Annotated in this window: 101 protein-coding genes, 1 tRNA gene and 1 other RNA gene (1 of these 103 only partly in view); 59 read left to right on the top strand and 44 right to left on the bottom strand. The window is 68.6% G+C overall.

Features of this window, described 5'->3' with window-relative positions; genetic code table 11:
• Both YWM_RS26525 and YWM_RS0121365 read left to right on the top strand, forming a co-directional pair.
• On the top strand, nucleotides 1-942 hold a 942-nt coding region (locus tag YWM_RS26525; protein WP_028852396.1), incomplete at its 5' end, for a [protein-PII] uridylyltransferase family protein.
• Nucleotides 943-979: 37 nt separating this feature from the next.
• Entirely contained in the window at nucleotides 980-1,384 is a 405-nt protein-coding gene (locus YWM_RS0121365; RefSeq protein ID WP_028852395.1) for an acyl-CoA thioesterase, read from the top strand.
• Between the two features lie 70 nt (nucleotides 1,385-1,454).
• Here the strand turns inward: YWM_RS0121365 and glnA are convergent, their stop codons facing one another.
• Nucleotides 1,455-2,879: a type I glutamate--ammonia ligase gene (glnA, locus tag YWM_RS0121360; protein ID WP_028852394.1), complete on the bottom strand. Its 1,425-nt coding sequence runs from the start codon at nucleotides 2,877-2,879 to the stop codon at nucleotides 1,455-1,457.
• A gap of 232 nt (nucleotides 2,880-3,111) precedes the next feature.
• Here glnA and YWM_RS0121355 point away from each other — a divergent pair, with 232 nt between their 5' ends.
• Nucleotides 3,112-3,585 carry an RDD family protein gene (locus tag YWM_RS0121355; RefSeq protein ID WP_028852393.1) on the top strand — a complete coding sequence of 158 codons (474 nt, stop codon included), beginning with the start codon at nucleotides 3,112-3,114 and terminating at the stop codon, nucleotides 3,583-3,585.
• On the opposite strand, the gene YWM_RS0121350 is transcribed toward YWM_RS0121355, so the two are convergent.
• Entirely contained in the window at nucleotides 3,586-4,305 is a 720-nt protein-coding gene (locus YWM_RS0121350) for a DUF4191 domain-containing protein (RefSeq protein ID WP_028852392.1), read from the bottom strand.
• A 53-nt stretch (nucleotides 4,306-4,358) separates the two neighbouring features.
• On the opposite strand from YWM_RS0121350, the gene YWM_RS0121345 reads away from it, so the two are divergent.
• From YWM_RS0121345 to YWM_RS25990, 3 genes are all read left to right on the top strand, one after another.
• Nucleotides 4,359-6,413 carry an ATP-dependent DNA helicase UvrD2 gene (locus YWM_RS0121345; RefSeq protein WP_028852391.1) on the top strand — a complete coding sequence of 685 codons (2,055 nt, stop codon included), beginning with the start codon at nucleotides 4,359-4,361 and terminating at the stop codon, nucleotides 6,411-6,413.
• Between the two features lie 912 nt (nucleotides 6,414-7,325).
• The gene (locus YWM_RS25995; protein ID WP_245566130.1) at nucleotides 7,326-7,595 is read left to right on the top strand and encodes a WhiB family transcriptional regulator; all 270 of its coding nucleotides are present in this window, start codon (nucleotides 7,326-7,328) and stop codon (nucleotides 7,593-7,595) included.
• A gap of 43 nt (nucleotides 7,596-7,638) precedes the next feature.
• The gene (locus YWM_RS25990) at nucleotides 7,639-7,827 is read left to right on the top strand and encodes a hypothetical protein (protein ID WP_043662121.1); all 189 of its coding nucleotides are present in this window, start codon (nucleotides 7,639-7,641) and stop codon (nucleotides 7,825-7,827) included.
• 360 nt (nucleotides 7,828-8,187) lie between these two features.
• On the opposite strand, the gene YWM_RS0121330 is transcribed toward YWM_RS25990, so the two are convergent.
• The 3 genes from YWM_RS0121330 to YWM_RS24960 form a co-directional block, all read right to left on the bottom strand.
• Nucleotides 8,188-9,135 carry a type IV toxin-antitoxin system AbiEi family antitoxin gene (locus YWM_RS0121330; RefSeq protein ID WP_043662120.1) on the bottom strand — a complete coding sequence of 316 codons (948 nt, stop codon included), beginning with the start codon at nucleotides 9,133-9,135 and terminating at the stop codon, nucleotides 8,188-8,190.
• 133 nt (nucleotides 9,136-9,268) lie between these two features.
• Nucleotides 9,269-10,594, bottom strand: coding sequence for an ABC1 kinase family protein (locus tag YWM_RS0121325; protein WP_028852388.1), 1,326 nt, complete (start codon nucleotides 10,592-10,594; stop codon nucleotides 9,269-9,271).
• Between the two features lie 21 nt (nucleotides 10,595-10,615).
• On the bottom strand, nucleotides 10,616-11,659 hold the full coding sequence (locus YWM_RS24960) for a ThiF family adenylyltransferase (RefSeq protein ID WP_052345374.1): 1,044 nt from the start codon (nucleotides 11,657-11,659) through the stop codon (nucleotides 10,616-10,618).
• Between the two features lie 170 nt (nucleotides 11,660-11,829).
• Between YWM_RS24960 and YWM_RS0121315 the strand changes: the two genes are divergently transcribed.
• Nucleotides 11,830-12,357, top strand: a complete 528-nt coding sequence (locus tag YWM_RS0121315) for a M48 metallopeptidase family protein (protein WP_028852387.1) — start codon at nucleotides 11,830-11,832, stop codon at nucleotides 12,355-12,357.
• A 54-nt stretch (nucleotides 12,358-12,411) separates the two neighbouring features.
• Here YWM_RS0121315 and YWM_RS24955 read toward each other — a convergent pair whose 3' ends face one another.
• Entirely contained in the window at nucleotides 12,412-13,884 is a 1,473-nt protein-coding gene (locus YWM_RS24955) for a zinc-dependent metalloprotease (RefSeq protein ID WP_043662118.1), read from the bottom strand.
• A gap of 245 nt (nucleotides 13,885-14,129) precedes the next feature.
• On the opposite strand from YWM_RS24955, the gene YWM_RS0121300 reads away from it, so the two are divergent.
• Nucleotides 14,130-15,161: a YlbL family protein gene (locus tag YWM_RS0121300; protein ID WP_028852386.1), complete on the top strand. Its 1,032-nt coding sequence runs from the start codon at nucleotides 14,130-14,132 to the stop codon at nucleotides 15,159-15,161.
• 250 nt (nucleotides 15,162-15,411) lie between these two features.
• Here the strand turns inward: YWM_RS0121300 and YWM_RS0121295 are convergent, their stop codons facing one another.
• Nucleotides 15,412-15,945 carry a PPA1309 family protein gene (locus tag YWM_RS0121295; protein ID WP_028852385.1) on the bottom strand — a complete coding sequence of 178 codons (534 nt, stop codon included), beginning with the start codon at nucleotides 15,943-15,945 and terminating at the stop codon, nucleotides 15,412-15,414.
• Nucleotides 15,946-16,085: 140 nt separating this feature from the next.
• Between YWM_RS0121295 and YWM_RS0121290 the strand changes: the two genes are divergently transcribed.
• From YWM_RS0121290 to YWM_RS0121280, 3 genes are all read left to right on the top strand, one after another.
• Complete coding sequence (locus YWM_RS0121290) at nucleotides 16,086-19,064, top strand: UPF0182 family protein (protein WP_028852384.1); 2,979 nt, start codon at nucleotides 16,086-16,088, stop codon at nucleotides 19,062-19,064.
• Nucleotides 19,065-19,508: 444 nt separating this feature from the next.
• A tRNA-Met gene (locus tag YWM_RS0121285) sits at nucleotides 19,509-19,585 on the top strand.
• Nucleotides 19,586-20,624: 1,039 nt separating this feature from the next.
• The gene (locus YWM_RS0121280; RefSeq protein WP_043662116.1) at nucleotides 20,625-21,872 is read left to right on the top strand and encodes a GDSL-type esterase/lipase family protein; all 1,248 of its coding nucleotides are present in this window, start codon (nucleotides 20,625-20,627) and stop codon (nucleotides 21,870-21,872) included.
• 114 nt (nucleotides 21,873-21,986) lie between these two features.
• Here YWM_RS0121280 and YWM_RS0121275 read toward each other — a convergent pair whose 3' ends face one another.
• Nucleotides 21,987-22,472 (bottom strand): PaaI family thioesterase, encoded by a 486-nt coding sequence (locus YWM_RS0121275; protein WP_028852382.1) that lies wholly within the window; start codon nucleotides 22,470-22,472, stop codon nucleotides 21,987-21,989.
• A gap of 229 nt (nucleotides 22,473-22,701) precedes the next feature.
• Nucleotides 22,702-23,868 (bottom strand): thiolase family protein, encoded by a 1,167-nt coding sequence (locus YWM_RS0121265; protein ID WP_028852380.1) that lies wholly within the window; start codon nucleotides 23,866-23,868, stop codon nucleotides 22,702-22,704.
• A 96-nt stretch (nucleotides 23,869-23,964) separates the two neighbouring features.
• Here YWM_RS0121265 and YWM_RS0121260 point away from each other — a divergent pair, with 96 nt between their 5' ends.
• Nucleotides 23,965-24,495, top strand: coding sequence for a winged helix-turn-helix transcriptional regulator (locus tag YWM_RS0121260; protein WP_156914884.1), 531 nt, complete (start codon nucleotides 23,965-23,967; stop codon nucleotides 24,493-24,495).
• 132 nt (nucleotides 24,496-24,627) lie between these two features.
• Nucleotides 24,628-25,248 (top strand): dihydrofolate reductase family protein, encoded by a 621-nt coding sequence (locus YWM_RS0121255; protein ID WP_028852378.1) that lies wholly within the window; start codon nucleotides 24,628-24,630, stop codon nucleotides 25,246-25,248.
• Nucleotides 25,249-25,308: 60 nt separating this feature from the next.
• Here the strand turns inward: YWM_RS0121255 and YWM_RS0121250 are convergent, their stop codons facing one another.
• The 5 genes from YWM_RS0121250 to YWM_RS0121230 all read right to left on the bottom strand — a co-directional run bounded on the left by YWM_RS0121250 (nucleotide 25,309) and on the right by YWM_RS0121230 (nucleotide 32,712).
• Entirely contained in the window at nucleotides 25,309-26,214 is a 906-nt protein-coding gene (locus YWM_RS0121250) for an LLM class flavin-dependent oxidoreductase (RefSeq protein WP_028852377.1), read from the bottom strand.
• Nucleotides 26,211-28,349 carry an LLM class flavin-dependent oxidoreductase gene (locus tag YWM_RS0121245; RefSeq protein WP_028852376.1) on the bottom strand — a complete coding sequence of 713 codons (2,139 nt, stop codon included), beginning with the start codon at nucleotides 28,347-28,349 and terminating at the stop codon, nucleotides 26,211-26,213. The genes YWM_RS0121250 and YWM_RS0121245 overlap by 4 nt, the downstream gene beginning before the upstream one ends.
• Before the next feature lie 304 nt (nucleotides 28,350-28,653).
• Nucleotides 28,654-29,967, bottom strand: coding sequence for a carboxyl transferase domain-containing protein (locus YWM_RS24950; protein WP_052345373.1), 1,314 nt, complete (start codon nucleotides 29,965-29,967; stop codon nucleotides 28,654-28,656).
• On the bottom strand, nucleotides 29,951-31,399 hold the full coding sequence (locus YWM_RS0121235) for an acyl-CoA synthetase (protein WP_043662113.1): 1,449 nt from the start codon (nucleotides 31,397-31,399) through the stop codon (nucleotides 29,951-29,953). The genes YWM_RS24950 and YWM_RS0121235 overlap by 17 nt, the downstream gene beginning before the upstream one ends.
• 11 nt (nucleotides 31,400-31,410) lie before the next feature.
• Nucleotides 31,411-32,712 (bottom strand): SLC13 family permease, encoded by a 1,302-nt coding sequence (locus tag YWM_RS0121230; RefSeq protein ID WP_028852374.1) that lies wholly within the window; start codon nucleotides 32,710-32,712, stop codon nucleotides 31,411-31,413.
• 180 nt (nucleotides 32,713-32,892) lie between these two features.
• On the opposite strand from YWM_RS0121230, the gene YWM_RS0121225 reads away from it, so the two are divergent.
• Complete coding sequence (locus YWM_RS0121225) at nucleotides 32,893-33,606, top strand: FadR/GntR family transcriptional regulator (protein ID WP_028852373.1); 714 nt, start codon at nucleotides 32,893-32,895, stop codon at nucleotides 33,604-33,606.
• A 226-nt stretch (nucleotides 33,607-33,832) separates the two neighbouring features.
• Here YWM_RS0121225 and YWM_RS25470 read toward each other — a convergent pair whose 3' ends face one another.
• Entirely contained in the window at nucleotides 33,833-34,723 is an 891-nt protein-coding gene (locus YWM_RS25470; RefSeq protein ID WP_052345372.1) for an NBR1-Ig-like domain-containing protein, read from the bottom strand.
• Nucleotides 34,724-35,214: 491 nt separating this feature from the next.
• Here YWM_RS25470 and YWM_RS0121215 point away from each other — a divergent pair, with 491 nt between their 5' ends.
• From YWM_RS0121215 to YWM_RS0121200, 4 genes are all read left to right on the top strand, one after another.
• Nucleotides 35,215-36,048: a peptidoglycan-binding domain-containing protein gene (locus YWM_RS0121215; protein ID WP_028852371.1), complete on the top strand. Its 834-nt coding sequence runs from the start codon at nucleotides 35,215-35,217 to the stop codon at nucleotides 36,046-36,048.
• 205 nt (nucleotides 36,049-36,253) lie between these two features.
• Entirely contained in the window at nucleotides 36,254-37,102 is an 849-nt protein-coding gene (locus YWM_RS0121210) for a glycoside hydrolase family 16 protein (RefSeq protein ID WP_028852370.1), read from the top strand.
• The gene (locus tag YWM_RS0121205) at nucleotides 37,099-37,494 is read left to right on the top strand and encodes a hypothetical protein (protein WP_028852369.1); all 396 of its coding nucleotides are present in this window, start codon (nucleotides 37,099-37,101) and stop codon (nucleotides 37,492-37,494) included. Before YWM_RS0121210 ends, YWM_RS0121205 begins: the two co-directional genes overlap by 4 nt.
• Before the next feature lie 138 nt (nucleotides 37,495-37,632).
• Nucleotides 37,633-41,340 (top strand): ATP-binding protein, encoded by a 3,708-nt coding sequence (locus YWM_RS0121200; protein WP_052345371.1) that lies wholly within the window; start codon nucleotides 37,633-37,635, stop codon nucleotides 41,338-41,340.
• Here YWM_RS0121200 and YWM_RS0121195 read toward each other — a convergent pair.
• On the bottom strand, nucleotides 41,313-41,936 hold the full coding sequence (locus YWM_RS0121195) for a helix-turn-helix transcriptional regulator (protein ID WP_028852367.1): 624 nt from the start codon (nucleotides 41,934-41,936) through the stop codon (nucleotides 41,313-41,315). The two genes, YWM_RS0121200 and YWM_RS0121195, sit on opposite strands and share 28 nt — an antisense overlap.
• 161 nt (nucleotides 41,937-42,097) lie before the next feature.
• Here YWM_RS0121195 and YWM_RS24940 point away from each other — a divergent pair, with 161 nt between their 5' ends.
• Nucleotides 42,098-45,766 (top strand): ATP-binding protein, encoded by a 3,669-nt coding sequence (locus tag YWM_RS24940; protein ID WP_052345367.1) that lies wholly within the window; start codon nucleotides 42,098-42,100, stop codon nucleotides 45,764-45,766.
• Here the strand turns inward: YWM_RS24940 and YWM_RS24935 are convergent.
• The 4 genes from YWM_RS24935 to YWM_RS0121170 are packed head-to-tail and all read right to left on the bottom strand — an operon-like array spanning nucleotide 45,709 to nucleotide 50,277.
• Nucleotides 45,709-47,196 carry a GH1 family beta-glucosidase gene (locus YWM_RS24935; protein WP_084612588.1) on the bottom strand — a complete coding sequence of 496 codons (1,488 nt, stop codon included), beginning with the start codon at nucleotides 47,194-47,196 and terminating at the stop codon, nucleotides 45,709-45,711. The genes YWM_RS24940 and YWM_RS24935 overlap by 58 nt on opposite strands.
• A gap of 5 nt (nucleotides 47,197-47,201) precedes the next feature.
• Nucleotides 47,202-48,092, bottom strand: coding sequence for a carbohydrate ABC transporter permease (locus tag YWM_RS0121180; protein WP_084612587.1), 891 nt, complete (start codon nucleotides 48,090-48,092; stop codon nucleotides 47,202-47,204).
• 3 nt (nucleotides 48,093-48,095) lie between these two features.
• Nucleotides 48,096-49,010 (bottom strand): carbohydrate ABC transporter permease, encoded by a 915-nt coding sequence (locus YWM_RS0121175; protein WP_028852365.1) that lies wholly within the window; start codon nucleotides 49,008-49,010, stop codon nucleotides 48,096-48,098.
• A gap of 1 nt (nucleotide 49,011) precedes the next feature.
• A complete protein-coding gene (locus tag YWM_RS0121170; RefSeq protein ID WP_028852364.1) occupies nucleotides 49,012-50,277 on the bottom strand; it encodes an extracellular solute-binding protein in 1,266 nt (421 codons plus the stop codon).
• A gap of 212 nt (nucleotides 50,278-50,489) precedes the next feature.
• On the opposite strand from YWM_RS0121170, the gene YWM_RS0121165 reads away from it, so the two are divergent.
• Nucleotides 50,490-50,768: a hypothetical protein gene (locus YWM_RS0121165; RefSeq protein WP_028852363.1), complete on the top strand. Its 279-nt coding sequence runs from the start codon at nucleotides 50,490-50,492 to the stop codon at nucleotides 50,766-50,768.
• Nucleotides 50,769-50,845: 77 nt separating this feature from the next.
• Nucleotides 50,846-51,484, top strand: a complete 639-nt coding sequence (locus YWM_RS0121160; protein WP_084612586.1) for a LuxR C-terminal-related transcriptional regulator — start codon at nucleotides 50,846-50,848, stop codon at nucleotides 51,482-51,484.
• 205 nt (nucleotides 51,485-51,689) lie between these two features.
• Here the strand turns inward: YWM_RS0121160 and ptsP are convergent, their stop codons facing one another.
• The 7 genes from ptsP to pfkB are packed head-to-tail and all read right to left on the bottom strand — an operon-like array spanning nucleotide 51,690 to nucleotide 57,717.
• The gene (ptsP, locus tag YWM_RS0121155; RefSeq protein WP_028852361.1) at nucleotides 51,690-53,369 is read right to left on the bottom strand and encodes a phosphoenolpyruvate--protein phosphotransferase; all 1,680 of its coding nucleotides are present in this window, start codon (nucleotides 53,367-53,369) and stop codon (nucleotides 51,690-51,692) included.
• On the bottom strand, nucleotides 53,366-53,704 hold the full coding sequence (locus YWM_RS24930) for an HPr family phosphocarrier protein (protein WP_052345364.1): 339 nt from the start codon (nucleotides 53,702-53,704) through the stop codon (nucleotides 53,366-53,368). The genes ptsP and YWM_RS24930 overlap by 4 nt, the downstream gene beginning before the upstream one ends.
• Before the next feature lie 44 nt (nucleotides 53,705-53,748).
• Complete coding sequence (locus YWM_RS0121145; RefSeq protein ID WP_028852360.1) at nucleotides 53,749-54,789, bottom strand: zinc-dependent dehydrogenase; 1,041 nt, start codon at nucleotides 54,787-54,789, stop codon at nucleotides 53,749-53,751.
• On the bottom strand, nucleotides 54,786-55,241 hold the full coding sequence (locus YWM_RS0121140) for a PTS mannitol transporter subunit IIA (RefSeq protein ID WP_211232544.1): 456 nt from the start codon (nucleotides 55,239-55,241) through the stop codon (nucleotides 54,786-54,788). The genes YWM_RS0121145 and YWM_RS0121140 overlap by 4 nt, the downstream gene beginning before the upstream one ends.
• Nucleotides 55,225-55,533, bottom strand: a complete 309-nt coding sequence (locus tag YWM_RS27005; RefSeq protein ID WP_028852358.1) for a PTS sugar transporter subunit IIBC family protein — start codon at nucleotides 55,531-55,533, stop codon at nucleotides 55,225-55,227. The genes YWM_RS0121140 and YWM_RS27005 overlap by 17 nt, the downstream gene beginning before the upstream one ends.
• A gap of 19 nt (nucleotides 55,534-55,552) precedes the next feature.
• A complete protein-coding gene (mtlA, locus tag YWM_RS0121130; protein WP_084612585.1) occupies nucleotides 55,553-56,689 on the bottom strand; it encodes a mannitol-specific PTS transporter subunit IIC in 1,137 nt (378 codons plus the stop codon).
• A gap of 29 nt (nucleotides 56,690-56,718) precedes the next feature.
• Nucleotides 56,719-57,717 (bottom strand): 1-phosphofructokinase, encoded by a 999-nt coding sequence (pfkB, locus tag YWM_RS0121125; RefSeq protein WP_245566126.1) that lies wholly within the window; start codon nucleotides 57,715-57,717, stop codon nucleotides 56,719-56,721.
• A 236-nt stretch (nucleotides 57,718-57,953) separates the two neighbouring features.
• Between pfkB and YWM_RS0121120 the strand changes: the two genes are divergently transcribed.
• Nucleotides 57,954-58,715, top strand: coding sequence for a DeoR/GlpR family DNA-binding transcription regulator (locus tag YWM_RS0121120; protein WP_028852355.1), 762 nt, complete (start codon nucleotides 57,954-57,956; stop codon nucleotides 58,713-58,715).
• Between the two features lie 105 nt (nucleotides 58,716-58,820).
• On the opposite strand, the gene YWM_RS0121115 is transcribed toward YWM_RS0121120, so the two are convergent.
• The 3 genes from YWM_RS0121115 to YWM_RS0121100 all read right to left on the bottom strand — a co-directional run bounded on the left by YWM_RS0121115 (nucleotide 58,821) and on the right by YWM_RS0121100 (nucleotide 63,274).
• Nucleotides 58,821-61,115 carry a glycoside hydrolase family 3 N-terminal domain-containing protein gene (locus YWM_RS0121115; protein WP_084612584.1) on the bottom strand — a complete coding sequence of 765 codons (2,295 nt, stop codon included), beginning with the start codon at nucleotides 61,113-61,115 and terminating at the stop codon, nucleotides 58,821-58,823.
• 346 nt (nucleotides 61,116-61,461) lie between these two features.
• The gene (locus tag YWM_RS0121105; RefSeq protein WP_028852353.1) at nucleotides 61,462-62,346 is read right to left on the bottom strand and encodes an alpha/beta fold hydrolase; all 885 of its coding nucleotides are present in this window, start codon (nucleotides 62,344-62,346) and stop codon (nucleotides 61,462-61,464) included.
• Between the two features lie 64 nt (nucleotides 62,347-62,410).
• The gene (locus YWM_RS0121100; protein ID WP_028852352.1) at nucleotides 62,411-63,274 is read right to left on the bottom strand and encodes an SAM-dependent methyltransferase; all 864 of its coding nucleotides are present in this window, start codon (nucleotides 63,272-63,274) and stop codon (nucleotides 62,411-62,413) included.
• A gap of 163 nt (nucleotides 63,275-63,437) precedes the next feature.
• Here YWM_RS0121100 and YWM_RS0121095 point away from each other — a divergent pair, with 163 nt between their 5' ends.
• The 3 genes from YWM_RS0121095 to YWM_RS27120 all read left to right on the top strand — a co-directional run bounded on the left by YWM_RS0121095 (nucleotide 63,438) and on the right by YWM_RS27120 (nucleotide 64,673).
• Nucleotides 63,438-63,665, top strand: coding sequence for a DUF397 domain-containing protein (locus tag YWM_RS0121095; RefSeq protein WP_028852351.1), 228 nt, complete (start codon nucleotides 63,438-63,440; stop codon nucleotides 63,663-63,665).
• A gap of 87 nt (nucleotides 63,666-63,752) precedes the next feature.
• The gene (locus YWM_RS27125) at nucleotides 63,753-64,169 is read left to right on the top strand and encodes a helix-turn-helix domain-containing protein (RefSeq protein ID WP_342664961.1); all 417 of its coding nucleotides are present in this window, start codon (nucleotides 63,753-63,755) and stop codon (nucleotides 64,167-64,169) included.
• A gap of 3 nt (nucleotides 64,170-64,172) precedes the next feature.
• The gene (locus YWM_RS27120; protein ID WP_342664960.1) at nucleotides 64,173-64,673 is read left to right on the top strand and encodes a DUF5753 domain-containing protein; all 501 of its coding nucleotides are present in this window, start codon (nucleotides 64,173-64,175) and stop codon (nucleotides 64,671-64,673) included.
• A gap of 4 nt (nucleotides 64,674-64,677) precedes the next feature.
• On the opposite strand, the gene YWM_RS0121085 is transcribed toward YWM_RS27120, so the two are convergent.
• A complete protein-coding gene (locus tag YWM_RS0121085; RefSeq protein ID WP_028852350.1) occupies nucleotides 64,678-65,112 on the bottom strand; it encodes a YbaB/EbfC family nucleoid-associated protein in 435 nt (144 codons plus the stop codon).
• 72 nt (nucleotides 65,113-65,184) lie between these two features.
• On the opposite strand from YWM_RS0121085, the gene YWM_RS0121080 reads away from it, so the two are divergent.
• The 7 genes from YWM_RS0121080 to YWM_RS0121050 all read left to right on the top strand — a co-directional run bounded on the left by YWM_RS0121080 (nucleotide 65,185) and on the right by YWM_RS0121050 (nucleotide 71,241).
• The gene (locus tag YWM_RS0121080; RefSeq protein ID WP_156914883.1) at nucleotides 65,185-66,042 is read left to right on the top strand and encodes an SDR family oxidoreductase; all 858 of its coding nucleotides are present in this window, start codon (nucleotides 65,185-65,187) and stop codon (nucleotides 66,040-66,042) included.
• Nucleotides 66,043-66,136: 94 nt separating this feature from the next.
• On the top strand, nucleotides 66,137-66,646 hold the full coding sequence (locus tag YWM_RS0121075) for a PadR family transcriptional regulator (RefSeq protein ID WP_043662147.1): 510 nt from the start codon (nucleotides 66,137-66,139) through the stop codon (nucleotides 66,644-66,646).
• Nucleotides 66,647-66,657: 11 nt separating this feature from the next.
• Nucleotides 66,658-67,770, top strand: a complete 1,113-nt coding sequence (prfB, locus tag YWM_RS0121070) for a peptide chain release factor 2 (protein ID WP_028852347.1) — start codon at nucleotides 66,658-66,660, stop codon at nucleotides 67,768-67,770.
• Between the two features lie 403 nt (nucleotides 67,771-68,173).
• Entirely contained in the window at nucleotides 68,174-68,863 is a 690-nt protein-coding gene (ftsE, locus tag YWM_RS0121065) for a cell division ATP-binding protein FtsE (protein WP_028852346.1), read from the top strand.
• 49 nt (nucleotides 68,864-68,912) lie between these two features.
• Nucleotides 68,913-69,818, top strand: coding sequence for a permease-like cell division protein FtsX (ftsX, locus tag YWM_RS0121060; protein WP_028852345.1), 906 nt, complete (start codon nucleotides 68,913-68,915; stop codon nucleotides 69,816-69,818).
• Between the two features lie 29 nt (nucleotides 69,819-69,847).
• Nucleotides 69,848-70,333, top strand: a complete 486-nt coding sequence (smpB, locus tag YWM_RS0121055; RefSeq protein ID WP_028852344.1) for an SsrA-binding protein SmpB — start codon at nucleotides 69,848-69,850, stop codon at nucleotides 70,331-70,333.
• On the top strand, nucleotides 70,330-71,241 hold the full coding sequence (locus tag YWM_RS0121050) for an amidohydrolase family protein (RefSeq protein WP_028852343.1): 912 nt from the start codon (nucleotides 70,330-70,332) through the stop codon (nucleotides 71,239-71,241). Before smpB ends, YWM_RS0121050 begins: the two co-directional genes overlap by 4 nt.
• On the opposite strand, the gene YWM_RS0121045 is transcribed toward YWM_RS0121050, so the two are convergent.
• The 3 genes from YWM_RS0121045 to YWM_RS0121035 are packed head-to-tail and all read right to left on the bottom strand — an operon-like array spanning nucleotide 71,219 to nucleotide 73,740.
• Nucleotides 71,219-71,863, bottom strand: a complete 645-nt coding sequence (locus YWM_RS0121045) for a response regulator transcription factor (RefSeq protein ID WP_028852342.1) — start codon at nucleotides 71,861-71,863, stop codon at nucleotides 71,219-71,221. The two genes, YWM_RS0121050 and YWM_RS0121045, sit on opposite strands and share 23 nt — an antisense overlap.
• Nucleotides 71,864-71,882: 19 nt before the next feature.
• On the bottom strand, nucleotides 71,883-73,040 hold the full coding sequence (locus YWM_RS0121040) for a sensor histidine kinase (protein WP_028852341.1): 1,158 nt from the start codon (nucleotides 73,038-73,040) through the stop codon (nucleotides 71,883-71,885).
• 4 nt (nucleotides 73,041-73,044) lie between these two features.
• The gene (locus tag YWM_RS0121035; RefSeq protein WP_084612583.1) at nucleotides 73,045-73,740 is read right to left on the bottom strand and encodes a sensor domain-containing protein; all 696 of its coding nucleotides are present in this window, start codon (nucleotides 73,738-73,740) and stop codon (nucleotides 73,045-73,047) included.
• A 138-nt stretch (nucleotides 73,741-73,878) separates the two neighbouring features.
• Here YWM_RS0121035 and YWM_RS0121030 point away from each other — a divergent pair, with 138 nt between their 5' ends.
• From YWM_RS0121030 to ssrA, 3 genes are all read left to right on the top strand, one after another.
• Nucleotides 73,879-74,793 carry an ABC transporter ATP-binding protein gene (locus YWM_RS0121030; protein ID WP_028852339.1) on the top strand — a complete coding sequence of 305 codons (915 nt, stop codon included), beginning with the start codon at nucleotides 73,879-73,881 and terminating at the stop codon, nucleotides 74,791-74,793.
• The gene (locus YWM_RS0121025; RefSeq protein ID WP_043662111.1) at nucleotides 74,790-75,893 is read left to right on the top strand and encodes an ABC transporter permease; all 1,104 of its coding nucleotides are present in this window, start codon (nucleotides 74,790-74,792) and stop codon (nucleotides 75,891-75,893) included. The genes YWM_RS0121030 and YWM_RS0121025 overlap by 4 nt, the downstream gene beginning before the upstream one ends.
• A 67-nt stretch (nucleotides 75,894-75,960) precedes the next feature.
• Nucleotides 75,961-76,334: a transfer-messenger RNA gene (ssrA, locus tag YWM_RS25985) on the top strand.
• 172 nt (nucleotides 76,335-76,506) lie between these two features.
• Here ssrA and YWM_RS0121020 read toward each other — a convergent pair.
• On the bottom strand, nucleotides 76,507-76,995 hold the full coding sequence (locus YWM_RS0121020; protein WP_028852337.1) for a cation:proton antiporter regulatory subunit: 489 nt from the start codon (nucleotides 76,993-76,995) through the stop codon (nucleotides 76,507-76,509).
• A 122-nt stretch (nucleotides 76,996-77,117) separates the two neighbouring features.
• Here YWM_RS0121020 and mbhE point away from each other — a divergent pair, with 122 nt between their 5' ends.
• The 14 genes from mbhE (at nucleotide 77,118) to YWM_RS0120950 (ending at nucleotide 90,718) form a co-directional block, all read left to right on the top strand.
• On the top strand, nucleotides 77,118-79,406 hold the full coding sequence (gene mbhE / locus YWM_RS24920; RefSeq protein ID WP_084612582.1) for a hydrogen gas-evolving membrane-bound hydrogenase subunit E: 2,289 nt from the start codon (nucleotides 77,118-77,120) through the stop codon (nucleotides 79,404-79,406).
• The gene (locus YWM_RS24915) at nucleotides 79,400-79,867 is read left to right on the top strand and encodes an MnhB domain-containing protein (RefSeq protein WP_038044552.1); all 468 of its coding nucleotides are present in this window, start codon (nucleotides 79,400-79,402) and stop codon (nucleotides 79,865-79,867) included. Before mbhE ends, YWM_RS24915 begins: the two co-directional genes overlap by 7 nt.
• Nucleotides 79,864-80,316, top strand: coding sequence for an NADH-quinone oxidoreductase subunit K (locus YWM_RS24910; RefSeq protein ID WP_052345361.1), 453 nt, complete (start codon nucleotides 79,864-79,866; stop codon nucleotides 80,314-80,316). The genes YWM_RS24915 and YWM_RS24910 overlap by 4 nt, the downstream gene beginning before the upstream one ends.
• The gene (locus YWM_RS0121000; RefSeq protein ID WP_028852336.1) at nucleotides 80,316-81,701 is read left to right on the top strand and encodes a complex I subunit 5 family protein; all 1,386 of its coding nucleotides are present in this window, start codon (nucleotides 80,316-80,318) and stop codon (nucleotides 81,699-81,701) included. The genes YWM_RS24910 and YWM_RS0121000 overlap by 1 nt, the downstream gene beginning before the upstream one ends.
• On the top strand, nucleotides 81,701-82,210 hold the full coding sequence (locus tag YWM_RS0120995) for a Na+/H+ antiporter subunit E (protein WP_051309803.1): 510 nt from the start codon (nucleotides 81,701-81,703) through the stop codon (nucleotides 82,208-82,210). The genes YWM_RS0121000 and YWM_RS0120995 overlap by 1 nt, the downstream gene beginning before the upstream one ends.
• Before the next feature lie 6 nt (nucleotides 82,211-82,216).
• Nucleotides 82,217-82,486 carry an MrpF/PhaF family protein gene (locus YWM_RS0120990; protein WP_028846810.1) on the top strand — a complete coding sequence of 90 codons (270 nt, stop codon included), beginning with the start codon at nucleotides 82,217-82,219 and terminating at the stop codon, nucleotides 82,484-82,486.
• A complete protein-coding gene (locus YWM_RS0120985; protein WP_028846809.1) occupies nucleotides 82,483-82,815 on the top strand; it encodes a cation:proton antiporter in 333 nt (110 codons plus the stop codon). Before YWM_RS0120990 ends, YWM_RS0120985 begins: the two co-directional genes overlap by 4 nt.
• 22 nt (nucleotides 82,816-82,837) lie before the next feature.
• On the top strand, nucleotides 82,838-83,338 hold the full coding sequence (locus YWM_RS0120980) for a PH domain-containing protein (RefSeq protein WP_028846808.1): 501 nt from the start codon (nucleotides 82,838-82,840) through the stop codon (nucleotides 83,336-83,338).
• Nucleotides 83,335-84,858 carry a PH domain-containing protein gene (locus YWM_RS0120975; protein ID WP_028852335.1) on the top strand — a complete coding sequence of 508 codons (1,524 nt, stop codon included), beginning with the start codon at nucleotides 83,335-83,337 and terminating at the stop codon, nucleotides 84,856-84,858. The genes YWM_RS0120980 and YWM_RS0120975 overlap by 4 nt, the downstream gene beginning before the upstream one ends.
• Nucleotides 84,859-84,906: 48 nt before the next feature.
• Nucleotides 84,907-86,055 carry an ROK family transcriptional regulator gene (locus YWM_RS0120970; protein WP_043662108.1) on the top strand — a complete coding sequence of 383 codons (1,149 nt, stop codon included), beginning with the start codon at nucleotides 84,907-84,909 and terminating at the stop codon, nucleotides 86,053-86,055.
• A gap of 98 nt (nucleotides 86,056-86,153) precedes the next feature.
• Nucleotides 86,154-87,440, top strand: a complete 1,287-nt coding sequence (locus YWM_RS0120965) for an extracellular solute-binding protein (RefSeq protein WP_043662106.1) — start codon at nucleotides 86,154-86,156, stop codon at nucleotides 87,438-87,440.
• An 8-nt stretch (nucleotides 87,441-87,448) separates the two neighbouring features.
• Nucleotides 87,449-88,432, top strand: coding sequence for a carbohydrate ABC transporter permease (locus YWM_RS0120960; protein ID WP_084612581.1), 984 nt, complete (start codon nucleotides 87,449-87,451; stop codon nucleotides 88,430-88,432).
• The gene (locus tag YWM_RS0120955) at nucleotides 88,429-89,256 is read left to right on the top strand and encodes a carbohydrate ABC transporter permease (protein ID WP_028852331.1); all 828 of its coding nucleotides are present in this window, start codon (nucleotides 88,429-88,431) and stop codon (nucleotides 89,254-89,256) included. Before YWM_RS0120960 ends, YWM_RS0120955 begins: the two co-directional genes overlap by 4 nt.
• A 1-nt stretch (nucleotide 89,257) precedes the next feature.
• Complete coding sequence (locus tag YWM_RS0120950; RefSeq protein WP_028852330.1) at nucleotides 89,258-90,718, top strand: glycoside hydrolase family 3 protein; 1,461 nt, start codon at nucleotides 89,258-89,260, stop codon at nucleotides 90,716-90,718.
• A 277-nt stretch (nucleotides 90,719-90,995) separates the two neighbouring features.
• Here YWM_RS0120950 and YWM_RS0120945 read toward each other — a convergent pair whose 3' ends face one another.
• Entirely contained in the window at nucleotides 90,996-91,421 is a 426-nt protein-coding gene (locus YWM_RS0120945; RefSeq protein WP_028852329.1) for an OsmC family protein, read from the bottom strand.
• A gap of 229 nt (nucleotides 91,422-91,650) precedes the next feature.
• Here YWM_RS0120945 and YWM_RS24905 point away from each other — a divergent pair, with 229 nt between their 5' ends.
• Nucleotides 91,651-91,857, top strand: a complete 207-nt coding sequence (locus YWM_RS24905; protein WP_043662104.1) for a hypothetical protein — start codon at nucleotides 91,651-91,653, stop codon at nucleotides 91,855-91,857.
• An 11-nt stretch (nucleotides 91,858-91,868) separates the two neighbouring features.
• Here YWM_RS24905 and YWM_RS0120935 read toward each other — a convergent pair whose 3' ends face one another.
• The gene (locus tag YWM_RS0120935; RefSeq protein ID WP_028852328.1) at nucleotides 91,869-92,657 is read right to left on the bottom strand and encodes an IclR family transcriptional regulator; all 789 of its coding nucleotides are present in this window, start codon (nucleotides 92,655-92,657) and stop codon (nucleotides 91,869-91,871) included.
• Between the two features lie 91 nt (nucleotides 92,658-92,748).
• On the opposite strand from YWM_RS0120935, the gene hutH reads away from it, so the two are divergent.
• Genes hutH through hutI form a run of 5 tightly spaced genes read left to right on the top strand, consistent with a single transcriptional unit; the run spans nucleotide 92,749 to nucleotide 99,563 of the window.
• On the top strand, nucleotides 92,749-94,299 hold the full coding sequence (hutH, locus tag YWM_RS0120930; RefSeq protein ID WP_043662102.1) for a histidine ammonia-lyase: 1,551 nt from the start codon (nucleotides 92,749-92,751) through the stop codon (nucleotides 94,297-94,299).
• The gene (gene hutU, locus YWM_RS0120925) at nucleotides 94,296-95,939 is read left to right on the top strand and encodes a urocanate hydratase (RefSeq protein ID WP_028852326.1); all 1,644 of its coding nucleotides are present in this window, start codon (nucleotides 94,296-94,298) and stop codon (nucleotides 95,937-95,939) included. The genes hutH and hutU overlap by 4 nt, the downstream gene beginning before the upstream one ends.
• Complete coding sequence (locus YWM_RS0120920; protein ID WP_028852325.1) at nucleotides 95,936-97,120, top strand: allantoate amidohydrolase; 1,185 nt, start codon at nucleotides 95,936-95,938, stop codon at nucleotides 97,118-97,120. The genes hutU and YWM_RS0120920 overlap by 4 nt, the downstream gene beginning before the upstream one ends.
• Entirely contained in the window at nucleotides 97,117-98,406 is a 1,290-nt protein-coding gene (locus YWM_RS0120915) for a formimidoylglutamate deiminase (RefSeq protein ID WP_043662101.1), read from the top strand. Before YWM_RS0120920 ends, YWM_RS0120915 begins: the two co-directional genes overlap by 4 nt.
• Nucleotides 98,403-99,563, top strand: coding sequence for an imidazolonepropionase (hutI, locus tag YWM_RS0120910; RefSeq protein WP_028852323.1), 1,161 nt, complete (start codon nucleotides 98,403-98,405; stop codon nucleotides 99,561-99,563). Before YWM_RS0120915 ends, hutI begins: the two co-directional genes overlap by 4 nt.
• On the opposite strand, the gene YWM_RS0120905 is transcribed toward hutI, so the two are convergent.
• The 4 genes from YWM_RS0120905 to YWM_RS0120900 form a co-directional block, all read right to left on the bottom strand.
• Complete coding sequence (locus YWM_RS0120905) at nucleotides 99,560-100,303, bottom strand: hypothetical protein (RefSeq protein WP_156914881.1); 744 nt, start codon at nucleotides 100,301-100,303, stop codon at nucleotides 99,560-99,562. The two genes, hutI and YWM_RS0120905, sit on opposite strands and share 4 nt — an antisense overlap.
• A 127-nt stretch (nucleotides 100,304-100,430) precedes the next feature.
• Nucleotides 100,431-101,060 carry a DUF3558 domain-containing protein gene (locus YWM_RS25980; protein WP_084612580.1) on the bottom strand — a complete coding sequence of 210 codons (630 nt, stop codon included), beginning with the start codon at nucleotides 101,058-101,060 and terminating at the stop codon, nucleotides 100,431-100,433.
• Complete coding sequence (locus YWM_RS26340) at nucleotides 101,057-101,512, bottom strand: hypothetical protein (RefSeq protein ID WP_156914880.1); 456 nt, start codon at nucleotides 101,510-101,512, stop codon at nucleotides 101,057-101,059. The genes YWM_RS25980 and YWM_RS26340 overlap by 4 nt, the downstream gene beginning before the upstream one ends.
• A gap of 2 nt (nucleotides 101,513-101,514) precedes the next feature.
• Nucleotides 101,515-102,369, bottom strand: a complete 855-nt coding sequence (locus YWM_RS0120900; RefSeq protein ID WP_156914879.1) for a hypothetical protein — start codon at nucleotides 102,367-102,369, stop codon at nucleotides 101,515-101,517.
• A gap of 645 nt (nucleotides 102,370-103,014) precedes the next feature.
• Here YWM_RS0120900 and YWM_RS24900 point away from each other — a divergent pair.
• Entirely contained in the window at nucleotides 103,015-104,151 is a 1,137-nt protein-coding gene (locus YWM_RS24900) for a methyltransferase (RefSeq protein ID WP_052345358.1), read from the top strand.
• Here YWM_RS24900 and YWM_RS24895 read toward each other — a convergent pair.
• Genes YWM_RS24895 through YWM_RS0120875 form a run of 3 tightly spaced genes read right to left on the bottom strand, consistent with a single transcriptional unit; the run spans nucleotide 104,060 to nucleotide 106,013 of the window.
• On the bottom strand, nucleotides 104,060-104,998 hold the full coding sequence (locus tag YWM_RS24895; protein WP_211232543.1) for a hypothetical protein: 939 nt from the start codon (nucleotides 104,996-104,998) through the stop codon (nucleotides 104,060-104,062). The genes YWM_RS24900 and YWM_RS24895 overlap by 92 nt on opposite strands.
• Entirely contained in the window at nucleotides 104,995-105,204 is a 210-nt protein-coding gene (locus YWM_RS0120880; RefSeq protein WP_028852320.1) for a hypothetical protein, read from the bottom strand. Before YWM_RS0120880 ends, YWM_RS24895 begins: the two co-directional genes overlap by 4 nt.
• A gap of 8 nt (nucleotides 105,205-105,212) precedes the next feature.
• Nucleotides 105,213-106,013 carry a crotonase/enoyl-CoA hydratase family protein gene (locus tag YWM_RS0120875; protein ID WP_028852319.1) on the bottom strand — a complete coding sequence of 267 codons (801 nt, stop codon included), beginning with the start codon at nucleotides 106,011-106,013 and terminating at the stop codon, nucleotides 105,213-105,215.
• A gap of 175 nt (nucleotides 106,014-106,188) precedes the next feature.
• On the opposite strand from YWM_RS0120875, the gene YWM_RS24890 reads away from it, so the two are divergent.
• The 3 genes in view from YWM_RS24890 to YWM_RS0120860 are tightly spaced (at most 27 nt apart) and all read left to right on the top strand, a layout consistent with a single transcriptional unit that may run on beyond the window.
• Nucleotides 106,189-107,181: an adenylate/guanylate cyclase domain-containing protein gene (locus YWM_RS24890; protein ID WP_245566125.1), complete on the top strand. Its 993-nt coding sequence runs from the start codon at nucleotides 106,189-106,191 to the stop codon at nucleotides 107,179-107,181.
• 27 nt (nucleotides 107,182-107,208) lie between these two features.
• Nucleotides 107,209-108,033: a PhzF family phenazine biosynthesis protein gene (locus YWM_RS0120865; protein ID WP_028852318.1), complete on the top strand. Its 825-nt coding sequence runs from the start codon at nucleotides 107,209-107,211 to the stop codon at nucleotides 108,031-108,033.
• 5 nt (nucleotides 108,034-108,038) lie between these two features.
• On the top strand, nucleotides 108,039-108,049 hold the 5' end (the start) of the coding sequence (locus tag YWM_RS0120860) for a hypothetical protein (RefSeq protein ID WP_156914877.1). It continues 499 nt past the right edge of the window; the window shows 11 of its 510 coding nt (coding positions 1-11); its start codon is at nucleotides 108,039-108,041; its stop codon lies off the right edge, out of view.

Here is a 108,049-nt window from a genome sequence, read left to right as displayed (position 1 = left end):
GCCGCGCTGTCGAGCGTATGGGACGCCGTACTGGACGCGACGCTCGCCGTGTCGCTCGACAGACGCCAGTCCGGCGTGGCGCGCATCGCGATCATCGGCATGGGACGCCTCGGCGGAGCCGAACTCGGCTACGGCTCGGACGCCGACGTTCTGTTCGTCTGCGAGCCGTACGAAGGCGTCAGCGACGGCGAGGCAGTGGACTACGCGACCGAGGTCTGTAGCTCGCTGAGCCGACTGCTGGGTGCCCCCAGCCAGGATCCCGCGATGAAGGTCGACGCGGACCTCCGGCCAGAAGGCCGCAACGGGCCGCTGGTGCGCACCCTGAGCTCCTATCGCGCCTACTACGAGCGCTGGGGCGAGGTGTGGGAAGCCCAGGCCCTGTTGCGAGCTCGCCCGGTCGCAGGCGACGAGGACCTCGGTCGGCGGTTCATCGAGATGATCGACGACGTGCGCTACCCGAAGGGCGGGCTGCCCGCCGACCGGGCACGGGAAGTGCGCCGTATCAAAGCGCGTGTCGACTCGGAGCGGCTGCCGCGCGGCACGAACCCCAGGACCAACACCAAGCTTGGACCGGGAGGGCTGGCCGACGTGGAGTGGACGGTCCAACTGCTGCAGCTGATGCACGGCCACGAGCTGCCCGGCCTGCGGACCGTGTCCACGCTGGACGCGCTGCAGGTCTTGGAAGACGACGGCGTGCTTGCCGCCGAGGACGCGGCTCCGCTGCGGGAGTCCTGGCTGCTGGCCACGCGAGTCCGCAATGCCGCCGCCTTGGTCCGCGGTAAGCAGGTCGACCAGGTACCGACGACCGGTAAGGAATTGGCCGCCGTCGCGCGGATCGTCGGCTACTCGCCGGACACCGATCCGGGCGAGTTCCTCGACTCCTACCTACGGACCATGAGGCGGGCCAGGGCAGTGGTGGGGCGCGTTTTCTATCAGGGGTGACGGCGGAGCAGAGCGTGGTCCGCCTACAGTTGGGTTCATGAGCGAGTTCGTTACCCGAATTAAGGTTCGCCACTACGAACTGGACACGCTGGGCCACGTCAACCACGCCGTCTATCACCAGTACGGCGAGGTGGCGCGCATGGAGTGGTTCGAAAGTATCGGCGGGAGCGAACTCACGCTGGACGGGGCGAAGGTGGCCCCGGTGCTGCTGGAGACGAGAGTGCGATTCCGGCGGGAACTACGCGCGGGCGACGAGATCGAGGTGACCTGCAAGCCCGTCTTCGGCGACGGCAAGACGTTCCGACTGGAGTCGGAGATCCGCAAGCTGGACGGCACCCTGTCCGCGGAGATCGAGTGCGTGCTCGGCCTGATGGACCTGGAGCGGCGCAAGCTGGTGGACAAGCCCGTGCAGGTCATGCGCGAGCACGGTTTCGACGTGTAGGTGGAGGGACGACGACGGCGGCCCGGTCGTAGCCAGGGCCGCCGCCGTCGCACGCTGGGGAGATCGCGCTTTAGACGTCGTAGTACAGCGCGTACTCGTACGGGTGCGGACGCAGACGCAGCGGGTCGATCTCGTGCTCGCGCTTGAAGTCGATCCAGGTCTGGATCACGTCCGGCGTGAACACGCCACCTTCGAGCAGGAAGTCGTGGTTCTGCTCCAGGTTGTCCAGCACCGCGCCCAGATCGGCGGGCACCTGATCGACGTTGGCCAGCTCCTCCGGCGGCAGCTCGTAGAGGTCCTTGTCGATCGGGTCCGGCGGCTCGATCTTGTTCCGGATACCGTCCAGGCCGGCCATCATCATCGCGGCGAACGCCAGGTACGGGTTACCCGAGGAGTCCGGGCAACGGAACTCCACGCGCTTGGCCTTGGCGTTGTTGCCGGTGATCGGGATACGGACGCACGCGGAGCGGTTGCGCTGCGAGTACACCAGCGAGACCGGGGCCTCGAAGCCCGGCACCAGGCGGTGGTAGGAGTTCACCGTCGGGTTGGTGAAGGCCAGCAGCGACGGCGCGTGCGCCAGGATGCCGCCGATGTAGTGGCGAGCGGTGTCGGACAGGCCCGCGTAGCCGGACTCGTCGTAGAACAGCGGCTCGCCGTCCTTCCACAGCGACTGGTGGCAGTGCATGCCCGAGCCGTTGTCACCGAACAGCGGCTTCGGCATGAACGTCACCGACTTGCCTGCTTCCCAGCCGGTGTTCTTGATGACGTACTTGAACAGCTGCAGGTCGTCCGCGGCGTGCAGCAGCGTGTTGAACTTGTAGTTGATCTCCGCCTGGCCCGCGGTGCCGACCTCGTGGTGGGCACGCTCGACGGTGAAGCCGGTGCGCTCGAGGTTGAGCACCATCTGGTCGCGCAGGTCGGCGAAGTGGTCGACCGGGGAGACCGGGAAGTAGCCGCCCTTGTACTTGGTCTTGTAGCCGCGGTTGCCGCCGTCCTCGTCGCGGCCGGTGTTCCACCAGCCCTCGATCGAGTCGATCTCGTGCATCGAGCGGTTCTCGGCGTAGTCGAAGCGGATCGAGTCGAAGATGTAGAACTCCGCCTCCGGACCGAAGAACGCGGTGTCGGCCACGCCCGACTCGGCCAGGTACTCCTCGGCCTTGCGCGCGATGTTGCGCGGGTCGCGGCTGTAGGGCTCACGGGTGTAAGGGTCGTGCACGAAGAAGTTCAGCAGCAGGGTCTTCTCCGCGCGGAACGGGTCGATGCGCGCCGTGTAAGGGTCGGGCAGCAGCAGCATGTCCGACTCGTGGATCTCCTGGAAACCGCGCACCGAGGAGCCGTCGAACGCCAAGCCCTCGTTGAAGACGTCTTCGTCGAACGCCGACGCGGGAACGGTGAAGTGCTGCATGATGCCCGGCAGGTCGCAGAACCGGACGTCCACGAACTTCACCTCCTGGTCGGAGATGAAGCGAACGACCTCTTCTGGGGAGTTGAACACGCTCGTCTGCTCCTTCGTGTGTTGCGGATACGTGCTGCGAGCGCGGTGCTCTCAGTCCGTGAGCGTCACGCTAGGAGGGCGGTGTTGCCCTCCCGTCACCCAAATGTTTCGCCGGTGTTAACGCATCGGCCGGTGACACATCGCTGGTACGAGGGCGGCGAAAAGCCGCCTTGCCAGCTTAGACCGCGACACCGCTGCGCGCCTTCCGTCGAATGCGACATACCCTGGTTGCGTGGCGCGGTGGACGGAAACGTGGTTGTCCGGGATCGGGCTGGACACCGAAGAAGGCAAGTGGCCAGGCGAGAAGCTCGGGTTGCCGGAGCACGGGGTCAACTCGGTGGCTTCCGGTGGGCAGCGTCTGCTGGCCTTCCTGGTGGATCTGTTCGCTGCCGCGATGATCACGACGTTGTTCGTCCAGCCCGAATTCGCCAACACCGACGTCATGCAGCGGTTCAACTGGGTGTCGGTCGGCGTCTGGGCGGTGTTGACCGTGCCGGCGACGGCGTTCCTCGGCATCACACCCGGCATGGGTGTGCTGGGGATCCGGGTTGCCCGCCTGGACGGGGCGACGATGGTCGGCGTGGTGCGCGCGCTGGCCCGCTGTGTGCTGACGGCGGTGCTCATTCCACCGGCCGTACGTGATGTCGACGGACGCGGGTTGCACGACCGGGCCACCGGGACCGTGGTCGTGCGAATGCGTTCGTGATCAGCGACGGCGGATCGTGCGCTGCACGTTGCGCATCTTCACGCCCTGCGGGATCGGGCCCTTGGGCATCGGCGCAGCGCGGTTCTTCAGCGCGGACAGCTTGGCCTCGAGCGCGTCGACCTCGCGCGGACGGAGGTTGCGCGGCAGCTTGAGCAGGTAGCGCTGCAGCTTGGGCAGTGGCACCTGGCCTTCCTCACGGCCGACGACGATGTCGTAGATCGGGGTGTCGCCGACCAACCGGGAGACGCGCTTCTTCTCCTGCGCCAGCAGTTGCTTGATGCGGTGCGGGGCGCCCTCGGCGACCAGGATGACGCCCGGACCACCGAGAACCCGGTGCACGGCGTCGAGCTGCGTCGTCGCGGCAACCGACTGCGTGACACGCCAGTTACCGCGCAGGTTGTCCAGCGCCCACCCGGCAGCGCCTGGCTGTCCTTCTGCCTTGGCGTAGACGGTCTTCTGCACGCGCCGGCCGAACGTGATCATGGCGCCCAGCGCACCGGTGAGGATGCCCAGCGGCAGCATCACCCACGGGATGCCCCACCACCAGCCGAGCGCGAACACGGCGCCGGCGACCAGCAGGAAGACCAGCAGCATCCACGGGATCAGCCACTTGTCTTCCTTGCGCTGCATCTTGAACGCTTGGAAGATCTGGCCTCGCCTGGCCTTCTTCTCGGCCTTCTTGGCCGCCTTCTTCGCGTCCTTGTCATCGGTTGGCGCCATAAGTTCCAGGATACGGACAGCGTTGTCGGGGTTGTCTGCGAGGATCGGAATCGATGGACTTGGCGCACGATCTCGATCCCGAACAGCGCGCGGCGGTGACGGCGCCGCGCGGTCCGGTGTGCGTGCTGGCCGGTGCCGGCACGGGTAAGACCCGCACGATCACCTACCGGATCGCGCATCTGGTGAACTCCGGCCACGTGTCCGCGAGCGCGGTGCTGGCGGTGACGTTCACGGCCCGGGCGGCCGGCGAGATGCGCGCCCGGCTGCGCAAGCTGGGGGTGGAAGGCGCGCAGGCGTTGACCTTCCACGCGGCAGCGCTGCGCCAGTTGCGGTACTTCTGGCCGCGGGTCGTCGGCGGACCTCCGTGGCAGTTGCTGGAGAGCAAACTGCGGCTTGTCGGCAGGGCGGCGCATCAGGTCGGGGTGGACACCGACGCGGAGATGTTGCGTGACCTCGCGGGCGAGTTGGAGTGGGCGAAGGCCTCGCTGATCGTGCCGGACGAGTACCCGGCCGCAGTCACGCGATCGGGCAGGGCGACGCCGGAGCCTCCGGAGCGGGTCGCCGAGGTGTACCGGGTCTACGAGAAGCTGAAGGTCGAGGAGCGCGCGCTCGATTTCGACGATCTGTTGCTGCAGACCACCGCGGCGTTGGAGGAGAACGTCGACGTCGCCGAGGAGTTCCGGGATCGGTATCGCTGCTTCGTGGTCGACGAGTACCAGGACGTCACCCCGCTCCAGCAGCGTCTGCTCGATGCGTGGCTCGGTGACCGGGACGATCTGACGGTGGTGGGTGACGCCAATCAGACGATTTATTCGTTCGGTGGCGCCTCTCCGCGGCACCTGCTGAATTTCACCCGGCGGTATCCGCATGCGCAGGTGATTCGGCTAGTGCGGGACTACCGGTCGACGCCTCAGGTGGTCGCGCTCGCCAACAAGGTGATCGGTGCCGCGCGCCATCGTCCGCCGGGCAGCAGGTTGCGGCTGGTCGGTCAGCGTCCGGACGGCCCGCAGCCTCGGTTCGCCGAGTACGACGACGAGCACGCCGAGGCAGCAGCGGTCGCCGCGCGGATTCGTGAGCTGATCGAGACCGGGGTGCCGGTGAACGAGATCGCCGTGCTGTTCCGGGTCAACGCGCAGTCGGAGGCGTACGAGCAAGCGCTGAGCGAGGCAGGCATTCCGTACCTGGTGCGTGGCGGTGAGCGTTTCTTCGCGCGGACGGAAGTGCGCGAGGCCATGGCGGTGTTGCGGACGGCGGCCGCGGCGGAGGAGGAGCCGGCGGGCACGTTGCCGGATGTCGTTCGTGGCTTGCTGGCCAAGGTCGGGCTCACGTCCGAGCCTCCCGCGGGGGGTGCGAGCAAGCAGCGGTGGGATTCCCTGATGGCGCTGGTCGAGCTCGCCGAGGAGTTCGCCGCCGACGCCGCGGAGCCGACGTTGCGACGGTATGTGGGGGAGCTCGAGCAGCGCGCGGCCGCGCAGCATGCGCCGACGGTGCACGGGGTGACCTTGGCGTCGTTGCACGCAGCCAAGGGCCTGGAGTGGGATGCGGTGTTCCTCGTCGGGCTGTGTGAGGGCACTTTGCCCATTCAGCACGCCGATGACGACCAGGCTGCGATCGAGGAGGAGCGGCGGCTGCTGTATGTCGGCGTGACGCGCGCGCGGGAGCACTTGTCGCTGTCCTGGTCGCTGTCGCGGAAGCCGGGAGGTCGGCGTTCGCGTCGGCGGAGCCGGTTCCTGTACGGGCTCGTGCCGGAGGATCACCCGGCTGCCCGGGTAGCGCAGCGGGGTCGTGGTGAGCGGCCGCAATGTCGGGTGTGCGCAAAGGTGCTCACCGACGTGGCCGACGTGAAGGTCGGCCGATGCAGCAGTTGTCCGTCCAATGTGGATCCTGAGTTGCTGGCTGCCCTGAAGGAATGGCGGAGCGACAAGGCGCGCGAGCTGAAGGTCCCCGCCTACGTGGTGTTCACCGATGCGACGTTGATGGCCATCGCGGAGAAGCAGCCGACCGACGACAGCGAGCTGGTGTCGATCTCGGGCATCGGGGCAACGAAGCTGGAGCGGTACGGCGCGGACGTTCTCGCCGCGGTGCGCAAACACACCGCGGACGCTTGAACGGTCGGTTGACCGCGGACGATGAAGCCTTTGGGACGATTGGTCGGTCGTCTCTGTCGGACCGTGGCGCGCTGTCGAGTCGTCGACGCGCCTGGCCTCTGTCCGACCGCGGCGCTGTCGGGTCATCGACGCGCCTGGCCTCTCTCGGGTCGCTGGCGCACCTTGTCTCTGTCGGGCCCCGGTGCGTCAGGTTGTCGCGTCTATGGCTTCCCCGCAGCATCGAGAGGCTCGCTCGCGAGTGATGCAGTAACTTGTCGGTGAGTCGTGCTCTCTTCAGTGGCTCACCCGCGAGCGCCTATCGCGTGTCTTGGTTGCCGGCGACTGCGCGCCCACCGGCGCCACGAAGAGGCATAGACACCGAGCCTCACCAGCGGTTATGCCGTTCTTCGCGGCTCGTCGCCCGCCGGCATTGGCAACTCGCGATCCGCTTGAGGCAGAAAATCCATTAATTCAGTTGCCGCGATCGCCAGGGGCCCTATAGCCTGCAAGGGACGGGTTGAACGCCCGTACTACTTTCGACACGAGCAGCAGAGGAGGTGGCAGCGGTGAAGATCTTCGCGTTCGCCGGTACCCGCAGCCACCAGCTGCTTGGGGGTCTTCGTGTGCCCGGCGCACGGCAGCGCGCATTTCCGATGGGCGATGTTCGCCTCGTGACCGCGAATCCAGTTTGCCTTGATGCCGCTGTCATCGCCGAGCCGGCGCCGACCGCTCCGCAGGTACCAGTTCCGTTGTCTCGTCTTCGAGTGAAGTCTCTGACTTAACTCAGACTCACTGAGAGGCCGCGGAACCCATCGCCGGATCCGCGGCCTTTGTGCTGTGTGGTCCGCAGATCTTTCGCCACACCACGAGATGAAGACAAATTCAAGGGGAGAACTGATGTCTACCGCAACCGCCTTCGCACCCGAGGCGGCGATGGTGTCGCCAGCGGATCCGCTGAGCGCAGACCTCAATTTGCCTTGCCACGCAGGCGACCCGGACCTGTGGTTTGCCGAGGCTCCAGCCGATCTGGAGCGAGCCAAGCGGCTGTGCGCAGGTTGTCCGGTGCGTGATGCGTGCCTGGCAGGCGCGCTGGAACGTGGCGAGCCATGGGGCGTCTGGGGCGGCGAGATTTTCCAGCGCGGTGTGATCATCGCGCGCAAGCGCCCGCGGGGACGACCCCGCAAGCACCCGGTCGCGGCCTGAGGCAGGCGGCCGACAACGAGACTTCGATGAGGAGTTGGACGTCATGGAAATGCTGAGTGAGCAGTTCGCGCTCGTTCGAGAGCGCGAACACGCCCACTACAGCGAGCCCGCGGAGGGCGATGTCGCGGTGGCCGACGCCGTCGCCAAGCTGACTCGACAGCGGCGAGCACGTCGGTGGGAGCGACTGGCTCATTGGGCTAGCGAACGCGCGGAGCGTGTCCGCAGCGAATAGTCCCGGGTTTGTTGTAGATGAACGGAAGTGGGCCCGTCGATTCGGCGGGCCCACTTCCTCGTTTTCGATATCGGTCGCCGAATGTCGGTATCGGAATCCGGCACTCGAGCCCGCATGCGCGCTACGGCCGATTTCTCGCCCCGGTCCTGGGCCGCCGCCTCCCCCATTGGGACGGCCGCAGTTCCTCGACCTCGTAGCGGGCGCTCGCGGAGCGTGGTGCTCAACCGGTCGACCGGGTTGGTCTCACCCAACGACCCCCAGTTGATGGTTCTGCACCGCAGCGCGCCGAGGCTGTCTGCAGGCAGTGTGACCGCGCACCGGATTGTCCTTGGCAATCTGGGCGCGTAACGCCTGAACGGCCTAGGCGGTGTTGGGTACCGACAAGCAGCGAGCTTCCACCAGCGGCCGTTGTCGTGTGCTGGCGTCGGCGAACGCGGCGACCAGCTCGCGGACGATCATCTCGCGTAGCGCTGGGTCCTCGATTGCCGCGCGCACCTCTGCTGCCGACGTTCGCACAATCTCGACCTTGGCCTGGGTCAACGCGAGGTGCCCGTGAACCGGGGCGGGCGAGTCCGGCGTCGGGGGCCCGAACTGCCAGGCCAACCCGACCTCGTCCCACCACGCATCGGCATATCCCATAGCGCGCTGCTTGCGGTCGTAGATGGTCACGTTCCACCGTGGCGGTGGCAATGGGCTGTCACGCAGAATCGCCGCAGCGTGCCTGTGTAAGACGTTGGTGGCGGTCTCATCAAGCTGACGCAATGCCAACCGCACGGCCGCGGTGCCCCGCTGGTTACCTTCGTTCAGCTCGCGCAGCAAACTCTCGTGGTCGCACAGGCCGTGCACGACAGGAAGGGCAAGCGCCGAACGGAGAAGTGCGATATTCGACGTCCTACGCGCTATGTCCAGCGCAGCACGCGCCGGTGGAGCGAACGGCAGCCCATCGCGCACGATCGGTTTGGGGAGGCGGGTCGTCCGTTCCACCGAGATGAACTCTCTGGTCGTCAGTCGCCTCGTGGCCGGCACGAGCACGTGAACGACAGGCGGATGGCGCAGCTGCAGACCGTAGGCCTGAAACGCGTCGGCCCCGGTGATGACCGCGTCCGGGCCCGCGAAGGCGATCGCCGCCCGCAGTTGCTGCCTGCGCGTGGGCTCACCGTTGGTCAGCATGACCACGCCGGGCAGCAGGCGCCGCCACGGACCACCGGCGCGGCACCTCCTGGTGATCATGCTGTGGCTGACTCCGGCGCTGCGCAGTGCGGCCACCGTAGCGATCCCGTCCGGCGCTATCTCTGGCGAAATACTCACAGTGCGTCTGTGTTCTTGAGCCATGTACTGATCGTCACTGTTCGCAACGCACAGTGGGCGCCATTCGTAAATCTGTGGATAACTCCGCCGAGTATGTCGGATTTATCCGCATCTCGTGGGTGGGTGTGGATGATCAGCCCGTGAAGCCTGGCACCCAACGCTCGGCAATGTCCCTGGCCGCGACCTCCGCTTCCAGCTGGCACAGGATGCCGGTGTTGCCCGCTGTCGTGCGGTGGATCAGCAAATATTCGGCGGGCAAGTTGAGCGCGCGACCAGTGCGGAAATCCTTGCTGCCTACGTCGCCGATTCGGGCTGCCTGTTCTTGGAGCCAGCGACGGTTGAACCGGAACTGGTCGGCCGCCAGAGGCTCGGTGAACGGTGCCAGGTAGTCGAGGACGTCTCCGGCGGCGACTTTGCTTCCGGCGGTGATGAAGCGGTGCTCACGCATGACGCGCATCAGCTCCGTCGCCTCGCCGTCCAACGCCAAGCGAATGATGTGGCCGAGGCCGTACGGGATGCCGTCAGGAAGCCGTGCGACCGCGCCGTAATCGATCACGCACATCCGGCCGTCCTCGGCCAGCATGAAGTTGCCCGGATGCGGATCGGAATGCATCAGCCGGGCCCGCGCCGGTGAGGAGTAGTGGAACTCCAGCAGCAAACGTCCGGCGAGATTGCGTGTTTCCTGCTCCCCGGCCTTGATGATCTGAGCGAGCGGCGTTCCGTCAACCCACTCGGTGATGACGACCTTCGGGGAGCTGGCGACGACCTTGGGGACGAGGAACTGTGGGTCACCGTCGTAGGCCGCGGCGAAGGCGCGCTGGAAGTTCGCCTCGCCCCGGTAGTCCAACTCCTCGTCCATTCGCGCGGACAGCTCAGCCAGCAGCGGCTTGACCTCCGTCCCCGGTGCCAGCGCTTGAAACAGCCGCGAGAACCGCATGAGCTGACGCAGGTCGCTACGCAGAGCTTCATCGGCTCCTGGGTACTGCACCTTGACTGCCACGATGCGGCCGTCGTGCCACACCGCGCGGTGCACTTGACCGATGCTGGCCGCTGCCGCGGGCTCGTCGTCGAACTCGGCGAATCGCTTGGGCCAGCCGGAACCGAGTTGTTCCCGCAGAACGCGGTGTGTCTGCTTGGCGGGCATCGGCGGAGCGGCTGACTGCAGCCGGGTGAGAGCTTCGCGGTAAGGGGCGGCATATTCCTCGGGGATGGCCGCTTCGAAGACGCTGAGCGCTTGGCCGAACTTCATCGCGCCGCCCTTGAGCGTGCCGAGGACCTCGAACAGTTGCTCGGCCGCCTTGGCCTGGAGATCGGCGTTGACCTCGTGCGCGCTCTTGCCGGTCAGTCGCTTACCCCAGCCGCCGACAGCCCGACTCGCGATGCCCAACGGCAAGCTGGCGAGCTTTGCCGCACGAGCCGATGTTCTGCTGGGCAGGCTATGCTCCGCTGGTTCGGCCATGCATTCGATTCTGCCTTGTGACTACACCCGTTGTCCCCCAAATTCGTGTGACGAACTAGTAATGTCGACGTCCCACCGTGTCGCGACTCCACACCGGCACCATGGGTGGGCGACCCACTCTCGACGGAGGGTCTCGCCCTCGCGGAGGTCGAGCTCGAGAGTCGCTTCCAACAACGGTGGTCGGGCCTCACTCGGCTGGAGTGACAGCGGTACTTGCGCTACTGCGTACGCGGCGGTCGCTTGCGTTGTCGCCGGATCCGCCCGCTGTACATGCCCGGCCAACTGATTCGCCACGCGGGGCCAGCAGCGATCGCGGTCGGTGCGGTACCGATCGAAGCATTCCAGGCATGCGGAGCGACCGGGAAGAACCAGGGGGCCGACGATTCCGCAGCCATCACGCGCGGCCACGACCAGATGCTCCTGTTTGTCCTGCATGAGCTGCGCAACGACTTCTGGGGCAGGGACCAGTGCGTCGGTGAGAATGACCAGGTCCGGACTGCGGTCGCGGGCCGCACTGCCGACAGCGACGGAAGGATTCGCTGTCCGGATCGCCTGCTCGATGACAGACCGACGTTGTTTTCCGAGGTCGCCCGGGGAGTAGACGCCGCACACGTCATCGGTGGTGACGGTGCCGTTGGACGTCACCGCGATTGATCCGATGCCGGCGAGTGCCAGCTGTACGGCCACAGCCGCGGCGAGTGGGCCGTCACCACGTACCTCGACGGCAGCTTGCGCGACGCGTGCGCTTCGGCGCGGCTCACTGGCGTCGACCAAAAAGCCGGCGTCGGTCAGCTCGTGCAACAGACTGCGTAATTGATCCGCGTTCTGCGGGCCGACCCGGCTGATCAACCTGCCGAGCGGAGTCTGACCATCCAGGGAGAGCAGTGCCGAGACCATTCGCGGTGACAGATCCGTCACCAACACGGCCCGGCGCGGATTGACGCCGATCTGAACTTCGTCGACCGCGCGTTGATAAGCCTTGATGCCTGCAGCAAAACACGGCCTGCTGGCCAACTCGTCGCCGGTGGGCTGCAGAACCTCGACTTCGGGTGCTGGAGCTGTCATGGCGACCAGAGTGCCGACTTTTTGCCTGCGATCGTGGCTCACGTGAAAGCTGGGGATAACTGCGCGCACATATCCCGCCACTCGCGTCGACATCGCGCGGACTTGACCGAGTTGTCCACAGATTCGGTGGTGCTCGCCCTTTTGTCGGCGGCGCGGCCTACGGTGGAGGCGTGTCGAGGAAAGTCGAGGTGCGGCGGAGCGCACGCCGCAAGCGCACGGTCTCGGCCTACTTCGACGGCGACACGATGGTCGTGCTGATCCCAGCACGCATGTCCAGTGCGGAGGAGGAGCACTGGGTCGCCGAGATGGAACGGAAGCTGTTGCGCGGCAAGAACCGGCGGGTCTCGCCTGCGCGGCAGTCAGACGAGGCACTGATGCAGCGGTGTCGCGAGCTCTCAGCGCAGTATCTCGACGGTGATGCGCAGCCGACGAGCGTGCGTTGGGTCCCGCCGATGCGGACACGATGGGCGTCCTGCACTCCAGCGGAAGGCACCATTCGGGTCAGCGACCGGCTCCGAGACGTACCTGCATGGGTCCTCGACTACATACTGGTCCACGAGCTGGCGCACCTACGGGTGGCGGCACACAACAAGGAATTCTGGGCATTGTGTGCCCGCTACCCGAAGACCGAGCGGGCGATCGGCTACCTGGAGGGGTTGTCGGCCGCGGCCGGCTTGGGACTGACCGAGCTGGACTAGCCGGGCTCCGGTGTGCGCTGCCGGAGCGCGAGGGCTGAGGCTTGACCGGCCGGCTCAGCCGTCCGTGCGTGGACCGGAGCCGGGGTCGTCGTCCTCCGGGTGTGCGCTACCGGAGTCCGATGCCTCGGTCGCATCGCCGGTGGAGGCCTCCTCCGCTGGAGAGTCGCCAGTGGAGTCTTCCGCTCGTGCTTCGTCGGCGGAGGGGGCATCCTCGGTGCGCTTCAGCTCGGCGATCGGGTCGAACTCAGCCAGACCCGACTCGTCGGAGCCGAGGCGTTCGGCGAACTCCAGCGGGTCGTCCAAGTCGTCCGCGGTGGGCATCAAGTCGGGGTGGGACCAGAGCCCGTCTCGCTTCTCCACTCCGTGCTGATCGCCGACCAGCTTCCACAGAGCTGACGCGGCGCGCAGCCTGCGCGGCCGCAATTCGAGGCCGACCAATGACGCGAACGTCTGCTCCGCGGGTCCGCCCGATGCCCGGCGCCTGCGCAGCGTCTCGCGTAGGGCGTCGGCCCCGGGGAGGCGATCGCCGATGGCGTCCGCGACGACTACGTCGACCCAGCCCTCGACGAGCGCCAGCAGCGTCTCCAGGCGAGCCAGGGCGGCCTTCTGCTCGGGAGAGGTCTGCGGTTGAAGGAGCCCGGACGACAGCGTCTCTTCGATGTTGGCCAGATTCGACGGATCGAGCTGACCGGCCAGCTGCTGGAGGCTTTCGGTGTCGACGGAGATTCCGCTCGCGTACTCCTCGACGGTGGCCAGTAGACGTTGACGGAGCCAGGGGACGTGCGCGAAGAGCCGATGGTGGGCTGCTTCGCGGGCTGCAAGGAATACGAGCACCTCGCTGCTCGGCCGCTCCAGGCCCTCGGTGAACTTCTGGATGTTGCCGGGCAGCAAGGCAGCGGTGGCGTCGGGGCCGAGTGGCAAACCGACTTCGGTCGAGGTCAGCACCTCGGAGCCGAGCTGAGCGAGCGCATTGCCCAACTGGGTACCGAACGCCATGCCGCCCATCTGACCGAGCATCGACAGGAGCGGGCCGGCGGCCTGCTTGGCCTCTTCAGGGAGGGCTTCCACCCATGCTTGAGAGATTCGCTGTGCTACTGGATCGCACAGGCGCTGCCACGTGTCCAAAGTCTTCTCCACCCAGTCGCGCGCCGACCAGGCGACGGTGCTGGTGGCGCCCGCAGGCAAGATCGTGGCGGCGTCCAGCCACAACTCGGCGAGGTGTCCGGCGTCGCGCACCGCCGCGTTGCCCGAGTCGGAGCCGAAGCCCATCTGACTGCCGCTGCTGCTGCTGAGACGCTGTAGCGCGATCTGCTTGGCGATGGAGTAGTTGACCGGCCCCGAAGAGCTTCCTGCCTGGCTGAGCATGCTGCCCAGCTGACTGAGCATCTGACCGAGCTGATTGAAGGCCTCGGCTCCCTGCGGGCCGCCGCCCGGCGACCCGAAACCGAAGCCGGACGGGTCGCGGGACTCGCCCTCACCGCGCTTGTCCGGGTCGGAGGGGCCGAAGCCGAACGGGAATTCGTTCATGTCTCTACGGTACGCGGCTTGCTCGAAGTCGTGTTCAGCCCAGCGCGATCAGATCCGCCTCATCGCGTAGGGTCCTGATATCAGACACCAGCAGCAACGTCCTGATATCCGCGCTTGACAGGAAGCCCGTGAACGAGCAAGAGAACACACCCCGGCACAGCGCTCCCGGCAGTCGGGAGCAAGATCCTCGCGCCGCGGAGACAGGCCCTCGTCTGACCCGACGCGGCTGGACGATCGCGCTCAGCATGTTGATCGTGCTCGTGTTCGGCTTGGTCGGCACCCTCGTGCGGGTTCCTTACGTCGCGTTGGGGCCGGGACCGACACATGACACCTTGGCAGAGACCAAGAACGGCCCGCTGATCGCGATTCAAGGGTCCAAGACGTACAAAACCTCTGGTGAACTGCGGTTGACCACGGTGTCGGTTCAGGACGGTGTCACGTTGCTCGGCGCGCTGGGGTTGTGGGCGAGCGGCAGCTACGCGCTGGCACCACGCGAGCTGTACTTCCCGCCGGGTGAAACCGATGAAGAGGTCAAGCAGGAGAACGCCCAGCAGTTCGTCGACTCCCAGGACGCGGCGGTGTCGGCGGCCCTGCTGCACCTCATGAAACACGACTACCCCGTGTCCAAGCAGATTCGCCTCACCGCGGTGGTGCACGAAGTGTCGCGCAAGGAGACCGACCGCGTTCTGGACCCGGGGGACCAGTTGCTGGAGGTCAACGGCAAGAAGGTCAGCAGCCCGCAGGACGTTCGGGACGCGTTGAAAGGCACCAAGCCGAACGACAAGATCAAACTGAGGTTCCGGGAAGACGGCAAGAAGTCGGCCAAGCATGTCCGGACCGCGACGGTCACGCTCGGCAAAGCCGACGACGGACGGTCGGAGGGCTATCTGGGCGTGCTTGCCGGGGCGCGGCCTGAGCTACCCGGCCTGTCGGTCGACATCAAGCTTGCCGACGTGGGCGGACCCTCCGCGGGCACGATGTTCGCGCTGGCGATCGTCGACCGGCTGACGCCGGGTGAACTGACCGGTGGTCGTCATGTGGCCGGCACGGGGGAGATTGCTGCCGACGGCACGGTCGGCCCGATCGGTGGCATTTCGTTCAAGCTCTCCGCCGCCCGTGATGACGGCGCCACGGTGTTCTTGGTCCCTAAAGAGAACTGTGCCGAGGCCGTCAAGTCAGCTCCTGACGGCATGCGGCTGGTGAAGATCGGCACCTTGGACGAGGCGGTCAAGGCACTCGAGGACTTGGACAAAGGGCGACCCGTTCCCGGTTGCTGAGCCCGGGACCTGCTGCTGACAGCGCTCGCGCTACCGGGGGTGGGGCAAGGCTCGCGCTACCGGGCAGGGTGGGGCAGGGCTTGCGCTACTGGGGTGGGGCAGGGCTTGCGCTACGAGGATCAGGGACAGGGCTCGCGCCACCAGGGGTCGGCCGACAGCTGCATGCTGATCGGCCTGCTCGGAGATGCAGCGTGCGCGGCGACGTGCGGCAGCGCGCCGGATGTCCGGAGAGCCGGCGGCCCAGCGAGTCCTAGGGCTCCAGGGTGGCGGCAAGCGCGTCGAGCAGATTCGGTGCGAGGTCGGGGTGCTCGACGAGTTCGTCCACCGGCTCACCGTCCTCGTCGGTGGCGACTCCGCGCAGTCGCATGACGCACGCCCGATAGCCATCGCGCGACACGGCGGCCACCAGGCGTGCTTCCGTGCGGTCGGGGTGTTCCGCGGCGGCCTGCTGCAGCTTCGCGACGTCGCCGTCATCCGGCAGTGACTCCTCGGCCTCCGGCGGCAGCACCACGATCTCCTGAGCCACCGCACACCCGCTCACCGTCTCCGGCCATGTGATCTTGGCCAGCGCGTCGGCGAGGTCGTCCGCCTCCGGGAGGGCGTCCTGTGCCACGGGGGTCAGTGCTGCTTCCGTGTTCAGCTGCGCGGCGAGCTCCGGCTGCTGAGCAAGGATGTCTGCGGTCGAGACCAGCGCAAACAGCTGGGGCGGCTGCTCCCACCCTGCGGCCGCGACGAACTCTTCAACTTCCCGCGCAGCCGTCGCCACGTCACCGATAGTGCCCATGGGCCTATCGTGCCAGGTACGAAGCGGACCCGGGCGGGGAACTTTCCCCCTCGTCCGTAGAGTTATGTAGATATTGGGTGGGGTCACACACACCGTGTGGCACCTACCGGGCGGATGTCACCGACCCAGGAGCGTGTGCTGTGGCCAATCGGCCTCCCGTCAGCGTGCCAAGGCTGACCAGACGTAGTCGAATCCTGTTGATCATCGGTGCGGTGCTGGTGGCGGCCCTGGTTCTGGGCAGTCGGCTCATCGGCGCCTACATCGACTGGTTGTGGTTCGGAGAAGTCGGCGCGCGGAACGTGTTCACCACCGTGCTGTTCACCCGCGTGGTGCTGTTCCTGGTGGTGGGACTCGTCGTTGGTGGCGCGGCGTTCCTCTCGTTGTTCATCGCCTACCGCAACCGACCGGTGTTCGTCCCGGTGGCCAGCCAGGAGGACCCGCTGGCCCGCTACCGGTCGACGATCGTCGCGCGGGTGCGACTGTTCGGTATCGGTATCCCCGCGTTCGTCGGCGTCATTGCCGGCCTGTCCGCGCAGAGTGGCTGGGAGACCGTCCAGCTCTTCCTGCACGGCGGCGAATTCGGCAAGAAAGACCCGGAGTTCGGTCACGACATCGGCTTCTACGTCTTCGACCTGCCGTTCTACAACTGGGCGATCACGTGGGTGTTCGTCGCGCTGGTCGTCGCTTTCGTCGGTGCCGTGGTCGTGCAGTACCTCTTCGGCGGGATCCGCCTGGCCGGACGGGGCGGTCAGCTGACCAACGCCGCCCGTGTCCAGCTGGCGATCACCGCAGGCATCTTCGTGCTGGTACTGGCGCTCGACTACTACATGGACCGGTACAACCTGTTGCTGAACGGCCGCAACGAGCTGTTCACCGGCGCCAGCTACACCGACCTGCAAGCGGTGATGCCGGCCAAGCTCATCTTGATGAGCATCGCGGTGTTCTGTGCCGGGGCGCTGTTCGTCGGAGCGTTCCTCCGCAACCTGGTGCTTCCCGCGATCGCGCTGGCGCTGCTGCTCGTCTCCAGCATCCTGGTCGGCCAGGCCTGGCCTGCGTTGCTGTGGCAGTTCTCGGTCAAGCCGAACGAGATCGAGAAGGAAGCCACGGCGATCAGCCGCAACATGGAGGCGACCAAATTCGCCTACGGGCTCGACAAGATCGAGTACGTCGACTACAAGCCGAAGATCACCGCGTCCGAGGAGGACATCGCCGAGGCCAGGGAAACCATCGAGCGGATCCGGCTGCTGGACCCGAGCGTGCTGGAGCCGACGTTCACCCAGCAGGTCGCGCGCGAGAACTTCTACGGCTTCCCGTCCAAGCTCGACGTCGACCGGTACGAGATCAACGGCGAGGTACAGGACTACATCGTCGCCGCGCGCGAACTGAAGGCCGAGGGCCTGGCGGAGAACCAGCGGAGCTGGCTCAACCAGCGCCTGGTCTACACGCACGGCAACGGCTTCGTCGCCGCTCCCGCGAACACGATCGACCGTGCCGTCGGCGATGACAGTGGTGAAGGCGGCACCGAAGGTGGATATCCGCTGACCAGGCGGAGCGACACGGTCAACCCGGACGCCATCGGGATCGAGGTCAAGCAGCCGCGTATCTACTACGGCGAGCTGTTCGGTGAGGACGACTACGCGATCGTCAACAACCCGAAGGGTTCGGCGCCGGGTGAGTTCGACACCGCCGAGACCCAGCACCGCTACCAGGGCAAGGGCGGTGTGCCGATCGACGGACTGTTCCACCGCCTGGTGTTCGCCATCGCGCACGGCGAACGCAACATCTTGTTCTCCGGCGCGATCGGGGAAAGCTCGAAGATCATCTACAACCGTGATCCGCGTCAGCGGGTGGAGAAGAAGGCGCCGTGGCTGACCGTCGACGGTGACCCGTACCCGGCGGTGATCGACGGCCGGATCAAGTGGATCGTCGACGGCTACACCACGACGGCGAACTTCCCGTACGGCCAGAAGACGCAGCTGGGCGATGCCACGCAGGACACCCTCACCGGTGTCGCGCGGCACGAGAACGAGCCGATCAGCTACATCCGGAACTCGGTGAAGGCCACGGTCGACGCCTACGACGGCACGACCACGCTGTACGCCATCGACGAGGAGGACCCCGTGCTCAAGGCATGGCGCGGTGTCTTCCCCGGCACGGTGGAGCCGGAGTCGAAGATCCCGGACGAGCTACGCAAACACTTCCGCTACCCGGAGGACATGTTCAAGGTTCAACGGGATCTGCTGACGAAGTACCACGTGAAGACTCCGCAGCAGTACTTCTCGAACACCGCGTGGTGGAGTGTGCCGTCGAACCCGACCGAGGGCGAGGACTCGGCGAACCAGCCGCCGTACTACCTGCTGATGAAGGCGCCGGGCGACAAGAAGCCGACGTTCCAGCTGACCAGTCCACTCACGCCGCTGAACCGTGACTATCTGGCGGCCTGGATGACGGTGTCGTCCGACCCGGAGACCTACGGCAAGATGAAGGTGCTGCGGCTACCCATCGGGGATGATGCGCCGCAGAGCCGTGGGCCGGCGCAGGTGCAGAACTCGTTCGAGAACAACGGTGACTACACCGAGCAGCGAACGCTCTTCGGCAACCAGAACGTCGAGATCATCAACGGCAACCAGCTGACGCTGCCGGTCGCAGGCGGATTCTTGTACGTCGAGCCGGTGTACATCCGCCAGCGCACCGAGCGGGGTTATCCGCAGCTGGCCCGCGTGCTGGTCTCGTTCGGTAACCGTGTCGGATTCGGCAAGACCCTCACCGAGGCGCTGGACCAGGCGCTTCCGGGCGCGGGCAAGTACGCGACGACTCCGCGCGCTCAGGAAGACGACTCCGAGCCGGAACCGGAGACGCCGAACAAACCGGATCAGCCGCAGAAGCCGCCGGCCAAGCAGCCGCCGAGCTCCGGCAACCCAGAGCTGCAAGAGGCGGCCGACGAGATGGCCAAGGCCGCAGATGCGTACTTCAAGGCCCGGGCGGAGAGGGACTTCCAGGCGGAAGCCGACGCGCTGGAAGACCTGGAAGCGGCGCGCAAGAAGTACAACCAGGTCAAGAGCGGTCAGTCCAGCGGTAGCTCGAGCTCGTCCGGAGGTTCCGGCTCCGGCGGGAACTAGCCACGACACGCCGGAAGCCGCCTGCCCGATCCACGGGTAGGCGGCTTCCGCTCGTCTGGACCGCGGCGACGGTGCGTGGAGCCGGGTGTGCAGACCGACCGTGGAGCTGGGCGTGATCACGGAACATGGAGTCGGGTGCGCTGACCGAACGTGGAGCCGGGCGCGCTGACCGAACGTGGAGCCGGGTGAGCCCACGGGACGGGAGCTGGACGCGATCTGGAGTCGGCGACACGACGGATCGAATGCTGGGCGCGATGACGGGGTAGGTGGTCTGAGCGTGCGGCGCCGGCGCGGGGTGCCGACAGCCCGCTCGAACCGTCGGCGGCTCGGGGCAACGGCCTGAGGTACGAACGACGGGACGGGCGTGCGATTTGCCCATGTCCGACGGTGGTACCCACCCCCCTGAACGCGGCCGAAACGGGTGTGTAAACTGGGTACTACCAACGCGGGGTGGAGCAGTTCGGTAGCTCGCTGGGCTCATAACCCAGAGGTCGCAGGTTCGAATCCTGTCCCCGCTACCAGGTGAAACGGCCCCGGAGACTCGGTCTCCGGGGCCGTTTTCGTGCGTGGTCAGTCAGACGGTCGGCACTCCGCAAACGGCTGGTTCAGATTGCTTCCCCGACCCGCGACGACTATCAGTCCCACCAGGAGGATCAGCCATGCCGCAGCGAGCCACAGCCCGGGTGATTCGCCTCGGCGCAGCGCACGCAGACCGTCGTAGCCGCAGCAGATGCCTGCGCACACGGTGGCGGTAATCGGCAGCACATAAGCGACACGCTGTGCCCACGGGGCGCGAAAGCTGGTACTTCCTGGCGTGTCGCACATCTCGCCCGATATAAGGCGCCGAAGGCCAAGGCGTCGGCTGCCATGCAGCCGACGACCAAGAACGAGGCCGGTGTTGATGTAGATGGCGGCTCGGACGAGCGGACGACCGTGACTACGTGAGTGTCTGCCCGATCGCCTGGCACCTTCTTGCATGAATCCCCCTCGAGTCGCGTACTGAGTCCACCGCCTCGTTGCCGAGGCGCTGCCGCCGGACTGTCACGAGTCAACTCATGGGGCGAACCCCGCGCGATGACACGAACCGAACGTGCGCACCGCACGATGGGAACACCGGGCGTCCCGTCCAGGTATTCGCCGCATGTCGCCCCTGGAACCACCGCGGCCGCCAGCTTCGGAACGCGATGCGGGAACGCGGGGATTGGACTTGAAGGCGCTTGGGGCATGCCGGGCTAACCCAGGGGCGTCGCCGAGCCGGCCGTTCGCAACGTCGCCGATGATCTGGATGCCACCGATATTCGGATCCGTCCGTCTCGAGTGCAGCCCGCAGACTGACCGGAAAATGAGCCGAGACGATTCGACGAAACAACGGATCGGGGCAGCATTCTCGAAAAGCATTTGAGTTTTGGCGCCTACCGGTGACGGAACTGCTGCACCTCATGACGCAAAGACATTGCCCCTTCGTTCGACGGCGAACGTCTTTCTGCTTTCCCGGCGTAATGTCTTTCTCCGCGGAGTCCGGTGTTCACGCCAGCTGATGAGATCGCGGAGGTTTGTTTCATGTCGAGACGGCGTGGTGCGGCGGCGATGCTTGCCGCGCTCATTGCGGCAAGCACGGTGCTGTTGTCGGTGCCATCGGGCGCCGCGGAGACGGCAGCCGACGGCTGGGTGACCGCATGGGCTCAGTCTCAGGAACGGCTGGCCGACCGGACGTTGAACAACCAGTCCGTTCGGATGATCGCGCACGTGAGCCAAGGCGGCGAAGCGGTGCGGTTCCGGGTGCAGAACGAATTCGGCGCCGAGCCGTTGCGGATCGACCGGGCCACGGTCGGCCTGAGTACGGGCGGCCGTGAGGTCACGGAGGCGAAAAATGCCACATTCGGCGGCCGGGCCGGCGTGACGATTGAGCCCGGTGACGATGTGTGGAGCGATCCGGTGCCCGTGGCGCCGAAACCCGATTCCGACATCGCGGTCAGCCTCTTCGTGTCCGGCAGGGTGGTGCCGGGCCAGCACAATTCGGCATTTCGGGAGAATTACCTGTCGTCGGCGGGGTCCGGTGATGTGACCGGGGACAGTTCTGGTCGGGCCTTCACCGAGAAGACGACATCGACCTACCTCGTCAGTGCGGTCGACGTGCTGAACCCGAACGTGCGCGGCACGATCGTGCCGTACGGAAGCTCGGTGGTCGACGGGACCGGCAGCACAAACTGCGGCCCGGATTGCGAGGAGCTCGGCACCAACCGCCGCTGGAGTGACGAGCTGGCGCGGCGCATCGTTCGGGAGGCACCCGGCGACCGGCAGTTCGCCGTGGCCAACGCGGGTGTCGCCGGTACCTCGAGTTCCGCCGCGTGCCCGTCCATCCCGGACGGTGCGCGTGATCTCGACGCCCTCGCTCGGCTCGAACGGGACATCCTCGAGCTGCACGGTGTTTCGTCGGTCATCTACTACTACGGCACCAACGACCTGGCGTACGGCTGCACGGATGATCAGATCCTGGACAGCTATCGCGAGGTGTTCCGGCACCTGCGCGAGGCGGGGATCAAGGTCTACGTCACGCCGATCACGCCGCGCGCGTCGTACACCGAGGAACAGAACAAGTTCCGCTACACCGTCGGCGACTTCGTCAGGCGGGACGGCAACTGCAGCGCCACGTGCGACGCGGTGCTCGACTTCGACAAGGTGCTCGCCGATCCGGCGGATCCCAATCGGCTGAATCCCGAATACGACGCGGACGGCATCCACGCCAACATCGTCGGACAGAAGGCGATCGCGGACTCCATCTCGATTCCGCTGGTCACCACGCCGTAAGGCGTGCGGCGGCCGGGCCCAGAGGCCTGATTCAGGGCAGTCCTCGCCCGGCCGCCTTTCGCCAGCTCAGAGTGGGAGCAGCGGGCGCGTCACCACCGTGTGAACGACCCCTGCTCAGAGTGGAAACAGCAGGCACGTCGCCACCGCATGGGCGACCACCCGGCCGTGGCTGTCGACCACCCGAGCCTCGGCGGTCGCGGTGCGCCTCCCGATCGTCACCACCTCACCCCGGCACCGCAGGACTCCGCTGTCGAGGTTCGCGGCGCGGGTGAACTTGATCGCCAGGTCCAGTGACGTGTACCCGGTCCCCGCGGGCAGCTTGCTGTGCACCGCGCAACCCAGCGCGGAATCGGCCAGCCCCGCCAGCATGCCGCCGTGCACCGAGCCGATCGGGTTGTAGTGCCATTCGGCAGGTTGCATCTGGAACTCCGCCCAGCCGTCGCCGACCGCCACCGGAAGGATTTCCGTCGTCGCACCTGCCGGGACCGCGGGTAGCTCGCCGCTGCCGATGCGGTTGAGGAACTCCAGGCCGCTCAACTGCCGCGCGGGGTCGGCGAAGACCTTCGGGTCCTCCCATGTGTACGTGCGCGTGCGGTTCATTACTTGCTCCTTGCCTGGGGGGCCGGCGGGGCTGAGGGTGCGGCGCCAGCACAGGCTCGCGGTTCGACGGCGGAACGGCGCCGAGGTTTCGTGACCCCGGCGTGGGGCCGTGCTGCGGCGACCCCGGCGCGGGCCCGGCCGCCCGAGTCCTGCTCCAGCTCGCGTTCCAGCTGGGCGATGTGCTTCTCCAGGCCGTTGCGCAGCACGGCGCTGAACGAGAACCTGGCCATCAGAGCCGCTCGACGATCGTGGCGTTGGCCAGGCCACCCGCCTCACACATCACCTGCAGGCCGTAGCGGCCGCCGGTCTGTTCGAGCGCATTGAGCAACGTCGTCATCAGCCGAGCGCCGGAAGCACCCAGCGGGTGGCCGATCGCGATCGCGCCTCCGTTCACGTTGACCTTCGCCAAATCCGCTCCGGTTTCCCGCTGCCAGGCCAGCACGACCGAGGAGAAGGCCTCGTTGACCTCGAACAGGTCGATGTCGTCGATCGACAGCCCCGCCTTGGCCAGCACCTTCCGCGTGGCCGGGATGACGCCGGTCAACATGAACACTGGGTCGTCGCCCGCGACCGCGAAGGCGTGCACCCTGGCCCGAGGCGTGAGGCCGAGCCGCCGCACGGCGTCGTCGCCGGCCACCAGAACAGCGGCGGAACCGTCGTTGACCGGCGAACTGTTGCCTGCCGTCACCCGCCACTCGAGGTCCGGGTAGCGCTCGACCCAGTGGTCGGCCCGGAACGCCGGTCGCAGGCCCGCAAGTGTCTCGACGGTGCTGTCGGGCCGAATGGTCTCGTCGATCGCGAGGTCGGTCACGCGCGTGATCTGGCTGTCGAACAGCCCGTCCTTCCATGCCTTCGCCGCGCGCTGGTGGGACTCGACGGCGAACTCGTCGAGCTCGGTCCGGGACAGGTTCCATCGCTGGGCGATCAGTTCCGCGCTGATGCCCTGCGGGATCAGCCCGTTGTCGTAGCGCTTGCCGACGCGGCTACCCGCGAAATCCTTGCCCTGGAACTGCGTGCCGATCGGGATGCGGCTCATCGACTCGACACCGGAGGCGATGGCCACGTCGTAGGCGCCGGCGATCACGCCCTGCGCGGCGAAATGCAAGGCCTGCTGGGAGGAGCCGCATTGGCGGTCCACGGTCACGCCCGGAACGGACTCGGGGAACCCGGCCCCGAGCAGTGCCCAGCGCGCGGTGTTGCCGGACTGTTCGCCGATCTGACCGACCGCGCCGCTGATCACGTCGTCGACCTCGGCCGGATCGAGGCCAACCCGCTCCACGAGCGCGGCCAGCGTGTGGGCGTGCAGGTCCACGGGGTGGATGTCGGAGTAGGCGCCGCCGGGCTTGCCCTTGGCGACAGGGGTGCGGACGGCGTCGATCAAGTACGCACTGGTCATCGGTGGACCCTCCCGAGCATCTGGCTTTGGAAAACCATAGCCAGAACGGTACGTCTCTGGCTTTGGAAAAGCAAAGTCAGAGGTAGGATGGATCACATGACCGACGGACAGCAGGCCTCCGACGTACTGCAGCGCCAGGGCGCGTTCGCGGCGCGCGACGAGTGGACCGCGAAAGGCTGGTGCCGCATCGAGCGGGCGCTGGAGCTGATCGGCACGCGCTCGGCGATGCTGGTGCTCCGCGAGCTGTTCTACGGCGGCACGCGGTTCGACGAGTTCGCGCGCCGCACCGGGCTGAGCGAGGCGGTGGTGGCGAGCAGGCTCAAGCAGCTGCACGCCGACGGCCTCGTCGACCGCCGTCCCTATCGCGAAGCCGGCAAGCGAACGCGCGACGAGTACGTCCTGACCGAGCGAGGGCGGCAGCTGTTCCCGATCCTGGTGGCTTTGATGCAGTGGGGCGAGACGCTGCGCGACGACCATCGGACGGGAGTCGAGCTGGTGCACCGCGGGTGTGATGCACCGCTGGGCGCCCAGGTCCGCTGCGCAGCGGGGCACGAGGTGCCGTTGAATCAGGCGGCCGTCCGGCTCAAGGACGAGGACTACGTCAAGGCGGCCCTCGGCCGGAACTGAGCCGCTCGCTGCGGTAGCGCGAAGCCGCTCGGCACCGACAAGCATCGAGTGGTCCGTGGCCGGCGATGACTTTTCTGCCGTGTCGTGGTCTACCTGCTGACCGATGTTCGGCAACGATCAGGAGAACAAGACATGGGTGCCATCGAGATCGAGGTCTTCACCACGCTGGACCTGGTGGGACAGGCGCCGGGCGGCTCGGACGAGGACCCGGTCGGTTTCGCCTACGGCGGCTGGCAGGTGCCGCTGCTGGACGAGGCGACGGGCGAGAAGATCGCGGCCGCCTACGAGGGCACGGACGCCCTGCTGCTCGGACGCCGCACGTACGAGATCTTCGCCGCGTACTGGCCGTATCAGGAGGAGGGGGAGGACGCGGAGTTCGCGCAGCTGTTCAACAGCATCCCCAAATACGTCGCCTCGCGCGGCAAGCCGGATCTGTCGTGGTCGGGCTCGAAGCAGATCGGCGCGGACCTGGTCAACGAGGTCGACGACATCCGCAACCGGCACGAGCACGTCAAGGTGGTCGGCAGTCTGAACCTGATCCAGACGCTGCTGGCCAACCGGCTGTTCGACCGGCTCGACCTCTGGGTGCATCCGATCGTGCTCGGCTCCGGCAAGAAGGTGTTCGACGGCGGCGCGGTGCCCGCGAACCTCGAGCTCCTCGAGCCGCCCACGGCAAGCCCATCAGGCATCGTGCGCCTGCGGTACGGGCTTGCCGAAGGCGTGCCGAGCACCGGGGATTTCGACGGCCAATGACCGGCCCGGGGTCGGTGGCCGGACCTAGTGCGCCGCCGACCCCTCACCGCCGGACGCGGATCACGACGTCGTGCCGCGCGCCTTGCGCACCTCGTCGCGCACCGCCGGAGCGACCTCCTTGGCGAACATCTCGGTCATGCCGGGGTCGTCGGAGAACAGGATGAACACGCTGGTGCCGTAGGTCAGCGCCAGGTCGGTCAGCTCTTCGACCCACTGATCGGGCGGTCCTTGCAGGAAACCGCGGCTGGTGTCGTCGAAGTCGCCGGTGAGGTTGAGCAGCCGCCGGACGTCCTGGGGCCTGCGCCCGGCGGACTCCGCGGCCTCGTCGATGATCTCGCTGCCGCGAGCCAGATCCTCGATGCCGCCCCGCAGGTTCTGCGCGGACGGCAGCCAACCGTCGGCGATCGTGCCGATGGTGCGCAACATCCTCGGCTTGTACCCGCCGATCCAGATGCTCGGTCGGTGCGCGGGCGCCGGCCCACGCTTGGCGCCGCGCACCGCATGGAATTTCCCGTCGACGGTCAGGCCGCCGGGAGTGCTGGTGTCCCAGACCCCGCGGATGATCTGCACACCTTCCTCGAGCGCGGTCAGCGCCTCGCCGGGACGAAGCCGCCGGCCACCCATCGCTTCGATCGCGTCCCAGAAACCGCCCGCGCCCAGGCCCAACTCGATGCGGCCGCCGGTGAGCCGGTCCAGCGTGGCCACGCTGCGGGCCAGCTGGGCAGGGAAGCGAAGGGGCAGGTTGGTGACATTCGCCGTCAGCCGCACCCGTTCGGTGCGCGCGGCCGCGTACGGGATCAGCGTCCAGGTGTCGTGGAACCGCGAGACATACGGGTGGTCCTGGAACGTGACCAGGTCGAGGCCGAGGCGATCGGCCAGCACCGCCTGCTGGACCGCATGCTGGACGGGTTGCGCGATCGGCGTGACGAAAGTGCCGAACATCAGGTCGTGGCCGTAGTCAGTCATGCGGGGCTCCCAACGGAATGTGAATCGGTGAGGGGGAAGTTGTCGCGGAACAGCCCGGTGGGGTCGAGCTGCTCCTTGAGCTTGCGTAGCCGCGCCAGCGTCGGCGGCGGGAACGCCTCGGTCAGCCGCTGCGGGCTGTTGTCGGCTTCGAAGCTGGTGTAGATGCCGCTGAAGTACGGGCGGAGCCGGTCCCATTCGCGGTCCACCCGCTGGGCGTTGCTGCCCATCGCGGTGATCTGGAATGCGGCGTCGCGGTGGGCGAACGCGGTCGCGTCCGGCTCGACGTCGGCGATCGCGCCGCCCATGCTGCGCAGCTGGAACCAGTGCACCGCGCCGCTGTCCAGCAAGCGAGCGCTGACCGCGGCGAACCCGGGCGTGATGGACGTGACGAGCCCGGACCGTGACACCGGTTCGCCGAACGCCTGGTGGGGTGACTCCGGGAACATGTTCATCACGGCGGCGTACGGCGCGATGACGACTTGCTGCTGCACCAGCGGCGCGATCTGGGCGATCGGCCGTAGCTGCGCCAGGATCTCGTCCGGATCGTCGGAGGCGACCATCGCCATCACGTGCGCGGTCGAGCCGTTCATGATCAAGAACGGGGTGGTGTCCCGCGGCGTCGCCGCGACCGTTTCGCCGAACTTCAGCAAAAACTCTTCCGGGTCCGACACATGGAACGCCAACTGTGCCCAGCCGACGTCGGACACCTCGTCGACGACGAACTCGAAGCTGGTCACGATGCCGAAGTTGGCGCCCGCGCCGCGCACCGCCCAGAACAGTTCGGGGTTCTCGGAGCGGCCGGCCCGCACGGTGGTCCCGTCCGCGAGCACCATGTCCACCGATTGCAGGTGATCGATGGTGAGCCCGTGCTTGCGGCTCAGATACCCGATACCGCCGGCCGTCGCCAGACCGCCGACGCCGACACCGCCGTGATCGCCCGATCCCAGTGCCCAGCCGTAGGGTTGCAGGGCGGTGGCGACGTCGCGCCACCGGGCGCCGGGGCCGATGCGCACCAGCCGGCGATCCCGGTCGAGCACCTCGATGTCGTTCAAGGCGCCGACGTCGATGACCAGGCCGCCGTCGTTCGTCGATCGGCCGCTGACGCCGTGACCGCCGCTGCGGATTCCGAGCGGGATGTGCCGGTGGCGTCGAGCGAACGCCACCGCGTCGACGACGTCGCTGACCGACTGCGGGCGCAGGATCAATCCGGGTGATCCACCGCGGAGGTAGTTCGAGCGGATGGAATTGTAGAGCGCGTCGCCGGGCTCCACGGCGTTGGCGGCGAGGTGAGCGGGAAGGCCGTCGTAATCGATCCCGGACACCCGGCGCGCGCGGATTTCCGCCCGTCGCACGGGCGACGGGGTGAGAGCGCCGTCGGCGACCGCCTGCCGACCGGCTTCGCGCAGCCGCGGTGCGATCTCCTGAACGAACCGCTCGAGCAGACCCTCGGGTGAGTTCTCGTCGATGCGCAGGATGAACGCCGTTACGCCGTGCTCGGTGACGAGTGTGGTCATAGCGTCGACGTCGTCCCAGGTGGTGAGCGTGATGACGCGCTCGAGCTCATGGGGGTCCCGGTCGGCCTTCTCCGCGGACTTGCGCAAGAGTTGCAGGTTTTGCGCGAGCTGGTCGGGGTCGTCGAGCCGTCCGTGCCAGCCGTCCGCTGTGCTGCCGGCCAGTTCCACGTCGCCGCTCATCCAGATCCGGATGTCGTGCGCGGGCAGTGGCCCGGGCTCGGCTCCGGCGAGCTTGATCGCGCCGTCGTGGCGCACGCGCCGTGTCGAGGTGTCCCACATGCGCCGCAGGACCGTGAGTGCCTCGGCGGGGGAGATTTCGGGACTGGGGTGAAGCTCGAGTGTCAGCCGGCCACCGCTCAGCCGGTCGAGGCTGGTGGACGCGCGGCCGAGGACACCCAGGTTCCGCTGCGCGGGATCGATTCCCGCCACCAGGCCGATGCGGTCGGTGCGGCCGGCGATCCAGCTCACCAGCGACCATCCGTCCGGGCCCGATGATGTGCTCGGCACGACGACCAGGTCGAGCCCCAGTCGTTCGGCTTCGACCGCGCAGTCGACGGCCGCCGCCACGTCGTCATGGGCGAGTTCGACGCCGAGTTTGATCGGACTGTGTTGGCGACTCATCACTGCCTCCGGTCACCGGTCGGATCAATTTGTTGACGTGTCAACTATACCGCGATGCGCGGACCGATTCCGATCAATGAGACCGACATAACGTCGCCGTCCGATGACTCACGTCCCGGCGGTCAGGGACCTTCAGCACCGGCGCCGCCGTGGCGAGGCGAGCATGATGAATGGCACCGGGAAACCGGTGACCCGCCCGAGAGTCGGATGGGTGGTTCAGGTGGCGACACCGGGACCACCGGCCACGCGAGACGTGGCCCCGGACATCTCGGGCGGGCCTTTTTCGTGGCCGGGCGTCCGCGGCTCAACGACCGGCGATGCCGTCGACCACGCCGAGCCGCAGCAGATCGGTCGGCCGCAGCTTGAGCATGTGCGCCAGGTCGGGCACGTCCTGTTGTGGTTGCTTGAGAATGGCCGCGGCCATTTCCGGTGCGATCACCGAGAAGTACGCGTCCGGGGTGATCCACAGGCGGTCGGTGGAGCACACCGCGAGCGCCCCGCCGGAGCCGCCTTCCCCGATCACCAGGGTGGTGATCGGCACCTCGGCGGCGGCGATGGTGGTGAACAGCTCGGACAGCGCGGGCCCGACACCGGCCTTCTCGGCTGCCGGATCCGCGGCCGCGCCCGGCGTGTCGACCAGCGTCAGCACGGGCAGCCCGAGGCGTTCGGCCAGCCGCACCAGCCGAGTGGCCGTCCGGAATCCCGCTGGGGTCGTGCGGGTCCCGGTCTGCGCGGCGAAGGCGATGGAGCGGCCGCCGCGCCTGCCGATGCCGCACAACATCCCGCAGTCCACGCCGCCTGCGCGGTCACCGGAGATGTTGCGCCGGACCTCGAAGTAGTCGTCGAGATAGGCCTCGGCGCGGGGACGCTGCGGGTCGCGGGTTCGCTGCACGGCCTGCCAGCCGTCCGGGGCCTCGTCGACGAAGCCGAGCGCGCGCGGGACCTCCGCAGGCTCCGGTGAGCCGCCGCGCAGCAACGACAGCCACTCCGCCAGGCTGTCCCGCAGTTCGTCGCGGTCGACCAGCTCGTCCACCTGGCCGGCGTACCAGTGCGATTCCGCGGTGTAAGCGGGGTCGTCGGCCTCGGCGCCCGCACGTACGCGGCGACCGGCGAAGGCCACTTGCGCGCCGGGGAGGGCGAGCACCACATCGGCCGACGACCCCAAGGTGGCCCATACGCCGCCCGTCGTGGGGTCGTCGAGGACGGCGATGTGCGGTAATCCGCGTTCACGCAGGCGCACGCACTGGTGCGCCAGCACCTGCAACTGCCGGAGGGCCACCATGCCTTCCTGCATCCGGGTTCCGCCCGACGAGATGAAGGTGACCACCGCGAGGTTCGAGTCGACGGCGTGGTCGAACGCGTCGGCGATGCGGGCCCCGGTACCCGCACCGATCGAGCCGCCCAGGTAGCCGAACTCGAAGCAGACGACGACCGCCTCGTGGTCACCGAGTCGACCACGGCCGCACACCACCGACTCGGACACGTTGGTGGCCTTCTCCGCGCGTTCGCGCTGGGCACCGTATCCGGGCCAGTCGAGGGGCCCGTCGCGGCCGTGGTCGACCGGTGGGGCGGGAAACGGGACGAAGTCGGTGACGACGTCGTCACGAAGTGAGGGCACGCTTCATCACCTTGCCCATGTCGTTGCGGGGCAGCGACGACAGGAAACGAACCTCACGGGGCCGCTTGTGCGCGGCCAGCTGCTCGGCCACATGGGCGATGAGCTCGTCCGCCGGTGGCTCCTGGCCCCTGGCGACCACCCAGGCGACGATCCGTTCGCCCAGGTCGGGGTCCGGTTCGCCGGTCACCGCGACCTCGGCGACGCCCGGGTGGTCGAGCAGCACGTTCTCGATCTCGCCCGCGCCGATCTTGTAGCCACCGCTCTTGATCAGGTCGGTGGCCCGCCTGCCCACGATGCGCACGTAACCGTCCGGGTCGCGCATCGCCATGTCGCCGGTGCGGAACCACCCGTCACGCATCGCCTCGGCGGTGGCGTCCGGCCGGTTCAGGTAGCCGAGGAACAGGTTCGGCCCGCGCACCTCGATCTCGCCGACGGCCTCGGTGTCGGTCTCCGGGATCGGGTTGCCGTCGTCGTCGACCAGGCGGAGATCGACGCCCGGCACCGGGAGGCCGACGGTGCCGGGGCGCCGATCCCCGGAGAACCGGATGCTGCAGTTCATCAGCGTCTCGGTCATCCCGTAGCGCTCGACCACGCGCTGACCGGTGAGCTGTTCGATGCGCTGGTGCTCGGTCGCCGGCAGGGCGGCCGAGCCGGACACCAGCAGCCGCGCCTTGCCGATCGCGCCGGCCATCTCCGGGTCGGCCGCGCAGTCCTCGGCCAACCGGTGGTACATCGTCGGGACGCCGAACAGCATCGTGCCCGGACCGTCCAGCTCGGCGGCGACGGCTTCGGTGGAGAATCGGCCGAGGTGGTGCAGCGTGCAGCCGCGGCGGAGCGGGCCGACCACGCCGAGGATCAACCCGTGCACGTGGAACAGCGGCAGTGCGTGCACCAGCACGTCGTCGGCGGTCCACTCCCAGATCTCGGCCAGGGCGTCGAGGTTCGACGTGATCGCCCGGCGAGGGAGGACGACGCCCTTCGGCGGGCCGGTCGTACCCGACGTGTAGACCACGAACGCGGGCGTCTCCGGATCGGGCTCGTCGGGCAGCGGTCCCGCCTCGGTCGGCGGCGCGAGCGACACCGAGATGCGCGGCAGGTCGGCCAGTTCGCCCGGCAGCTCGACGCCGGGCGCGGCCAGCACCCGGTCCGGGGCCGAGTCGGCGACGATGTGCGACAGCTCCCGCGTGCCGATCTTCGGGTTGATCGGCACCACCGCCACGCCCGCGGTCAACGCGGCGACCACCGCGACGCACGTCTCGGCGGTCGGGGTAGCCCAAACGGCCACGCGGTGCAGTCCGCGTAGCTGACCGGCCAGGTCAGCGGCGAGGGCGGCGAGCTCCCGGTAGGTCAACGCCGTGTCGCCGAACCGCAGTGCCGTGCGGTCACCGCGGCGCGAGACGTCGGCCAGATCGGGTAGCAGGTGCGTGGTCATGGAATTCCTCCCTAGCCCCAGCCGGGGACGACGAGAACGAGCCAAGCGGCCAGCGGCGCCACCGCGACCACGATCGCGCCGTAGCCCATCAACTGTTTGAAGAACTTGTCGCGGTCGACGTTCTTGGCGTTCGCCAACACCAGCGCTCCGTTGGTGGAGAACGGACTGACGTCGACCATGGTCGAGGCGACCGCGATCGCGGCGACCATGCCGATGGGTCCGATCGTGCCTTGTGCCAGGAACGGCAGCGCGAGCGGGATCAGCGCGCCCATGAGTCCGACGGACGAGGCGAACGCCGACACGATGCCGCCGATGTAGCACAGCAGCACCGCGGCCAGCAGCGGGATGCCGACATTGCTGACGGCGTTGCCGACGTAGTCGATGGTGCCGATCTCCTGCAGCACGCCGACGTAGGTGAGCACGCCGCAGATCAGCAGCACGGTCGGCCAGGTGATCTCGTTGACCGCCTTCCGGCTGTGGGCGGGCCACGCCACGCTGAGCAGCACGGCCACGGTGATGGCGGTCAGGCCCGCGTCGAGCTCGAAGACCAGCGTGCTGACCACCAGTGCGACCAGGCCGGCCAGCGTGGCCAGCTTCGGCCCGTCGAGGGGCATGCGCTGCTCGTGCGGAAGGGGTTCGGCCGGTTCGGCGCTGTCCCCGCCACCGGTGGTGACATCCGTGCCGCCGCCGACCCGGACCAGCTCGCGCCGTCGCAGCTTGGCGCCACCGAGCACCACGTACAACACGGCGGCAATGGCGACGTTCATGATCAGCGACGCCAGGAAGAGCACCGTCGGGCTGCCGGGAAGGTTGTTGCGTTCGACGATGCCGTTGACGATCGAGCCGTAGACGCTGATCGGGGAGAACCCGCCACCCTGCGCGCCGTGCACCACCATGGCGCCCATCAGCAGCGGGCTGATGTTGTACCTGGCGGCGAAGCCGAGGGCGATCGGGGCCATGATCGCGCACGCGGCCGGGCTGAGCGCGCCGATGGCCGTCAACACCGCCGTGACCACGAACATCACCCACGGGATGAGGGCGATACGGCCGCCGACCATGCGGACCGCGGCACCGACCAGCCAGTCGGTGGTGCCGTTGGCGCGGGCGATGGCGAACAGATAGGTGACGCCGACCAGCACGACGAAGATGTCGCCGGGGAAGCCGGCGAAGATGCCGTCGGCGTCCAGGCCGCCTGCCAACGTGCCGACCAGGAACGCTCCCGCGAAAGCGAGCGCGCCCATGTTGATCGACAGCGTCGTGGCCAGCACGAAGATCACCACGAGGGCGATGATCGAAATCATTTCCGCGGACACGACCGTCCTCCTTGACGCCGGTCTACCGGACTAGTGGCTCAGTGGGCTAGTGGATGAGCCACTTTCTCCCGTGATGGCCGTCACTGTCAAGGCTTGATTGGTAAAGTGGCTGAGCCACCAGTCCTACGGTGGGGTGCCGCCCCGGGGCTGCGCCCGCACTACGAGCAAGGGGTGTTCGGGTTGTCTCAGGCCCTGAGCCGCGTGAGCAAGTTGCGGCTGTACGAGCAGGTCATCGAGCGGATCAAGGCGCATGTCGAACAGGCGGGCCTGAAGGCGGGGGACAAGCTGCCCGGTGAACGCGAACTGGCCGAGCGGCTCGGGGTGAGCCGGGCCTCGGTGAAGCAGGCGATCGTGGTGCTCGAGGTCCAGGGCCTGGTGGAGTCCCGGCACGGCGGCGGCACGTACCTGCGGTCGGACGAGCTGACCGTGGAGACCGTCGACGAGATGGTGGCCAGGCGGCGCAGGCTTCCCGAGGTGCTGGAGGCGCGCGAGGCGCTGGAGACGAAGCTGGCCGAGCTGGCCGCGCAGCGGCGCACCGACGAGGACCTGGCCGCGATGGACGCCGCGCTCGAGCACATGGCCAAGGAGATCGAGCAGGGCGAGTACGGCATCGAGGGCGACCGCCGGTTCCACGCGGCGATCACGGCGGCCGCACGCAGCGGGCTGCTGGCGGAGTTCATGCGGTCGATCTCGGTGCAGATCGCCGAGAGCCGCAACGAGTCGCTGCGTCAACCGGAACGGCCGCACCAGTCGATGGAGCAGCACCGGGCGATCGTGGAGGCCATCCGGGAAGGTGATCCGGAGAAAGCGGCGGAGGCCATGCGCAAGCACGTGCGCACGGTGGCGAAGGTGCGGCTGCTGGCGTGGGACCCACAGGAGGGCGAGAGCGCCTGAGGCACGCCCGGGGGTCGTACCGGACGATGGCCTGAGGACGCCGGAGGTCGTACTGGACGAGGCCACCCGAGGCACGCCCGGGTGCCAGCCGTCCCGGACGGGGCACCCGGCGGCGCGGCGGCAGACAGGCTTGTCGGCGCCTTCCCGGCGGTGCGTCGGCAGGCCGGCTGCTGTCGGGCCCTGCCGCCGGCGAGTGCAGGCCCGGCCGCGTGGGGGTGCCCGCGTGCTACTTGCGCACCACCACTTCGAAGTAGATCGGTCGCGCCGACGGGAACATCAGCTTGCCCGTGGAGTCGACCATCTTCCAGTACACCTTGCAACCGGACGGCGCGACCTTCGGTGCACGTACCCGCACCTTGATCTTGACGTTCTCACCCGGCCTGGTGTTCTCGACGGGGATGCGCTTGGGCGTCTGGCACGGTTGCTTGCCCGCGATGGAGTCGTCGCGCTGCAGGAACCGATGGGTCCATTCCACCGAGCCGGCGTTCTGGATCTCCCAGATCTTGTCGAACGTGCTGCCCGGCTTGACCTCGGTGCCGTCCGGGACGCTCACGTCGGCGATGAACCGGCTCTTGTCGCCCGGGTAGGCGGGGCCCGCCATCGGGTCCTCGCCGCCGGTGTCGCTGGCCGCGTTCTTCGTCGGGACCTCCGGCGGGTTGTCCTCGCCGCCGAGCAGTGCCACTACGCCGACGACGCCCGCGACCACGAGCGCTGCCGCCGCCGGGATGAACCACCACTTCGGCTTGCGTTCCCCGGATCGCTCGCGGTCGGCCGTGTGCTCGGCCGACCGCTCACCAGCTGTCGCTTCGGGCTCCGCCTCGGTCACCGCACCCGCGCCGGGGTCGTTGTCCGCGGTGAGTTGGCGCGCCACGCGCTGCCACTTGGCGTGCCACTCGGACTCGTCACCGTTGCAGGCGCGCACGAACTCTCGAACGGTCTCCCACGGCTGCAGGCGATACCCGGTCACCGACAGGTGCAAGGTCGCGTGCGAGACCGCGCCGGACTTCTGCGCCATCTTGCGGAACGACGGCTGGCCCGCGCTCTGCCGCAGCGCCCGCAGCTCGGACATGAACTCGTCCAGCGCTGGGTGTCGTGGAGGGATCGCATCCTGGGTCATGGCGCTCCCCGTTGTGGTGTCACGAGCCTTGTCATGCGGCTTGGTTGACGCGTTTTTCTCGCTCATGGCTGTCAAAGGGCTCGTCCACCGTGTTGCTTGTTTTCCCGGTCGGGCGGAGTGTAGCCAATCAGACACGTACAGCAGGGGTGTTCTGGGAAAACCCCGCCATCCGGAGCACGCCCGAACGGTTGTCAAACCTGTCAATCGCGCGCGGGCCGGTGTCAAGTCCTGTGGAAATCGGTCTCGGACGCCGTGGTGTGCGTTCCATGCTCGGTCTCGTCACCAGCCGGGGGGACAAGGAGCCACACCGATGACTTCAGCAGCGCGGATCGCCGCAGGCGGGCCGCTGCGGACGTGGGGTGGGGCGGTCGGCTCCCATGGCTCGGGCGAGCACGGCGGCTGGCGGCACCTCATCCGTTGACACCGCACCGGCAGTGCCGGTGCACCGAACCAGCCGGGCATCCCGGCGACGACGAACAGGGGAGATCGACATGCGCAAACTGACAGGGGCGGTCGCCGCACTGGCCGTGCTGGCCGGCGGCGTCGGCGGGGCCGCACTGGCCAACGCGGAGCCGGAGCAGGCCACAGCAGCCAAGACGGTCAACATGGAGCTGGTCATCAAGGCCGCGATGTGGGATCCGTACAAGCCGAACCAGACCATCGTCCCGGGCGCCGGGCCGCACGTGAAGGCGGTCGAGCAAGCGCTGGCCGCCAAGGGCTTCCTGGCCAAGAAGTACGTCGACGGTCACTTCGGCACCACCACGGTGAACGCCTACGCGAAGTACCAGCGTTCGCTCGGCTACACCGGCCTGGACGCCAGCGGCCTGCCGGGCAAGGGCTCGCTCGCCAAGCTGGGCAAGGGGCGCTACACCCTGAGCCGGACGATCAGCGTCGGCGCCAAGACCACGATGGACGGCAAGACGATCAACAAGCGGACCGCCGCCATGATCAAGGCTGCGGAGAAGAAGTCCGGTCAGAACATCGTGCTGACCCAGGGTTCGTACAACCCGGGTGGCGTCGGGGCCTCCGGTGGCACGCACGACGGCGGCGGCGTGGTGGACATCTCGGTGACCAACCTGTCCAACAAGACCGCCGTGGTGAAGGCGCTGCGTCAGGTCGGCTTCGCCGCCTGGTACCGCTCGCCGGACCAGGGCAACTGGGCCGCGCACATCCACGCGGTCGCCATCAGCGACACCGACATGTCGCCGCAGGCGCAGGCACAGGTCGGCGACTACTTCCTCGGCCGCAACGGCCTGGCCAACCACGGCAAGGACGACGGCCCGAAGGTCAAGAAGGTGACCTGGGAGGAGTACCAGCGGAGTTGATCCACTGACCGGACAAGGGGGCGTCCTGGCGCGGGACGCCCCCTTGTCGCGCGCCTGGGCGAAACGGTCATTACGGCCGAAGTGCCAACGCGGGCAGACCTCGCGGACCTTCGAGGCAAAACGCGCAGGTGACCAGGGCGGACGGGGCTGGTCGGCGCCACAATTGCGCACTGCGCCACCGACCTCGGAGAGGTGACCCGTCGCCATGCCATCCGCACGTCGTACCGCCTGGCTCGCCGTACTCGGCACCCTGATCGTAACCGCGACCGCGGCCACCCCGGCCGCCATGGCCGAGCCCGAACCACGCGGCAGTGGTCCCCAGCTCGTGTTCGCCGACGAGTTCGACGCGCCCGCCGGGACGCCGGTGGACACCAGCAAGTGGAACATGGAGATCGGCGACAACCCGAACAACGCGGAGCGGCAGTACTACACCGACAGCACCGCCAACGCCGTGCACGACGGTCAGGGCAACCTGGTCATCACCGCACGCAAGGAGAACCCGGCCGACTACCAGTGCTGGTACGGCCGCTGCGAGTACACGTCGGCGCGGCTGAACAGCGCGGGCAAGTTCAGCCAGGCCTACGGGCGGTTCGAGGCGCGTGTCAAGGTGCCCCGTGGGCAGGGCATCTGGCCCGCGTTCTGGCTGCTCGGGGACGACTTCGGCGATGTCGGCTGGCCCGACTGCGGGGAGATCGACATCATGGAGAACATCGGCCGCGAGCCGTCCACCGTGCACGGGACCATCCACGGTCCCGGCTATTCCGGCGAGGGAGGCATCGGCGCGGCCTACACGCTGCCGGACGGCCAGCAGTTCGCCGACGACTTCCACGTCTTCGCCATCGAGTGGTCGCCGGAGCGCATCGAGTGGTCGGTCGACGGCACGGTGTACCAGACCCGCACGCCCGCCGACCTGGGCGGCCGCCAGTGGGTGTTCGACCACGACTTCTTCGTCATCCTCAACCTGGCGGTCGGCGGGTACTGGCCGGGCGATCCGGACGAGACCACGCAGTTCCCGCAAGAACTGGTGATCGACTACGTGCGAGTCACGGCGTGACGGCGGCGGCGAGCGTGCGCGGTCTCTGCGCGGACGTCTGGCGTGAGCAGGTGCTCTCCGGGATCGGCTGCCTGCAACGCGGCCAGTGGCTGTGCCAGGACTCCCTCCGCAGCCCGTCGGGCCGGTTCACGCTGTCCCACCTGCCCGACGGTGAACTCCAGCTGACCGGCGACGACGGACAGGTCCACTGGGCCGTCGGCAGCGCAGGTATCCCGGCAGGCGGCTTGACCCTGATGCCGGACGGCGATCTGGTGCTCTACGACGCGCACGACTGGCCGGTGTGGTCCAGCGGCACCGCGGGCGTGCCGACCGAGTGGCTGCTGGTCACCGACGACGCCGCGCTCGTGCTGCTGGACAGCTCTTGCCGTGTTCGCTGGCGTCTTGGGGGATAACCCCCAAATTTCCCGTCAGCACCCTTTCGTCGGGTCACGCCTGGTCGGGTGACGGCTACACTCCGGCGCGCCGGCGCAGATTCACCGGATGGTGTCGTTCGGCGTGGGTTGACAGTGCAGGCTGGCGGAGGGGCTGGCATGGCAGGCAGCGACGTTCGACGCGGCCCGCTGGCCGTGGACCTCCTCGGTCCGGTGCGGGCGCGTGCCGGCGAGGACGAACTGCCGTTGGGGCCGGCTCGGCAGCGAGCGGTCTTCGCCGTGCTGGCTGCGCGCGCAGGCGAGGAAGTCAGCCGACGCGAACTGATCGACGCGGTGTGGGGTGAGTCGGCCCCCGCCAGCGCGGACGGCAGTGTCTATACGTACATGTCGGGTCTGCGTCGCTGCCTGGCTCCCGTCGGCGAGCCGGTGGAGAAGGGGCCGGGCGGTTATCGGCTGTGGCTGGAGCCCGGGGCGCTCGATGTCGCCGAGTTCGAGCGGCTGTGCCGTTCGGGCGAGGAAGCCGCCGAGTCCGGAGCGCACCGCGCCGCCGCCGACGCCTACACCGCGGCGCTGGATCTGTGGCGCGGCGAGCCGTTCTCCGGCATCCCGGGGCCGTTCGCCGAGCAGGAGCGCGAACGGTTGCTCCAGCGACGGATCGACGTGCACGAACGCCGCGCGGCCGCCCTGCTCGAGCTCGGCGAGCACGCCGACGTCGCGGCCGAGCTGAGCGCGCTGGTTGCCGACCATCCGTTGCGCGAATCGTTGCGCGCGCTGCTGATGCTGGCGCTGTACCGCAGTGAGCGGCAGGCCGAGGCGTTGGAGGTCTTCCACGACGCGCGCCGGGTGCTGCAGGAGGAACTGGGGGTTCGCCCGGGCCCCGCGCTGCAGGAACTCAACGACCGGATGCTGGCCGGCGACCCGACCTTGACCGCGCCACCGCAAACACCCCCGCACCCGGTGCCGGGACCGCAACGGGCCCACGAGTCGTCATCGCTGTACGGACGGGACGACGAGCTGAGCCTGCTGCGTTCCCGGGTGGACGCGCTGGTGGCGGGCCGTGGGCATTCGGTGTGGGTGGAAGGCGCAGCGGGGATCGGCAAGTCGGAGCTGCTCATTACCGCATTGGCCGGGGTGGAGGAGCGGGGCTGCCGACTGTCCTGGGCCGCGGCCGACGAGCTGGCACAACGGTTCCCGCTGCAGGTGATCCTGGACTGTCTGGGCATCGACGTCCGCTCACCCGATCCCCGGCGAGCGGCTCTGGCGCGGCAACTGCAAGGCACCCCGTCCGACCCCGTGACCGACGGGGCCGACCCCGTGCTGGCCGCCGTGGACAGCCTGCTGTCGCTGGTCGACACGCTGTGTGCGGAAGCGCCGCAGGTGCTGGTGCTGGACGACATGCAGTGGGCGGACGAAGCGTCGGTGCTGGTGTGGCACCGGCTGTCCGCGGCGAGCAGACAGTTGCCGTTGCTGCTGATCGGCGCGGCCCGTCCAGCGCCGAACCGGCCCGAACTGGTGCAGCTACGGCAGCGAGTCAGCGCCCGCGGGCACACCACGCTGACGCTCGCCCCGCTGAACTCCGAGGCGAGCCGGGACCTGGTGGCGGCGCAGGTGCGGGCCCGCCCGGGCCGCGGGTTGCTCGATCTGGCGGCCCGGGCCGAGGGCAACCCGTTGTATCTGCGCGAGATGGTCGACGGCCTGCTGCGCGGCGGCGCCATCGAGGTCGTCGACGGGGTGGCCGAGGTCGACCAGCCGGCCTACGAGCCGCCGACCTCGTTGATCGCGGCGATGGGCAGAACGCTCGAAGGCGTGAGCGAACGGACCCGCGATGCGCTGCGGATGGCCGCCCTGCTCGGGCCGGAGTTCACCGTGGACGACGTCGCCGCGGTGACGCGCCGGACACCGGCCGAGTTGGTCGGTGTGTTCGAGGAGGCTGTCGCGGCGAACATCCTCGTCGACGCGGGCCTGCAGCTGCGGTTCCGGCATCCGCTGTTGCGGCAGGCGCTCTACGCCGACATCCCCGCGGCGATGCGTTCGGCGTTGCACCGGCAAGCCGCGGAGGCCCTGGCCGCAGGCGGAGCGCCGGTGCGCCGGGTGGCCGAGCAGCTGATCGCCGCGCCGAAGGCGATCGACACCTGGGTCGGGGAGTGGCTGGTCGCGCACAGCGCCGAGCTGGCCACCGGTGCCCCGCACATCGCGGTCGACCTGTTGCAGCGCGTGGTCGACATCCCGACGCTGGCTGCACGGCATCGGGAGCTGCTGAGCGCGGCACTGGCCAGAGTGTTGTTCCGCATGGCCCGTGACCCGGAGGCCACATTGCAACGCATTCGCCAGGCCATCGAGCTCTCCAGCGAGCCCGCGCGCACCGCCGAACTTCGCCAGCTGTACGCGGCGATGCTGCATCGCAGCGGGCAGACGTCACTGGCGCAGGAGGTCATCGCCGAGTCGATGGCCGACCCAAAGCTGCCGGACATCTGGCGCTCGCGGCACATAGCGCTGCTGGTCAACTTTCGTCGTGGCGACTTGTCCGACATCGACGCGGCAGAAGCCGACGCGTGGGCCGCGTGCGCCACCGCGGAGAGGACCGGCGACGCCTACCTTTTGGCGCACGCGCATCAGACGTTGTGGCAGATCTGCTCCATGCGGCGCGATCACGAAGCCGCATTGCAGCATGTCGATCGGGCACTCGCGGTCGTCCGGGACCGGCCGGACCTGGCCGACATCCACTTCGACCTGCTGGACAACCGGATGTTCACGCTGCAGAACCTGGACCGGTTGCCGGAGGCGCGGGCGGCACTGCGCTCGGCGCGGGAGATCACCGTGCAGCACGCGCTGCCCAGCGGACTGCAGGTGTCGGCCGCCGTGCACTACTACTGGGAGGGCCGTTGGGACGAGGCGATGGCCGAGCTGGAGACGGTCATCGAGGACGGCCCGGAGATCTCGTTCTACGGGCTGCGCGAGCCCGGTCCTGCGGCGCTGCTGCTGCACGGGGTGGCCGCGCTGATCGCCGGACACCGGGACGACCGCGGGCGGGCCGCCGACCACCTGGACGCGGCCGCGGTACACGCCCCGGAGACCCGGTCGGAACGGGAGAGCTTCGACTTCTTGCTGGTCGCCCAGGCCCTCGCGGCCGAACAGGCCGGGGAGCCGCACCGGGCACTGGCGATCCTGTCGCCGATCCTCAACGTCGGCTATGCGCAGATGATGCTGCGCCACCAGTGGCTGCCGGGGATCGCGCGGCTGGCCAGGCGCATCGGCGACGAGGAGGCCGCGCGGGCCGCGCTGGCCGCGTGCGAGTACGAGGCGGATCGGGAGAAGGTGCCTGCGCGGGCGCATGCAGCCCTGCAGTGGTGTCGTGCGCTCATCGACCGGGACGTCGCGGCAGGCAAGGCCGTGGTGGCCCACCATCGCGCCGCCGGCCGCCAGGTCGAACTGGCGTGGGCGCTGGAGGACCTCGCCGAGATCCACGCGGAAACCGGGCGCCCCGACGACGCCGGGCGGTGCCTGAGCGAAGCGGTCGAGATCTACGGCGACCTGTCGGCCCGCTGGGACCGGCACCGCGCCCAACAGCGGCTGGCCGCCTACGGGGTGCACGCCGAGACCGCGGCTCCGACACGGGCGGGCTGGGAGTCGTTGTCGGCGGTCGAGCGGCGGATCGCCGAACTGGTGTCACGCGGCAAGGCCAACCCGGAGATCGCCGCGGAACTGTTGTTGCCGCGGCGGACCGTGCAGGCCCACGTGGTGCGGATCCTGCGCACGCTCAGGCTGGAGTCGCGGGCGGCATTGGCCGAACAGTTCGCTCGGCTCCGGCAGGCCGACCGTGACGTGCCGGGCCGGGTCGGTCAGATGACGTCGGCGCGCAGGGCATGAGCCACCGCGTGCGCGCGATTGCGCAGGTTGAGCCGGTTGGTCAGGCCGTGCAGCACGTTCTTGACCGTGCGCTGCGAGTAGCACAGCTTGGCCGCGATCTCCGCGGTGTCCATGCCTTCGGCCATCAGGCGGAGTACATCGGCCTCCCGCGGCGTGATGCCGGAGGAACTGAGCCCCCGCGGCGCCAACACCTCGCGGTGCAGCCGCTCGATGTGCCGGAGCAGCCCACCCAGCAATCGCGGCGGCAGCATGCCACCTCCCGCGGCGGCGGTGAGCAGCGCTTGCACCAGCCGTTCGTCCGGCGCCCCGCAGCGCGGCAGGACGGCGACCACCCGGCGCTCGATGACGTGCAGCAGGTCGGTCTCGGACAGCTCCCTGGCCAACAACACGACCGGGCGTCCCGCGCTGTCGGCCCACTGCCGCAGCGTCGCCAGCATCGGCGCGTTCAGCTCGTCGGTGGCGGCCACGACGACATCGGCATCCGCCGGGGGAGGGTCGTCCAGCACGGTCATCTCGCTGCGTTCGCGCAGGTAACCGCGCAGCCCCGCCTCGGTCAGCGGGTCGGTTGCGAAAACAGCCACCCGTACGTGCGCCATTGCCGTCCTCCACGGGCCGTCACATCTTGGTCGTCTGCTGACGTCAGTGTCGTGGCCGAGCCTTCATGGCACCTTCACGCGACCTCGAGGCGCCTTCACCGGGCCACTGGTTCCCAAAATTGGTCTAGTCCATACTGAACCCGCGGCGGAGGGGGTTGACCATGCCGAAGGAACAGGGCTCGCTCGACATCGAGCTGCTCGGCCCCTTGCGGGTGCGCCGCGGTGAGCGTGAGCTGGACCTGGGCTCCGGCCGCCGCCGGTCGGTGTTCGCCGTGCTCGCCCTGCGCGCCGGGCAAGCGGTCAGCCGGGCCGAGCTCATCCGGGCGGTGTGGGGCGACGACCCACCTGCCACCGTGGAAGGCAGCCTCTACACCTACGTCTCCGACCTGCGCCGCGTGCTCGAGCCGCGCCGCTCGCGATGGTCCGGTGGCGAAGTGCTGGTGTCCTCCGGCGGCGGCTACGAACTCCGCGTCGATCCGGACGGGCTGGACGTCATCCGCCTCGAGCGGTTGCGCGAACGCGCCGCCCAGCACGCCGCGCGGGAACAGTGGCAGAGCGCCTACGACCTGTTCACCGAAGCACTGGCGCTGTGGCGGGGCGAAGCGCTGATCGACGTCGGCGGACCGTTCGCGGCGCGGCATCGCGCGCGGCTGGCCGAACTCCGGCTGGCCACGATCGAATGTCGCGCCGAGGCGGCGGTGGCGCTGGGCCGAGCCGAGCAGGTGGTCGACGAACTGCGGAGGCTGGTGCACGAGCATCCGGCCCGCGAGCGAGCGCGCGGATTGTTGATGACGGCGTTGCATCGCTGTGGCCGCAGTGAGGAGGCGCTCGAGGTCTACCGGGATGCCGAGCGGGCGCTCACCGGTGAGCTGGGGATCGAGCCGGGCGCGGCGTTGCGGTCGGTGCGCGACAGCATCGAGCAGGACCTGCGCGCCGGCATGCCCTGGAGCGACGAGAACTTGCGACCGGACGCCCCGGAGCCGTTCGTCGGCCGCACGGAAGCGCTGACGACCCTGCACGACAAGCTGCGCGCGCTCGCCGACGGGCACGGCGGCGTGCTGTGGGTGGAGGGTGAGCCCGGTATCGGGAAGACGGCGCTGCTGGCCGAGGCGCTGGAGCATCACATGGCCCGCGGGATGCGCGTCGTGTGGGCCGCGGGTGACGAGCTGAGCGGCCGGTTCCCGCTCGGCATGCTGCTGGAATGCCTCGGGGTGGACGTCCACTCGCCGGACCCGCAACGCCGCGAACTGGCCACCCAGCTGCGGCACCGGGATGCCTCGTGGCGCGGCGGGGAAGCGGAGGTCGCCGCCGTCGAGCGGGTGATCGGCCTGATCGATCAGCTGTGCACGCAGGGCCCGCTGGTCCTGGTGCTGGACGACATGCAGTGGGCGGACGAGGCGTCGCTGCTGGTGTGTCACCGATTGGTGCGGCTGGTGCGCCGGGCTCCGCTGCTGGTGTTGGTCTCGGCTCGTCCGGTGCCCCGCCGCGAACCGGTGGAGCGGGTGCGTGCGGCCTTCGGGGAACCGGTGCGCCTTGGGCCGCTGGACCAGGACGAAGTCGCCGAGCTGGCGTGCGCGTTGGCCGACGCCGAGCCGTCGGCGGCGCTGCTGAAGGTGGTGGACACCGCCGCGGGCAATCCGTGCTTCGTCCGGCAGATCGTCGAGTGCCTGGTGCGTAGCCGATGTCTGCGTCTCGACGACGGGCTGGCCGACGTGGACGAGGAGGCCGCGCGCAGGGCGCTGGCTTTCCTGGCGTCCGAAGTGACGACCTATCTGAGTTTCCTCGGCGAGCAGGCGCGCGAAGTGCTGCGCTGGGCCACCCTGTTCGGGCCGGAACTCGATCTCGGTGAGGTGGCCGCGGCACTGAGCAGGCCGGTGTCCGATTTGATCGCGGCGGTCGACGAAGCGGTCGCGGCCGGGGTGCTCCGCGACGCGGGGGACCGGTTCGCGTTTCGTCATCCGCTGGTGCGCCAGGCGTTGCACGACGGCATGCCGCAGGCCGTGCGGGTCGCGTTGCACCGGCAGGCAGCGCACTCGTTGGCCGCGGCGGGCAGTGATCCGGAGCGAGTGGCGCAACAGCTGCTGGCCGCTCCGGTCGCGCCCGACGCGTGGACGATCGAGTGGTTGGTCGACAACAGCGAGGCGGTGGCCCTGCGGTCGCCGGAACTGGCCGCCGACCTGCTGGAACGTGCGGTCCGTGGGACCGTGCCGCACGAGCGGACGCGCGAGGTGCTGACCGCCCGGCTGGCCCGGTTGCGGTTCTGGCTCGGCCGCAGTCCGGAAGCCGAGGCCCGCGCGGTGCTGGCGATGACGGCCGATCCGGCGCTGGCCGCCGAGATGCGGCTGATGCTGGCGTATCTGGACGCCATGCGTGGCTTGACCGAGCAGGCGTGCGCGACCCTCCGGCTGGCGGCCGACGATCCCGACGTCCCGTCGCGGTGGCGGGCGCAGCATCGGGTGATGCTGGCGTCGATCGAACGTCCCGGGTGCGAGGACCTTGCCGGGGCGGAAGACGATGCGCGGCAGGTCTTGCAGACCGAATCCGATCCCGTGCTCACGGTGCACGCGTCGCGGCGGCTGTGGATGGTGGAGTCAGCTCGTGGCAAGCACCTCGAGGCGCTGCGGCACAACGACGACGCGCTCGCGGTGGTGCGTGGCCACGAGGACCTGGCGGACATCCGATTGAGCCTGCTGGACGATCGGATCAGCACGCTGCACAACCTGGATCGGCTCGCCGAGGCGGGTCAGTGCCTGGTGCAGGCCCAGCAGCTCAACGCGGGCCAGGGAAACCGCGCGCACGTGCCGGGTCTGCGGGCGCCCGCTGCGGTGCACTACTTCTGGCTCGGTCGTTGGGACGAGGCGATCAGCGAGCTGGACGCCGTTCCGCAGGCAGCGGCGGAGATGACCCAGTACGGGCTGCGACGCCGGGGCGCGATCCTGCTGCGCCACGGGTTGTCCGCGCTGATCGCGGGGATGCGCGACGACGACCGGTTGCTCGAGCAGCAGCTGCGGGCCGCGCAAGAAGTGCAGTTGACCACCGCGGCCGACCCGGAGCATTCCGAGTTCGTGCTGGCTGCGGCCGCGGTGGCGGCGGAGCGCCGCGGTCAGACCCACGAAGCGCTGGACGCCTTGCTCCCGGTCCTCGACGGTGACGCTCCCTGGGCCGCCCGGCATCAGTGGCTGCCGGTCATCGCGCGGCTCGCCCTCCAGGTCGAGCGGGCCGATCTGGCCCGCCAAGCGTTGGACATCAGCGAGGCAGGTGAGCGGAGCGAAGACTCGCCGGGACGCGCGACAGCCGCCGCGACGTGGTGCCGCGGCTTGCTGGGTCGCGACCCCGAGGCCCTCCGGGCCCTGGCCGAGACGTTCCACCGGGTGGGGCGGCGGTTCGAATACGCGGCGGTGCTCGAGGACGCCGCCGAGCTGTTCGCCGCGACGAACCGGGTGGACGAAGCTCGGGCCGCGCTGCGCAACAGCTTGCTGGTGGCGACCGAACTGGGCGCGGCCTGGTGCGTCGCCCGGGCCGAGGAACGCCTCCGCCCCTACGGCTTGCGTCGTGCCGAGGTGTTACGGCAGCCCGAGGCGCACTGGCTCACCCCGGTCGAACTCGGCGTGGCCGACCTGGTCGCCGCGGGCTGGCCGGACAGCGACATCGCCCACCGGCTGTCGTTGTCGCCGCAAGCGGTGCGCGAACACGTCGAGCGCGTGCAGCAGGTGCTCGGCGTGACCACGCGCCTGGGCATCACGCGCTCGGCCGTCGAGGCCCACCGCGCGGCTCAGCCCAGCGCGATCAAACCCCACCGGTCCGGGTCCACCAGCGGTCGCCTGCGGTAGCCGTCGTCCGGGGAGGCGACCGACGCCGGCAGCATGTTCGACCGCGCGACTTCGGAGAACATCAGGCCGCTGTCCTTGATCCGCCGCCGCTGCGTCGCGAAGTCCACGTGCACGATGCCGAAACGCTGGGTGAAGCCCATCGCCCACTCGAAGTTGTCCATCAGTGACCACACCAGGTAGCCGCGCACGTCGGCGCCGCGCTGCAGGGCCCGGTGTACCGCGCGAATGTGCTCGGCCAGGTAGCGGGTGCGCTCGGCGTCGTGCACCCGATCGCCGCTCACCTCGTCGGCGAACGCCGCGCCGTTCTCCGCGACCACCAGCGGGAGGTCAGTGCGTTCGGACACCGCCAGTAGCAGGTCGGTGAGGGAGTCCGAATCCTGTTCCCAGCCGAACCCGGTCAGCGGTCCCTGCGGCGGCAACGTGTCGACCCCGCGCACGCCAGGCATGTCGCACGTGCCGCGCTCGCCGGGGTCGCCGGTGGGGGCGTAGCGGGACGGGCCGTAGAAGTTGATGCCGATCTGGTCGATCGGGGCGGCGATGACGTCCAGGTCGTCGGACCGGATCGCCGGCTCGAGCGCCTCGAGGTGCGCGATGTCGTCGAGCACGTCCTGCGGATAACCCGCGCCGAGCACCGGGTCGAGGAACAGCCGGTTCTGCAGGCCGTCGACCTTGCGGGCCGCTTCGCGGTACTCCGGTTCGTCTCGCGCGATGAGGATCGAGCCGAAGTTGAACACGATGCCGACGCGCAGGTCTCCGGAGGCGGCGGCGCGCAGGGCACGCGTGCCGAGCCCGTGCGCCAGCAGCAGGTGGTGGGCGGCACGCAAGGCGGCGGCTTCGTCCCGGATTCCCGGCGCGTGGATTCCGGTGCCGTAGCCGAAGTACGCCGAGCAGAACGGCTCGTTGACGGTCGTCCAATCGACCACTCGGTCGCCGAGCACCTGGTGGACCGTTTGCGCGTAGTCGGCGAACCGCAGTGCGGTGTCCCTGGCCGGCCAGCCCCCCGCGTCCTCCAGCGCCTGCGGGAGGTCCCAGTGGTAGAGGGTCGCGATCGGCTCGATGCCGTGGTCCAGCAGCTGGTCCACCAGCCGGTCGTAGAACGCCAGACCCGCACTGCTGGTCGTGCGCCCATCGGGCTGGACGCGCGGCCACGCTATGGAGAACCGGTAGCAGGGCAGCCCGAGCTCGGCCATCAGCCGCACGTCGTCGGGGTAGCGGCGGAAGTGGTCGCACGCCTGCTCACCGGTGTGGCCGCCGGCGATCGCGCCCGGCTGCGTGACGAACGTGTCCCAGATGGACGGGCCGCGGCCGTCGACCGTCGTGCTGCCCTCGATCTGGTACGCCGCGGTGGCCGCACCCCAGCGGAAACCGGTCGGGAACGTCAGTCCCTGCGGCGACGTGCTCGCGCTGCTGGATCGGGTCACCGCCGTCATCGCGCTCACCTCACGCCTTGTCCCGCGCCGTGCATGATCCCGGTGACGATGCGTCGCGCCAGCAGCACGAAGATCACCAGCACCGGAAGCACGCCCAGTGTGGCACCGGTGAGCATCAGCGCGTAGTCGGTGAAGTAACCGCTGGCCAATTCGGACACCACGACCTGCACGGTCGGACTTCGTACCGGGTCGAGGACGATCAGCGGCCAGAAGAAGTCGTTCCACGCGGACAGAAACGTCAGCATGGTCAGCACGAGCGCTTGCGGGCGCACCGCAGGTACCACCACGTGCCAGATGACCCGCAGCACCGAGCAGCCGTCCAGCCGGGCCGCGTCGACCAGGTCCGGATCGACCGCCTGCTCACACGCCTGCCGCATCCAGAACACCCCGAACGCGCCCGCCAACGCGGGCACGATCACCGCTTCCAACCGTCCGTACCAGCCCAGGTCGGACACCACGAGGTAGAGCGGGACGACGCCGAGTTGAGCGGGGACCATCGCCGTGCCCAGCACCACCAGGAACAACGTGTTCCGGCCGGGGAAGCGCAGGTGGGCGAACGCGAAACCGGCGAAGGTCGACAGCGTGACGTTGGCGACCGCCACGGTGCTCGCCACGATGAGCGAGTTCTGCACGGCGAACCAGAAGTCGACGGTGTCGACGACCCGGGCCAGGTTCTCCATCAGATGCGGGCCCGGGATCAGCGACGGCAGCCCGGAAGCATCTGCTCCGTCGCTGCTGGCCACGACGAACGACCAGTACAGCGGGAAGATCGACGCGGCCCCGACGGCGAGCAGGAGCGCGTAGACCCACCAGCGCAGCGGCCCGCGTGGGGAGTCGGCGGCGTCCGGCTTGCGGTGGGTGCGATGCTGCGCCGGCCGGGGCGTCGTGACTGTCATCGCTCAGCTCCTCGCCACCATGCGGCGGACCAGGCCGAAGTTGACCAGCACGACGATGCCGGAGATGGCGACCACGGCCCACGCCACGGCGGCCGCGTAGCCGGCGTCGTACTCGGTGAACCCGCGCTCGTAGAGGTACATCACCAGGGTCTGGAACTGCCGGTCGGTGCCTCCGGTGCCGCTGGTGCCGAGCGGGTCGAACAGCTGCGGTTCGGTGAACAACTGCAGCCCACCGATGGTCGAGATGACCACGGTGAACAGGATCGTCGGCCGGATCCCCGGCACGGTGATCAACCAGAACGCCTGCCAGCGGGACGCGCCGTCCAGCGCGGCCGCGTCGTAGCGCTCCTGCGGGATGGACTGCATGGCGGCCAGGTACAGCAGGGCGTTGTAGCCGGTCCAGCGCCAGATGACCATGACGGAGACGGCCAGGTGGGCCGACCACCGATCGCTGTGCCAGTCGACCGGGTCGAGCCCGATCAGCTCGAGCACGGCGTTGACGGTGCCGGAGGTGTCGCCGAACAGCTGACCGAACACCAGCGCCACCGCGACCACGGAGACGACGTTCGGCAGCAGCACACCCGCCCGCCACCACGAACTCGCCCGCAACGGGCGGTTGAGCAGCGCGGCGAGCCCGAGCGCGGCCAGCAACTGCACCACGGTGGACAACAGGAAGATGCTCACCGTGTTGCCCAACGCGTTGTAGAAGCGCCAGTCGGACAACAGCTGCGCGTAGTTGTCCACGCCGGTGAAGGCGCGCGGGCCGTCGATGAGGTCCCAGTCGTGCAGCGAGACCCACGCGGTGTAGAGCAGCGGCAGGAGACCGAAGACCACGAACACGACGAAGAACGGCGCCAGGAGCAGATAGCCGGCGGCGCGCTGGCCGCGGGACGCGTACTTCGCCGTTCGCGTGGTCAGTTCAACCTCCTCCCAACGCGTCCCGGCCGCGCTGCACGGCTTCGGCGAAGGCTTCGGGCACGCTCAGCGCACCTTCCTCGATCCGGCCGAGCGCCGCATCGAACCGGGGTCGCACCCTGGCATCGTCGACCCCGCGGAACGTGGGGCGCAGCGCGTCCGCCGCCGCGGCGTAGATCTTGCCGACCGGGGCGTTGGAGAAGTACCGGTCGCGACGGGATTGGATCTTCGGGTCGCGGTACACCGCGGGGCAGCTGGGCAGGATCCCGGTGGTGAGGAACGTACGCCGCTGTTGCTCCGGCGCGGTCAGCCACTCCGCCAGCTGGTACGCGGCGCGCGCGTGCTCGGTCTGCGCCGGTATCGCCAGGTAGGAGCCGCCGCGGTTACCGCTGCCGCCGGGCACCGCAGCGATGTCCCACTTGCCTTCGCCTTCGGGGCCGGCCGCGTTGCGGATCAGCGCGAGCATCCACGACGGGCAGGCCACCGTGGCCACCGAACCGGACCGGATCGCCGCGCTCCATTCCTGGGTGAACGGCTGCACGCCCGCGGTGAACCCGTTCGCGCCCAGCTCGCCTGCGATGGTGAAGGCATCCTTCAGCGGGGCGTTCTTCGCGGCGATGTAGGAGCCGTCGGCGGCGAAGTAGTTGCGATCCAGCTGGCTGACCATCGACTGGAACACGTTGGCCGCGGAGTCGGTGAAGTGCACGTCCTCGCCTGCCGTGGCCGCGAACCGCTCGGCCACGTCGGCGTAGTCGCGCCAGGTCCGCCACTGCCGGGAGACCGCGTCCCGCTCGGTGGGCAGGCCGGCGGCGGCGAACAGGTCCCGCCGGTAGCACATGGCCAGCCCGCCCATGTCCGTGCCGAGTCCGATGACTTTCTCACCGGCGAGGCCGGCCGACCATTTCCAGTCCACCCAGCGGTCGCTGAGCTTGTCGGCGCCGTAGGTGCGCAGGTCGACGAACTTGTCGGCGGACTGCCGCATGCGCGGCAGGTACTGCTCCTCGATCGCCACCACGTCCGGCGCTCCGCGACCGGTGCCCAGTGCGGTGGCCAGCGCCTTGTGGTGGCTGTCGAAGTCGGTGACGCGGGTGACGACGGTGATGCCGGGGTGGTCCCGCTCGAACGTCCGGACCAGCTCGCGGTAGCCGAACTCGCCGAACGTCGCGAGGGTGAGGCGAATGGTGCCCGAGCCGCCGAAACACCCGCTGGACAACAGCAGCACGACGGTCAGCACGGCCGCCAAGCGGCTGGAGCGGAGGTGTGAACTCATCGACGAGCCTCTCTCCCGCGGCGTGCCGAGAGCGAATTTTGCCACAGCACCCGCCCGGCGACCTCTCGCGCGCGTGCGCGCGTGCGCAGAAAGGTCCTTTCGGGCACGGCTGCGGTACCGACGATTTTCGCTTGCCGCCGCGCGCATCCCGCTCGGCGGGCGCGGCGTCATAGTGGTCGTCTTGGGTAGGCACGGGCGGGAAGGAGTTGGCGATGACCGCTTCGCCGCGAGGCCTCAGCCCACATCGCCTGCTGGCCGATCGGCTCGCCAGGCAGATCGAACTGCTGCAGCTGTCGGTGGATCAGCAGCGGGACGCGCAGGCGGGGGAGCGTTATCTGGACGTCCTGGCCGGGCTCACTCGCGGCGAGGAAGCGCTGCGCGCGTTGGAACGGGACGACATGCCCGCCTGTCTCGACCATCTGCGGGCCTCATTGGAGCTGCTTGAGCAGGCGAAACTCGACGGACTGACCGGACCCTTCATGACCACGTGAAGACGCGAACAGATTTCATGAAGGTCGTTCGCGGAAGCTGGGGTCGAGACCGACCGGACGGCTCCCGCGGAGGAATCATGAAGCGTCTGGCCCTGACGGTGTGTGCCGCTGACCCGTGGCGGCAGCGAGGCGTCATCCACCTCGTGTCCGGTGGTAAGGCGAACAAGACCGATCCCGAGCTGGTCGTCGTGCCGCCGTTGCGGCTCGCCGAGGCCGATGTCGCGGTGGTGGTCGCCGAGCGGGTGGACACCAAGACCAACGAGATGCTCGCCAAGATCGCCCAGTTCGGCAAGGCCCGCACCGTGCTGGTGCTCAACGACCTGGAGGGCCTCGATGTGCCGTCGGCGGTGCGCTACCGGGTGTTCACGGTGCTGCCCGCCGCCGGGCTGACCGGGGAAGAACTGCGGCAGGCCGTGCGCACCGCCGCGGCCGGTCCGTTGCCTCCCGAAGAGGAAACGGTGCGGCTGGTCGAACAGCTCGACCGGGTTTCGCGCGGTCTGCTGCAGCCTGGCGGGGAGAACGCGCCCCAGCTGACGCCGCGCGAGCGGGCGCTGCTGCGGTTGCTCGCCGAAGGCTGCGACACCGCCGAGATCGCCGCCAAACTGTGCTACTCCGAGCGCACGGTGAAGAACATCGTGCACGGCCTGCTGGAGCGGCTTAACCTGCGCAACCGCACGCACGCCGTGGCGTATGCGATGCGGGCCGGGGTGCTGTAGCGGCGACGTGGTGCGCGCCGCGGTGCGACGGCCGCCGGCCTGCGCGATGCGGTCACCGTCGGCACACGCGTTTCCGGGCTGGTGCGAATCTGGGGCCTACGCAGTGTGCGATCGGCCCGCGAAGCAGGAGGGCGTGGTAACCGCCGATACGCTGCGCGCAGACCGGCAGACGCCGCGACGGTCGACCTGCCCGTGCGGCGGACCGTCAGGACTTCGCAGCCGCCCGGGCTTCGGCGGGCGATGACGCCGCCAGCACCCGTTCGGCTCGCTCCCGGCACTGCTCGAGAGTGAGTTCGCGCAGCGCGGCCCGCACCGCGGGGATCGCGGTCGGCGCCATCGACAGGCTGGTGAACCCGAACCCGGCGAGCACCGGCGCCAGCAACGGGTCGGCCGCCGCCTCGCCACACAGGCTGACCGGCTTGTCCCGCCTGCGCAGCGCTTCCGCCACGCGGGCGATGAGCTGCAGCAATCCGGGCTGCCACGGGTCGAGCAGGTGCGCCACGTCGCCGAGCTGGCGGTCGGCGGCGAACGTGTACTGCGCCAGGTCGTTGGTGCCGATGCTGACGAAGTCCACCACGTCGGCGATCTCGTCGATCCGCAGCGCCGCCGCGGGCACCTCGATCATCACGCCGACACTGGGCAGACCATGGCTACGCGCCTGCTCGACGAACGCCGCGGCCTCCTCCGGCGTGGAGATCATCGGCGCCATGACCCGCACGTTCGCCGCGGTCTCCGCGGCCGCCGACGCGATCGCCGTGAGCTGGTCGGTCAACAGCTGCGGCTGCACCGACGCGGTGCGGTAACCCCGCACACCCAGCGCCGGGTTCGGCTCATCACCCAGCTGCACGAACGCCAGCGGCTTGTCCGAACCGGCGTCCAGCGTGCGGATCACCACGTCCCGCCCGGGCAGCGCCGCCAACAGCTTGCGGTAGGCGTCGCGCTGCTCGTCGACGGTCGGCGCGGCGGCCCGGTCGAGGAACAACACCTCGGTGCGGAACAACCCGACACCCTCGGCGTCCGAGTCGCCGGAGATGGCCTCCAGGTTGTCGACCGACCCGACGTTGGCCAGCAGCTGCACGCGGTGGCCGTCCGCGGTGCTACCCGGTCCACTGCTGCCCGCCAGCCGGGCGGCCAGGTCGGCGCGTTGCTGCTCGGCGGCCTGCACCTCGTCCTCCGACGGATGCCGGACGACCTCGGCCGTCTCGCCGACCTGCACACGCACGATCACCGTTTCACCGTCGGCGACATCGGCTGCTCCGGGGCAGCTGACTACGGCGGGGATACCCGCGGCCCGCGCGATGATCGCGCTGTGCCCGGTCGGCCCACCGCGTTCGGTCACGATGGCCAGCACCTTGTCGACCGGCAGCGTCGCGGTGTCCGCCGGAGCCAGGTCGCCGGCGAACAACACGTAGGCCTCGTCCGGGTCCTCCGGCTGCGGCAGCCCTGGCATGGCGACGCCGAGCAGCTTGGCGATCGTCCGGTTCGCCAGGTCCTCCAGGTCGCTGGCCCGCTCGGCCAGGTAGCCGCCCGCGGCCCGCATCATCTCCTGGGCTTGGCCGACCGCGATCCGCACCGCCCACGGCGCGGCCCGGCCCGCGTCGACGGCACGCTGCACCGAGGCACGCAGGCTCGGGTCCCGCGCCATCATCGCCTGCGCGGCCAGCACCCCAGCGGCTTCCCCGGAGGCTTGCGCGGCCGTGGCCTCCAGCGACTCCGCGACCTCGTCCAGCGCCTTCGTCGCCCGCTCCAGCTCGGCCGCGGCGTCGTCGACGGCCGGTTCGGTCGCGGGCAGTTCCGGCGGCGGCACCATCCGACGTGCCGGGCCCACCGCGAGACCGGGGCTGGCCGCCAGGCCGGTCAACACCCTTGGCTCCGTTGCGGTCACGGCTGCGCGGGCTCCTGCTTCGCGGCGGTCTCGGCGTCGGGGGCGTCCAGGTCGCGCGCGACCAGCTCGGCGAGCTGCCGCACCTCGCGTTCGGCCTGCTCCGCGTCGTCGGCGTCGGTGCTCAACACCACCTGGTCGCCGTGCTTGGCGCCCAGGCTCATCAGGCCGAGGATGCTGGCCGCGTCGACCGGGTCGGCGCCCGGCTTGGCGATGCGGATACCGACGCCGCGCTGGGCGGCCTCGGCTGCCGCGCCCGCGACGGCCGCCGCCGGGCGGGCATGCAGGCCGACCCGGGAGCCGACCGTGACCTCGAGCTGGAACGTGTTGCCGGCCATCGTCTATCCCTTCTTTCCCCTGTGTCGCTGTGCCGGACTCGCCGTCACGGCTCGACGGTCACCTTGATCGCCTTGCCGTCGGCCACGGTCTCGATCGCCTCGAGCACGCGGTCCAGCGGCAGCCGGTGGGTGATCAGGTCGGCCACCGGCACCTCGCCGCGGGCGATCAGCTCGAGCGCTCGCTTGTTGTGCGCCGGGCTGGAGCCGTTCGCGCCGACGATGGTCAGCTCGCGGTAGTGCACCAGGTTCGAGTCGCACGCGATGATCGGATTGTCCTTCGGCAGGCCGCCGAAGAAGCTGATCCGGCCGCGCCGGGCGACCATCTTCAGCGCGTCCTCCTGCGCCTTGCCGGACGCCGCGGCGGTGATCACCACGCTGGCCCCGCGGCCGTCGGTCAGCTTGAGCACCTCGTCGATCGGGTCGACCTCCGCCGGACAGATGGCCGCGTCCGGCTGCACCAGGTCGGCGGCCACCTTCAGCCGCTCGGCGTTCAGCTCCACCAGCGTCACGTGCTTGGCGCCGCGGGAACGGGCCAGGCGGACGTGCAGGCAGCCGATCGGGCCGGCGCCGACCACCACGACCGTGTCGCCCGCACCGACACCGGCCAGCTCCTGCCCGTTGAGCACGCAGGCCAGTGGCTCGGCCACCGACGCCTCGGCGAACGACAGGCCCTCCGGGATGCGGTTCAACCCGTCGACCTTCAGCACCTTGCGCGGCACGATCATGTACTCGGCGAAACCACCGTCGTAGTGGTAGCCCATCGACTCCTGGTTCGGGCAGATGGTCAACCAGCCCGCCCGGCACTCGACGCACTCGCCACACGGGATGGCCGCGATCACCTGCACACCGTCGCCGACCGACCATCCGGTGACGCCCTCACCGAGCTCCACGATCTCGCCTGCGATCTCGTGGCCGATGACGCGCGGCGGCACGATGTGGTGGTGGCCGTGCCGGGAGATCTTCACGTCGGTACCGCACGTCGAGCAGTTGCGCACGCGCAGCTTCACCTCGCCCGGGCCGGGGCTCGGCTCGGGTGCGTCCTCCAGCTTGATCTCGCCTGGCGCGTAGAACCGGGCGACCTTCATGCGTGTGCCTCCTGCTGATCGTTGCCCAACAGCGACAGGACCGTCGCCGCGTCGGTGGCGGTCCGCAGCGCGGCCGCCTTCTGTTCGTCCATCAACACCTTCGACAGCGCCGCCAGCACCTCGACGTGTTCTTCACCCGAGGCCGCGATCGCCACGCACAGGTGCACCGTCCCGGCGCCCCAGTCGATACCGTCGGGGTACTGGACGACCGCGAGCTGGGTTCGCTTGACGTACTGCCGCGCCTCGTTCGTGCCGTGCGGGATGGCCACCCCTTCGCCGACGAACGTGGACACGGCCTTCTCCCGCTCGTGCATCGCGGCGACGTACGGCTCCTCCACCGCGCCGAGGTCGACCAGCAGGCGTCCGCACTGCTCGATCGCCTCGGCCCGGTCTTTCGCGGTCGCGCCGAGCCGGATGGCTTCCGCGGACAGCGTGTCAGTACTCAAGGTCACCGCCGTCCCGGATCGCCTTCTGCAGCTTGTCGAACACCGGGTCGCCGAGGAACATCGTGAAGCCCAGCACCGGCTTGTCCGGCTTGACCGCCTTGGCGCGGGCGACCAGACCCTGCTGGCACAGCACCACGTCGGCGTCGTCCGGGATCTGGTTCACCGGCGCGTGCTGCACCTTCACCGAGTACGGCGCCAGTGCCGACGACAGCTGGCCGGCCAGCATGACGCTGCTGCCCATCCCGGCGTCGCACGCGACGATGACCTTCTTGATCGTGGAAGCGTCCAAAGTGCTCATCTGCGTTCCGTCCTTCTCCTCAGCGCTTGTCGTCGACCGGTCCGCCGGCCGCGACCTGTTCCTGCAATTCCCGAGCCTTCTCCGCGCGGCCGAAGCCCAGCAGTAGCGACGCCACGAGGAACGACACCAGCGTTGCCACCGCCACGCCCGCCAGCACGCCGAGGTGTCCACCCTTCGGCGTCACCGCCATGAGCGCGATGATGCTGCCGGGGGCCGGGGTGGCCGTGGTGCCCGCTTCGAACAGGAAGAACGTGAGCACGCCGGACGCGCCACCGGCGATCGCCGCCAGGATCAGCCGCGGCCGGGCGAGCACGTACGGGAAGTAGATCTCGTGGATGCCGCCGAAGAAGTGGATGATCATCGCGCCGGGGGCCGATGCGCGCATCATCCGCGGCCCGAACAGCAGGCAGGCGATCAGGATGCCCAGGCCGGGACCGGGGTTGGTCTCCATCAAAAAGTAGATGGACTTGCCGGTCTGGGCCGACTCGGAGACGCCGAGCTGGCTGAGCACGCCGTGGTTGATGGCGTTGTTGAGGAACAACACCTTGGCGGGCTCGATGATCAGCGACGCCAACGGCAGCAGGGCGTTGTCCACCAGGAACTGCACGCCGTCGCCCAGCCATCCGGTCAGCGTGCGGACGACCGGGCCGATCGCCAGCATGCCCGCCACGGCCAGCAACCCGCCGATGATGCCCGCGCTGAAGTTGTCCACCAGCATCCGGAACGACGACGAGGCGCGATGCCCGATCTTGGTGTCGAACAGCTTGATCAGCCAGCCACCGAGCGGGCCGACGATCATCGCGCCGAGGAACATCGGCACATCGCTGCCGACCGCGACACCCACGGTGGCCACCGCGCCGACCACGGCGCCGCGCTGGTCGTGCACCAGCTTGCCGCCGGTGTAGCCGATCAACACCGGGAGCAGGAACTTGATCATCGGGTCGACCAGCTGGGCCAGCGTCTCGTTCGGCCACCACCCGGTCGGGATGAACAACGCGGTGATCAGGCCCCATGCGATGAACGCGCCGATGTTCGGCATGACCATGCCGGCCAGGTTGCCGCCGAACCGTTGGATCGCGGTCTTGGCGCGGGACATTCTGCTTTCCGCCGGCTGATCGGCCGGTGTCGGCGACGTCGCCTCATCTGCTCGAGTCATGGTGTCTCCTGCGGTGGGTGGGCGAGCAGTTAGTTGTGGTCGACCAGGAGCCGGTCGGCCGCGATCGAGGGGTGGATGGTCACCACGTCGGTGGTGACGTCGTCCGGTGTGGGCATGCGGGTGCCGGGCAGCGACACGGCCGCGGCGGCCCACGCCAGTGCTTCGGTCAGCGCCTGCGGCCCGGTGCCGCCGCCTGCCAGGAACCCGGCGAGCATCGCGTCACCGGCGCCGACCGAACTGCGCGGCACCGCTTTTGCTTCGCCGTGCCACGCCGCGCCGCCCGGCTCGACCAGGACGGCGCCGTCCGGGCCTAGGCTCGCCAGTACCGAGCCCGCGCCCGCGTCCTGCAACATCCGCGCCGCCGCCACCGCGTCGCCGAGGGTGAGCACCTCGCGACCGGTCGCCTCCTGCAGCTCGGATCGGTTCGGCTTGATCAGGTCCGGGCCTTCGGCGATGGCGGCGGACAGCGCGGGGCCACTGGTGTCGACCGCGATCTTCACGTCGTGTGCGCGCAGTTGGCGCACCAGTGAGCCGTAGTACTCGTGGGGCACGCCTTCCGGCACGCTCCCGGCGACGACCACCCAGCCCGCGCTGGAGAGCTGGCTGATGACGCCGTCTTGGATCTGCGCGAGCTCGTCGGCGCTCAACGCCGCGCCACGTTCGTTGATCTTGGTGAGCGTGCCGTCCGGCTCGACGACGCTGATGTTCGACCGGGTGGGGTGGGCGACCGAGATCAGCACCGAGCGGACGTCGTCCGCCTCCAGCATGGCGGCCAGGTGCTGGCCCTCGGCGCCGCCGACCGCCACCACCGCGCACGACGAGATGCGGTGCGCCGACAGCGCCCTGGTGACGTTGATGCCCTTGCCGCCCGCTTCGACGTGACCTCCGGTCGCGCGGATCAGCGCGCCGCGCTTGAGGCTGGCGACCTCGACCGTGCGGTCGACGCTCGGGTTCAGGGTGACCGTCAGGATCGTGCCTTCCGCCCGACCCGGACCGCGTCGCGACCGAACCGCTGCCCCTTCTCCCACGCTGCCTCCTCCGGTCTCGCGGTTCGTGGGTGGACCGACCGTAGCACCGGAAATCTGTGTTTACAAGGTTTTTCCATAGTTTTATGTTGGATTAGCTTGCTTCGCTTTGAAATCCCAGGTAGGGCACTGTTTGTCGGCGGCAGGCCGTCTCCCTGTACCCGGCATGTCGCGGTTGAACGGTTCAGTGATCCCACGTAAACTCACAAAACCTCACGCGTAATCACAGGTGGTGCTGCATGTATGCCGAGGAACGACAACAGCTGATCCTCGAGCGGGCGCGCAGTCAAGGCAGAGTCGACGTGACCGCCCTGGCGCAGGAGTTCGACGTGACGACCGAGACCGTCCGCCGGGATCTGACCGCGTTGGAGCGCCATGGCCTGGTGCGCCGCGTGCACGGTGGCGCCATCCCGGTCGAGCGGCTGGGGTTCGAGCCCGCGGTGGCGGCCAAGGACACCGTGATGACCGAGGAGAAGGAGCGCATCGCCAAAGCGGCGCTCGCCGAGGTCCCGCCGGGGGGAGCGATCCTGCTCGACGCAGGCACGACCACCGCGCGGCTGGCCAACATCCTGCCCGCGGACCGCGAGCTGACCGTGGTCACCCACTCGCTGATCATCGCCTCGACGTTGAGCACGCGCCGGAACCTGACGTTGATGTTGGTCGGTGGCCGGCTGCGGGGCCGGACCATGGCGATGGTGGACAGCTGGGCGCTGCACGCGCTGCAGGAGACGTTCGTCGACGTGGCGTTCATCGCCACCAACGGGCTGTCGGTGGAGCGCGGGTTGACCACGCCGGACACTGCGGAGGCGATGGTGAAGCGGGCGGCCATCACGGCCGCGCGCCGGGTGGTGCTGCTGGCCGACCACACCAAGGTCGGCAACGACCACTTCGCCCGGTTCGGCGAACTGAGCCAGGTGGACACGTTCATCACCGACAGCGGCATCGACGACGGAGCAGCCGCCGAGATCGAGGCGGCAGGGCCACGGGTCGTCCAGGCCTGAGTCGGGAGGTTCCCGGCTCCGCGCGCAGCAGTTCCGCGGCACCCCGGACAGCGAGCGGCCCGCCGAGGTGTTTCTCGGCGGGCCGCTGGCATCGGTCGAGCGGTCCTACCGCACCGTGAAGTCGGCCTTCTTCTCGCCGACCACGATCTGATAGGCGCCAGGGGCCACCTTCTTCGGGCCCTGGCCGGTGATGTCACCGGAGGTCACCGCCAGGCGAGAAACCGGGACCTCGACCTCGACCTGCTTGCTCTGGCCCGCCTTCAGCGCCACCCGGGTGTAGCCGACCAGCTGCTTGTCCGGGAACAGCACGTCGCTGGACGGCCGAGCCGCGTACACCGGAACCACCAGCACGCCGTCGCGCTTACCGGTGTTGCTCACCGGCACGGTGACGGTCAACGTGCGCTTCGGCCCCACCACGGTGTCGCTCAGCTTCGGCCGGCCGGTTTCGAACGTGGTGTACGACAGACCGGCGCCGAACGGGTAGGCGACGTGGTAACTGGACTCCGGACCGGAGTTCGGGCCGGGCAGCTGCTGGTAGTGCAGCGGGTCGTTGCCCAGCGACTTCGGCCACGACACCGGCAGCCTGCCGCTCGGGTTGACCTTGCCGAACAGCACGTCGGCGATCGCATGCCCGCCCTCGGTGCCCGGCAACCAGCCCATCAGCAGCGCGTCCGGGTCGGCCGCCTTGCCGAGCACCAGCGGACGCCCGGCCAGCACGACCTCGATCACCGGAGTCCCGGTGGCCTTCAGCCGCTGCACCAACTTCTGCTGGTCGGCGGCCAGCGCGGGACGTGGCGCGTCGGACTCGCCTTCCGCGCCCGGCTTCTCGCCGACCACCACGACCACCGCGTCGGCGCCCTTGCCCTGCTGGACGGCCTTGTCCGGATCGGCGACGTAGTCGACCTTGGTGCCCGCCGGGGCGTTCTTCTTCAGGCCCTGCGCCACCGTCGTACCCGGAACCTCGACACCTTCGGGCACGCCCTGCCAGCCGATGGACCAGCCGCCCAGCTGGTTGGGCAGGTTGTTCGCGCTGGGGCCGGTCACCACGATCTTGCGGTCGGAGTTGGTCAGCGGCAGTGCGTTGTTCTCGTTGCGCAGCAGTACGGCGGACTCGGCAGCGGCCTTGCGGGCCAGCTTCTTGTCCGCGCCGAGGACGATCTTGTCCGCCTTGGCCGGGTCGACGTAGGGGTCGTCGAACAGGCCGAGCTTGAACTTCAGCGCCAGCACGCGGCCCGCCGCCTCGTTCAACCGCTTGCGCGAGATCAGCCCCTTCTTGATCGCGGACATCAGGGCCGGGTGGAACTCCCGGTCGTCCGGCGGGAGCATCGCGACGTCGACCCCAGCGTTGATCACCTTGGCGACCGCCTCGGTGTAGTCGGCGGCGGCCCGGTACTTGGTGACCAGGTACTCCACGTCGTCCCAGTCGCTGATCACCACACCGTCGAAACCCCACTGTTTGCGCAGCACGTCGGTGAGCAGGTACTTCGAGGTGTGCGCCGGGACGCCGTTGATCGCGCCGGAGTTGACCATGACGGTGTCGGCGCCCGCGTCGACCGCCTTCTTGTAGGCAGGCAGGATGGTGTCCTGCAGGTAGCGCAGCGACATGTCGCCCGGGACGCGGTCGTGGCCGTTGAGCGGCTGCGAGTAGCCGGCGAAGTGCTTCACCGTCGCGGCGACCTGGCGGCCGCTCGTGCCGTCCTCGGTGCCCTTGACTGTGCTCGCGGCCAGGTCGCCGGCCAGCAGCGGGTCCTCCGAGTACGTCTCGTAGTAGCGGCCCCAGCGGTGATCCCGGGCGATGTCGGCGACGGGGGAGAAGTTCCACACCGTGCCCGTCGCAGCAGTTGCGCGCTGCGTGGCGCGGGCGACGTCACCGACCAGCTTCGGGTTCCATGTCGCCCCGAGGCCGATCTGCTGCTGGAACATGGTCGCGCCGAGCACGTTGTTGTGACCGTGCACCGCGTCGACGCCGTAGATGATCGGGATGCCCAGCCGCGAGTTCTTGATGGCGTAGCGCTGGATCGCGTTGGTCAGCTTCGCCCACTCCTTGGGCGTGTTCTTCGCGGGCGTCATGCCGCCACCGGACAGGACGGAACCGGCGTGCTGGTCGGCGAGAACCTCCTTCATGCACTCGGTGTTCAGCTCGCCGCCGCTCCACTGGCAGTCGCCCTGCATCCGGGCGACCGCGATCTGCTGCAGCTGACCCGCCTTCTCCTCGGTGTTCATCCGGCCGAGCAGGTCGGCGACCCTGGCTGCGATCGGTTTGCTGCTGTCCTGGTAGACCGGCGGCGCGCTTGCCGAGCTGATCGGCCCGGTGAGCACGGTGGCCGTGGCGGCGAAACCGATGATCAGGGCAAGGGGTGACCGCCACCGCCTGCGGCCGGACCCGTGGGGAAAACGCATGGGTGTCCCTTCGTTTTCGAATCCATCCCGCTGGTCGCGGGGTGGAAGGCACGCTGAGAAATTGCCAGGGACGCTAGAAATTCCGCGCGCGCGGGGCAATCGCGGTCGCACGGTTCACCCACAAGACTGCCCAGCTGGCCCGAGCATGCGGGACGAAACGGGCAAGCTTCGCTCGCTGGTTGCGCCGGGCGGGTGAAACAGGCGGCGGTGACCGCTACTCAGAAGCGGAGCGCGGTGCTCGTCGGTTCCGACGTGCTCGGTGCCGGGTCGTCGTCCTTGATTCTCGTCGGCCGGCCGTCGAGGCCGTCGTCAGGCCGTGACGTGACGAACTTCCCGCGGTGCTCGCTCACCCGGACTTGGGTTCGATCAAGGCCAACCGCGAGCGGATCCGCCGCTCCAGGAAGTCGATCATGGCCGCGTCGAACGTACTGTTGTCGTCTCCCGCCACCATGTGGTGCGCGTCGTCGATGTTGCAGAACTCGGCGTGCGGCACCAGGCGCAGGAAGTGCCGCGCGTCGTCCATGCTCAACACATCGGACTGGCCGCCCCTGATCAGCAGCGTCGGAACGCGCAGGGTGCGAGCCGCCGCGCCGAGCCTGGCCGGGTCGTGCAAGGTGTCCCGTTGCACCGGCCAGTCGTCCGGGCCGGCCAAGAAACGCGGATCCCAGTGCCAGTAATAGCGCCCGTCGACCTGGCGCAGGTTCTTCCGGAGTCCGTCCAGTTTGCGTGGCCGCGGGCGGTGCGGAAGGTAGCGCGCGATGGCGTCCGCGACCTCCTCCAGCGAGGCGAACCCGTCGGGATTGGCGGTCATGAACTCCCGGATCCGGGTCGTCCCTTCCGGTTGCAGGAACGGCGAGACGTCCACCAGAACCAGGCCGAGTGCCAGCTGCGGCCAGTCGCCCAGCGCCGCCAGCGCGGACAGTCCACCCAGGGACGCGCCCACCAGCACCGGTTGCCTGCCGACGTGATCGACGATCGCCGACACGTCCGCGGCGAAGCGGTCCAGGTTGTAGACGCCGTCGGGCGACCACTCGCTCTCCCCGTGCCCGCGCAGATCGACCGCCAGCACGTGCCAGCCTGCCGCGCTGAGTTGCCTGCCGGTTTCGCGCCAGGAGTGCCGGGTTTGCCCGCCGCCGTGCAGCAGGACCACCGGTGGGTGTTGTGGGTCGCCGAACGCGTCGGCCGCGAGCCGGACGTCACCTGCGTCGATGGTCACCGAATGCGTCGCCATAAGGCCACACAGTAGCGGCCTATGTGAACGACTGTTCGCAGCAGCCTGCCGCGTCGTCAGTCAACTACGGCTTGCGCAGGACACCGCCGTACTCGTAAATCTGCAGGTTCCGCTTCGCGGCGCCCTCATACGGCTCCAGCTGCGGCGGCACCGGGTCGAGCGGCGGCTGATTCGGATCCGGGCGCCAGTCCCTGATGTTCACCAGGCCCGGCTCCACCGGTTCGAGTCCTTCCATCAGCTTGGCGAACTCGGCGGGCGTGCGGGTCTGCCACGGGATGCCTGCCGCGTTGAACGACTCACTCATCTTCGCGCCGACGGCCGGGTCGTCCGACGCGACCTGGGTCACCGCCAGGTAGCTGCCGGACACCGCGAGGTCGTCGATGATGTGTCGCAGCGCGTAGTGAGCGCCCTTGCCTACGTCGTCGACGTCCTTGAGGTGGTGGCCGATGGACAGGAACAGGATGGCCACCGGCCGGGAGAAGTCGATCAGGCGCTTGGTGTCCGGATGCTCCAGCACCGCCTCGGGCTCGCGGAAATCGGCGGTGATGACCGTGGTGGCGTCGTTGTCCGCCAGCAGGGCGCGGCCGTGTGCCAGCACGATCGGGTCGTTGTCCACGTAGACGACGCGGGCCCGCGGGTTGAACCGTTGCGCGACCTGGTGCACGTTCTGGTTCGTCGGCAGCCCGCAACCGAGGTCGATGAACTGTTCGATGCCGGCCTCCTCGGTCAGGAAGCGCACTGCGCGGTAGAGGAACTGCCGGTTCTGGCGGGCGACGTCCAACGCCTCCGGGAAGGCCTCCAGCGTTTTGAGTGCGAACTCCCGGTCGATGGCAAAGTTGTCCTTGCTCCCCAACAGCCAGCCGTAGGCGCGCGCGGCCGTCGGCCGGTCGAACGGGATCGGAGTGTCCGCATGTTGTTGCGTCGTCATCTGCGCCGTTGTCCCCCGAACTGCAGCTGCGTCCGATGCGGTGATGACCTTAGTCGAGAAGAGGATTCTTCTTCGAGGCTGCCATTGTGGACTGTTACGATCGCAAGATCAACTACAAATGCAAGTGCATCCGCAATGGCATGTCGGTGGGAAGGAGTTGACCATGCCGGAGCAATCGAACCGTGCCGCAGTGGACGGCCTGGCCTGGCGGAAGAGCTCGCGCAGCAACCCGAGCGGGAACTGTGTGGAAGTGGCCCCGACGAGCGAAGGCGAGATCGCCGTGCGCAATTCGCGCCACCAGGACGGGCCGGTGTTGTTCTACACGAAGGCGGAGATTGCCGCGTTCATCCAGGGCGTGAAGGACGGGGAGTTCGACGACCTGATTGTGTGACCCGAGTTCAGCACCATTCGGTGTGGGTTGCCGGGTAAGCGGGGGATCATGGCACACTGTGTGCGATCTGGATAAGGGGTCGTGTTCATGATTCTCGCCCAACCGGACGATCACAGCGAAGCACGTGGTGCCGAACCGGTGTCACTGGCGGCTGCGGGCGGTGGCCCCACCGTCCTGCGCATCGCGCTCGGCGGGCAGCTGCGGAGGTTGCGGGAAGCCGCGGGCATCTCCCGCGAGGAAGCAGGCGAGGCCATTCGCGGCTCGCACTCCAAGATCAGCAGGCTGGAGTGTGGCCGCGTCGGGTTCAAGCAGCGCGACGTCCGCGACCTGCTGGAGTTGTACGGGGTCACCGACCCGCAGCAGCAGGAGGCCTTCCTCGAGCTGGCCAAGCGGGCCAACGAGCGCGGCTGGTGGCATCGTTACGACGAGTGGCTGCCGTCGTGGTTCGAGACCTACATCGGGCTCGAGCAGGCCGCCAAGATCATTCGATGTTACGAGGCGTAGTTCGTGCCCGGACTGCTGCAGACGCCGGAGTACGCCCGCGCGGTGATCCGGATGGAGTACGCCAACGAGGACGCCGAAGAGGTCGAGGAGCGCCTCGCGCTGCGCATGCGCAGGCAGCAGATCCTGGACCGGAAGGACGACCCGACGAACTTGTGGGCAGTGATCGACGAGGCCGTGCTGCGCAGGCCGATCGGTGGCGTCGCGGTGCAGCGCGGACAGATCGAGCACCTGCTGGAAATATCCAAGCGGTCCAACGTGACGGTGCAGGTGCTGCCGTTCTCGGTCGGCGGGCACGCGGCCTCCGGTGGGCCGTTCTCGATTCTGCGGTTCCCCGAGTCCGAGCTGCCGGACGTGGTGTATCTCGAGCAGCTGACCAGCGCGCTGTACCTGGACAAGCGGCAGGACCTCGAGCGCTACCTCGCGGTGATGGACCGGGTGTCGGTGCAGGCGCTCGACCCGCGCCGGACGCGGCAGCTGCTGTCGGAGATGCTGCAGGAGCTGTGACGGCCTAGTCCTCGAAGACGCTGCCGAAGCCTTCGTCGTCGGACTCCGGTCGGGTGGCCGTACGCGCCGGCGCCCGTTCGGCGGCGAACCGGCGGCGGTACTGCTCGGCCACCGACTCCGCCGCCTCCTGGTCGTCCGGCATGTGCTCGTGAACCAGATCCAGCACCTGTTCTTGCGCACTGGCTTGCGCGCGGCGCATCGCGGTCATGATCTCCGTCGCCAGCTCGTGCCCGGTGACGTGCCGGTGCCCGTCACGGATCTGGATGTCGGTGACCAGGCCGGCATGATCGGTGGTGACCCGGACGATGCCGCGCGGCGATTCGCCCGTCACCGACACCGTGGTCATGTCCGTGGCAAGCTCGCGGTACGCGCGCTGGCGCTGTTCGAGGCGAGCCGCCCACTCGTCGATCTGCTGCTCGCGTTCGCTCGCCGTGGTCATCGCCGCCGTGCCCCTTGAGTCCCGCCTAGGCTGGATGTCCGCCAGCTTAGGACAGCAAGGAGTGACGTGGGCGTGACCGACGGCGTTTCCCGCACCGACATGACCGGCCGCGTCGTGCTGATCACCGGCGCCAACACCGGGATCGGCCGCGCGACCGCGATGCAGCTCGCCGAACAAGGCGCCGAGCTCTACCTGGCCTGCCGGACCGCGGAACGAACTCGTCCGGTGGTCGAGGAGATCACCGAGGCGACCGGCCGTAAGCCGCACTACCTCCAGCTCGACCTGGGGGATCTCGAGTCGGTACGGGAGTGCGCGCAGACGTTCCTCGCCGAGCGCAAGCCGCTGCACGTCCTGCTCAACAATGCCGGCGTCGGCGGCCGGCGAGGCAGCACGGCAAGCGGATTCGAGCTGGCGTTCGGCATCAACCACGTCGGCCACTTCTTGTTGACCGAGCTGCTGCGGGACAAGCTCGTCGAGAGCGCGCCCGCCCGCGTGGTCACCGTGGCGAGCACGGTGCACTTCAACGCCCGTGGAATCGACTTCGAGGCGGTGCGCAAGCCGACCGCCAGCCGTACCGGTCTGCCCGAGTACGCGGTGTCCAAGCTGGCGAACGTGTTGTTCACCCAGGAGCTGGCCAGGCGACTCGAGGGCACGGGTGTGACCACCTACGCGGTCCATCCGGGCGCGGTCGCGTCCGACGTGTGGCGTGGGGTGCCGTGGCCGATCCGGCCGCTCATCAAGCTGTTCATGCGCTCGACCGAGGAAGGCGCGGCGACCTCGGTGTACTGCGCCACCGCGCCGGAGTTGGCCACGGAGACCGGTGGCTACTACGACGACTGCGCGGCGAAGGAACCCAGCAAGTACGCGACGCGTGAGTTGGCCGCGGAGTTGTGGCGGCGCAGCGAGGAGTGGGTCGCCGACTACCGCTGAGTCCCTCCACTGTGGACCCCCGGAGAGGACTGCCAGGCACTTTCGTGGTGTGGACAGAGCCGGTGACCGGTGGCACGGTGATCTCGTGACCGACCTGAACGCCACCTCCGCCGCCGTGCTCGGACTGCTGCACGACGGCCCGGCAACGGGCGGCGAGTTGGTAGCGGCCGCCCGGAAGCGATACGGCGCCTTCTTCAGCGTCACTCGTAGCCAGGTCTACCGGGAGCTACCGCAGCTGGCCAACGCGGGACTGGTGCGCCCGGGCAAGCGGGGTGCGCGAGCCAGCCAGCAGTACGTGATCACCCCGGCCGGCCGCAGCGCGTTCAAGCAGTGGCTCAAGTCCGCCTCCGGGGCGGATCACGTGCGCAGCACCATGCTGCTGCGGTTGATCAACGCCGACCGGTTGACCGAACGGCAGCGGACCGCGCTGATCGAGGAGATTCGCCTGCACTACCAGGAGGCCCTCGCCGAGGCCAGGTCCGCGGCCAGGACGGCACGAACGGCCGGCGACGAGACCGCGCGCGCGGTGGCCGCGTTCGCCCAGGCGCACGCCACCGCGGCGCTCAAGCTGGTGGACGCACTCAGCTCCGACCCGCCCCGGTAACCTGGTGCGTTGTGAGTGGTATCGACTTCGAAGCCGAGCTCAAGGACATCGCGGGCAAGCTGACCCAGGTCGAGGCCGTGATGGACCTCGACGCGTTGCGGGCCGCGGTGGCTGATCTGGAGCGCGAGGCGTCCAGCCCGACGCTGTGGGACGACCAGGAGCGGGCGCAGCAGGTGACCAGCGCGTTGTCCCGCAAGCAGGCCGAGCTGCGTCAGGTCACCGACCTGCGGCAGCGGTTCGACGACCTCGAGGTGCTCTACGAGCTCGCGCAGGACGAAGGCGATGCCGGCAGCCTGGCCGAGGCCGAGCAGGAGCTGCGCCAGCTGGCCAAGGACGTGGCCGGGCTGGAGATCCGCACCCTGCTGGACGGCCCGTACGACGACCGCAACGCCGTGGTGACGATCCGCGCCGAAGCGGGCGGAGTGGATGCCGCCGACTGGGCGGAGATGCTGATGCGCATGTATCTGCGCTGGTCGGAGCGGCACAGCTACCCGACGGAGGTGTACGACGTCTCCTACGCCGAGGAGGCGGGCATCAAGTCGGCCACGTTCAAGGTCTCCGCGCCGTACGTCTACGGCACGTTGTCGGTCGAGCAGGGCACGCACCGGCTGGTGCGCATCTCGCCGTTCGACAACCAGAACCGGCGGCAGACCTCGTTCGCGCACGTCGAGGTGCTGCCCGAGGTCGAGGAGGTCGACCACATCGAGATCCCGGAGAAGGACATCCGGGTCGACGTGTTCCGGTCGTCCGGCCCCGGCGGGCAGAGCGTGAACACCACCGACTCGGCGGTCCGGCTGACCCACTTGCCGACCGGCATCGTGGTGTCGTGCCAGAACGAGAAGTCGCAGCTGCAGAACAAGATCGCCGCCATGAAGGTGTTGCAGGCGAAGTTGCTGCAACGGCGCCAGGAGGAAGCGCGCGCGGAGCTCGACGCGCTGAAGGACTCCGGGTCCAGCTGGGGCAACCAGATGCGCTCGTACGTGCTGCACCCGTACCAGATGGTCAAGGACCTGCGTACCGAGCACGAGGTCGGCAATCCGGCGGCGGTACTGGACGGCGACCTGGACGGTTTCCTGGAAGCGGGTATCCGCTGGCGCAAGAAGAGCGCAGCGGCCGCGGAGTAGCACTCGGCCTTCCAGGCCCTGCTCGCTCCGACGGCTGCGGTCTCCGCGTCCCGCTCGCCTCACCCGGCGACCGCTGTCGGCCTCGCGCCCGGCTCGCCTCACCCGGCGACCGCTGTCGGCCTCGCGTCCCGCTCGCCTCACCCCGCGACCGCTCACGGCCCGCGCCCGGCTTGTCGGCCCCCGCGACCGCTGACGGTTCGCGCCCGGCTCTTCCGCTCGTTCGCCCCCTTCGCCGGCCGCCATCCCACGCGCTCCCGCTGTGTGGATCTTCCGACCCTCCTCGGCGTCGTGCGGGCCGACACTGTGGGCTCGTTCACCCCAAGGTGGGGTGGCGTGAAGCGCGACACCCGGGGACGCGGTGGCAACCTCGCCTTAACACCCGGATGGCGTAGGCTTCCACGTTGTGATCCGGCTGGAGAACGTGACCAAGCTCTACAAGACCTCGTCCAGGCCTGCCCTGGATTCGGTCTCCGTGGACATCGACAAGGGCGAGTTCGTCTTCATCATCGGACCGTCCGGTTCCGGTAAGTCCACCTTCCTGCGGCTGCTGCTGCGCGAAGAAGTGCCGACCAAGGGCAGGGTGTTCGTCTCCAACTACGACGTGGTCAAACTGGCCAGGCGCAGAGTCCCCCGGCTGCGGCAGACCATCGGCTGCGTGTTCCAGGACTTCCGGCTGCTGAACAACAAGACGGTGTTCGAGAACGTGGCCTTTGCGCTGGAGGTCATCGGCAAGCCCGCGCACACCATCCGCAAGGTGGTGCCGGAGGTGCTCGAGCTCGTCGGGTTGGAAGGCAAGGCGGACCGCATGCCCAACGAGCTGTCCGGTGGCGAGCAGCAGCGGGTGGCCATCGCCCGCGCGTTCGTCAACCGGCCGTTGGTGCTGCTGGCCGACGAGCCGACCGGGAACCTGGACCCGGACACCAGCCAGGACATCATGCTGCTGCTGGAACGGATCAACCGCACCGGTACCACGGTCGTCATGGCCACCCACGACCAGACGATCGTGGACTCGATGCGCCGTCGCGTGGTCGAACTCGATCTCGGTCGCGTGGTACGAGACGATGCCCGCGGCGTGTACGGCGTAGACCTGTAGCCCCGCCCACCGACAACCCCTGACCCCCGACGCAAGGACAGTTCGTCAGATGCGCGCCCAGTTCGTCTTCAGCGAGGTCGTCACCGGCCTGCGCCGGAACGTCACGATGACCATCGCGATGATTCTCACCACGGCCATCTCGCTGATGATGTTCGGCGCCGGGCTGCTGTTCAGCGAGACGGTGAACCGCACCGAACAGAACTTCATCGACGACCTCGAGGTGCGGGTCTTCCTGAACAAGGACATCAGCCGCAACGCCGAGCAGTGCACCGCGCACCAGCAGTGCGACGCGCTGTTGCGCGCGTTGCAGGAGCACCCCGCGGTCGACGACGTGGTGTTCACCAGTCAGAAGGAGGCGGTGGCCAAGGCGAGGGAGCTGTTCCGGGAGGACCCGGAGATGCTCGAGCTGCTCTCGCCGACCGCGCTGCCCGCGTCGCTGGACGTGCGGCTGGTCGACCCGAAGCGGTCCCAGGCCATCGTGCAGGAGTTCCAGAACCAGCCGGGTGTGGACAAGATCCACGACGGCGGTGAGGACGTCGACCGGCTGGTGGAAGGCCTCAACCTGTTCCGCAACGGCGCGTTCGTGATCTCGGTGGTGCTGTTGATCGCCGCGCTGCTGCTGATCGCGAACATGATCCAGGTGTCGGCGTTCACCAGGCGTACCGAGGTCAGCATCATGCGGCTGGTCGGCGCCACGCGCTGGTACACCCAGCTACCGTTCCTGCTCGAGGCGATGTTCGCCGGGCTGATCGGTGCGGTGATCGCGATCGCCGCACTGTTGATCATCCCGCCGTTGTTCGTGCCCGACACGTTCGAGGAACAGGTGCAGGGCCTGCTGCGGTTCCCCGACGCGCTCTACACCGGGGTAGTGGTGGCGCCGATCTTGGTGGTCACCTCGATGGTGATCTCCGCGCTGGTCGGCTACGTGACGCTGCGGCTGTACGTCCGGCATTAACGGCTCGCGCGCATCATTAGGCTGGAGCAATGCCGAAGGAACGTGGTCGCAAGGTCATCGTGACCAACCGCAAGGCGCGGCACAACTACTCGATCCTGGACACCTACGAGGCGGGGATCGTGCTGGTCGGCACCGAGGTGAAGAGCCTGCGGGCCGGGAAGGTGTCGTTGGCCGACGCATTCGCCACCGTCGACGACGGCGAGGTGTGGCTGCGCAACGTGCACATCCCGGAATACACCTACGGCACCTGGACCAACCACGAGGTGCGGCGCCACCGCAAGCTGCTGCTGCACAAGCGGGAGATCGAGAAGCTGATCGGCAAGACCAAGGAGGGCGGCCTGTCCCTGGTGCCGCTCTCGCTGTACTTCTCCGACGGCAAGGTCAAGGTGGAGTTGGCGCTGGCACGCGGTAAGCGGGCCTACGACAAGCGGCAGGACCTCGCCAAGCGGGACGCCCGGCGCGAAGTGGCCAGGGCGCTGGGCAGGGCGGCCAAGGGACGGTACGGGCGACGGTGAGTTTCGGGCCTGGTTCAGACGGGGTGGTCGCCACCTGGGTGCGCGATCTCGGGCTGCCCGGGTTGGTCGACATCCACGTGCATTTCCTGCCGCAGCGGGTCATGCGCAAGGTGTGGGCGTTCTTCGACGACGCCGAGCGGCACTACGGCACGGCCTGGCCGGTGTGGTACCGGGAGACCGAGGAGCGCAGGCTGGACATCCTGCGCAAGCTCGGCGTCGAGCAGTTCGCCCCCCTGGTGTACCCGCACAAGCCGGGCATGGCCAAGTGGCTCAACGAATGGGCGCGCGAGTTCGCCGCGAGAGAGCCGGACGCGGTGCCGACCGCGACCGTCTACCCTGAGCCGGACGCGGCCGAGTATGTCGAACAGGCGCTGCGGGCCGGGGTGCGCTGCGTCAAGGTGCACGTCCAGGTCGGTGCCTTCGACCCGCGTGATCCCCAACTCGAGGCCGTGTGGGGCATGCTGACCGACGCAGGCATCCCGGTCGTCGTGCACTGTGGCCATGGGCCGGTCCGTGGTGAGTTCACGGGGTTGGACGTCTTCGCCGAGGTGCTCGCCGAGCACCCGCGGCTGACCGCTGTGCTGGCGCACGCAGGCATGCCGGAGTTCGGCGCGGCGCTCGACCTTCTCGACCGCTTCCCGAACACCTATCTCGACACCACGATGGTGGGCACGCCGTTCGCCGAACGGCTCTCGCCGTTGCCGCCCGACTGGGTCGCGCGGCTGGCGGACGTTCCGCATCGAGTCGCGCTGGGCACGGACTTCCCGAACATTCCCTACCCGTACGCGACGCAGCTGCGGGCGATCGCCCAGTGGGCCGCGGCAGACGAGCGCCTGGGGGAGCAGTTCCTCCGCGCGGTGCTGTACGAGACGCCGAAGGCGCTGCTCAACGACGCTCGAGGTAGGTGAGCACGGCCCGCACCCGGCGGTGCTCGTCGCTCGAGCCGTCCAGCCCGAGCTTGGCGAAGATGTTGCCGATGTGCTTCTCCACCGCGCCGTGCGAGACGACCAGTTTGGTGGCGATGGCGGAGTTCGACAGCCCTTGCGCCATCAGTTCCAGCACGTCGCGTTCGCGCGGGGTGAGCTGATCCAGGGGATTGCGGCGACCACGAGTCATGAGCTGCGCGATCACCTCCTGGTCGAACACCGTGCCGCCCCGGCCCACGCGCCGGACGGCGTCGATGAATTCCTCCACGTCGGCCACCCGTTCCTTGAGCAGGTAGCCCACGCCCCCGGTGCCACCGGAGATCAGCTCCACCGCATAGCGCTCCTCGACGTACTGGGAAAGCACCAGCACCGGCAGGCCGGGAATCAGCTCGCGGGCCTTGAGCGCCGCGCGCAGACCTTCGTCGGTGTGCGTCGGTGGCATGCGCACGTCCACCACCGCCAGATCCGGCTGGTGTTGCTGCACGGCGGCCAGGAACTTCTCCCCGTCGTCCACCGCGGCCACGGTCTCGATTCCGGCATCGGCAAGCAGCCGCTGGACTCCCTCGCGCAGCAAGGCGGCGTCTTCGGCGATCACGACCCGCATGCTGGAACTGTAGCGGTGATCACCACGTGCAGGGCAGATCAGCGCGCAGCACGGTCCCGGGTCCGCTGCCGTTGCTGCTGGTGGTCGGGCTGACCACCGTCACGACGCCGTCGATGGTGGCGGCGCGGTCGGCAAGCCCGGCGAGTCCGCCGCCGGGGCGGAACTCCGCCCCGCCACAGCCGTCATCGGTCACCTGCACGACGACCTTGTCGTCCTCCCTCCATACCGCGACCTCGGCCCTGGAGGCCCTGGCGTGCTTGGCGATGTTGGTCAACGCCTCCCCGACGATGAAGTAGGCGGTGGTCTCCACCGCGTTGGGCGGGCGGTTGGTGACCAGCTCCGGTTGCACTTCGACCTGTACCGGCACCGGAGCTTTCGCTGCCACCGCGGACAACGCGGCGTCCAGTCCACGGTCACCGAGCACCGCTGGGTAGATCCCGCGGGCCAGATCGCGGAGCTCGGAAACCGCGCGCTTGGCGTCGGAGTGCGCCTCGTCCAGCAGCGCACGGGCGGCCTCCGGATCGGAGTCCAGCTTCGTCTTGGCCCGGCCGAGGTTCATCGCCACCGACACCAACCGTTGCTGGGCGCCGTCGTGCAGGTCCCGCTCGATGCGGCGCCGTTCCGCCTCGGCCGCGTCGATGCCGCGCGCTCGGGATGCCTGCAGCCGGCGTGCGCGGGCCTCGGCACGGCGCGCCTTGTCCGGGCCGAGGAGCGCGTAGGCCAGGTTCGCGTGCAGCCACCCGACGGCCGGTACCACGAACAGGCCGATCGGCACGATCACGATGCCGACGACCCCGAGCACGAACTCCAGGATCCCGATCGGGAGCATCAGCAGTACGTAGGCGAGGTCCCGCCACGTGGTGGGGTCGGACAGCCGGATCAACCAGCGGCGGAGCAGACCGCCTTCGGTGGGCACCCGCTCGGCCGCGGGGATCTCGCGGTTGAGCATGCGTGACACCCAGCGGCGTTCGGCGTCGCCGAACCAGCGCACCATGCCGGTGGCGATCATGAGCACCGGAATGCCGACCCAGATCAGCGTGGTCGGCACCCCGAAGGCCACGAACACGACGATGGCGACGAACTGCGCGATGCGCACGGGAAAGCTGGCGATCATGAACGTGATCGCCCGCAGGACCCCCGGCCGCGATGGGCTGGTCGCCTCTTGCGCGAGGCTCATGCCGTCATCCTGCCACCGCGTCGCGCTCCCGCGGGCCGAGCAGCCGGCGTGCGTACCGCGCATGGGTGCCTGCCAGCCATTGGGTGAACCGGACGGTGACGCCGAGCAGCAGCACACCGAGCGCGGCCACCGGCAACGCGTCGACGAACGAGTCGACGACGAACAACGGGCCGTCGGTCCAGCCGGGGAGGATCCACACACCGTCGGGCATCCAGCGGTAGTGGATCGGCAGCGTGACGAGTCCCAGGCTGAGGCCCCACAGCACGACCATCAGCACGAACTCGGCGATGCCCAGCGGGAAGAGCAGGAACAGGTAGAGCAGGTCACGCCAGCTCTGCGGATCCCGCACCCGCGCCGCCCAGCGCTTGCTCGCCGGACCTTCGGGCAGGGCTCGGCGGCCGTCGGCGATGACGGTGTTCAGCAGGGCCTGGGCCCGAACGCGTTCCAGTTGGGCGCCGGCTCGCCACAGGACGATCGCCGTCGCCAGCACGGGTAGCCCGACCCAGACGATCGCGGTGCTGGCGCCGACCGCCAGCAGTGTCACCAGCGTGACGAACCATGCGACGCCGAGCGGAAAGCTGAGCAGCAGGTAGGCCAGCGAACCGAACACGGGTGGCCGGCCGATCGTGCCGTGGTACTCGATACGCGTGGTGGTCCGGCCGGCATCGTCGATGTGGGTGGTCACGGCTGTCGGAGTCATGTCTTCAGCCTGTCCGACGGCGTGACCAGGGACCATGCGGAGCGCGGGCCGATTCATGGTGGGGCTGACCCCACCATGGGAGAAATACCGGGATAGCCCGGTATATGCCGGATATATCCGGGCGGGGAGAATCAGTCCATGACTGATCATCCGAGTGATGCTCTCGTCGTCGAAGACATCCATATGGCTTACGGCGACGTGCGCGCAGTGAACGGAGTGTCGTTCTCCGTTCGACAGGGGGAGTTCTTCGGCATCCTCGGTCCCAACGGGGCCGGAAAGACCACCACGTTGGAGATATCGGAGGGCTTGCGGAAGCCGGATGCCGGGTCCGTCCGGCTGCTGGGGGAGTCCCCGTGGCCACGCAACGTGCGACTGCTGCCGCGCATCGGCGTGCAGCTGCAGGCATCGGCGTTCTTCGAGAAGCTGACCGCCCGCGAGCAGTTGGAGACCTTCGGCGATCTGTACGGCTGCCCGCCCGGTCGCGCGATGGAAATGCTGGAAATGGTCGGCTTGGCCGAGAAGGCCAACACCCCGGACAACAAGTTGTCCGGTGGCCAGAGACAGCGGCTGTCCATCGCCTGTGCGCTGGTGCACGATCCGGACATCGTGTTCCTGGACGAACCGACCGCAGGCCTGGACCCGCAGTCGCGCCGCAACCTGTGGGACGTCCTGCGGGAGATCAAGGCGCGGGGTAAGACCATCATCTACACGACGCATTACATGGATGAGGCTGAGACCCTGTGCGACCGCGTGGCGATCATGGACCACGGCAAGATCCTGGCGTTGGACGCGCCCGCCGCGCTGGTGCGTGACCTGGACGCGGCGACCCGGGTGAGCCTGACGCCGGGCATCCTCCCCGAGGAGGAGGCCCGTCGGTTGCCCGGCGCGGAGTCGGTCGACACCGACGAGATCTCACTGACCATCACCACACGCACCCCAGCTCCGGTGCTCACCGCGCTGGCCGAGCGGCAGGCGTTGGACGGCCTGCAGGTGCGGACGGCCACGCTCGAGGACGTCTTCCTCGAGCTGACGGGGAGGGAGTACCGGGCATGACGGTCACCAATGAGGACGTCGGTCAGCAGGCCAGGACCGAGACGCCGTCGTCGTCACACTCGTTCAAAGCGTTGTCGCGGGCGGCGTTCAAGGGGTTCATCCGGGACAGGGCGACCTTGTTCTGGACGATCCTGTTCCCGCTGATGTTCTTGGTCATCTTCGGGCTGCTGTTCAACGACGGCGGTGAGAACAAGACCGAGCTCGGAGTGGTCGGCGACGGGCCGGTGATCACCGCGTTGGAGAAGACCGGCGCGGTGGAGATCACCGAGTTCGACAGCCAGGACGCCGCGCTGACCGCGGTGCAGGAAGGCGACGTGCCCGGATACGTCGCGGTCGACGGGGACACCGTCACGGTGCGCTACGCGGCCAGCAACCAGGCGAGCGCGGGCGTGATCAACGGCTTGGTCGACGGCGTGGTGAACAACGCGAACATGCAGGCCGCCAACGTCCAGCCACGGTTCACGGTGGACGCGCAGCAGGTCGAGGACTCGTCGCTGGAGCCGATCCAGTACCTGACACCGGGTCTGTTGGCGTGGGCCGTGGCGATGGGCGCGGTGTTCGGCTCGGCGCTGACGTTGGTGGTGTGGCGGAAGAACCAGGTGCTGCGCCGATTGCGGCTGGCGCCGGTGTCGCCGCTGGCCATCCTCAGCTCACGGCTGACGGTGTCGATCGGGATCGCGTTCGTGCAGGCGTTCGTGTTCATCGCGCTGGCGCTGCTTCCGGTGTTCGGGCTGCAGCTGTCCGGTCAGTGGTACTTGGCTGTCCCGCTGGTCGCGCTGGGCACGTTGGCCTTCTTCGCCATCGGCATGTTGGTCGGGTCGTTCAGCAAGACCGAGGAGTCCGCCTCCGGCGCGGCCAACCTGGTGGTTCTGCCGATGGCGTTCTTGTCAGGGTCGTTCTTCCCGATCGACCAGACGCCGGAGTGGCTCCAGGCGGTGTCGATGGTCCTGCCGATGCGGCATCTGAACGACGGGCTGAGCGCGGTGCTGGTGCGCGGCCAAGGGCTTGAGGCGATCCTGCTGCCGTGTGGTGTGCTGATCGCCTTCGCCGTCGTGGTCGGCTTCATCGCGTCGCGGGTGTTCACCTGGGACGACGCCTGACGCGGGGAACAATTCGCTGGCCGGGGACGTTACACTCGATGCGTTGACCCACTCGACAGGTGTTGAAGGGGGTGAACGGTTTCGACTCTGGGCGTTGATCCAGGGGAAGCGTGCCGGTGCAGGCGAGAGACCACCGTTAAGCGTCGTCGTAAACCAATAAGCGCCAAGACGAGTAGTCAGCGCGACTTCGCCCTCGCTGCCTGAGCGAGCGCGAAGTCTGTCGGCCCGGGAGCGCCTCCGTCCCGGTAGCCGGCATCAGCGAGGAGGCTCACCGTCGCGGGTCGGCCGCGGACGCGCGACGGGACATCAACAGCGGCTGGGCCCGTCACACCGGCTTGTTCACGTGACCGGTGGGGCCGAGTAGAGGCACAGTGAACTGCGCACGGAGAAGCCCTGGTGAGGCGACAGAGGACCCGGGTTCGATTCCCGGCACCTCCACCGATGGGGCCCCAGTTCCGCCACTGGCGGGCTGGGGCCTTCGTCGTGTGTGGCGGGTTCGACGCACACAGCTGCGCGTCGACGCTGCCCAGGTATGGAGCGCGCACGAGCTCCGCGTGCCGTCGTCTCCGAAGTCCCCTGACGGAAAGATCAACCGGCGGGCGCTGCGCGAGGACTAGTCCGTGCCGGTGACCTTGGCGCGGATCGCGTCGATGTCGGAGCGGTGACCGGTGACCAACACCTGGTCGCCGACCTCCAGCTTCTCCTCCGGGGCGGGTTTCATGACGGTCTTCTTGCCGCGCGTGACCGCGACCAGTGACGCGGTCGGGTGATCCGGGGCGACGAGCTCGCCGACCGTTGCGGGGTGACTTTGCGCCCGGATGGTCAGCCAGTCGATGGCGACCTCGCCCAGCACCGCGGGCGCTTCCTCGTTGTCACCGATCGGCTCGTAGTAGACCCCGGCCAGGACCGCGCCCAGCGTGCGCGCATACGCTTCCTCGAGCTTGATGACGCCGGAGGCCGACTCGGCGCCCGGGTCGAACGTGTAGAGATGCCGTGCGCCGTTGTTCAACACCACGACGGCCAGCCGAGAGCCGTCGTCGCACTCGATCTCGAACTGCCTTCCCAGTCCTGGCAAATCCCGCCTGCGCACCTCGACGTCCATATGGCCGACATTGACACAGTGGTGCGACGGCGGCAACAGCGGGGGCGGGTTGTTGCTGCCGAGATCGAGTCGATCACGTAGTTTGCATTCAGACCGTGCTACCGACCGGGAGGAGTTGCCCCGTGGCCCTCGATCGCGGTAGAGCGGCCCGCGACGAGGCGGCGCCGGCACCTCGGTTGACGCCGGACTGGCCAGGCTGGGTGGCGTGCGCGACGGCGGCGGTCGGATTTTTTGCGTGTCTGGTCGGTTGGCTGGCAGGCGGAGACGGGTTCTCCGTGCCGTGGGCGCCGAGCCTCGACCTGCATCTGAGCTTCCGACTCGACGGGCTCGGCGCGATCTACGGCTTGCTGGCCACCGGGATCGGCGCGCTGGTGTTCGCCTACGGCACGCGGTACATGACGCTGCATCTGGAGCACGAGCGCCGCGGCGCGGTCGAACGCTGGCGGTTCTGGCCCTGGATGCTGCTGTTCGCGATGGCCATGGTCGGCCTGGCGACGGCCCAGGACCTGGTGCTGGTCTTCGTGTTCTTCGACCTGACCGCGGTGTGCTCCTACTACCTCATCGGCTTCGACCGATCCGACAGCAAGGCGCGCACCTCGGCGGTGATGGCGCTGCTGGTCACGGTGGTTTCCGCGGTGGCCATGCTGATCGGCGCGGTCCTGCTGTACGCCGCGTACGGCACGTTCGCCATCCCCGAGCTGATCGAGCGAGTCGGGCCGTCGGAAACCACGACGGTCGCGGCCGCCCTGATCGCCGTCGCGGCACTGGCCAAGAGCGCCCAGGTCCCGTTGCACTTCTGGCTGCCGCGCGCCATGGCGGCGCCCACCCCCGTGTCCGCCTACCTGCACTCGGCGGCGATGGTGGCGGCGGGCGTGCTGGTGATCGGCCGGGTGCACCGGCTGCTGGAACGCAGCGAACTGGTGATGACCGGCCTGCTGGTGATCGGTGCTTTGTCGATCGTCGTCGGCGGCGTGTTGGCGCTGCGGCGCGACCGTCTCAAGCAGGTGCTGGCCTACTCCACGATCTCGCAGTACGGCTACATGGTGCTGCTGTACGGCATGGGCAGCAGCACGAGCAACGGCGCCGCCGCCTTCTACGTGATGGCGCACGCCGTCGCCAAGAGCGCCCTGTTCATGACGGCCGGAGCGGTGACCATGGCCACCGGCGAGGATCGGCTGTCGAAACTCGGCGGTCTCGGGCGGCGCATGCCGGTGCTGGCCGTGGCCTCCGCGGTGGCGGCCGCTTCACTGGCTGCGTTGCCGTTGACCATCGGGTTCTTCAAGGACGAGTTGTTCTTCGCCGCGGCCTGGGAGGAAGGGAGCGTCACCACCGTTTTGGCCGTGGTCGCTGCCGCACTGACCCTTGCCTACATCGGACGCTTCTGGGTCACGCTGTTTCTCGGCGCCGAGAAGGGTCAGGTCACCGAGCGGTCCGTCGTCATGGTCGCGCCGGTGGCGTTCCTCGCCGCGGTGACCGTCGTGGGCGGGCTGGTGACGGAGCCGTTCGCCCGGCTGGCGGCGAGTGCGGGCGAGGTGACCGCAGGCAGGCCGGTGGAGGTCGATCCCGGCTACCACCTCGAGCTCAGCCCGGAAAACCTGATGGCGATCGCCGCGTGGACCCTGGGCGGCCTGCTGTTGGCGGCGCCGAGACTCACCACTGTGCTGTCCCGGACCCTGGCGCGTGCCGGTGATCTGTTCGGTCCCCGCCGCGGTTACGAAGCGATGCTGCACGGTCTGGACCGAGCGTCTGCCGGAGTGCACGGGCTCGAGGTTCGTGATTTGCGCAGCAGCATCGCTGCCGTGCTGGTGCCCGCCGGTTTGCTGGTCGGCCTGGCTTTCGCGGCGACGCCCACGGACGGTGCCTTCGCGCTCGGGCACGTCAGCGGCGCCGACTGGGTGATCCTCCCGTTGCTCGGCCTCATCACCGTCGTCACGCTCGTGATCGCGCGCTCCAGGTCGCGACTGGCGATCGCGCTCGCGCTGTCGGTCGTCGGCTTCGCGCTGGCCGCCGTGTACGCGCTGATCGGCGCGCCCGACGTGGCGCTGGTGGCGGTGATGGTGGAGACGATGCTGGCGCTGGTGTTTGTCGCCGCGCTCGCCCGGCTGCCGCAGGAAGAACCCGACGAGGATCGGGGCTCGGTGGTGCGCAAGAAACGTCGCAGGCGTGACGTGGTCGCCGGATCGATCGCGGGGCTCGCCGCCTTCGTGACGGTGTGGGGCTTCTTGTCCAAACCGGCCGCCGAGAGTGTGTCCGACGACCACATCCGGCTGGCTCCGGAGGCACATGGCGGCGACGTGGTGACCGCCATCGTCGCCGACTTCCGTGGCCTGGACACGCTGGTGGAGATCACCGTGCTGCTGGTCGCCGTGATCGGTGTGGCCACGCTGATGCGCAGGGGGAAGACATGGTGAGGCGTAGCGGGCGCGGCGCGGCCCCGGACTCGGTCGTCCGGGTCGTCGCGCGCATGCTGCCTGCCCCGAGCGTGATGGTGGCCGCGGCGCTGATCGTCAAGGGTTACGCGGAGGTCGGGGACGGGTTCGCCGCCGGCGTGATCGTCGCGCTCGCGGTGTCGTTGACCTACGTCGCGGTCGGTGCGGACGGCGCGGAAGCCGTGCTGCCGGTGCTGCGGCATGCCCCCAAGATCGCCGTCACCGGGTTGCTGCTGGCGCTGGCCAGTGGTTTCTTCCCGCTGGTGTACGGCGAGGAACCGGTGTCGCATCAGCCGGCGCCGGGCGAGCCGCTGACCAAGTTCGGCAAGCTCGAACTGTTCACCCAGCTGCTGATGGACATCGGCGTGTTCCTGCTGGTGGTCGGCGTGCTGGTGATGTTGTTGCACCAGTTCGGCCGGTTGCGCGGAGAGGAGAAGTCATGATCATCGCCTTCGCGCTGGCCGCCGCCGTGTTGTTCGGATCCGGTGCCTACCTGCTGCTCAAGCGGGACCTGGTGCGAATGGTCGCGGGCATCATGCTGATCTCCCAGGCGGCGGTGCTGACCATCATCGCCTCGAGCCTCAACCGTGGGCAGGCGGTGATCCACGTCGGGCCGGATGACGACCCGAGCGACCCGCTGCCGCAGGCATTGGCGTTGACCGCGCTGGTCATCGGGCTGGCGACGGTGGCGTTGCTGCTGGCCATGGTGCACCGCGTCGTGGTGGTCTTCCGCACCTCCGAGCAAGATGCGCTGGCCGCGACCGAGGCCGAGGTCGAGGCCCGTCTCGAGCGCAAGCGGCAGGCCGACCGGGAAGAGGTCGAGGGCGTCGAAGGCGCCAAGGAGGACGACGCGGAGGCCATCGAGCACGAAGAGCTGGGGCGGGTGCGCTGATGCTGCTGTCGATCGCTCTGTTGTTGCCGTGGGTCGCGGGAGCCGTCCTGCTGATCGCCAACGGCCGCAACCGCGCGGTCGCCTGGCTCGCCGTGTCCACCCTGGTCGCGACGCTGGTCGTGCTGGCGTTCCTCGCCGCGGAGGTGTACGGCAACGGCAACGTCCGGGTGGTGACCGGCCACTGGCCCGAAGGCATCGGCATCGTGCTGGAGGCGGACCCGCTCGGGGTGACCTTCGCGCTGCTGTCGGTGTTGGTGGTGACCGCGGCGGCCGCCTACGAGTCGGTCGGCGGTGTGCGCACCAGGACGTTCCCCGGCCTGGTCGTCATCCTCGCCGCCGGCTTGAACGGCCTGTTCGTCACCGCTGACATCTTCTCCTTCTACGTTTTCTTCGAACTGGCCATGACCGCCTCCTACGCGCTCAGCGCATACGGCGGCAAGCGACGGCAGCTGCGTGCGGCTCTGGTGTTCACCGCGGTCAACCTGTTGGGTTCGTTCATCTTCGTGCTCTCGGTGGCCGGTGCCTACCGGGTGACCGGAACGCTGGCGATGGAGCAGATCGCCGAGCGGATGCTGGAAGTCAACCCGAACGCGGTGCTGCTGATCGCGACCGGGTTCTTCATCGCGTTCAGTGTCAAGCTCGGCCTGTTCCCGTTCCACTTCTGGCTGCCGACCGTGTACGCGGGCGCGCGCCCCTCGGTGGCCGCCATCCTCAGCGGCGCGGTGGCCAACATCGGTGCCTACGGTCTGCTGCGCTTCGGTGCAGGGTTGTTTCCGCAGCAGCTGGAACAGGCGGGCCTGGCGCTGATCATCCTCGGCGCGGTGTCGATCCTTTACGGCGGTGTGCTCGCCGTCTCCCGTGGTGACGTGGCCGAGATGTTGGCCTACTCGGCGATCGGCCAGGTCGGCTATGTGCTGGTCGCGCTCGGGGTGGCCGGGCCGGTCGGGCTGGTGGCCGCCGTGCTGTACAGCGTGGTCAACTCGCTGAACAAGGCGTTGCTGTTCCTGGCCTCCGGAGTGCGTGGCGCGCTGGTGGCCGGCGCCTTCGCCATCGGATCGCTCAGTGTGGCCGGGGTGCCGCCCGCGGCGGGATTCGTCGGCAAGCTGGAGCTGTTCCGGACCGGCATCCTGGCCGACAGCACCGCCTTGATCGTCCTCCTGGTGGCAGGCAGCGCGCTGTCGCTGGTCTACATGTTCCAGGTCTATCAGCGCTGCTTCTGGCGAGCCGATCCTGCGAAGGCCAAAGCCAGCCCGCTGCCGCAGCGACTGATCGCTGCGGGGCTTGCGGTGCTGGTGCTGGCCGGGGCGTTGTGGCCGGAACCGCTGCTGGCGTTGAGCGGGCAAGCGGTGGAGTCGTTGACGTCGTCCAGCCCGGGAGCGTCGTGATGGGCAAACAAGGAGGAATCCTCGGGCCGGTGGTGCGGATCGTGGTGCTCACCGCGATCTACCTGATGGTGCTGACCAGCATCGACCCGGCGGACATTCTCGTCGGTGTGCTGCTGGCGACGGCCCTGGTGCTGGCGGGCCGCAACGTCGGGATCATCCGAACCCGGTCGCAGACCCCGTTGCCGCGCAGGCTGGCCGGCGTGCCCGCGCTGATCGGCGGAACGCTGATCGACCTGGTCACCGGAACGTGGAAGACAGCGCGGTGGCTGATCCGCCGCGAGGTGGCGAAGTCGGACCTGGTCGAGGTGCCGATCCCGCCGCACGGCGGGCCGCAGTCCGCCGCCGCGTGGGGAGTCCGGGTCGGCTTCGTGCCGGACACCGTTGTCGTCGAGATCGACGAGGAGAAGGGACGCATGCTGCTGCACGTCATCGACGCGACCGACCCGGACGCGGTGGTCGCCGAGCAACTCGACACCTACCGACGGCGGCAACGCCGCGTGTTCCCGTGATCCGCCGTGCCTGACTTCATCGTCGTTCCCGCGCTGTTCTGGGTGACGTTCCTGCTCATCGCCGGTGGCGTCGCGCTGGTGCGCGCCCGGAACGTGCTGCAGCGCGTGGTGGCGCTGGACCTGCTGGCGATCATCGTCATCGCGCTGCTGGCGCTGCTGTGTTACCTGCGCGGTCAGCCGTTCTACTTCGATGCCGCGGTGGCGCTGGCGTTGCTGTCGTTCGTGTCGACCGTCGCCGCCGCCCGCTACCTCGACCAGGGAGGTCCGTTCGGATGATCTCGATCGTGCTCGAGGTGGTCGGTGGTCTGCTGTTGCTGATCGGGCTGGTGCTGCTGACCATCAGCGTGCTGGGTGTCCTGCGCCTGCCCACCGTCCTCGGGCAGTTGCACGCGCAGGGCCTGGCCACCGGCCCGGGCATCATCTGCATCCTTGCTTCGTCGATCGCCACCGAGGACATCCGGATCATCACGTTCGCCGCGCTGGCCATCGTGTTCGTCGCGTTGACGTCGCCGGTGTCCAGCCACGCGATCGCGCGCACCGCGCACCGGCGCCGCACCGCGCGGAAAGCCCAGGAAAGCGCGGAGGACAAGACGACGGAGAGCTGATCACGTGCGGTAGCCTCGCAGCGTGCCTGGGGAACAATCGTTACGGCTGCGTGCGCCCAAGAATCTGGTGGACCGGCGTGCGGTGACCTGGTGGACCGTGCGGGCATTGCTGGACGTCGTGCCGGTCGCCGTCGTGCTCGGTGTGCTCGCGGCCGTGCTCGAGGAGCCGCGGCCCTGGCTGGTCGCCGCGCTCGTCGCGACGCTGGTGGTCGGCATCCCGTACGTCTTGATCATGCCCCGCTGGCGTTACCGCGTGCATCGCTGGGAGAGCACCGACGAAGCCGTCTACGCCAGGTCCGGGTGGCTGTGGCAGGAATGGCGCGTCGCGCCGATGTCCCGGATCCAAACCGTCGACACCGTCCGTGGTCCGCTGCAGCAGCTGTTCCGGTTGTCCACGCTGACGGTCACCACGGCGTCGGCCAAGGGCGCGATCAAGATCGACGGCCTGGACCATGAGCTTGCCGCCGACCTCGTCGCCCGGTTGACCGCGATCGCGCAGGCCACCCCGGGAGACGCGACGTGACCGACGCCGAAGACATCGCCTGGCAGAAGCTGGACAAGCGCACGCTCGGCGTGACCACGGCCGGGATGCTGGGTGTCTGCGTCGCGATCGGTGTACCGGTCACCAGCGGATTGATCAACAACGACGCCCTGCCGGTGCCCCTGGTGCTGTTGTTGGTGCTCGCCGGCGTCGTCGTGGTCGTCGGTGCCGTAGTGCTCTACGACTACCTGCGGATCCGCAAGACCTGGTTCCGCGTGACCGACGAGAAGGTCGAGCTGCGCACCGGGATCCTGCGGCGGCAACACCGCGCGGTGCACCGCGAGCGGATCCGCACCGTCGACGTCCACGCCCACCCGTTGTACCGCGTCTTCGGCGTGGCCAAGGTGCACATCGGGACGGGCGAGCACGCCGAGTCCGAGGGGAGCCAGCTCACCCTGGACGCGGTCAGCCGTTCGTTCGCGGACATGCTGCGGGACGACCTGCTCACTCGGCCCGCGCCCACCGTGGACAGCGACGAACCCGTCGGCGAACCACCGCCGGTGCTCGCCGAGTTCGACCTCGGCTGGCTCCGCTACGTGCCCGTGAGCATCTGGCCCGGCGTGCTCGGCGTTGCCGCCTGCGGTGTGGCCTGGCAGATCACCGACTGGTTCGGCCTTCGCGACTCCGTCCTCGGCCAGGCGGCGGAGCTGATCCGTGAGCTGTCGCTGTGGACGGTGATCCCCCTCGCCGTGGTAGTCGTCCTGGTCGTCGGGCTCGTCGCGTCGTTGGCGTTCGGCGTGGAAGCGTGGTGGAACTTCCGGTTGCAGCGGACCGGCGACACGCTCCAGGTTCGCCGCGGGCTGCTCATCCATCGGTCGCTGTCGTTGGCCGAGGACCGGTTGCGCGGTGTGGAGCTGGTGGAACCGTACGGCGCTCGCTTGCTCGGCGGCGGACGGCTGGAAGCGGTGGCGACCGGCATTCGGGACAACAAGCCGGACCAACCAGGGGAGGACACCAAAGTTCTGCTGCCCGAGGCGCCGCGGGAGATCGCCCAGCGCGTCGCGGCGGAGATCCTCCGCGAACCCGAGTCACCGACGACGGCGGACATCACCGGCCACCCGCGAGCCGCGCTGCGCAGACGCTTGGTCTGGGCGGTCGCCGCCGTTGCCGTCGTCGAGGCCGTCCTGGTCGTCATCGGCCTCACGGTGACGTCGATCCTGCTGCACGTGGCGTGGATCAGCGCGCTCGTCCTGCTCCCGGGCGCACTGTTCGTGGCGATCGAGAACTACCGCAACCTCGGCCACGGTCACACCGCGGACTATCTGCTGGTCCGCTACGGCGTCCTGGCGCGACGGACGGCGGCGTTGCGGCGCAGCGGGATCATCGGTGTGACCGTGCGGCAGTCGCCGTTCCAGCGACGCCTCGGCCTGGCCGATCTCACCGCCACGACGGGGGCGGGCTCGGGCGCGTTCACCGCCTACGATGCCGATGCCGCCGAGGCGCTCGGCGTAGCCGGCCGAGTGGTTCCCGAGCTTCTCGATCCCTTTGTGGTGCGCGACTGAGCTACGCTTGCCCGGTACTGGAAAGACTGTTTCCTACTAGGAGCATCCGTGGCCGCCCGCCCCGCTACGCCCAGCCTGCTGCGCACGATCAACGATCGCAGCGCGTTCGAACTTTTGCTCACCGAAGGCCCGCTGACCCGCGTCGAGCTCGGCAGACGCACCGGGCTGTCCAAGGTCACCGCGTCACAGTTGCTGGCCAGGATGCAACAGCGGGGGCTGGTCGAGGTGGTCGGCACGCGCTCGGCGGGCCGCGGCCCGAGTGCCGAGGTCTATGCGGTCCGTCCCGGCTGCGCCTACAGCGTGGGGGTCGACCTGAACCCGGACTCCGCGCAGGTCGCGATCGCCGACGTCACCGGATCCGTGGTTGCCCGGGTGCGGCGGCCGGTGAACGGCGCGACGGATCCGAAGGGCTTGATCCACGAAACCGTCGCGGAGGTGACCGGGGAGGCGGGTCTCGACCTGGCGGCGGTCGACCAGGTCGTGATCGGTATGCCCGGTGTGGTCGATCCGGCCACCGGTGACATCGAGCTGTCGTTCGACCTGCCGGGGTGGCATCGCGGGCTGCGGGAGGTGCTGGCCGCGGATCTCGGCTGCGAGCTGACGTTCGAGAACGACGTGAACCTCGCCGCCGTGGCCGAGCGTGTCGAGGGAGCCGGACGTGACGTGGCCGATCTGGTGCTGTTGTGGGTCGGCCGTGGTGTCGGTCTGGCCGTCGTGCTGGGTGGTCAGCTGCACCGCGGGGCCACGGGTGCTGCGGGCGAGATCGGTTACCTGCCCATGCCGGGGGTGACGTCGCGGGCTCGGGTCGACCGGCCCGCGGAAGGCGCATTCCAGGGGCTGGTCGGCGCGGGCGCGGTCATGGAACTGGCCGCCGACCACGGCATCGACGCGCCGGACGCCGCGACCGCGGTCCGCATGGCCGTGGAAGGAGGCAACGAGTCGTTCCTGCGGGTGTTCGCCGACCGGCTTGCCCTGGGTGTCGCCGCGGTCTGTGCGGTGGTCGACCCGGCGCTGGTCATCCTCTCCGGCGAGATCGGGGCGACCGGCGGTGAGCCGCTGTGCGAGCTGCTGGCGGGCGGCGTGCGGCACATCGCGCCCGTGCACCCGCGCGTGGTGCCGACCGAGGTCGAGGAGCCGGTGTTGCGTGGCGCGGTGCTGGCCGCCGTCGAGCGGGCCCGGCAGGGCCTGTTCGCCTGACGTTATACAACCGTGACATCCGAAACTGAAAACTAACTTTACAGTGGTAGCCACCCACTGGAAGGAAACCTTTCATTTCCTCGACCTGGAGGTCCGACGTGGCCAGAACACGTGTCCTCACCGCACTCCTCGCCGCCGCAACACTGGCCATGACCGCGTGCGGCGACGGCGGCGGTAGCAGTGAAGCCGAGGTGCCGCAGAAGTCCGGGCCGGCGACGATCCGCTTGTGGATCAACGGTCCCGACACCCCGGAGTCCATGCGCAAGTGGCTGAAGACCGAATTCGAGAAGCAGAACCCCGGCTCCAAGCTGGTCATCGAGGAGCAGCAGTGGGAAGGCTTGGTCGAACGGCTCACCACGTCGCTGGGCAGCCCGAAGGAAACACCGGACGTGGTGGAGGTCGGCAATACGCAGGCCGCCACGTTCACCAACGTCGGTGCCTTCGCGGACATCACCGACCTGGTGCCCAAGCTGGGCGGCGACGACCTGCTGGAGAGCTTCGTGGAAGCGGGCAGCGTGGACGACAAGACCTACGCGGTACCGCTCTACGCGGGCTCGGCCTACGTGTTCTACCGCAAGGACCTGTTCGCCAAGTCTGACATCGAGGTCCCGAAGACGATGGAGGAGTTCGTCGCGGCGGCCAAGAAGCTCAAGCAGGACAACGCCGACGTGCCCGGCTTCTCCGGCTTCTGGCTCCCCGGCCAGGACTGGCGTGACGGGGTGGCCTTCGTGTGGGACGCGGGCGGTGACCTGGCGGTGCAGGAAGGCGACAAGTGGGTCGGCGCGCTGTCCAAGCCGGAGGCGCAGAAGGGACTGCAGCTGGTCAGCGAGCTGTTCAAGGAGGCTTCCGGCGCCCCGCGGGACGGGAACGAGGCCAACCCGCAGACGCCGTTCTGTGCCGACAAGGTGGCCATGGCCCTGCGGCCCGGCTGGTTCAAGGGCACGCTCGAGGACAAGAAGACCGGCTGCCCGGACATGGTGAAGAAGATCGGTGTGTTCGCGCTGCCCGGCTCGAACGGCGAGCCCGCGCCGGTACTGCTCGGCGGGTCCAACATCGCGGTGTCCAACAAGTCCGCGCACAAGGACCTGGCCCGCAAGCTGGTCGAGCTGATGCTGTCCGACGAGTTCCAGAGCCAGTACGCCGAGCACGGCCTGACCCCGGCGAAGGTCTCGCTGGCCAAGAAGTTGGGCGACGACGAGTTCGCCAAGGCCACCATCGACGCGGTGTCCAACGCCAAGCTGACCCCGGCCGCGAAGGGCTGGGCCTCGGTGGAGGGCGCGCGCATTCTGGAGGATCTGTTCGTCGGCATCGCCGAAGGCGGTGACGTGGCCGCGCTGGCCAAGAAGGCCGACGAAGCCATCACCGGTCAACTCGCCAAGGACTAGTGCCTGACATGTCCGCACCTCCCGCGGTGACCGAGGAGCGGCCCGCCCCGCCCCCGACGCAGGGCGGGCCCGCTCCCCGCGTGCAGCAAGGGCGTGACCCGCGCAGGCGCGGCCTCCTGCCGTACGCGTTCCTGCTTCCGACGTTGATCGTCCTCGCGGCCGCGCTGGGTTTCCCGCTCGTCCGCCAGGTCATCATGTCGTTCCAGGAGTACGGCCTGGCGCAGCAGTTCGGCCAGGAGCCGGAGTGGGTCGGGCTGGACAACTACGCCCAGCTGCTCGGCGACGGCTACCTGTGGACGGTGTTGCTGCGCTCGGTGCTGTTCTGCCTGGCCGTGTCGGCGGTGTGCATGGTCATCGGCATCGCGCTGGCCATGTTGATGACCCGCATCGGACGCACACCGCGGCTGGCCCTGCAGGTGGCGCTGCTGCTGGCGTGGGCGATGCCGCACCTGGCGTCACTGACGGTGTGGCAGTGGTTGTTCGACTCGCAGTACGGCATCGTCAACTGGCTACTGGTCAATCTCGGGTTCGACGACTTCGCCGGCCACTCGTGGCTGCTGAACCGGATGTCGTTCTTCGTGGTCGCGGGGATCGTGGTCGTCTGGATGAGCGTGCCGTTCGTGGTGTTCACCGTCTACGCGGGGCTGACCCAGGTGCCCGCCGACGTGCTGGAAGCCGCCGAGCTGGACGGCGCGAGCGGGTGGCAGCGGTTCCGCATGGTGACCGTGCCGATGATCCGGCCGGTGCTGCTCATCGTCGGCCTGCTGCAGATCATCTGGAACCTCAAGGTGTTCACGCAGATCTTCGTGCTGCAGGACGCCGGGGGCATCACGCGCGAGACCAACCTGATCGGCACCTACATCTACCGGCTCGGCATCGGGGAGGGGCAGTTCGGGCTGGCCGCCGCGGCCTCGTGGTTCATCTTGCTGGTCACCGTGGGGCTGAGCCTGTACTACGTGCGGATTCTGCTGAAGGACGAGGCCGCGTCATGATCCGATCGAGGCGTCGCTGGTTGCTGTCCACCGTGGCCGTGCTGCTGGCCGTGGTCTGGGCGTTCCCGGTGTACTGGATGATCAACAGCTCGTTCCTGCCGATCAACCGGATCCAGAGCGAGACCCCCACGTTCGTGCCGATCGACGGCACGGTCGACGCCTACGACCGGGCGTTCAGCGGCGGCTTCTTCAGCGCACTGAAGATGAGCATGGTCGTCACGCTGATCACCATCGGGGTCGCGTTGGTGCTGGCGTTCCTGGCCGCGTTGGCGTTGTCCCGCTTCCGGTTCCGGGGCAGGCGCAGCTTTCTGATCGCGGTGCTGGTGATCCAGATGATCCCGGCCGAAGGCTTGTTCATCTCCCAGTTCAAGCAGCTGGACGCCTGGGACATGCTGAACACCGTCGGCGGCTTGTCGTTGCTCTACATCGCCACGTTGCTGCCGTTCACCATCTGGCTGCTGCGCGGGTTCGTCAACGGTGTGCCGGTCGAGTTGGAGGAAGCCGCCATGGTGGACGGCTGCTCCCGCACCCAGGCGTTCGTGCGGGTGACGTTGCCGCTGCTCGCCCCCGGGTTGGCCGCCGCGGCGGTGTACGGATTCCTGCAGGCGTGGAACGAGTTCTCCCTGGCCTTGGTGGTGATGACGCGACCGGAGAACATGACGCTGCCGCTGTGGCTGCGCACGTTCACCGAGGCCAACCGGGTCGACGACTGGGCGGGCATCATGGCCGGCTCCGCGCTGATCGCCGTCCCGGTGATCATCTTCTTCCTGATCGTGCAACGGCGGATGACCGCGGGCCTGGTGTCCGGGGCGGTGAAGGGCTGACATGCGATCTGACCTGCGTGAACTCGCACTGGGAACGCTGTTCCCCGGATTCATCGGCAGCTTCGAGCCGCCCGACTGGGTGGTCCGGCTGGCCGCCGAGGGGCTGGGCGGGGTGGTGCTGTTCGGCCGCAACGTCGACCCACGGCGGGGTGACCTCGGGGTGGCGGAGCTGACCGGACAGCTGCGTGCCGCGCGTCCGGACCTGTTGGTGGCCATCGACGAAGAGGGCGGGGACGTCACCCGGCTGGATGCGGCGCAGGGGTCGTCGCTGCCCGGCAACGCGGCGCTCGGCGTGATCGACGACGTGGCATTGACTCAGCGAGTGGCCGCCGAACTGGGCGTTCGGCTGCGCACCTGTGGCATCGACGTGAACTTCGCGCCGGTCGCCGACGTGGACGCCGACGAGCGCAACCCGGTGATCGGTGTGCGGGCATTCGGCCCTGACACGGAGCTCGCCGCCCGCCATGTCGGCGCTTGGGTGCTCGGTCAACAAGGGCAAGGTGTCGCCGCGGCCGCCAAACATTTCCCGGGCCACGGTGGCACGGAGGAGGACAGCCATCTGACCACGCCGGTGCTGCGCGACTCGCTGGAGCAGGTGCGACGGCATGCGTTGCCGCCGTTCCGGTCGGCCATCAAAGCAGGCGTCAAGGTGGTGATGACCGCGCACATCGTGGTGCCCGACGTGGATCCGGACTCCCCGGCGACGCTGTCGCGCGAGATCATCACCGGCTTGTTGCGCGAGGAGCTGGGCTTCGACGGCGTGGTGATCACCGACGGTCTGGACATGCACGCGATCAGCCGCACCATCGGCCACGCCGAGGCGGGCGTGCGGGCGTTGCAGGCCGGAGTGGATGCCTTGTGCGTGGGGGGTGACACGGTCGAGCCCGGTCGGGTCGAGCAGATGGCCGAGGCCATCGTCGACGCCGTCGAGTCGGGCAGGTTGTCCCGCGACCGGCTCACCGAGGCGGCCGACCGGGTGCGCGCGCTGGCGCAGTGGTGCCGGAACGCCGACCAGGCGCGCGACTCGCTGCCCGCGGCGAGTATTGCCGCCAAGCAGGCGGTTCGTGCCCATGGCGAGGTCACGCTGACGGCTCCGCCGTTGGTGCTCGAGCTGTGGGACGGGCCGTCGGTGGCCGCCGGCGACGTTCCGTGGGGGGTCGGGGCGTTGCTGGCGGCCAAACTCCCCGGCACCGAGGTCGTCCGGCTGACCACCGACGACAGCGACGTGTCACGCGTGCTGGCGGATCACCCGGACCGCCGCGTGGTGATGTGCGTCCGGGACGCGCGGCGCCTGCCGTGGCAGGTCCGCGCGGTGCAGGCGGCGCGAGCCGAGCGGCCGGACCTGGTGGTGGTCGACCACGGGATCGGTACGCCGTCGAACGTGCTGGGCGAGCACTACGTGCTGGCCTACGGGGCGTCCCGGGTCACCGCCGAGGCGGCGTGCCGGCTGATGGTCGACTGACTCGCGCGATCCCCTGCGCGGCGCCCGAGTGTCCGGTGGAGGGAAGTTTCGACCTCGATCGGGGGATCCCTGCACCCGCGCGCTGGCGGTAAGTCCCGACCTCGATCCGGGCGGGGGAGTCTCGGGCGCCCGTCGTGGCGGAGGCCGGCTCAGGCGGGCGGAAGCATCAAGCGCCCGTCGCGATGGGGAGCCGACCCAGGCGGGCGAACGCATCGAGCGCCCCCGTGCCGTGCCCGGGAATTCGGCTCAGGTGAGGGGAAACTCGCGCGCCCGCAGCTCAGGCGAGCGAAGCCTCGAGCGTGATGGGGGTGGCCTTCAGCGCTTGACTCACCGGACAGTTCTCCTTGGCGTTCTCGGCGGCCTCGCGGAACTGGTCCTCGCTCATCCCGGGCACCGTCCCGCGCACCGTCAGCTTGATGCCGGTGATGCCTTCGCCCGGCTGGAAGGTCACGTCCGCGGTGGTGTCCAACGCCTGCGGCGGGTTGCCTGCCTGAGCCAGCACGTTCGACAAGAACATCGAGAAGCAGGCGGAGTGCGCTTCCGCGATCAGCTCTTCCGGGCTGGTCCGGCCGCCGGGGTCCTCGGCCCGCGCCGCCCACGTCACGTCGAACGGGCTCATGCCGGACGACTGGGGCGTGACGCGCCCGGAGCCTTCGAACAGGCTGCCTTCCCAGTGCGTGGTGGCCGTGCGAACGGTAGCCATCGCTGACTCCTCTCGGTGTGGGCTGTCCCGCTTCTCACCGTACGGCCGGCACGCCGGATCGGCTCGTTGGAGATTTGCCGGTTGGGCGCGTAGCGTTACGTGATGTTTCCGGCACGTGAAACCCGTTGGCGCAAACGTGCCAATGGCGCAAATGGCATTGTGTCGGTCATCACCGGTGCGAAGGATCGGGGCACATCCCGACGGTCATCGTGCCTTAAGGAGTGCTGATATGACGCAGGCCAAGCATTCGCGCCCCACCGAGCACAACAGCTTCACCGGCTTCTCGGCCCAGGCGCGCCAGGCCGAGCAGCTCCGGCGGGAGGCGGAAGCAGGCAGAGCGGTCATCACTGTTGCCGGACACAGCACCGACGCGGTCGAGTGCCGCGAACTTCTCGAGATGCTCGGGCTGGAGCCGAGCCTGGCTCGTTCTCGCTGAGCCCGTCCGGCTCACTTCTCGGTTCGCCCACGGATGAGGGCGGTCAGCCTGCGCGCCGCATCGCGCACGGGTTCGGCCAGGTCCGGCCATTGTTCGCCGCACGGCCGCTCGCCTTCGCAGACGTGGCGGAACGTCATGCTGATCGCGGCGATCGGATGGGCGGAGTGGTCCAGCACCGGGTAGGCCACCGAGGCGAATCCCGGCGTGACGAAGCCGTCCTCGACCGACCAGCCCTGCCGTCGTTCGTGGTCGAGCAGCCTGCGTAGGTCCGCAAGGTGGCGCGGCCCGCGCGCAGTGCGCTTGACGAAGTCGCGGCTGCCGGGGAACAGGGCGCGCACCTGGGCGCGTGGCAGGCGGGCCAGCATGCAGCGGCCCGAGGCGGTGAGCTGGGCCGGAAGCCGCACGCCGACGTCGGTGACCAACGTTTCCGGCCGCGCCGGGCGTTCCTTGATCAGGTACAGCGACTCGTTGCCGTGCAGGATGCCCAGGTGCGCGGTGTGCCCCTGCGCGTCGACCAGCTCGCGCAGGATCGGGCCCGCGAGCCGTTCCAGAGGTTCGTGCCGCAGGTAGGCCGAGCCGAGTTCGAACGCGGCGATGCCCAGCCCGTAGCGCCGCTCGTCCGGAAGGTGAACGACGAATCCGGCCGCGACGAGTTCAGCCAGCAGGTGGTAGGTCGTCGAGCGGGGGAGGTCCAGCTGGCGGGCGATCGCGGCGGCTGATTGCGGTCCGGCGTGCGCGGCGAGCATGCGCAGGATCGCCAGGCCTCTACGCAGGGCAGGCACGTCACTGCTCGTCCCCATGAGCTTCTCGCGTTCGCGGGTGTCTGGTATCCCAGACACATTACCGGTTCCCGCGGGTGAGGACCGAGCCCGCAGGGAGTCCAATGAGTACATGTCGTTGCACGAGTCGGTCATTCAGGTCGGCACGGAGCCGCTGACCATCGAGCAGGTCGCTGCCGTCGCGCGCTCGGGTGCCCGGGTGGAGCTCACCGACGAAGCCGCCAAGCGCATCGCCGCGGCCCGCCTGCACGTCGACGCGCACGCTGCGGCCACTCGGCCCGCGTACGGGGTGTCGACCGGGTTCGGCGCGTTGGCCACCAAGCACATCCCCGCGGAGCGGCGCGCTGACCTGCAGCGTTCGCTGATCCGGTCGCACGCGGCGGGCGCGGGAGAACCGGTGGAGCCCGAAGTGGTGCGGGCGATGATGCTGCTGAGACTGCGCACGCTGGCCGCCGGTCACAGCGGTGTCCGTCCGGAGACCGCGCAGGCGCTGGTGGATCTGCTCAACTCCGGGTTGATCCCCGTGGTGCACGAGTTCGGCTCGCTCGGTTGCTCCGGCGATCTCGCTCCGCTCGCCGCCGTCGCCCTGGCGTTGATGGGCGAGGGCGAGGTCTTCGACCAGCACGGAACCCGTCGTCCGGCCGCCGACGCGTTGGCCGACGCCGGGATCGAGCCGGTGCGATTGGCGGAGAAGGAAGGGCTCGCCCTGACCAACGGCACCGACGGCATGCTCGGCATGCTGGCGCTCGCGCTGACCGACCTGTCTCGGCTGCTCGATGTCGCGGACCTGACGGCGGCGATGAGCGTCGAGGCGCTGCTGGGCACCGATCGGGTGTTCGCCGCCGACCTGCAAGCCTTGCGGCCCCACCCGGGTCAGGCGCGCTCCGCGGCACGGATCACCGCCCTGCTGGCCGGTTCGCCGATCGTGGCCAGCCACCGCGGCCCCGAGGATCCGCGCGTGCAGGACGCCTACTCGTTGCGGTGCGCTCCGCAGGTTCACGGCGCTGCCCGGGACACCGTCGCGCACGCGCACGCGGTGGCCGAGCGCGAGTTGTCCTCGGCGATCGACAACCCGGTGGTGCTCGACGACGGCCGCATCGAGTCCAACGGCAACTTCCACGGCGCGCCGCTGGCCTATGTGCTGGACTTCCTGGCCATCCCGATCGCCGACCTGGCGAGCATGGCCGAGCGGCGCACCGACCGCATGCTCGACGTGGCCCGTTCGCACGGTCTGCCACCGTTCCTGGCCGACGACCCGGGCGTCGACTCCGGCTACATGATCGCGCAGTACACGCAGGCCGCGGTGGTCTCCGACCTCAAGCGGCTGGCGGTGCCCGCGTCGGTCGACTCCATCCCGTCGTCGGCGATGCAGGAAGACCACGTGTCGATGGGCTGGTCGGCGGCCCGCAAGTTGCGGCACGCCGTGCGCGGGTTGACCACCGTGCTGGCCGTCGAGTTCATCACCGCTGCTCGGGCCCTCGAACTGCGGAAACCACTGGAACCGGCCGCCGCGACCGCGGCCGCCGTCGCGCTGCTGCGGGAGCGGGTGCCGGGAACCGGGCCGGACCGGCACGTGGCCCCGGAGATCGCCGCGGCCGAGGAGCTGATCGCGTCCGGGGCCGTGCTCGACGCGGTATCGCCACACCTGGGAGGGAACGCATGACGCCGAAGATCACGGCGGCGCGAGGCACCGCGCTGACCGCACGCAGCTGGCAAACCGAGGCCCCGCTGCGCATGCTGCACAACAACCTGGACCCGGATGTCGCCGAACGGCCGGAGGACCTGGTGGTCTACGGCGGCACCGGCAAGGCGGCGCGGGACTGGCCGTCCTTCCACGCGATCACCCGAGAGCTGACCACCCTGGCCGACGACGAGACGCTGCTGGTGCAGTCCGGCAAGCCGGTCGGTGTCATGCGCACGCACGAGTGGGCGCCGCGGGTGCTCATCGCCAACTCGAACCTGGTGCCGGAGTGGGCGAACTGGCCGGAGTTCCGGCGGCTCGACGCGCTCGGGCTGACCATGTACGGGCAGATGACCGCGGGGTCGTGGATCTACATCGGCACCCAGGGCATCCTGCAGGGCACCTACGAAACCTTCGCGGCCGTGGCCGCCAAGCGGTTCGGCGGCTCGCTGGCCGGGACGTTGACGGTGACGGCCGGCCTGGGCGGTATGGGCGGTGCGCAGCCCTTGGCCATCACCATGAACGGCGGCGTCGCGCTGGTGGTCGAGGTCGACCCGGCCCGCGCTCGGCGCAGGGTGGAGACGCGCTATCTGGACGTGGTCGCCGAGGACCTCGATGACGCGATCGCGCGCGTCGAGGCCGCCAAGCGGGAGCGCAAGCCGCTGTCCGTGGGTGTCATCGGCAATGCCGCGGACGTGCTGCCCGAGTTGCTGCGGCGGGGAGTCGAGGTGGATGTCGTCACCGACCAGACGTCCGCGCACGACCCGCTGGCTTATCTGCCCAAGGGCGTGGCGCTCGAGGACTGGGGTGACTACGCGGCGTCGAAGCCGGACGAGTTCACCGACCGGTCGCGGGAGTCGATGGCCGATCACGTGGACGCGATGGTCGGATTCCTGGATCGCGGCGCCGAGGTGTTCGACTACGGCAACTCGCTGCGCAGCGAGGCCAAGCAGGGCGGCGTGGAGCGGGCGTTCGACTACCCGGGCTTCGTGCCCGCCTACATCCGGCCGCTGTTCTGCGAGGGCAAGGGCCCGTTCCGCTGGGCCGCGCTGTCCGGCGATCCCGCAGACATCGCCGCCACCGACCGCGCGATTCTCGACCTGTTCGGCGAGAACGAGCCGCTGGCGCGCTGGATCCGGATGGCCGGTGAACGGGTGGCGTTCCAAGGGCTGCCCGCGCGGATCTGCTGGCTCGGCTACGGCGAACGACACTTGGCGGGTCTGCGGTTCAACGAGATGGTCGCCTCGGGCGAGATCTCCGCGCCGATCGTCATCGGTCGCGACCATCTGGACTGCGGTTCGGTGGCTTCGCCGTACCGGGAGACGGAGGCGATGATCGACGGCTCGGACGCGATCGCGGACTGGCCGCTGTTGAACGCGATGGTCAACACCGCGTCCGGTGCGACGTGGGTGTCGATCCACCACGGCGGTGGGGTCGGCATCGGCCGGTCGATCCACGCCGGGCAGGTCACCGTGGCGGACGGCACCGAGCTGGCCGCGCAGAAGCTCGAGCGCGTGCTGACCAACGACCCGGGCATGGGCGTCATCCGGCACGTCGACGCCGGGTACGAGGAGGCCGCGCAGGTCGCGGCCGAGCGTGGTGTCCGGGTGCCGATGGCATGAGCCTGCTGCGGGATCTCGAGGGCGTCGGCGCCGACCGGTTCCGGGGCGGCTACTCGCGGCATGTGTTCACCGACCCGGAGCTGCAACTGCGCGCTTGGTTCACCGAGCAGGCCCAGCGGCGCGGCCTCGACGTGGAACAGGACCGCAACGGCAACCTCTGGGCGTGGTGGGGGACGCCCGGCCCGGACGCCGTCGTGACGGGTAGCCACCTGGATTCGGTCCCCGGCGGGGGAGCGTTCGACGGGCCGTTGGGTGTGGTGTCGGCGTTGGCCGCGGTGGACGAGTTGCGGGCGACCGGGTTTCGCCCGCGCCGTCCACTGGCCGTGGTGGTCTTCGCCGAGGAAGAAGGTGGCCGCTTCGGTGTGGCGTGCCTCGGCTCGCGACTGTTGACCGGGGCGATCGCGCCCGAACGGGCGCTGAAGTTGACCGACCCGGACGGCGTGACGTTCGGGGAAGCGGCTGCGCGTGCCGGGCTCGAACCGGAGCGAATCGGGCCGGATCCCGATGCGGTGAGCCGCATCGGGGCGTTCGTCGAGCTGCACGTCGAGCAGGGCAAGGCGCTCGAGCCGCTGGGCCGGCCGGTGGCGATCGGGTCCACCATCGACCCGCACGGGCGGTGGCGGCTGACGTTCGTGGGACGAGGTGATCACGCGGGGACCGCGGCCATGGCCGACCGGCGGGACCCGATGCTGCCCGCGGCCCGCACGGTGCTCGCGGCCAGGTCGGCGGCGAAGGCGGGCACGCGGGCGACAGTCGGGCGTCTGATTCCCGTGCCCGGTGGCACCAACGTGGTCGCGAGCCGGGTCGACGTGTGGCTCGATGCCCGCTCGGCGAGTGAACCGGGCACCCGGGAAGCAGTCGACGAGGTGATCGCGGCGGCGCAGCAGGCGGCAGCCGACGAAGGCTGTGAGGTCGAGGTGCGCGAGGAATCCTTCAGCGGCGAGGTCGCGTTCGATCCGGGCCTGCGTGATCGGTTCCGTGGGGTGCTCGGTGATGTTCCGGTGCTGCCGACCGGCGCGGGGCACGACGCGGGCGTGCTGGCCGCGCACGTTCCGACCGGCATGCTGTATGTGCGGAATCCGACGGGGGTGTCGCACGCGCCGGAGGAGTTCGCGACCGACGAGGACTGCGCCGCTGGTGTGCGGGCGCTGGCTGCGGTGCTGGAGGAGCTCGCCGGATGAGGTTCTGGTGTGAGTACGCGTGGTTGCCGGACGGGCCGGCTGCCGGGGTTGCGATCACCGTCGACGGCTCGCGCATCGTCTCGGTAGAGCCGGGTGTGCCGCGTGAGGGCACCGTTCTGGCTGGTCTCACGCTGCCCGGGTTCGCCAATGCCCACTCGCACGCTTTTCATCGCGCGCTGCGCGGCCGCACGCATGCGGATGGCGGCACTTTCTGGACGTGGCGTGAGCGTATGTACGCGGTGGCTGAGCGGCTGGACCCGGACTCGTACCTGCGCCTTGCCCGGGCTGTCTACGCCGAGATGGTGCTCGCAGGGTTCACCAGTGTCGGGGAGTTCCACTACGTGCACCATGCCGCGGAAGGCAAGCCGTATGCGGACCCCAACGCGATGGGGTACGCGTTGGCGCAGGCGGCGGCGGAGGCGGGAATCCGGCTGACGCTGCTCGACACCTGCTATCTGACGCCGGGCTTGGAAGGTGGCGAGCTGTCGCGTGCACAGCGTCGGTTCTCCGACGGCGATGCGCAGCGGTGGGCGTCGCGCGTGGACGACTTCCGGCCGGAGGGCTTGGCCCGAGTGGGAGCAGCGGTGCACTCGGTGCGCGCTGTGCCCGCCGAGCAGATCCCGGTGGTCAAGTCCTGGGCTGCCGGACGGCCGCTGCACGCTCATCTGTCCGAGCAGCGCGCGGAGAACGAAGCCTGCCTGCGGGTGCACGGTCGGACTCCGTCCGAGCTGCTGGCCGACCTCGGCGTGCTGGGCGACGGCTTCGTCGGCGTGCATGCGACGCATCTGACCGACAAGGACGTCGCGTTGCTGGGCGGTTCCGGTGCTTGTTTCTGTCCGACGACCGAGCGGGACTTGGGTGATGGCATCGGGCCTGCGCGTCAGCTGGCGGACGCCGGGGTGATGCTGAGTCTGGGCACGGATTCGCATGCTGTCGTCGACCCGTTCGCCGAACTGCTCGCCTTGGAAGCCGACGAACGGTTGGCCGCCGAGTCGCGCGGTCACTTCACGCCCACCGAGCTCGTCGCGGCAGCGGCCCGGCACGAGGCGATCGGTTGGCCCGAGGTCGGCCGGATCGCCGAGGGAGCCGGCGCCGACCTGGTCGTGGTCGACACCGAGTCGGTGCGGACCGCAGGCAGTGAGCCGCTCGGTGTTCCGTTGTGCGCCACGGCGGCCGACGTGCGGGACGTCATGGTCGCGGGGGAGTGGGTCGTGCGTGAAGGCCGGCACCTGCGAATTGATCGGCCGGCCGCTGAGCTGGCCGCTGTGATCGAGGAGTTGCTGTGACCGCCACCGTGATCACCGGGATCGCCGAGCTGACGACCAACGAGCCGGAGCTGGGGCGGCTGACCGATGCTGCGGTGGTGATCGAGGGCGAGCGGGTCGTGTGGGTCGGTCGCGCCGCCGACGAGCCGCCGTCGGATGAGCGGGTGGATGCCGGTGGGCGCGCGGTGTTGCCCGGGTGGGTCGACTCGCACACGCACCTGGTGTTCGCCGGTGATCGCACGGCGGAGTTCGAGGCGCGGATGGCCGGACAGGCGTACTCGGCGGGCGGTATCAACGTCACGGTGGAGGCGACCCGGTCGGCATCCGATGAAGCGCTTGCGGCGAATGTGCGCCGCCTGGCGGGCGAAGCCGTCCGGCAGGGCACGACGTACCTGGAGACGAAGACCGGCTATGGCCTGACCGTCGAGCAGGAGGCCCGGTCGGCGCGGATCGCGGCCGAGGTCGTGGACGAGGTGACGTTCCTCGGTGCGCACGTCGTTCCGGCGGGAGAGACGGCGGAGTCCTATGTGGACAGTGTGTGCGGACCGATGCTCGATGCGGTCGTGCCGTATGTGCGCTGGGTGGACGTTTTCTGCGAAACGGGCGCTTTCGATGAGAAGCAGTCGGAGCGGGTGTTGACGGCCGCGCGGGATCGGGGCCTCGGCCTGCGGGTGCACGGAAACCAGCTGGGGGAGGGGCCGGGTGTGCAGCTTGCCGTGCGGTTGGGCGCGGCGAGTGTCGACCACTGTGCGTATCTCAGCGACGAGGACGTGGAGGCCCTGGCCGCGAGTGACACGGTCGCGACCGTGCTTCCGGCGTGTGACTTGTCGACCCGGCAACCGCTCGCGCCTGCGCGGCGGCTGTTGGACGCCGGCGCGACCGTGGCCATCGCGAGCAATGCCAACCCAGGCAGTTCGTACACCACGTCGATGGCGTTCTGCGTGGCGACGGCCGTGTTGCAGATGGGGTTGTCGGTCGAGGAGGCCGTGTGGGCGGCCACGCGAGGCGGCGCACGAGCACTGCGGGCCGACACCGGCGACGGCGCGGTCGGCGTGGTTCGTCCGGGAGCGCGGGCTGACCTGCACGTTCTCGACGCACCGTCGGCGACTCACCTTGCCTATCGCCCCGGTGTCCCTTTGACCTGGGCCGTGTGGCGACGCGGCCGGCGCGAGGTCTAACCGTGATCGACTGTTCCGTCAGCGCGGACGGGGCAGTGGTCGAGGAAGTCGCAGAGATAGTCGAGATAGGTGTCGATCTTCTCGGCATTGATCTTGCCGAGCTCCCAGGTGACGACATCGCCGCGTTCGATCCGCAGCGGTAGCTGCCTGGCGCGCTTGTCGTCGAGCATCCATCGGCACAGGTCGGCGTCGAAAACGGTCGACAGGTCGGTGTCTCGCGCCGTGTGAATCTCGAACCGGTTGTCGAACTCCTCGATGCCGGTCGCCTTGTCGGGCAAGCCCAGGAAGCGGTTGATCTTGGTGAACAGGCCGATCCGCTCCACCGACATGGTCGGTATCGGAAGGTCGTGCGTGACCGCCGCGACAAGACAGGTGACACGGTTTCGCAGAAACCCGTCGTTGGCGTCCCGGAACCGATCGCTCAGCTCGGTCTTTTCCGGATAGGTCAATTCGAACACGCAGATCCGTCGGCCGCGGTACTCGCCGGTCAGGATGTGACGCCGCTTCGCGTTGGACTTGTCGAAGGGGCGTTCGGTGTATCGACCAACGCTCCGGTCACGTGTGCGGTACTCCCAGCCACGCTCCTTGGCAAGTCGAAGTACATATGCACGATGTTCGCGCCGGGACCACACGTACCAGGTCACGTAGCCGATCACGAGCGCCGGCCAGACGACGTAAGGCACCCAGTCAGGTAGATTCATTGCGCTCCCTGTCGTCAAAATGACCGGCCTTCCGGTCACGCATGCGACACATCCAACCTCGCTCGCCCTCAAGAAGCCGGGAGGCCGGTGCTTACACCTTATATTTGGATGCCGCCCCACAGCGACGACCGCGACAGCAGGCTCCTACTAGACCACCTGGGCTCGTTCACTGGGCTGCCTTGATCGCGCGTACCGCTACAGCTGCGGCCGTATTCGCAAACTCGCAAGGCCTGTCTTGCTTGCCTGTGACGCGCACAGAAAGTGTGAGATCGTCGCGCAAGCCGACGGTCACGTTGCAACCGCCTTCGCTCGGCGAGTTGGTGCCGACGCCTTGCACCGCCGGATAGCCTTCAATCGGTGCCACCTCTTTGAAGTTTGGATTCGGGTTGGCCTCCTGATTTGCGTATATCCGACTCAAGCCTTGCTTATCTGAAGTCAAAAGCGTAGCAGAGAGGCGCCAATGCTCCGTGTCTCCGTCGAGTCGGCATGCTGGACCAAGACGACTCAATGTATCCGCGTAGCCTTCGTTGGTCGGGGTGATTCCCGCGCCCTTCAGTGCGTTTGCGGGGAACATCAGGCATGGCGACTTTTCAATCTTGGTCACGTCGAGAGGGTTGGCAACGGTAGGAGCCGTATTGCTCGATTTTCCGGAAGCGCTTGTCGGCGGATATGCCCGCTCGTCTCCAGGCTTTCCATCGCCACATGCTCCGCAGAATAAGACAACTGCCGCCGAGACAGTGACTGCCGCTTTGAAGTGGGTCTTAATCCAAACTGTCCGTCGTTGATATCTTCTCACGCTCGCACCGAGAACCCTTCGAAATAGTCATCGTCGTCATTATGGTAATGCGACCGTGGGTGGCCAGTCTCTCTGTTTGGATTGGCGCCCGTGTCATATTCTGTCGGTTCTGCTGTGGCTTGTAGGCTCATGCGCGGAGTGGACCGCATGGCATCGAGCACATCGCTATCCCGTTCGCAGTCGCCGTCGACAATCTCTCGCCACGTCAACTCTCCCTTTTCAATTCTAGCGATAACGATATTCCATTCAGGTGTACGTCCTTTTGTCAGGATGTAGTCCCTGAATGCCGAAACTTCCTCGTCTGAAGCGGGCTCGAGACTATTCAAAATTTCGTCGGCTTTGGCCTCGACGTCTCGCGCGGATGATAGAGCAAATGACAGTATTCTGTCTAGTTCTCCGCGGAGGTCATCTATATCTAGCTGGCGGCTGTAATTGCTGGTCAGGTGTCGCATCGCTACTCCCCGGTCACTTCATCAGCCTTATCAAGGACCTTACTGTATTCTCTTTTTGTCTTATCCAGCAGCTTCTTGGAGTTCCCTACGGCCTTGTCGGCTTTGCGTGCACCTCGTGAGATCTCCTTGGCGGCAGTGAGTAGGTCGGTGTTGGAGTTCACATGTGTAAGGTGCTTGATCGAAATCCATAGATGCTCGGCGATATTAAGATACCGCTTGAACATATTTATGATTTCGTGCGCTATGCTTAATAGCTTCTTGGCTTCATTGATGCGGTCGATGATTTCTTCAACTTCTTCCATGTAAGGAAACTTGTCGAAGCCCTCGATGATCCATTCGATGAGTCCTGCGATGAAGCCGCCCGGCAGGAGTCGACGTGCTAGTTTTGTAATTCTCTTGATAATCGCTTCGAGTATTTTGATTGTAGATCTTGCCAGACGTAGAAGGCCCTCGGTGAACTTTTCATAGCCGATAGCGATGGATTGCGCTACCACCTCCATTCCCATCAGGGCTGGAGACCACACCTTTTCCACGAGATCACTGGCGGTCTTCGCTGCCTTCCCGTCCCAATATTGAGGGATAAGTTGAGCGGTGTTGTCGGTGAGGTTATGGCTCAGGCTGTTGATCTGCTTCTCGATGTGCCGCCACGCGCGACCGTTTTCAGCTATCCTGTCGTAGTCTCCGATTAGTGGTTTGACGAGTGATTCGCGGAATCCCACGCCGTCGTTTACAAAGTTGCGCCAAAACCAATCAATTGCATCTGTGACAGGAAAGCCATCTTTCAATACTGATGCAAGGTCGGTCTTTTCTCCGGTGGGTTGAAATTTGACGATCGGGTAGGTGTCTTGATAGCTCATATTACTTTTGCTTCTGTATCTCTTTAAAGCCTTGCTCGATCATGTCATCGTCAAGCCCGTATCGTTTGGCAGCGGTATTGACGGTGTCCGCGAAGTCCCAGAGTCTCTCTTTCAGGAATACAAATGCGTCGGTGATCACTGTATCAGCGAGCGATCTGCACGTTCCTTCAAGAGGGTCCAAGATTCCAGTGAAGCCGTCTGGTATTCATGCCTTGTGAGCAGGCATCGGCTTCAATGTGCGTAACCGAGTTCGCCAGCTCGTAGATGTACTTGTGGAACTTCCAAAGCTCCTTCGGGTCGACGGATTGCCCGTCCTCGGTCTGTGCCATCCCCAGTTTCCTCCTCGGAACGAGGAGTCTACCGGTGACCGGCCGTATACGCAGTGTGATCGGCGTGTGTTGATTTGTGAGGACTTGCGTGTGATCGCTTGAGGCAAGCTAGAAGAGGGTTGGGTTCGAGTCGGTTGTGACGTGCTCGGTGTCGGTGTTCCCCGGGCAGTCTGACCAAGCATCTGCTCGGCCACCGGAACGGGAAGGTGAATTGCGTCCTCGGCTGCGGCCGACGTCACGTGACCTGTGCCGGGGCGGCAGCCGTGTCAGTGATGTGACACCTCGCCCAGCACCCACTCGACGGGCAGCTCACCCGGTGGCGCCGGCCCCGGCGGACAGCGCCCCGCTGCCGCGCGACCCGGTCACCGTCCTGCGGAACCTCGGCGACCTGGCAACCCCGATGGCCCTGCGGGTGGCCGCCACCTTCCGCATCGTCGACCATCTGAACGCGGGCACGACTCGCCTCGCTGACCTGGCCGTGGCCACCGAGCTTCCCGAGGATGTGCTCGGCCGAGTGCTGCGGCATCTCGTGGCCGTCGATGTCCTGACCGAAATGCCAGCAGGCACATTCGCCCCCACAGCGGTCGGCGCACTGTTGGCGCACGGTCATCCGCAGTCCGCCGCCGGGTGGCTGAACACCGAGCACATGATGGGCCGGGCCGATTTGGCGTTCGTCGATCTGCTCAAGGCCATGTGGAGCGGACACACGGCATACCGCTTGCGCTACGGCACCGACTTCTGGGCCGATGCGCTCGCCGCCAACCGCAGTGCCACGTTCGATGCCGCCATGGCCCGGGACGGCAAGGCTTCGTTCCGTGCCGTGAACGCGGCCTACGACTGGTCCGGCGTCCGCCACGTGCTGGATGTCGGCGGCGGTAACGGCACCCTGCTGCGCGCCCTGTTGCGCGGTCAGCCCCACCTGCGGGCAACGCTGCTGGAACTGTCCGGGCCCGCTGCCGCTGCACGTGCTGCGTTCGACCGAGCGGGGCTCACCGGCCGGGTCGACATCGTCGTCGGCAACTTCTTCGAGCCTTTCGGAGTCCGCGCAGACGTCATCGTGCTGAGCGCGATCCTGCACCACTGGAAGGACGCCGACGCGGAGCGGATCCTCCGCCGATGCAGCGAGGCGCTGACGCCGGGCGGGCGAGTATTGCTGATCGAGCGCGCACCGGGCCGCAACGAGCTGGACGCCGAATTCACCCGCGCCGACCTGTCGACGCTGGTCTATCTCGGCGGAAGGGAACGTACGCGCGACGAGTGGGTCGACGTCGTCGACCGCGCCGGATTCACCGTGGCCACGGTCTCCCGGCCGCTGGACCGCCAAGGAAGACGCCTCGTCGAGCTGCAGCCCGCCGATGGGGCTAGCGAACCGCCTCCCGAAGAGCGTTGGCGAGCGGCCCGAGCCGGTCGAAGACGCCGGCATGCTCGGCGGCGCGCACGCATTCCGACCTAGCGTCGGCGTCGATCCCGCCCACCGCGTCGGCCAGCGCTTGCTGCGACTTCTCCGGTAGCTCCGCGGCGATCGGCAGGAACCGCGACCACAGCTGGTGCTCGGCGACGGCCGCCAGCAGACCGACCAGGACCGGTTCGTCGAGCTCGTCGAAGTAGCCGGCGACCTGCGCCACCTGGTCGTCGCGCAACTGGGAGGTGATGTCCAGCAGGGTCGGCCACGAACCGGTGTCGGACGCCGTTCGCAGCAGGCTGATCACCCGCTCCTTGGACAGCGCGTCGATGACGGCAGGAATCGCGTCCTCGTCGTCCACGGCGAAAGCCGTTCGCAAGATGTGCTCGTCGGACAGTGCGTCGAGGCACTGCCGCAGCTTGTCCATCGGCAAGTACCCGACGAACGCGCCCAGCGTGATCCAGGCGCCGCGATTCGCCAGCTCCACGCTGGTCGCGACGATGGTGTCGGTCGGCAGGGCCTCGATGATGCGTTGCGCCCGGCGGGGATCCAGCTCCACCGCCACGTCTGCCAAGAACGACACGGACAGGCGCTTGGCGATGTCCGTGGCCTTGCTGGGTTCGAGCTCCCCGGCGATCCGCGCGCACAGCAGCGGGCCGAAGACCTTCTCGCCGACCTTCGCGATGATCGCGCTGGGCAGCAGCTTGGCAGCCGAGCCGAGCCTGCGGAGTGCATCGCCGTGCGCGTTGAACAGTGACTCGGTGACCTGGGCACGGAACGCCCGCAGATCGGCGTCGTCCACGGCGAGCAGGAACTGCAGTTCCTCCGGCCGTTTGTTCAGCAGTCGGGCCAGCCGCAGGATCTCTGCGCGTTCGTGCACCCCGGCGGAGGCCGTCACAGCCCCACCGCCTTACGAACCGGCCCGCGCAGCAGCCGCGGGATGTGGTTCAAACTGTTCTCCGCCGCGGCGGCCAGCGCCTCCGCCTGCTCCCGGCGGGCAGCCCCGATCGCGTCGGCCAGCAGCTGCCGGTGTTCCTCGCTGAGTGCGGCGATGCCCGCGGGCAGATCACCGTCGACCCGCTCGGTGAGCGGCTTACGACCCATGACGTCTCCTAGCCCAGCGTCCGTCGGACGTATTGCGGAACCTGTTTGGCCATTCCTGCGGTGCGGGCGATCTTATGGTTCACGCCGCGCAACAGTCGCAGCTGCAGCCTGCTTTCGATGCGCAGGGCCCTGCGGGGCGACAGGTGTGCCGTGCGGTGAAAGAGCTTCTTGGTGTAGGCGACCGCGTCCGGGGACTTCGTGGCGAGTTCCTTGGCCAGCATCTCCGCCTCGTGCAGCGGGTCCTCGCTGACCTCGGTCACCAGGCCGAGTTCCGCCGCCTTGCGCCCGTCGAACAGCTCGCCGGTCATGGTCAACCGCTTCGCCACGTCCATGCCGACCAGCTCGCGCAACGTCACCGAGCCGGTCATGTCCGGGATGAGCCCCCACTTGGCTTCCATGATCGACAGCTCACAGTCCGGCGTGGCGAACCGGAAGTCGGCGGCCAACGCCAGCTGGACACCACCGCCGTAGCACTTGCCGTGCAGCACCGCGATCACCGGGACTGGCAGGTTGCGCCACTCCCAGCACGCCCGCTGGAACAGGTTCGCCTCCTGCCACGGCCACCGGAACAGATTGAGCAGCAGCTTGCTCGGCTGTTTGCTCACCGACTTGAAGTCCAGACCGGCACAGAACGCCGGGCCCTCGCCGCGGAGGATCACCGCGCGCACCTCGCGGTCACGGCGCACGTCGCGCGCGGCGTCGATCAACGCGCGGAACATCGCGAGGTCGAGGCCGTTGAACTTCGCACCCCTGGTCATGGTCACGTACGCGATCGAATTCCTGACCTCGGTGTGCACTCGCTGACTCATGCTCGGCCGCTCCTCGACGCTTGTCGGCAGTTGGTCAACAGTATGCTGCCGTTACTCGTCGGTAAATACACGAGCGCTGTGGCGGGCGATACGCCTGGCCGGGTGACGAAGGCCCTGGCAGCGGACCCAACCCGCGCTATGGTCAGCGACACGCCGAGACTCGAGCGGAGGCAGCGTGGACGATGCCGAGCCGGGCCGTAGCCCGCTGAGTGCGGAGACCAGGCGGCGGATCGATGCGCTGCTGCTGGGCAGCCCGCGCAAGTACAACCGGTTGGAAGTCGCCGAGAAGTCCGGCGTGCCCGCGGACGTGACGCAGCGCCGCTGGCGGTCACTGGGCTTCGCCACCGCGGACGACGACGAGGTGCTGTTCACCGACAGCGACGTCGAAGCGGCTGCCCTGGCGGAGAAGTTGCTGGCCACCGGTGTCGTTCCTGCGGGCATGGATGTGGCGGTGACCCGCGCCGTCGGGCATCACCTGTCGCGGCTGGCCGAATGGCAGATCGAGCTGGTGCGCGAACTGCTCGAGAAGCAGCCGGAGCTGCTGGCGAACGAGGAGCAGCTGGTCGCCTTCTTGGAGACCGTCATGCCCTTGCTGGAGCGCCTGCAGACTTTCGTGTGGCGCCGGCACCTGGCGGCGTACGCGGCGCGCGCGTTCGACGCCGGCGACGACAATTCGGGCGAGCTCGCCGTGGGGTTCGTGGACATGGTCGGCTACACGCGGCTGACCAGGCAGATCGATGAGGACCAGCTGTCGTCGGTGTTGGACAGGTTCGAGGCGCTCGCGTCCACCGTGGTGGCCGAACGGCACGGCCGGATCGTCAAGATGATCGGCGACGAGGTGCTGTTCGTGGCCGATTCTCCGGACGACGCGGTGGAGATCGCCGCCGAGTTCGCCCGCCGCGCCGCAGCCGACGCCGAGATCCCGGATGTCCGAGTCGGACTGGCCTACGGGCAGGTGCTCAGCCGCCTCGGTGACGTGTTCGGCAAGACGGTCAACATCGCCGCCCGCCTGACGTCGACCGCGCGGCCGGGAACCATAGTGATGGACGAAGGCCTGGCCGAGGCCCTCGGCGACGAACCGCGCTATCCCGTGCAACCGCTGCGTCCGGTCTCGGTCCGCGGTTACCGCAGGCTCCACCGCTTCGCGATCAAAATTCCCAAGAGCTGACCCCGCGGCCTCTGGCATGCTCGAGGCATGGCGCGCCCGTTCATGCAGATCGACGTCTTCTCCGACGAACCGTACTTCGGTAACCCGGTCGCGGTCGTGCTCGACGGCGAGGGGTTGACCAGCGAACAGATGCAAAATTTCGCGCGGTGGACCAACCTGTCGGAGACGACGTTCCTGCTGCCGCCGACCGAGCCCGGAGCGGACTACCGGGTGCGGATCTTCACGCCCGAGCTCGAGCTGCCGTTCGCCGGGCATCCCACGCTGGGCAGCTGCCACGCGTGGCTCGAACACACCGGCAGCTCCGCCGACGAGATCACGCAGGAGTGCGCGGCCGGGCTGGTGCGGATCCGCCGTTCGGCGCCCGGCCTGGCGTTCGGCGCCCCGCCACTGGTGCGTTCGGGACCGGTCGACGAGGAAACCGTGGCCGAGTTGGCCGAGATCCTGCGGATCGATCGCGACGAGATCGTCGACGCTCAGTGGGTCGACAACGGGCCTGGCTGGGTGGCCGTGCTGCTGGCCGACGCCGAGCGGGTGCTCTCGCTCGAGCCGGGGTTCGTCGGCCGGTACGACATCGGTGTCGTCGGGCCGTATCCGGAGGGTTCGCCCGCCGCGATCGAGGTGCGGGCATTCCTGCCCAAGAACGGGATCACGGACGAGGATCCGGTGACGGGCAGCCTGAACGCGTCGCTGGCCATGTGGCTGCTGGAATCCGGACGGTTGACCGCGCCGTATGTGGCCGCGCAGGGCACCGTGCTGGGCAGGCGCGGCCGAGTCCGGATCACCCAGGAGGACGGGCAGGTCTGGGTCGCGGGCGGAACGACGACCTGCCTGCGTGGCGAAGTCGACCTGTAACCTTTTTGTCCTTTCT

The organism is Thermocrispum municipale DSM 44069, assembly GCF_000427825.1.
GTDB lineage: Bacteria > Actinomycetota > Actinomycetes > Mycobacteriales > Pseudonocardiaceae > Thermocrispum > Thermocrispum municipale.
This window is presented reverse-complemented; position numbering and strand designations above follow the sequence as displayed.

Excerpts from the sequence above, each read along its gene's own strand:
- YWM_RS0120915 (WP_043662101.1), top strand. The coding sequence starts at position 97,117 with ATGAGGTTCTGGTGTGAGTACGCGTGGTTGCCGGACGGGCCGGCTGCC.
- YWM_RS0121160 (WP_084612586.1), top strand. The coding sequence starts at position 50,846 with ATGAAGCGTCTGGCCCTGACGGTGTGTGCCGCTGACCCGTGGCGGCAG.
- YWM_RS0120875 (WP_028852319.1), bottom strand. The coding sequence starts at position 106,013 with ATGAGTCAGCGAGTGCACACCGAGGTCAGGAATTCGATCGCGTACGTG.
- YWM_RS0121365 (WP_028852395.1), top strand. The coding sequence starts at position 980 with ATGAGCGAGTTCGTTACCCGAATTAAGGTTCGCCACTACGAACTGGAC.
- YWM_RS0121350 (WP_028852392.1), bottom strand. The coding sequence starts at position 4,305 with ATGGCGCCAACCGATGACAAGGACGCGAAGAAGGCGGCCAAGAAGGCC.
- YWM_RS0120900 (WP_156914879.1), bottom strand. The coding sequence starts at position 102,369 with ATGAGCTATCAAGACACCTACCCGATCGTCAAATTTCAACCCACCGGA.
- YWM_RS24935 (WP_084612588.1), bottom strand. The coding sequence starts at position 47,196 with ATGACGGCGGTGACCCGATCCAGCAGCGCGAGCACGTCGCCGCAGGGA.
- YWM_RS0120920 (WP_028852325.1), top strand. The coding sequence starts at position 95,936 with ATGAGCCTGCTGCGGGATCTCGAGGGCGTCGGCGCCGACCGGTTCCGG.
- YWM_RS0120955 (WP_028852331.1), top strand. The coding sequence starts at position 88,429 with ATGATCCGATCGAGGCGTCGCTGGTTGCTGTCCACCGTGGCCGTGCTG.
- YWM_RS0121210 (WP_028852370.1), top strand. The coding sequence starts at position 36,254 with ATGCCATCCGCACGTCGTACCGCCTGGCTCGCCGTACTCGGCACCCTG.
- YWM_RS26340 (WP_156914880.1), bottom strand. The coding sequence starts at position 101,512 with ATGCGACACCTGACCAGCAATTACAGCCGCCAGCTAGATATAGATGAC.
- YWM_RS0121345 (WP_028852391.1), top strand. The coding sequence starts at position 4,359 with ATGGACTTGGCGCACGATCTCGATCCCGAACAGCGCGCGGCGGTGACG.
- smpB (WP_028852344.1), top strand. The coding sequence starts at position 69,848 with ATGCCGAAGGAACGTGGTCGCAAGGTCATCGTGACCAACCGCAAGGCG.
- YWM_RS24930 (WP_052345364.1), bottom strand. The coding sequence starts at position 53,704 with ATGGCCGGCAACACGTTCCAGCTCGAGGTCACGGTCGGCTCCCGGGTC.
- YWM_RS0120865 (WP_028852318.1), top strand. The coding sequence starts at position 107,209 with ATGGCGCGCCCGTTCATGCAGATCGACGTCTTCTCCGACGAACCGTAC.
- YWM_RS0121040 (WP_028852341.1), bottom strand. The coding sequence starts at position 73,040 with ATGAGCCTCGCGCAAGAGGCGACCAGCCCATCGCGGCCGGGGGTCCTG.
- YWM_RS0121325 (WP_028852388.1), bottom strand. The coding sequence starts at position 10,594 with ATGGCCGAACCAGCGGAGCATAGCCTGCCCAGCAGAACATCGGCTCGT.
- YWM_RS0121095 (WP_028852351.1), top strand. The coding sequence starts at position 63,438 with ATGCCGGAGCAATCGAACCGTGCCGCAGTGGACGGCCTGGCCTGGCGG.
- YWM_RS27005 (WP_028852358.1), bottom strand. The coding sequence starts at position 55,533 with ATGAGCACTTTGGACGCTTCCACGATCAAGAAGGTCATCGTCGCGTGC.
- YWM_RS0120945 (WP_028852329.1), bottom strand. The coding sequence starts at position 91,421 with ATGGCTACCGTTCGCACGGCCACCACGCACTGGGAAGGCAGCCTGTTC.
- YWM_RS24955 (WP_043662118.1), bottom strand. The coding sequence starts at position 13,884 with ATGAACGAATTCCCGTTCGGCTTCGGCCCCTCCGACCCGGACAAGCGC.
- YWM_RS0121165 (WP_028852363.1), top strand. The coding sequence starts at position 50,490 with ATGACCGCTTCGCCGCGAGGCCTCAGCCCACATCGCCTGCTGGCCGAT.
- YWM_RS25470 (WP_052345372.1), bottom strand. The coding sequence starts at position 34,723 with ATGACCCAGGATGCGATCCCTCCACGACACCCAGCGCTGGACGAGTTC.
- YWM_RS0121115 (WP_084612584.1), bottom strand. The coding sequence starts at position 61,115 with ATGCGTTTTCCCCACGGGTCCGGCCGCAGGCGGTGGCGGTCACCCCTT.
- YWM_RS0121000 (WP_028852336.1), top strand. The coding sequence starts at position 80,316 with ATGCTGCTGTCGATCGCTCTGTTGTTGCCGTGGGTCGCGGGAGCCGTC.
- YWM_RS0120950 (WP_028852330.1), top strand. The coding sequence starts at position 89,258 with ATGCGATCTGACCTGCGTGAACTCGCACTGGGAACGCTGTTCCCCGGA.
- hutU (WP_028852326.1), top strand. The coding sequence starts at position 94,296 with ATGACGCCGAAGATCACGGCGGCGCGAGGCACCGCGCTGACCGCACGC.
- YWM_RS0121195 (WP_028852367.1), bottom strand. The coding sequence starts at position 41,936 with ATGGCGCACGTACGGGTGGCTGTTTTCGCAACCGACCCGCTGACCGAG.
- YWM_RS0120960 (WP_084612581.1), top strand. The coding sequence starts at position 87,449 with ATGTCCGCACCTCCCGCGGTGACCGAGGAGCGGCCCGCCCCGCCCCCG.
- YWM_RS0121255 (WP_028852378.1), top strand. The coding sequence starts at position 24,628 with ATGGGTGCCATCGAGATCGAGGTCTTCACCACGCTGGACCTGGTGGGA.
- YWM_RS0121105 (WP_028852353.1), bottom strand. The coding sequence starts at position 62,346 with ATGGCGACGCATTCGGTGACCATCGACGCAGGTGACGTCCGGCTCGCG.
- ftsX (WP_028852345.1), top strand. The coding sequence starts at position 68,913 with ATGCGCGCCCAGTTCGTCTTCAGCGAGGTCGTCACCGGCCTGCGCCGG.
- YWM_RS0121245 (WP_028852376.1), bottom strand. The coding sequence starts at position 28,349 with ATGAGTCGCCAACACAGTCCGATCAAACTCGGCGTCGAACTCGCCCAT.
- YWM_RS0121120 (WP_028852355.1), top strand. The coding sequence starts at position 57,954 with ATGTATGCCGAGGAACGACAACAGCTGATCCTCGAGCGGGCGCGCAGT.
- YWM_RS0121280 (WP_043662116.1), top strand. The coding sequence starts at position 20,625 with ATGTCGAGACGGCGTGGTGCGGCGGCGATGCTTGCCGCGCTCATTGCG.
- YWM_RS0120880 (WP_028852320.1), bottom strand. The coding sequence starts at position 105,204 with ATGGGTCGTAAGCCGCTCACCGAGCGGGTCGACGGTGATCTGCCCGCG.
- YWM_RS0121030 (WP_028852339.1), top strand. The coding sequence starts at position 73,879 with ATGACTGATCATCCGAGTGATGCTCTCGTCGTCGAAGACATCCATATG.
- YWM_RS0121275 (WP_028852382.1), bottom strand. The coding sequence starts at position 22,472 with ATGAACCGCACGCGCACGTACACATGGGAGGACCCGAAGGTCTTCGCC.
- YWM_RS0121235 (WP_043662113.1), bottom strand. The coding sequence starts at position 31,399 with ATGACCACGCACCTGCTACCCGATCTGGCCGACGTCTCGCGCCGCGGT.
- YWM_RS0121020 (WP_028852337.1), bottom strand. The coding sequence starts at position 76,995 with ATGGACGTCGAGGTGCGCAGGCGGGATTTGCCAGGACTGGGAAGGCAG.
- YWM_RS0121215 (WP_028852371.1), top strand. The coding sequence starts at position 35,215 with ATGCGCAAACTGACAGGGGCGGTCGCCGCACTGGCCGTGCTGGCCGGC.
- YWM_RS27125 (WP_342664961.1), top strand. The coding sequence starts at position 63,753 with ATGATTCTCGCCCAACCGGACGATCACAGCGAAGCACGTGGTGCCGAA.
- YWM_RS25995 (WP_245566130.1), top strand. The coding sequence starts at position 7,326 with ATGGTGTCGCCAGCGGATCCGCTGAGCGCAGACCTCAATTTGCCTTGC.
- YWM_RS24960 (WP_052345374.1), bottom strand. The coding sequence starts at position 11,659 with ATGACAGCTCCAGCACCCGAAGTCGAGGTTCTGCAGCCCACCGGCGAC.
- YWM_RS0121265 (WP_028852380.1), bottom strand. The coding sequence starts at position 23,868 with ATGACCAGTGCGTACTTGATCGACGCCGTCCGCACCCCTGTCGCCAAG.
- YWM_RS24915 (WP_038044552.1), top strand. The coding sequence starts at position 79,400 with ATGGTGAGGCGTAGCGGGCGCGGCGCGGCCCCGGACTCGGTCGTCCGG.
- YWM_RS0121085 (WP_028852350.1), bottom strand. The coding sequence starts at position 65,112 with ATGACCACGGCGAGCGAACGCGAGCAGCAGATCGACGAGTGGGCGGCT.
- YWM_RS25990 (WP_043662121.1), top strand. The coding sequence starts at position 7,639 with ATGGAAATGCTGAGTGAGCAGTTCGCGCTCGTTCGAGAGCGCGAACAC.
- YWM_RS0121250 (WP_028852377.1), bottom strand. The coding sequence starts at position 26,214 with ATGACTGACTACGGCCACGACCTGATGTTCGGCACTTTCGTCACGCCG.
- YWM_RS0121025 (WP_043662111.1), top strand. The coding sequence starts at position 74,790 with ATGACGGTCACCAATGAGGACGTCGGTCAGCAGGCCAGGACCGAGACG.
- YWM_RS0121260 (WP_156914884.1), top strand. The coding sequence starts at position 23,965 with ATGACCGACGGACAGCAGGCCTCCGACGTACTGCAGCGCCAGGGCGCG.
- YWM_RS0121100 (WP_028852352.1), bottom strand. The coding sequence starts at position 63,274 with ATGACGACGCAACAACATGCGGACACTCCGATCCCGTTCGACCGGCCG.
- YWM_RS0121170 (WP_028852364.1), bottom strand. The coding sequence starts at position 50,277 with ATGAGTTCACACCTCCGCTCCAGCCGCTTGGCGGCCGTGCTGACCGTC.
- YWM_RS0121035 (WP_084612583.1), bottom strand. The coding sequence starts at position 73,740 with ATGACTCCGACAGCCGTGACCACCCACATCGACGATGCCGGCCGGACC.
- YWM_RS0121300 (WP_028852386.1), top strand. The coding sequence starts at position 14,130 with ATGTTGATCGTGCTCGTGTTCGGCTTGGTCGGCACCCTCGTGCGGGTT.
- YWM_RS0121295 (WP_028852385.1), bottom strand. The coding sequence starts at position 15,945 with ATGGGCACTATCGGTGACGTGGCGACGGCTGCGCGGGAAGTTGAAGAG.
- YWM_RS24905 (WP_043662104.1), top strand. The coding sequence starts at position 91,651 with ATGACGCAGGCCAAGCATTCGCGCCCCACCGAGCACAACAGCTTCACC.
- YWM_RS0121200 (WP_052345371.1), top strand. The coding sequence starts at position 37,633 with ATGGCAGGCAGCGACGTTCGACGCGGCCCGCTGGCCGTGGACCTCCTC.
- YWM_RS0120985 (WP_028846809.1), top strand. The coding sequence starts at position 82,483 with ATGATCTCGATCGTGCTCGAGGTGGTCGGTGGTCTGCTGTTGCTGATC.
- YWM_RS24910 (WP_052345361.1), top strand. The coding sequence starts at position 79,864 with ATGATCATCGCCTTCGCGCTGGCCGCCGCCGTGTTGTTCGGATCCGGT.
- YWM_RS0121180 (WP_084612587.1), bottom strand. The coding sequence starts at position 48,092 with ATGACAGTCACGACGCCCCGGCCGGCGCAGCATCGCACCCACCGCAAG.
- mtlA (WP_084612585.1), bottom strand. The coding sequence starts at position 56,689 with ATGACTCGAGCAGATGAGGCGACGTCGCCGACACCGGCCGATCAGCCG.
- YWM_RS0121145 (WP_028852360.1), bottom strand. The coding sequence starts at position 54,789 with ATGAAGGTCGCCCGGTTCTACGCGCCAGGCGAGATCAAGCTGGAGGAC.
- YWM_RS0121045 (WP_028852342.1), bottom strand. The coding sequence starts at position 71,863 with ATGCGGGTCGTGATCGCCGAAGACGCCGCCTTGCTGCGCGAGGGAGTC.
- YWM_RS0120995 (WP_051309803.1), top strand. The coding sequence starts at position 81,701 with ATGGGCAAACAAGGAGGAATCCTCGGGCCGGTGGTGCGGATCGTGGTG.
- YWM_RS24940 (WP_052345367.1), top strand. The coding sequence starts at position 42,098 with ATGCCGAAGGAACAGGGCTCGCTCGACATCGAGCTGCTCGGCCCCTTG.
- hutH (WP_043662102.1), top strand. The coding sequence starts at position 92,749 with ATGTCGTTGCACGAGTCGGTCATTCAGGTCGGCACGGAGCCGCTGACC.
- YWM_RS0120935 (WP_028852328.1), bottom strand. The coding sequence starts at position 92,657 with ATGGGGACGAGCAGTGACGTGCCTGCCCTGCGTAGAGGCCTGGCGATC.